Here is a 115,343-nt window from a genome sequence, read left to right on the forward strand (position 1 = left end):
GTCTCGTCGCCGGATTTCACCACCTGCCCGCTGCCGCTGATGGCGTTGTCGAACGTGCCGCCGGTGTTCAGCTCCAGTGTGGCGTTGTCGGTGACGTCGCCGGTACCCAGCGCCTCAACGTTGCTGGCGACCAGCGTGCCGCCGTTGATAAGGGTGCCGCCAGTGTAAGTATTGCTGCCGGAAAGCGTGAGCGTGTCGTCGCCGGATTTTTCCACACGGCCCGTACCGCCGATGTTATTGATGAAGTCACCGCCGGTGTTCAGTTCCAGCGTGGCGTTGTTGGTAACGTCGCCTGTACCCAGCGCCTCAACGTTGCTGGCGACCAGCGTACCGCCGCTGATGGTGGTGCCGCCGGTGTAAGAATTGCTGCCGGAGAGGGTGAGCGTGTCTGCGCCAGATTTTACTACGTTGCCGCTGCCGCCGATGGCGTTGTCGAACGTGCCGCCGGTGTTCAGCTCCAGCGTGGCGTCGTCGGTGACGTCGCCGCTGCCCAGCGCGTCAACGTTAGTGGCGACCAGCGTGCCGCCGCTGATGGTGGTGCCGCCGGTATAGGTGTTTTCCGCATTCAGGATCAGCGTGCCTGCGCCCTGTTTGATCAGCGATGTGCCGTCCCAGCCGGTGGCGCTGGCGGGATCGAGCGTGGCGTCAACGTTTTCCAGCACCGTATTGACCGCAAAACTGCCGTCGGCATTGGTCAGGTTAAACGTGCCGTGGGCGTCGGTGACGGCGTCGTCGCGGTCGGCATACCATGTCAGGGCGGTGGTCAGTTCGTACTGCTTGCCCGTGTCATCAATGCGGCCATCGACGGTGATAAAGTCGGCCAGATCGGCGTCCATTCCGGCGACGGTAAGCTTTTCGAAATCGCCTGCAATGGTTTTGTCTGACGCGATCAGGGTGAAGGTATCCAGATCGTCCGTGCTGGCGGGATCGCTGTCCAGCACATCGCCGACGCCGGTGATGTCCAGCGTACCGGCCAGCGAGACCTGAGAAGCGGCGTGGATAACAGGATCGACGGTGTTGCCGTTCAGGTTGATGGTCAGCGTGCTATCGCTTTTTTGCGTCAGCGTGGTCGCCTGTAGCGTGCTGCCTGCGCCGATTTCGGTGTTGCCGCCGCTTTCGGTGGTGAGATCCGTTACCGTAAACTGGCCGCTGGCGTCCAGCAACAGGCTGGCGCGGTTGTCGATAGCGCCCGTACCCAGCGCGTTGACGTGAGTGGCAATCAGCGTGCCGCCGCTGATGGTGGTAGCGCCGCTGTAGCTGTTGGCGCCTGAGAGCGTGAGCGTCTTGTCACCGGATTTCACCACCTGGCCGCTGCCGCTGATGGCGTTGTCAAAATCGCCGCCGGTGTTCAACTCCAGCGTGGCGTTGTTGGTGACGTCGCCAGTCCCCAGCGCCTCAACGTTGTTGGCGACCAGCGTGCCGCCGCTGATGGTGGTGCCGCCGGTGTAAGAATTGGTTCCGGAGAGCGTGAGCGTCTTGTCGCCGGATTTCACCACGCTGCCCGTACCGCCGATGTTGTTGGCGAAGTCACCGCCGGTGTTCAGTTCCAGCGTGGCGTTGTCGGTAACGTCGCCGCTGCCCAACGCCTCAACGTTGCTGGCGACCAGCGTGCCGCCGCTGATGGTGGTGCCGCCGGTATAAGAATTGGCGCCGGAGAGTGTGAGCGTTTTATCGCCGGATTTCACCACGCTGCCCGTACCGCCGATGGCGTTGTCAAAATCACCGCCGGTGTTCAGCTCCAGCGTGGCGTTGTCGGTGACATCGCCGGTACCCAGCGCCTCAACGTTAGTGGCGACCAGCGTGCCGCCACTGATGATGGTGCCGCCAGTGTAAGTATTGCTGCCGGAAAGCGTGAGCGTCTCGTCGCCGGATTTCACCACCTGGCCGCTGCCGCTGATGGCGTTGTCAAAATCACCGCCGGTGTTCAGTTCCAGCACGGCGTTGTCGGTAATGTCGCCGGTACCCAGCGCCTCAACGTTGCTGGCGACCAGCGTGCCGTCGCTGATGAGCGTGCCGCCGGTATAGGTGTTTTCCGCATTCAGGATCAGCGTGCCTGCGCCGGTTTTGGTAAGCGACTGGCCGTTCCAGCCGCTGTTGGCGTCAACATTTTCCAGCACCGTGTTGACCGTAAAGCTGTCGTCGGCATCCGCCAGGTTGAAGGTGCCGTGGGCGTCGATGGCGGCGTTGTAGCGATCGGCATACCACGTCAACGTCTCGACCAGATCATAGTGTGTGTCATTGACGTTTTTCTGCCCCACGACGGTAATGAACGCGTCCGGGTTCATGGCGTTGCCATTGATTGTGATGCCGTCAAAATCGCCGCTAATGGCGTTGTCCGATTCGATAAGCGCCAGGGAGATCAGATCGTCGGTGCTGCGTATCGGCTCCTGGCTGGCGGGCGAGGCGACATTCAGCGTGCCGTCCAGATTAACGTTTTTTGCGCGGATGGCGGGGCCGCTGGTCGCCGTCAAATCGGCCGTTAGCGTGCTGCCGTCCTGCTGGGTCAGGGTATTGGCCTGTAGCGTGCTGCCCGCGCCGATTTCAACGGTGGCGCCGCTGTGGGTGGTGAGATCCGCCACGATAAAGGGATCGCTGGCGCTTGCCGCGTCCAGTTTGAGGTAAGCGCGGTTGTCGATATTGCCGCTACCCAGCGCGCCGCCAGCGGTGGCGGTCAGCGTTCCCTCTGCAATGGTGGTGCCGCCGCTGTAGCTGTTGTTGTTACTGAGCGTCAGCTCGCCGCCGCCCTGTTTTACCACGTTGCCGCTGCCGCTGATGACGCTGCCGTAGGCGGCGGCATCGCTGCGGTTAAACGTCAGCGTGCCGTTGTCAACGATGTCCCCGTTAAACGCGCCCAGCGTGCCGCCGTTGCCAATCTGCAGCGTCGTGCCGCTATCGACGGTCGCGCCTTTGGCGGTCATCGCGCCGTTCAGTATCAGCGTGCCGGATTTTACCCAAAGCGCGCTGTTGGTCGTTCCCGAGAGGTTCATCGTCGCGCCCGACAGCGTCCAGTCGCCGCTGCTGGTCACGCTGTTCAGGCCGCTGATGCTGCTGCCCAGCGTACCCTCTCCGTCCAGAATCAGATTATTGTTGGCGCTGGCGCTGTTGTTGTCGTCGGTAATGCTGCCGGATATCTCCGTACCGGTATTGAGGGTGAGGGTGTTGTTCTTGCTGCCGCTATTGATGAGAATGGCGTTGGTTCCGCCGGTTATTTTCCCCTGATTGGTCAGGGTGTTGCCGGAGCCGCTAATGGTTACGCCATTGGTGTCGCCGGAGATTGCGCCCGCATTGGCGAGCTTATTATTGTTGCCGTGGAACTGAACGGCGGTATTTGCCGAGATGGAGCCGCCGGCCAGGTTATTGAGCGTGTGGCCCGTGGTGACGTAGACGCCGAATACCGAGGAGTCCATCGTGCCGCTGTTGTTAATCGTGACGGCACCGCCGTGGGCATAGACGCTCGCGTCCCCGACGCCTTTACCCGTTGTGGTAATGGTGCCGGTGTTGGTGATAGTGCCGCTGGCGCCGCTATTGTACTGGATGCCGTAAGAGTTACTGGAGCCGGTCGCCGTGATGCTGCCGCCATTGGTGACGTTGTTGGCGCCGCTGTTAATCAGGATGCCGTTGTCTTTGGCGACGATAGCGCTTCCGCTTTCAGTCGTGACCTGGTTATTGCCGCTCGCGATACTGATGCCGGTACTGGTGGCGGTAATCTTACTTCCACTTTTGGCCGTGATCTGGTTGCCGCTGCCTTTACTGACGCGGATACCATTTTTGCCTGAAATTTCACCGCCTGAGGTGGTGACGATATTATTATTGCCGCTGATAAGGAGGCCGTCGCTTACGCCGGTCATCTTCCCCTGGTTGGTGATGGTATTGCCGTTGCCATTAATCGCCACCGCCGTGTTGGCCGAGATTGCGCCCCCGGCCTGGTTATTGAGCGTATGGCCTTTGGAACGTGTCGAGTCGAGATAGACGCCATAGACGCTGGAACTCATGGTTCCGCTGTTATTGACGACGGTGCCGTCGCCGTTGCCGTGGACATAGACGCTGGCGTCTCCCGAGCCGCCGCCCGTGGTGGTAATGGAGCCGGTATTGGTGATAACGCCGCCGGAGGTATTTTCGCCATAATGGATACCGTAAGTATTGGCGGTGCCATACGCGGAAATCGTGCCGTCATTGGTGACGAGGTTGTCGGCACCCGCTTTAAGTTCCATGGCGGCGGACTGGATGCCGACGAGGCTGCTGTTTCCCGCCGTGATCACCCCGCCAGCGCGGTTGAACACTTCAAAATGCGCGCCGTGGTACAGCGCAACGGCAATAAAATCAGACTGCAAAAGGCCGCTATTATCAACAGAAACAGAATCGCCCGCCGCGATATCATCAAAGGTATGGGCATAAATCGCCGCATCCTCGATCTTGTTTGAACCATCGCTGGCCGTGGTGATAATGGTGCCGGTATTGACAATCGTACCGTAAGCGCCGCCCCGAAGCTCGACGCCATAAGAGCGCCAGGAGCCGTCGGAGTTAATCGTCCCGCCGTTGGTGATGTGGACCTCGCCGCTCTGGACGATCACCCCGGAAACGCCTTTCAACACACCGTTTTCGCTGCTGACATAACTGCCGCCGTTGAGCATATAAATGGCGGCATCTATTTCGGGGGCGCCGTAGTCGAGATTATGAACGTAGATTGCGCTGTTCTCGATCCGGCCATCGTTGATCACGCTGCCGCCGTTTTGAAGCAATATCGTTCCATCCGCGCTGGAGCCGGTGATTGTCCCCTGGTTATGTACGCTGGTGGCGCCCGTTAACGAATCCAGGTTCATCGCCTGGCTGTCGGTCAGGCTGCTCCCCACGACAGCGCCGCTTTCAATCAGCAGATCCCAGTCGTTGCTGTTATCGCCGACGATGGCGGCGCTGGTCGCTGTGTCGGTGGCGACGGTATTGCCCGTTTCCACGACGAACGGCGTAGCGCCTGACAGGGTGTAGGTGGTGGTCTGGGAGGGAATGGAAACTCGCGTTTCCTCTGCGACGGCGGGGGCAGCATCCATCGCCAGCAGAGTTACCGCGCACGAGGCGCTGACGCTGACGATAGCGCGGCTACCACTGCGCGCCAGTTCGGAGGTGACAATATACATGCCGCGGGCGGCGTTCCATATAATATTGTAGGTTTTGTTCACTTACTATGTCCTTATTTTCTTTTTGTCCTTTTTGTTTACCTCCGTGGAGCAGCACAAAACCCGGCTATATCGGAGTAACGTTTACGACATAATAAATCGGAATTTGTCATTTTATTAAATTTTATAAATGAACATTAGCATGACATGGTGTGTAAATAAATTTATTTAACGATTATATGCACTTAGAGGTTGCGGTAATAATTAGTAATTCTACCGTTTGGATTCATGTAAATTAAATAAATCAAAATAACATTACTGCGAATTATATTAACAAAGCTGACTGGTTTTGAATTTTATCGCTTCGATCTATTATTCAGGGGGAATATAGAGGAGGTGTGAATATAATAGCGCCTGGCGGCGCTGTCGGATGGCTGACAAAGGAGAATACAACGTTGATGCCGGATGGCGGCTACGCCTTATCCGGCATCTGGTTCTGTGTTCGTTGGAAAAGTGTTGGGTTTCGGCTACGCCTCACCCAACGAGTCTATGGTCTCTATGCGTCACAGGTTTTCATAAGTTGGATGCAATCCAACATTTAGAGGCTCCGGTGTTGGTCATCAGCCTCAACCGCCGATAAATCGGCGGTTATTGACATCATCAACGCGGCATTACATCAGCGGCATCGCCAGTTGCACAAGGCTAATCAGCGGCTGCGGCCAGACGCCCAGTACCAACACCAGCAACGCGGAGATCAGCACCACGATACCGCCTGCGCTGTACTGCCAGTTTGTCGGCGCGTCGCGTCCCGGTTGCTGCGGCGCGTGCAGGTAGAGACTCACCGCAACGCGCAGGTAGTAGTACAAACCAATCGCGGAACCCACTACCACGGCGGCGACCAGCCACCACAAGCTGGCCTGAACGCCGACCGCCAACACGTAGAATTTGCCGATAAAGCCCAGCGTCATCGGGATACCTGCCAGCGACAGCATCATCACCGTCATCACCGCGGCAAGAACCGGACGGTGCCAGAACAGACCACGGTAAGAGTACAGGGAATCGGCATCCGGGCCGCGGAACGGGCTGGACATCAGGCTGACCACGCCAAACGCGCCGAGGCTGCTGAACAGATAACCGGCCAGGTAAACGCCAACCGCTTCCATCGACATCTCGCCGCTCTGCAGGGCAATCAGCGCCACCAGCAGATAGCCGAGGTGAGAGATAGAAGAGTAACCGAGCAGACGTTTGATGTTGGTCTGGCTCAGCGCCATCAGGTTACCAAAGATGATAGAGGCAAAGGCGATAATGCCCAGCACCACGCGTACCGCTTCGCTGTCGCCTACCGGCGCATAGAGGAACAGACGCATCACCACGCCGAAGATAGCGATTTTGCTCGCCGTCGCCAGGAAGGTGGAAACCGGCGCAGGCGCGCCCTGGTAAACGTCTGGCGTCCACAGGTGGAACGGCACCAGAGAAAGTTTAAAGCCCAGACCGACAATCATCAGGCCAAAGCCCGCCAGCAGCAACGGCTCGTGCAGCATACCATCGCCGAGGCTCTTACCGAGCGCTTCGAAAGACAGGTTGCCGGACTGCGCATAGACCAGCGCCATCCCGAACAGCAGGAAAGACGAGGCGGCAGCGGAGAGGATGGTGTATTTGATACTGGCTTCCAGCGAGCGTTTCTGGCGGAAAGCATAACCAATCAGGCCGAACAGCGGCAGTGAGATCAGTTCAATACCGAGGAACAGCGCCGCCAGATGGTTGGCGTTCGCCAGCAGAATTCCGCCCAGGCTGGCGATTAACACCAGCAGGTAGAACTCTTCCTGGTTATCGTTATAGCCTTCCAGCCACGGGTAGGCAAAGGTACAGGTGGCGAGGCTCGCCAGCAGCACCAGCCCGGTGTAGAGCATCGCAAAGCCGTCAACGCGCATCAGCGGCGTGACGTCCATTGCCCCGGCCTGGCCGACAAACCAAAGCGAAACCAGAGCAGCGTTAAGCCCAATGACCGACAGCGTGGCATTGAGGAAGTGATTGCGTCGCCACGCAATGGAGAGCATCACAACCACCACCGTCAAGCCGACGATCAGCAGCGGTAGCAGCGCAATCAGGTGTTGTGGAGTTATTGTCATGGCGATTTACGGCCTTGTAGTAGTAACGGAATTAACAAACCACTGCTGGATGTTGCTCATCGCAGAATGCGAGGTATCCAGAATCGGCTGCGGATAGAAGCCAAGCAGTACCAGAAGCACCACCAGCAACAGAATGATAAACAGCTCGCGCAGCGACATCCCTGGCAGTTCCTGGCTGGCAATCTGGCTCTTCGCTTTACCGAAGTAAGCGCGATGCAGCATCGCCAGCGAGTATACAGAGGCGAATACCAGCCCAAAGGTGGAGATCACGGTAATCATCGGCACCACCTGGTAGCTGCCGAACAGAATCATAAATTCGCCGACAAAGTTACCGGTGCCCGGCATCCCGAGCGTCGCCACCGCAAAGAACATGGACAGCGCAGGCAACCATTTCATTTTGCCCCACAGGCCGCCCATCATACGCATGTCACGCGTATGCAGACGTTCGTATAACTGGCCACACAGAATGAACAGACCGGCTGCGGAGAGACCGTGCGCGATCATCTGGATCACCGCGCCCTGGTACGCCAGTTGGCTGCCGGTGTAGATAGCGATCAGCACGAAGCCCATGTGGGAAACGGAGGTATAAGCAATCAGACGCTTGATGTCGTATTGGGTAAAGGCCATCCACGCGCCGTAGAAAATGCCGATAACGCCAAGCCACATAGCGATAGGCGCAAACTCCGCCGACGCGTTCGGGAACAATGGCAGGGAGAAACGCAGCAGACCGTAAGCGGCGGTTTTCAGCAAGATACCGGCCAGGTCGACGGAACCGGCGGTCGGCGCCTGGGAGTGCGCATCCGGCAGCCAGCCATGCAGCGGCACCACCGGCATTTTCACCGCGAAGGCGATGAAGAAGCCCAGCATCAGCAGATATTCCACACCGTGGGACATCGGCGTGTTCAGCAGCTCTTCATAGTTGAAGGTCCAGACGCCGGTCGCTTTATAGTGCACAAAGACCAGCGCCAGGATGGCAATCAGCATCACCAGACCACTCGCCTGGGTGTAGATGAAGAACTTGGTCGCCGCCGTGATACGCGTTTTCCCGTCAGAAGCTTTGTGGCCCCACAGCGCGATCAGGAAGTACATCGGCACCAGCATCATTTCCCAGAAGAAGAAGAACAGGAACATGTCGATGGCCAGGAACACGCCGATAACGCCGCCCAAGATCCACATCAGGTTCAGGTGGAAGAAGCCCTGATATTTTTCGATTTCTCGCCAGGAGCAAAGCACCGCCAGAACGCCGAGCAGGCCGGTCAGCACCACCATTAGCAGCGACAGTCCGTCGAGCGCCAGATGGATAGAGATGCCAAAACGCGGGATCCACGGCAGGACAAATTCAGATTGCCACTGCGGAATACCGGCGGATTGCGTCAGTGAGTAGCCGCCCTGCAACCACAATTGCAGACCGAGCGCCAGCGTCAGCCCCATGGTAATCAGCGCTATCCAGCGCGGCACCTTCACGCCAAAGCGTTCGGTCTGCCAGCACAGAAAGCCGCCGATAAAGGGAATCAATATTAGCCAGGGTAGTAACATGGCGATTTTTATTCCTTTTTAAGGCCTCTGACAGAGGCCTGATTTTCAACGAATTTGGATAAAATTCACTTTACGATCAACGCAGTACCATCAACAGCGCCAGCACCACAACCGCGCCGATGCTCATGGATGCCACATACCAGCGCAAATAACCGTTCTCGCTTAGTACCAGGCCTTTGCCTGCAAAACGGGAAAGGATAGCCGGAATGTTCATCAACGCATTAAGCGGGTCGCGCTTCAGCAGCCAGGCGATACCGAGGAATGGCTTGACGAATACTTTGTCGTACAGCCAGTCAAAGCCCCAGGCGTTATACCACCAGGTCCCCAGCAGACGGCCCGGCGCGCTGTTGGCGATCGACGTCACCAGCGTGCGTTTACCCAGCCACAGCCATGCGGCAATCAGGATGCCGGCAATCGCCACTACGCCAGAGGTAATTTCCAGCGTCATGACGCGACCATGCGCCAGTTCAGTTGTCTGCGGCAGCACCCCCTGCAATGGCGGTACAATCAGCGCGCCAACAAAGGTAGACAGGATCATCAGGACAATCAGCGGCAGATGATGGGTAATCCCCTTCCCTGCATGAGCATGAATTTGTTCTTTCCCGTGGAATACGATGAAAATCATCCGGAAGGTGTACAGCGAGGTCATGAACGCGCCGACCAGACCCGCCACCATCAGATTGATATGGCCGTTCGCCATCGCGCCAGCCAGGATCTCATCCTTACTGAAGAAGCCGGCAGTGACCAGCGGCAGCGCCGACAGCGCCGCGCCCCCCACCAGGAAGCAGGCATACACCAGCGGAATGGACTTACGCAGACCGCCCATCTTAAAGATGTTCTGTTCGTGATGACAGGCCAGAATTACCGAGCCGGAGGCCAGGAACAGCAGCGCTTTAAAGAAGGCGTGCGTCATCAGGTGGAAAATCGCCGCATCCCACGCCTGCACGCCAAGCGCCAGGAACATGTAGCCAATCTGGCTCATGGTGGAATAGGCCAGCACGCGTTTGATGTCGGTCTGCACCAGCGCGGCGAAACCCGCCATGACCAGCGTAATCGCCCCGATAATGCCCACCAGATGCAGAATTTCCGGGGTCATCAGGAACAGACCATGGGTACGAGCGATCAGGTAGACACCGGCGGTAACCATCGTCGCGGCGTGGATCAGCGCGGAGACCGGCGTCGGGCCGGCCATCGCGTCGGCAAGCCAGGTCTGCAACGGTAGCTGCGCAGATTTACCGACCGCGCCGCCCAGCAGCATCAGCGTCGCCCACATCAGCATGTTGTTGCCGTCAGCAAAGTGCGCTGGCGCCAGCTCGACCATTTCGCGGAAGTTCAGCGTGCCCAGTTCGTTGTAGAGGATGAACAGCGCGAAGGCGAGGAACACGTCACCGACACGAGTCACCACGAAGGCTTTCATTGCCGCCGCGCCATTCTTCGGATCGCTGTAATAGAAGCCGATCAACAGATAAGAGCACAGGCCCACGCCTTCCCAGCCGAGGTACATCAACAGCAGGTTATCGGACAGCACCAGAACAACCATGCTGGCGATAAACAGGTTGGTATAAGCGAAGAAGCGGGAGTAACCCTCTTCTCCACGCATGTACCAGGACGCGAACATGTGGATCAGGAAACCGACGCCGGTGACCACAGAGAGCATGGTCAGCGACAGGCCGTCCAGCACCAGGTTAAAACCGATGTTGAAGTTACCGACCGACATCCACGTCCACAGCGGCTGGCTGAACGCCTGTTTGCCGTTGGCGAAGAAATCCATCCCGACAAACGCTGTCACCAACGCCGCCAGACCAACGGAGCCCACGCCAATGGTCGCGGAGAGATTTTCCGACCAGCGTCCGCGAGAGAACGCCAGCAGTACAAAGCCAATCAATGGCAGAATAATGGTTAAGGCAAGCATGTTCATCCACGCATCTCACTTACTGAATCGATGTTCAGGTTCTGGCGACGGCGATGGAGTTGCAGCAACAGCGCAAGTCCAATACTCGCTTCCGCAGCCGCAAGGCTGATGGCGAGAATGTACATCACCTGACCATCGGTCTGGCCCCAGTAGCTCCCGGCGACCACAAAGGCCAGCGCGGAGGCGTTAATCATGATTTCCAGCCCGATCAGCATAAACAGCAGATTGCGGCGGATAACCAGACCGGTTAAACCCAGGACGAATAAAATCGCAGCGAGGATCAGTCCGTGTGTTAAGGGGATCATGCGCGCTCCTCCGTTTTTCTTTTCGCGCGGTCATCGGCGCGGTTGCTTAGCACTTCACCCGCACGCTCTTCACGACCGACGTGGAACGCCACCACCAGGCCTGCCAGCAGCAGCATCGACGCCAGTTCGACCGCCAGAACATAAGGCCCGAACAGCGTAATGCCCACCGCTTTCGCGCTAATCGGCGTGCCGTCGATGCCCTGGTCGTTAACGCCCAGAATGGCGTACACAATAACCGCCAGCATAATGGCCGACAAAACCGCCGGACCAATCCACACCTGCGGTTTCAGCCACTGGCGTTCCTGTTCGATTTCGCTGCCGCCGAGGTTGAGCATCATCACCACGAACACAAACAGCACCATGATGGCGCCTGCGTAGACGATAATTTCCAGCGCACCGGCAAAATAAGCGCCCAGCGAAAAGAACACCCCGGAAATCGCCAATAGCGATATCACCAGATACAACAGCGCGTGTACCGGATTGGTATGGGTGATCACTCGCAGGGTCGCGAGGATGGCTATCAGGCCACAGATATAAAAAGCGAATTCCATTGCCCTCTCCTTACGGTAACAGGCTCTTGACGTCGATAGGCTTGGCTTCGTTCTCTGCTTCGCCTTTATCTTTGCCGTCGATTGCCATACCCGCCATCCGGTAGAAGTTATATTCCGGGTATTTGCCCGGACCGGAAATCAGCAGATCCTCTTTTTCGTACACCAGATCCTGACGTTTGTATTCGCCCAGTTCGAAGTCCGGGGTCAACTGAATCGCCGTGGTCGGGCACGCTTCTTCGCACAGGCCGCAGAAGATGCAGCGTGAGAAGTTAATGCGGAAAAATTCCGGATACCAGCGGCCATCTTTGGTCTCCGCTTTTTGCAGAGAGATACAGCCTACCGGACAGGCTACCGCACACAGGTTACAGGCAACGCAGCGCTCTTCACCGTCCGGGTCGCGCGTGAGCACGATACGACCACGGTAACGGGGCGGTAAATAGACCGGCTCTTCCGGATACATCCGCGTTTCGCGTTTGGCGAACGCATGCAGGCCGATCATCCAGATACTGCGTACCTGAGTGCCGAAACCTACTAATAATTCTTTTAAGGTCATGGTCTTTGTGTCCCTTATTGCGCCTGCCACAGAATGACAGCCGCCGTTACCAGCAAGTTGATGAGCGTCAGCGGCAGGCAAACTTTCCAGCCGAAGGACATTACCTGGTCATAACGCGGACGCGGTAACGACGCACGAATCAAAATGAACATCATCATGAAGAACGCGGTTTTCAGCGCGAACCAGACGAATGGCGGTAAGAACGGGCCATGCCAGCCACCGAAGAACAACGTTACCATCAGCGCGGAAACGGTGACGATGCCGATGTACTCCCCCACGAAGAACAGACCGAATTTCATCCCGGAATATTCGATGTGGTAACCGTCCGCCAGTTCCTGCTCGGCTTCCGGCTGGTCAAACGGGTGACGGTGACAGACCGCTACGCCCGCGATGGCGAAAGTAACAAACCCAAAGAATTGCGGAATCACGTTCCACAGATGCGCCTGGTTATTGACGATATCGGTCATATTAAATGAACCGGCCTGCGCCACCACGCCCATCAGGGAAAGACCAAGAAACACTTCGTAGCTCACCGTCTGGGCAGACGCGCGCATCGCGCCCAGCAGCGAGTATTTGTTGTTGCTCGACCAACCGGCGAACAGCACCGCGTAAACCGCCAGACCGGCCATCATCAGGAAGAACAAAATCCCGATGTTTAAATCGGCCACCACCCAGTTAGGGCTAACCGGCACAATGGCGAAGGAGAGCAACAGCGAAGTAAACGCGATCATCGGCGCCAGGGTAAAGATGACGCGATCCGAGAATTTCGGGATCCAGTCTTCTTTAAAGAACATCTTGATCATATCCGCGACCAGCTGGAGCGAGCCGCCCCAGCCAACGCGGTTTGGTCCATAACGGTTCTGGAACAGACCCAGCAGACGACGTTCGCCAAAGCTCATGAAGGCCCCGCAGGTGACGACCACCAGCAGAATCACCACCGCTTTGAGAATGCTCAGCAGGATCTCAATCAGATCCGGTGTAATCCAACTCATTGTTGCGCCTCCCGCAGATCTTCAAGACGCGCGCCAGCCAGAACCGGCGCGATGCCAGGCATACCCATCGGCAGCCCTACCTGCCCTGCCGCTAACCCTTCAGAGATTTCAACCGGCAGCGTCACCGTATTGCCATCGTAGCTAAAGGAGACGCGCGTCCCGGCATTGACGCCCAACTTCGCGGCATCCGCCGGGTTAAGTTTGATATACGGCTGCGGCATACGGCTCTGGAAGACCGGAGAACGCTGAGACAATTCGTCGCTGCCAAACAGGTGGTAATACGGCGCAATACGCCACTGACCGTCCTGCGCCTGGAAGCTTGCCGGCACGGTAGTGAAATAATCCAGACCGCCCTCAGTCGCTTCAATCAAACGCACGCCCGGATCGCCGTGACGCAGTTTGCCGCCCACTTCATCCTGGAATTTGTTCCACGCCTGCGGGGAGTTCCAGCCCGGCGCCCAGGCGAACGGAATTTCAGATCGCGGGGCAGTCGGTTGGTTATTCCCTTCCATCGAGAAGGCGAACATGGTGTCTTTATCCTGCGGCTGACGTGGTTCATGCACGCTGATATTGGCGCGCATCGCCGTACGACCACTGTAACGATGCGGTTCGCGCGCCAGCTTCTGCCCACGAATGCGGAAGGTCGCATCCGGCGCGGCGTCTTTAATGCCGGCAAATTGCGGCATGGCGGCAATGACCGCGTCGATCACGTGGTCAAGCTGAGTCCAGTCCACTTCGCGGTTTTCGACGGTGCTGTGCAGTGAATGCAGCCAGCGCCAGCTTTCCAGCATAATCGTCTTGTTATCGTAGTAGGCCGGATCATAAACCTGGAAGAAGCGCTGCGCGCGGCCTTCGTTGTTGATGACCGTACCATCGCTTTCGGCGAAGCTTGCCGCGGAAAGCACCAGATGCGCGTTTTCCATAATCGCCGTGCGCTGATGGTCAACCACCATCACCAGCGGCGCTTTGGCGAGCGCAGCGTTCACGCGCGTAGCGCTTGCATGACGGTGGAGATCGTTTTCCAGCACCACCACCGCGTCCGCGTTGCCGGTTTCCAGCTCGCCCAACGCATCGTCAAGCGAACCGCCGCCCATCATACCCAGCCCCATGCTGTTCACGGAGCGGGCAATCATAGTAATACCGACGTCGGCGCCACGGCCTTTCAGCGCTTTCGCCACGTTGGCGGCCGCCTGAATCACCTCACTGCTACCGGCGTTAGTGCCGGAGATAATCAGCGGTTTTTTCGCGCCGGCCAACGCCTGCACAATGACATCAATTTTGTTTTGTAAGTCGCTGTCGATACCGTCAACCGCAGGCGCCGTATTGTCCAGCGCATGGGCAATCGCAAAGCCCAGGCGCGCCTGATCTTCCACCGGCGCGCGATAGGTCCAGGCGGCGATATCATCCAGACGGGTGTCGTCCACGTTGGTCACGAACAGCGGATGTTTGGCACGCTGGCCGATGTTAAGGATGGCCGCAATCTGCCAGTCGGCCACTTTCTGCGCCGCCGCCATTTCACGCGCTTTACCTTTCACCGCCTGGCGTACCGCCAGCGCAACGCGCGCGCCGGTCTGAGTGACATCCTCACCCAAGACCAGTACCGCGTCATAAGATTCGATTTCCCGCAGCGCCGGGGTGTAAATTCCGCCTTCACGCAACACTTTCAGCGCCAGTTGCAGACGCTCCTGCTCGCCGCGCGCGATACCGGTGTAGAAGTTTTCCGCACCAACCAGCTCACGCAGCGCAAAGTTGCTCTCAATGCTGGCGCGTGGCGAACCGATACCGATCACTTTCTTCGACTGGCGCAGAATATCCGCCGCGCCCTGCATCGCCTGCTCGGCGTTGAGAGTAATAAAGTCGTCGCCACGACGCTGAACCGGCTGACGCGGACGGTCTTTCAGGTTCACATAGCCATAGCCGAAACGACCGCGGTCGCAGAGGAAGTAGTGGTTAACGGTACCGTTGTAACGGTTTTCGATACGGCGTAATTCGCCATAGCGCTCGCCCGGGCTGATGTTACAGCCGATGGAACACTGCTGACAGATGCTCGGCGCAAACTGCATGTCCCATTTACGGTTGTAACGCTCGGAGTGCGTTTTATCGGTGAAGACGCCGGTCGGGCAAATCTCGACCAGGTTACCGGAGAATTCGCTTTCCAGCGTACCGTCTTCCGGACGCCCGAAGTAGACGTTGTCATGCGCGCCATAGACGCCCAGATCGGTGCCGTCGGCATAATCTTTGTAGTAACGCACACAACGGTAGCAGGCGATGCAACGGTTCATTTCGTGAGAGATGAACGGCCCCAGATCCTGGTTGCGGTGGGTACGTTTGGTGAAACGATAGCGACGGAAACTGTGACCCGTCATCACGGTCATATCCTGAAGATGGCAGTTACCGCCCTCTTCACAGACCGGACAGTCGTGCGGGTGGTTAGTCATCAGCCACTCCACCACGCTTTCACGGAACTGTTTCGCTTCTTCGTCGTCAATAGAGATAAAGGTACCGTCGGTGGCTGGCGTCATACAGGACATCACCAGGCGACCACGCGTATCTTCCGCGTTTTGGTATTGCTTCACCGCACACTGGCGGCAAGCACCGACGCTTCCCAGCGCCGGGTGCCAGCAAAAATACGGAATATCAAGGCCGAGGGACAGACATGCCTGTAGCAGGTTGTCCGCGCCGTTGACCTCGTATTCTTTGCCGTCTACATGAATCGTAGCCATTAGCATGCTTCCAAATTAAAAATCGTTAACTCACCAGCGCTCTTTGAGCAGGTTCGGCTGAATACCATTGATTAAATGGGTATTGCTGAACGGCTGCTTGATGCCAGCTTCGAATTCTTCGCGGAAATACTTAATTGCGCTTTGCAGTGGCTCAACCGCGCCCGGCGCATGCGCGCAGAAGGTTTTACCCGGTCCGAGGAAACGACACAGTTGCTCAAGTGTCTCGATATCCCCCGGCTGGCCTTCGCCACGCTCCAGCGCGCGCAGAATTTTCACGCTCCACGGCAGCCCGTCGCGGCATGGCGTACACCAGCCACAGGATTCGCGGGCAAAGAACTCTTCCAGGTTACGCACCAGCGATACCATGCCGATTTCGTGGTCTACCGCCATCGCCAGCGCGGTGCCCAGACGGCTGCCTGCTTTACCGATGCTTTCGAACTCCATCGGCAGGTCAAGATGCGCCTCGGTCAGGAAGTCGGTTCCCGCCCCGCCCGGCTGCCAGGCTTTGAATTTCAGGCCATCGCGCATACCGCCCGCGTAGTCTTCGAGGATCTCGCGCGCGGTGGTGCCGAACGGTAATTCCCACAGGCCCGGATTCTTCACGCGGCCCGAGAAGCCCATCAGCTTGGTACCCGCATCTTTGCTTTTCGAGATGTTCTGGTACCACTCCACGCCGTTGGCGAGGATTGCCGGGACGTTACACAACGTTTCGACGTTATTCACACAGGTCGGCTTGCCCCATACGCCGGAGGTCGCCGGGAAAGGCGGCTTGGAGCGCGGGTTCGCGCGGCGGCCTTCGAGGGAGTTAATCAGCGCCGTTTCTTCACCACAGATGTAACGCCCTGCCCCGGTGTGGACAAACAGTTCAAAGTCGAACCCGGTGCCCATGATATTTTTGCCAAGCAGCCCGGCCTCGGTTGCTTCGGCAATCGCACGGCGCAGATGTACAGCCGCTTCGATATATTCGCCGCGCAGGAAGATGTAACCACGATACGCTTTCAGCGCGAACGCGGAGATCAGCATGCCTTCCACCAGCAGGTGCGGCAGCTGTTCCATCAGCAGACGGTCTTTATAGGTGCCCGGTTCCATTTCATCGGCGTTACACAGCAGGTAACGGATGTTCATGGATTCATCTTTCGGCATCAGGCTCCACTTCAGACCGGTGGAAAAGCCCGCGCCGCCGCGCCCTTTCAGACCGGCGTCTTTTACCTGGCTGACGATTTCATCCGGAGACAGGCCGGTCAGCGCCTTACGCGCGCCTTCGTAGCCGTTTTTGCTACGATATTCATCCAGCCAGACCGGCTGTTTGTCATCGCGCAGACGCCAGGTCAGTGGATGGGTTTCGGGAGTACGGATAACGTTTTTCATTTATACCGCTCCAGTAGTTCAGGAATGGCTTCCGGGGTCAGATGGCTGTGAGTATCCTCATCAATCATCATGTTCGGCCCTTTATCGCAATTCCCCAGGCAGCAGGTCGGCAGCAGCGTAAAGCGACCATCAAAGGTCGTCTGCCCCGGTTTGATGTTGAGATTTTTTTCCAGCGCGGCCTGAATCCCCTGATAGCCGGTGATATGGCACACCACGCTGTCGCAGTAGCGAATCACGTGGCGACCGACCGGCTGACGGAAGATCTGGCTGTAGAATGTGGCGACGCCTTCGACGTCGCTCGCCGGAATACCCAGCACATCGGCAATAGCGTAGATCGCGCCGTCCGGCACCCAGCCACGCTGCTTTTGAACGATTTTCAGCGCTTCAATGGACGCCGCACGCGGGTCTTCGTAGTGGTGCTTCTCGTGCTCTATCGCTTCACGCTCTGCCGCACTCAGCTCAAAAGCCTCGGTTTGTGGTTGTTGATTCTCGTGCATAATTAGCGGTCCACATCTGACATAACAAAATCGATACTACCCAGATAGACAATCAGGTCGGAGACCAGGCTACCGCGGATCGCCGAGGGAATCTGCTGCAGGTGCGCAAAGCTCGGCGTGCGCACGCGGGTACGGTAGCTCATAGTGCTGCCGTCGCTGGTCAGGTAGTAACTGTTAATCCCCTTCGTCGCTTCCACCATCTGGAAGGACTCCTGCGCCGGCATCACCGGGCCCCAGGAGACCTGCAGGAAGTGGGTGATCAGGGTTTCGATATGTTGCAGCGTGCGCTCTTTCGGCGGCGGCGTGGTCAGCGGGTGATCCGCTTTGAACGGGCCTTCCGGCATGTTATCGAGGCACTGCTGAAGAATGCGCAGACTCTGGCGCAGCTCTTCCACTTTCAGCATCACGCGGGTATAGCAGTCGGAAACGCCGCCGCCCACCGGCACTTCAAAGTCAAAGTTTTCGTAGCCAGAGTATGGACGCCATTTACGTACGTCGAAGTCGATCCCGGTCGCGCGCAGCCCTGCGCCGGTGGTGCCCCACTCCAGCGCCTCTTTCGCGCCGTAAGCGGCAACGCCCTGCGAACGCCCTTTCAGAATGGTGTTACGCAGCGCGGCTTTCTCGTAAGAATCCAGACGCTTCGGCATCCACTCAAGGAACTCTCGCAGCAGGCGATCCCAACCGCGCGGCAAGTCGTGCGCGACGCCGCCGATACGGAACCAGGCCGGGTGCATACGGAAACCGGTAATGGCTTCCACCAGGTCATAAATTTTCTGCCGGTCGGTAAAGGCAAAGAAGACCGGCGTCATCGCGCCGACGTCCTGAATAAAGGTCGAGATGTACAGCAGATGACTGTTAATGCGGAACAGTTCGGAGAGCATCACGCGGATGACGTTCACCCGATCCGGGACGGTGATCCCTGCCAACTTTTCTACCGCCAGCACGTACGGCATTTCATTGACGCATCCACCGAGGTATTCGATACGGTCGGTATAGGGAATGTAGCTATGCCAGGACTGGCGCTCGCCCATTTTTTCGGCGCCGCGGTGGTGATAGCCGATATCCGGCACGCAGTCGACGATTTCTTCACCGTCAAGTTGCAGGATAATACGAAACGCACCGTGCGCAGACGGGTGGTTCGGGCCGAGGTTGAGGAACATAAAGTCCTCGTTGTCAGTCCCGCGCTTCATCCCCCAGTCTTCCGGCTTAAAGGTCAGCGCTTCCATCTCCAGATCCTGCTTGGCTTTGGTCAGCTCAAACGGGTCGAATTCGGTCGCGCGCGCCGGATAATCTTTACGCAGCGGATGGCCTTCCCAGGTTTGCGGCATCATGATGCGCGTCAGGTGCGGGTGGCCTTCGATATCAATACCAAACATCTCCCAGGTCTCACGCTCGTACCAGTTGGCGTTAGGGAAAAGTTTAGTGAAGGTCGGCACGCGCAGGTCGTTTTCAGACAACGCCACCTTGAGCATGATATCGCGATTACGCTCAATGGAAATCAGGTGGTAGAAAACGGAAAAATCCGCGGCGGGTAACCCGTCACGGTGCGTACGCAGGCGTTCATCCATGCCGTGTAAGTCAAACAGCATGACGTAAGGTTTCGGCAGTTTCTTTAAGAAATCGCCAACCTCCAGTAGTTGTTCACGCTTGACCCAAACAACGGGGATACCGGTGCGGGTCGCCTGAACGGTAAAGGCATCCGGCCCAAAACGGTTGCGCAGTTCGCCGATAACCGGATCATCAAGATGATCGCGGGTACTCCATGCAGCGTCTTGCGCGGTTAAGTCGGTCATATTGTTCACCATTGCAAATGGTCCGTGGTGGTCGGCAGTGCTTCGCGCTATTAAAATAGTGGTTAGCGAAGTGAAGTGCTGCTGCCGACAGGCGCAAATTAAATCTCGTCCGGGGTACGCAGGTTCGTGACGGCAATACGCTCGCCGCGTTTACGTTCGCGTTCTGGCTGCATATTGGCGCGATACACGCCCTGATCGCCCACCACCCATGAGAGCGGACGGCGCTCTTTGCCAATCGATTCTTGCAGCAGCATCAACGCCTGCATATACGCTTCCGGACGCGGCGGACAGCCAGGGATATACACATCCACCGGGATGAACTTATCAACGCCCTGCACTACCGAATAAATATCGTACATGCCGCCGGAGTTGGCGCAGGCGCCCATAGAAATGACCCATTTTGGCTCCAGCATTTGGTCATACAGACGCTGAATAACCGGGGCCATTTTGGTAAAGCAGGTACCGGCCACCACCATCAGGTCAGCCTGACGTGGCGACGCACGCAGCACTTCCGCGCCGAAACGGGCAACGTCATGCACTGCGGTAAAAGAGGTCACCATCTCTACATAGCAGCAAGAAAGGCCGAAGTTGTAGGGCCAAATTGAGTTTTTACGGCCCCAGTTAACCATGTCATGCAGTTTGCCCATGAACACGTTTTTGTTAACTTCCTGCTCCAGGGGGTCGGTTACGATCTCCTGTTTTTGCAGGGGGTAACGGTCATTCTCACCGTTAGGATCTATGCGGGTGAGCGTATAATCCATCTTAATGCCTCGCGGTTAGCGTTGACGATTAGCGATACTGTTCGTTTCCGGGTTCATACGCTCGCGGCGTGAACGCGCGGGCGTCCAGTCCAACGCGCCAATACGCGCCAGATAAACCAGACCAGCCAGTAACACAAAAATAAAAATTGCAGCTTCCACAAAGCCAACCCAGCCGCTTTCGCGGATAGAAGTTGACCATGCGAACAGATACAGCGCTTCAACGTCGAAGATAACGAAGAACATGGCTACCAGGTAAAACTTGGCAGACAGGCGTAAGCGGGCGGTGCCGACCGAGTCGATACCTGATTCAAACGGAACGTTCTTGTGCCTCGCGCGTGCGCGACCGCCCAAAAACCAACCGCCTACCAGCATCAGGCAGCACAGGCCAATGGCAACGATAAGAAAGATAGCGAATGCCCAGTGATGAGCGATGACTTCAGTGGATGTTGACATACTCATTGCTTACTCATCAAAAGTAGCGCCAGTTTCTCTGCTCTTTACGGCAGATGGGCGCCACATCGATTCATGGGGAGGAATAAAAAAAACCCTACAATTACTGTAGAAAATGATAAAAACAGCTAATTGATGTGGTTTTTTACTCCTTTCTATAACCTTTTGTCAACTTTAACAAAAGTTCCTTCACATTAATTTACATCAATTCATCACCATTAACATTAAGTGCCATCCTGGAGAAAATGACTCTTCGGCCAGGGGGGATTTTATGTTGTTGAATCGTGTCCGTTGTGAAGCAAAAGAAATAACACACATCTATTTTGACAGGAATTTGTGAAGATGCCTCCCCCTAAATGGGAGTATTTTCTTGATCTGTGACACGCTTTTGTTAATTCACCCCCTAAAACAGCAACAATTTCTCTAGTTTTTTAACATGCAAATTCATAAAATGGATGTTCTGGTTATTTTTTACCCACATTGAACTGCGAATCGCTACTGGCTGATTTACCGCAACTTTTACAATTTGTGCGGTTAAGCGCGTACAGATGGGCACAAAAAAAGAGCCACTGAGCGTTTTTTCATCGCCAGCGGCTCTTTTTTACATTTACGACTTAGCGCCTTTTGTCTGCGAGCTACTCAAAACCCCCTTCCACCATCAGCGGATCATCTCCGCCCTCTGCAGAAAACTGGTTGTAATGCCATGGGTTTTGATAGCTTTCCATCGCATGGAAAATCACCATCGCCAGCTCGTTCTGGCTATTGGGATCGCGGCACAACAGATATTCCGTATCCGGCAAAGGCGGTAATCCGTCTGCGGCGCCCAGCACGCGAAGGTCGGGACTCATCATTTCGACAGGTCGAGCCGTTACGCCAAGACCGGCTTTAACGGCCGCGCGTACCGCCGGTAAAGTAGACGCCACATAGGCCAGCCGCCAGGGAATACCCGCTGCATTTAGCGTCTCCAGCACCATATCGCGGAATGGACTGGGATCGTCCAGCAGGACTAGTGGTACGGGCTCTCCCCTTTGCAAAACATACTCAGCCGCACAATACCAATGGGTGGGCGAGGTCCGCAAATTCAGACAGTCCAGCGAATGAGGTTGGTTAGTCGTCACCACCAAATCTACTTCCTGCGATTTAACCATGTCCACCATATAGGCGTTGCGTTTTACCCGTACATCAAGCGCGAGTTTCGGATAAACCGAGCTGATTCGGCTAAGCAAAAAAGGCAGGATAGTATCAGCTGATTCATCAGAAGCGCCGATTGTTAACACTCCCTGAAGATTACTGAACATTAATGATGAACACGCCTCATCATTAAAACGCAGGATTTTTCTGGCGTACCCCAGAAGCTGGATACCGTGTTCGGTCAAAAGTTTGTTACGGCCATGGCGGGCGAACAATTCCTTTCCCACGAGTTGCTCAAGACGCTGCATTTGCTGACTGACCGCAGACTGAGTACGACATACCGCCGCCGCCGCCGCGGCGAAGGTGTTCAGATCGGCAACGGCCACGAACGTTCTCAGCAGATCGAGATCGAGGTTAATTATCGGACGATTTGCATTTATCATAATTTTTCACTTACTGGCGGGTCATATCGGGCTGACCTGGTTAATGCTGTGCATTCAGAAACAAGCAATTCCATTTGTAATGTGCATCCTTCGCAGTACCGCCTGGTTACCCAGGTAAATGTTAGAATGTAATTGAAAATACGACCAAAACACTTCTCTTACTTACTGATATAATACCAAATGCAACTGATCGGGATATATCAAAGAGAATGTGTCATACCTTTAGGCGTCTACAGATTTCTGCTAATGATGGACGTGTAAATCTTGTAACAGCGTCAAATAGTTTACCGAGACGCACAGATACAAAAACAATATATTGAACAATAGGTTATGTATAAAATCGCGTCATGATAATTAGCAGACAACGCAGACTACGCCCCCGTTTCGGATCATTATCTTAACCTAAAACCGCTATATTTATAAGTATTATTACGAATAATCTTAACCTTGGATATGTTATACTAATCGGACCAGAAAGATATTATTACGACTTTAGTAAATGCTTTTTAAATATTAAATAATAATTAATTAAGATTTCTACCATTCATTAATTATACTTAACAATAGTTTCACACCCCCCGCCGCCGGAAAGGTCTAACCTTCTCATTTTACCTTTAATACTCAGTATTTCCGAAATAGCCGACGCGACACTAATGATGAATGCTTATCTCTCATAAAACAGATAATTTCTGACAACAGAAAAAACCACATTACCAGCAATCACACAGAACAAAACGCTATACATGAAGCCAAAAATAGAAAATGCATCTAACAAAATGATTTTATGAAGTTTTAAACCGTACTAAAGCGCGTTAAAAATAAACAAAATCTTCTTCTGTTCACTCTTCAAAACTCACCGTCGTGGGAGTACATTGTTTCGTGCTGACTTCCACGGCAGGGAGTGGCAATAACAGCTAAAAGGTCAAGATTCATGTCCCCCATTGAAAAATCCAGCAAACTCGAAAATGTCTGTTATGACATTCGTGGCCCCGTTCTGAAAGAAGCGAAACGCCTTGAGGAAGAAGGTAATAAAGTTCTTAAACTGAATATCGGCAACCCCGCCCCCTTCGGATTCGAAGCGCCGGACGAAATTCTGGTCGATGTCATTCGTAATTTGCCGACGGCGCAAGGATATTGCGACTCGAAAGGGCTTTATTCTGCCCGTAAAGCGATTATGCAGCATTATCAGGCCCGTGGAATGCGCGATGTAACCGTGGAAGATATCTATATCGGTAACGGCGTTTCCGAGCTAATCGTTCAGGCGATGCAGGCGTTGCTTAACAGTGGCGATGAAATGCTGGTTCCCGCGCCCGATTATCCGTTATGGACAGCGGCGGTATCGCTCTCCAGCGGCAAGGCGGTACATTATCTTTGCGATGAATCTTCCGACTGGTTCCCGGACCTTGACGATATCCGCGCCAAAATTACCCCACGTACGCGTGGTATTGTCATTATTAATCCAAACAACCCTACTGGCGCCGTCTATTCTAAAGAATTGTTGATGGAAATTGTCAACATTGCGCGCGAGCATAATCTCATCATCTTCGCCGATGAAATTTATGACAAGATTCTCTATGACGATGCCGAGCATCACTCTATCGCTGCACTGGCGCCTGATCTGCTGACCATCACCTTTAATGGTTTGTCTAAAACCTATCGCGTCGCCGGCTTCCGCCAGGGCTGGATGGTGCTGAACGGGCCGAAAAAACATGCGAAGGGCTATATTGAAGGACTGGAGATGTTAGCCTCAATGCGCCTGTGCGCTAACGTCCCGGCGCAACATGCTATTCAGACCGCGCTCGGCGGCTATCAAAGCATTAGCGAATTTATTCTGCCGGGCGGTCGACTGTATGAACAGCGTAACCGCGCCTGGGAGTTGATTAACGATATTCCCGGCGTTTCCTGCGTAAAACCGCGCGGCGCGTTGTACATGTTCCCCAGGATCGACGCTAAACGTTTTAATATTCACGACGACCAGAAGATGGTGCTGGACTTCCTGCTACAGGAAAAGGTGCTGCTGGTGCAAGGTACCGCCTTTAACTGGCCGTGGCCGGATCACTTCCGCATTGTGACGCTACCGCGTGAAGATGACCTGGAGATGGCCATCAACCGTTTTGGGCGTTTCCTCTCAGGTTACCATCAATAATCTTAAATTCAGGCTACTTCGGTAGCCTGAATTGCATCTTCATCTCCCTCCCCGCACAATGAAGTCTGCCGCAGTGAAAACAAAAGGTAATCTATGAAGCAGAGCCATTTTTTCGCCCATCTCTCCCGCATGAAGTTGATTAACCGCTGGCCGCTGATGCGTAACGTGCGTACAGAAAACGTCTCCGAACATAGTCTGCAGGTGGCGATGGTCGCCCATGCGTTGGCGGCGATAAAAAACCGTAAATTTGGCGGTCAACTCAATGCTGAACGCATCGCGCTTCTGGCGATGTATCATGATGCCTCGGAAGTACTGACCGGCGATCTGCCGACGCCGGTAAAATATTTTAATTCCCAGATAGCCCAGGAATATAAAGCGATCGAAAAAATCGCCCAGCAAAAGCTGGTTGATATGGCGCCGGATGAATTACGCGATATTTTCGCACCGCTTATTGATGAGAATGCCTGGAGCGAAGAAGAACAGGCAATCGTAAAACAGGCCGATGCGCTTTGCGCCTACCTGAAATGCCTGGAGGAGCTCTCAGCGGGAAACAATGAGTTTGGACTGGCAAAAACGCGGCTGGAAAAAACGCTGGAATTACGTCGCAGCCAGGAGATGGACTATTTTATGGCGGTATTCGTACCAAGTTTCCATCTCTCTCTTGACGAGATAAGCCAGGATTCACCGCTTTAGTTGCCGGATGGCGGCTAACGCCTTATCCGGCCTACCGTTCTTCCCGTAGGCCTGATAAGCGCAACGCCATCAGGCCTTTTCCTGTCTGGGGTTAAAACGGAAACAACATTGGAATCATCACAATACAAACCGCCATCACAATAAGCGTGAACGGCACGCCAAGCTTCACAAAATCGCTAAAGCTATAGTTTCCCGGCCCCAGAACCAGAGTATTCACCGGCGATGAAACCGGCGTCATAAAGGCGGCGGATGCCGCCATCGCCACCGCCATCGCAAACGGATAGGGCGACACCCCCATCGATTTCGCCGCCGCCAGCGCAATCGGCGCCATCAGCACCGCCGTTGCCGTGTTAGAAATGAACAGTCCTATGACGGCACACAGCACGAACAGGCATCCCAGCATCATATACGGCCCATAGCCGCCGCCGATATCCATTAACCCTTGCACGACCAGAGAGACGCCGCCGGTTTTTTGCAACGCCAGCGCAAACGGCATCATACCCACAATCAAGATAATACTCGGCCAGTGGATCGCTTTATACGCGCTTTCAGCATCAATACAGCGAAATTTCCCCATCAGCAGGCAGGCGATAATCGCCGCGATCGGGTTGGGAATTTCATCGGTCAACATCAGCGCCACCATCAGTACCAGGCAGAAAATGGCGTGCGGCGCCTGGCTGTGCGCAGGAGAGGCTTCGCTGACCTCGACCGGCATATTCAGCACCACAAAGTCGCGGCCTTTTTGCCCCAGCAGGCTGATTAACTTCCAGTTCCCCACAACCAGAATGATATCGCCCATCAATAACGGCTCATCGGCCAGCGACCCTTCCAGCGCGACGCCGTCGCGTTTCAGGCCGACCACATTCAGCCCGTAACGTGTACGGAAAGCGATTTCACGCACCGACTTGCCAATCAGTTCAGACTCCGGAATAAGCGAAATTTCCGCCATCCCGACATCCAACGCCTGATCGGAAAAATATTCTCCACGCAATACCATCGGTTCCAGCAGTTGCTCGGCGCAGAACTCTCTGAGGTCAACCTCCGCCGCCGACATATCAATCAGCAGAACGTCGCGAGCGCGAAACTCCGATACGCCGTTCACATTGACGATAACCCGCCGAAAGCGCCGCCAGCGTTCAACGCCGATGACATTGGCGCCGTAACGTTCGCGCAGTTTAAGGTCGTCCAGCCGCTGTCCCACCATTGGCGAACCGGGGCGAATCGCCAGACGGCGAGCGCGCCCCGTCAGACGGTACTCGCGGATAAGATCGCGGAAAGTGCGCCGCTTACCGGCCTGTTGTCCGGGCGCATCGCCTTTTAGCATGAAGCGCATCACCAGCATATAAACAATGCCGAGCGCCAACACCACAATCCCCAGCGGCGTCACGCTAAAAAAGTTGAACCCGTGCAGGCCTTCACGCAGCAGTTCACTGTTAACCACCAGGTTCGGCGGCGTCGCCACCAGCGTCATCATTCCGCTGATAAGCCCGGCAAAACTCAGCGGCATCATCAGGCGCGAAGGCGAGGTCTGCATATGCATAGAAACGCTAAGAACAACGGGGATAAAGATCGCCACCACGCCGGTTGAACTCATGAAAGCGCCAAGTCCGGCGACGGTGATCATCAGTAAAACCAGCATTTTGATTTCACTGCTGCCCGCCATTTTAACCAGCCAGGTACCGACCACCGTCGCAACGCCGGTGCGTACGAGGCCATCGCCAATAATAAATAAGGCGGCGATAAGAATGACATTCGGATCGCTAAAGCCGGAGAAGGCTTCCGGAAGGGTCAAGGTACCGCTAAGGACAAAAGCAACAATGACGAATAAAGCCACCGCATCCATACGTACTTTGCCCGTCGCAAACAACACGACGGCAATCGCCAGTAAAGAGAGAACCCAAATCAATTCACCGTTCACAACATATCCTTGTCAGATGAGAAGATAACGCGATTCTGCCATAAATATGCCCCGCCAAAGCGGGGCGATATCATGATCAGGTCTTTCTTAACACCACTACATCGCCGTTTGGTTGTTTAGCGACCGATAATTGCGTCAGGCTATCCAACGCAAAATCAACATCCGCCAGACGCGGCGTGTCGGCCGGCGCATTGACCGCAATGACGTGGCAGCCCGCAGCCAGCCCGGACAGCACGCCAGCCGGGGCATCTTCTACTACGACGCACTCCTGAGGGGCCAGGCCAAGCAGTTGTGCGCCCAGCAAATACGCATCCGGCTCCGGTTTGCCGCGTTTGACTCGTTCGGCGGTGACAAACACCTCTGGCGCTGGAAGGCCCGCGACCTGATGGCGCGCACGCGCGACCGGCATTGAACCGGAGGTGACGATAGCCCACGGAATGCCCGCTTTATTCAGGTGATTGAGTAAATCGACTGCCCCCGGCAACGCGGTGATCCCTGCGGTTTCAGTGGCTTCTATTTGCTCCAGGCGCGTAAACTCAGCGGCAATTTCCGCCTCCGATTTACCCGCCATAAAATGCCGCAACGAGGTGATCGCCTGTTTGCCATGAATAAAGCCCAGCACCTCATCATGAGCAAGGTTAAAACGATCGGCCCAGCTACACCACGCGCGTTCAACGGCAGGTAATGAGTCAACCAACGTTCCATCCAGATCAAACAGAAAACCTTTACACTGCACGCGAGCCTCCTCAGGCATTAATGATTTGATTGATTTCATTCGCGCTCAGGTGGTACTGACGCGGGCAGGCATGCCAGACATTCAACATCCGCTGGTATTTTTCCCACATCGGCGTCTGGGCATTAAAGCCGTGCGTCCCGGCGTCAAAGTGAGTGTAGCGTCCTTCTATATTCACCATAAAACGGACATAGCCGAGGTAACGCGCTTCCGTCGCGGCGTCAAACCCCAGGAAGGTGACGCGACGTTCGTCGATGGCTTGCGTATCTTTGAGGTTGGTCCAGGAGACGTGCAGCGCATGGTACATCTCCATAATATCGATGATGGTACGACAGGTCTCTTCCGTCAGCTCGCCAAACTCGCGATCCAGCTCGCGCATCTGCAGGCCGTAGCCGCGTTCAATAATTGTTTGTAAGCGACGGTAACGCTCGGCGTTGGTGGGATCGAGCATCGTCATCATTTTGTACTGGTTAGACAAAATCAGACGTTGCGCGTTGGTCATTTCCATTTTGAACTCCTGTATCACGCTATGGCGATGAAAAAAGAAGGCATTGGTATGCCTTCTTTTATATGCGTAATCCGGGGTCAATTACAAATCATCCAGGAAAGTTTTATCCAGTTGTTTGAAGGCGCGCTTAAGCGTGTCAGCTAATGCCTGGTAATCCGGCTTTCCTTCTACCGGCGCCAGCGCTTGTCCAGCCTCCTGCAATTTACCGCGAACTTCGTAAAACCAGTTAAGGATTGAAGGCGGCAACGGCGTCACGGAACGTTTCCCTAACCACCATAATCCCTGCATAGGCAAGCTCAGGGCGAACAGGGCGGTCGCCACGGCCGGACCTAACTGACCGCCCAGCGCTATCTGCCAGCATAATGTAAAGACGGCGACAGGCGGCATAAATCGTATGGCATAGCGCGTCATACGAATGACGCGGTTTTCGACGAAAACGGGCGCCAGCCGCTTTTCCATCGGCCACGTCTTCGCGTAGTGCTGCCCCCGGCGAAATAAGCTAAAAAAATTTACGGAGCGATTATCCGGTGTCGACATGGCCTACCTCAACTTCACATATAAAATTTAAAAAATTTGTGCAAAACAACAACTGCGAGGGACAACGTTCAAAACATTTTGTCTTCGATACCCACTATCAGGTATCCTGTGTCGGCCTGTCAAAGGCCGGTAGTTTAAAATCATTGAGTCGTCAATATTACACATAGTATGCCATTGGCTGAAAAATACGCAAAATGGCATAGACTCAAAGGTATTTCTTCCATCATGCCCAAAAAAACTCCTGCGCATGATGTTAATCATAAATGTCAGGGCTATCATGCGCTACGCTCTATGGCTCACTGATGTTTTTTTAGCCACGTATCATAAATAGGTACTTCCATGTCGAGTAAGTTAGTACTGGTTCTGAACTGCGGTAGTTCTTCACTGAAATTTGCAATTATTGATGCAGTTAATGGTGATGAATACCTTTCTGGTTTAGCCGAATGTTTCCATCTGCCAGAAGCACGCATCAAATGGAAAATGGACGGCAGTAAACAAGAAGCGGCTTTAGGTGCAGGCGCCGCTCACAGTGAAGCGCTGAACTTTATCGTTAACACTATTCTGGCACAAAAACCAGAACTGTCTGCGCAGTTAACTGCAATTGGTCACCGTATCGTACACGGCGGCGAGAAGTATACCAGCTCCGTAGTCATTGATGAGTCCGTCATTCAGGGCATCAAAGATTCCGCCTCTTTCGCACCGCTGCATAACCCGGCTCACCTGATTGGTATCGCCGAAGCGCTGAAATCTTTCCCGCAGCTGAAAGATAAAAACGTTGCAGTATTCGACACCGCCTTCCATCAGACCATGCCGGAAGAATCTTACCTGTATGCCCTGCCGTACAGCCTGTATAAAGAACACGGCGTTCGTCGCTATGGCGCACACGGCACCAGCCACTTCTATGTAACTCAGGAAGCGGCAAAAATGCTGAACAAGCCGGTAGAAGAACTGAACATTATCACCTGCCACCTGGGCAACGGCGGTTCTGTTTCCGCTATCCGTAACGGTAAATGCGTGGATACCTCTATGGGTCTGACCCCGCTGGAAGGCCTGGTCATGGGTACCCGTTCCGGCGATATCGACCCTGCGATTATCTTCCACCTGCACGACACTCTGGGCATGAGCGTGGATCAGATCAACAAAATGCTGACCAAAGAGTCCGGTCTGCTGGGTCTGACTGAAGTGACCAGCGACTGCCGTTATGTTGAAGACAACTACGCCACCAAAGAAGACGCAAAACGTGCGATGGATGTTTACTGCCACCGCCTGGCGAAGTACATCGGTTCTTACACCGCTCTGATGGACGGTCGTCTGGATGCAGTCGTGTTCACCGGCGGTATCGGTGAAAACGCCGCGATGGTTCGCGAACTGTCTCTGGGTAAACTGGGCGTGCTGGGCTTTGAAGTCGACCACGAACGTAACCTGGCGGCCCGCTTCGGCAAATCTGGTTTCATCAACAAAGAAGGTACCCGTCCGGCGGTGGTGATCCCAACCAACGAAGAACTGGTTATCGCGCAGGACGCGAGCCGTCTGACTGCCTGATTTCACACCGCCAGCCTCGCTGGCGGTGCTGTTTTGTAACCCGTCCCCAAAAGACGGTAACGAAAGAGGATAAACCGTGTCCCGTATTATTATGCTGATCCCTACCGGAACCAGCGTCGGCCTGACCAGCGTCAGCCTCGGCGTCATCCGTGCTATGGAACGCAAAGGCGTTCGTCTGAGCGTCTTTAAGCCTATCGCCCAGCCTCGCGCTGGCGGCGATGCGCCTGACCAGACCACCACTATCGTTCGCGCGAACTCTACCCTGCCGGCGGCTGAACCGCTGAAGATGAGCCACGTTGAATCTCTGCTTTCCAGCAACCAGAAAGACGTGCTGATGGAAGAGATCATCGCGAACTACCATGCGAATACCAAAGACGCGGAAGTGGTGCTGGTTGAAGGTCTGGTTCCGACCCGTAAACATCAGTTCGCTCAGTCTCTGAACTATGAAATCGCGAAAACGCTGAATGCGGAAATCGTTTTTGTCATGTCTCAGGGGACCGACACGCCAGAACAGCTGAACGAACGTATCGAACTGACGCGCAGCAGCTTCGGCGGCGCGAAAAACACCAACATCACCGGCGTTATCATCAACAAACTGAATGCGCCGGTTGATGAACAAGGCCGTACTCGCCCGGATCTGTCGGAGATTTTTGACGACTCTTCCAAAGCGCAGGTGATCAAAATCGATCCTGCTAAACTGCAGGAATCCAGCCCGCTGCCGGTTCTGGGCGCGGTGCCGTGGAGCTTCGACCTGATTGCGACCCGCGCTATCGATATGGCGCGTCACCTGAACGCCACCATCATTAACGAAGGCGATATCAAAACCCGCCGAGTTAAATCCGTTACGTTCTGCGCGCGCAGTATTCCGCATATGCTGGAACATTTCCGCGCAGGATCGTTGTTAGTGACCTCCGCTGACCGTCCGGACGTACTGGTCGCAGCTTGCCTGGCCGCGATGAACGGCGTAGAAATCGGCGCCCTGTTGCTGACCGGCGGCTATGAAATGGACGCACGCATTTCTAAACTGTGCGAACGCGCATTCGCCACCGGTCTGCCGGTCTTTATGGTGAACACCAACACCTGGCAGACTTCGCTGAGCCTGCAAAGCTTCAATCTGGAAGTCCCGGTTGATGACCATGAGCGCATCGAGAAAGTTCAGGAATACGTCGCGAACTACGTTAACGCTGAGTGGATCGAGTCGCTGACCGCCACTTCCGAGCGTAGCCGTCGCCTCTCTCCGCCGGCGTTCCGCTACCAACTGACCGAGCTGGCGCGTAAAGCCGGTAAACGCGTAGTGCTGCCGGAAGGCGACGAACCGCGTACCGTCAAAGCGGCGGCAATCTGCGCTGAACGCGGCATCGCCACTTGCGTACTGCTGGGCAACCCGGATGAAATCAACCGCGTCGCGGCATCTCAGGGCGTTGAGCTGGGCGCAGGTATTGAAATCGTCGATCCGGAAGTGGTGCGTGAAAGCTATGTCGCTCGCCTGGTTGAGCTGCGTAAGAGCAAAGGCATGACCGAACCGGTTGCCCGCGAACAGCTGGAAGACAACGTGGTGCTCGGCACGCTGATGCTGGAGCAAGACGAAGTCGACGGCCTGGTTTCCGGCGCGGTTCATACCACCGCCAACACCATCCGTCCGCCGCTGCAGCTTATTAAAACGGCGCCGGGTAGCTCCCTGGTCTCTTCTGTGTTCTTTATGCTACTGCCGGAACAGGTTTACGTTTACGGCGACTGCGCAATCAACCCAGACCCGACCGCAGAGCAGCTGGCAGAAATCGCGATTCAGTCTGCGGATTCCGCCATTGCCTTCGGTATCGAACCGCGTGTGGCAATGCTCTCCTACTCCACCGGCACCTCTGGCGCGGGCAGCGACGTAGAGAAAGTACGTGAAGCGACGCGTCTGGCGCAGGAAAAACGTCCTGACCTGATGATCGACGGTCCGTTGCAGTACGACGCCGCGGTCATGGCTGACGTAGCGAAATCCAAAGCGCCGAACTCGCCGGTTGCGGGTCGCGCTACCGTGTTCATTTTCCCGGATCTGAACACCGGTAACACCACCTACAAAGCGGTACAGCGTTCTGCCGACCTGATCTCCATCGGGCCGATGCTGCAGGGTATGCGCAAGCCGGTGAACGACCTGTCCCGTGGCGCGCTGGTTGACGATATCGTCTATACCATCGCCCTGACGGCAATCCAGGCTTCTCAACAGCAGCAGTAACAGTAAAAGCCAATGCCGGATGGCGGCGTGAACGCCTTGTCCGGCCTACAGGTGAAATACCGTTGTAGGCCGGATAAGACGCGTTAGCATCGCCATCCGGCATTCTGCTATTTACCCTGCAAAGCGGAATTTTTTGCTTAACTGCGCTGCATCAATGAATAACTATTCCCTTCTTCTCATACTTAACCTCTTTGCTTTGCAACAGGGATAGTCTGTCATGTCTGTCGTTACAGAATCAAAAACAGCCAGAAAATGGGCAATGCCCGATACGCTGGTCATCATCTTTTTTGTCGCCATTTTAACCAGTATCGCCACCTGGGTCGTCCCCGTTGGGATGTTTGATAGCCAGGAAGTGCAGTATCAGGTCGATGGTCAGACAAAAACCCGCAAAGTCGTCGACCCGCACTCTTTTCGCATTGTGACCAATGAGGCCGGGGAAGCGCAGTATCATCGCGTACAATTTTTCACTACCGGCGATGAAAGACCAGGGCTGATGAATTTTCCGTTTGAAGGGTTAACATCCGGATCGAAATTCGGCACTGCCGTCGGCATCATTATGTTTATGTTGGTGATTGGCGGCGCATTCGGCATCGTGATGCGTACCGGCACCGTGGATAACGGCATTCTGGCGCTTATTCGCCACACGCGGGGCAACGAAGTCCTGTTTATTCCGGTGCTATTTGTCCTCTTTTCGTTAGGGGGCGCCGTATTTGGCATGGGCGAAGAGGCGGTCGCCTTTGCAATTATCATAGCCCCGCTGATGGTCAGGCTGGGCTATGACAGCATTACCACCGTCCTGGTGACCTATATCGCCACCCAAATTGGCTTTGCCAGTTCGTGGATGAACCCTTTCTGCGTAGTCGTCGCCCAGGGGATTGCCGGCGTGCCGGTACTTTCCGGCTCCGGGCTGCGTATTGTGGTCTGGGTTGTCGCCACGCTGATTGGGTTGGTTTTTACGCTGGTCTACGCCTCACGCGTGAAAAAGAATCCGCTGCTGTCCCGCGTCCACGAATCCGATCGCTATTTCCGCGAACAGCAGGATGAAATCGTCCAGCGCCCTTTCACCTTTGGTGACTGGCTGGTACTACTGGTCCTGACCGGCGTAATGATTTGGGTCGTCTGGGGCGTGATTGTCCACGCCTGGTTTATTCCGGAGATCGCCAGCCAGTTTTTCACCATGGGCGTGGTGATCGGCCTCATCGGCGTTATCTTCCGCCTCAACGGTATGACGGTCAACGTGATGGCGTCCTCATTCACCGAAGGGGCGAGGATGATGATCGCACCCGCCTTGCTGGTGGGTTTTGCCAAAGGCATTCTGCTGCTGGTCGGCAACGGCGAAGCCGGGGAACCCAGCGTGCTCAATACGTTGCTTAACAGTATCGCGCATGGCATCAGCGGGCTTAATAATGCTATCGCCGCCTGGTTTATGCTGCTCTTCCAGGCGGTATTTAATTTCTTTGTCACGTCCGGTTCGGGCCAGGCGGCGTTAACCATGCCATTACTGGCGCCGCTCGGCGATCTGGTCGGTGTTAACCGTCAGGTGACTGTTCTGGCCTTCCAGTTTGGCGATGGCTTCAGCCATATTATCTATCCGACATCGGCCTCGCTGATGGCCACGCTGGGCGTATGCCGGGTCGATTTTCGCAACTGGCTGAAAGTGGGGGCGTCGCTGCTGGGACTACTGTTTATTATGTCCAGCGTGGTCGTCATTGGCGCGCAGATGATGGGATATCATTGATCCAAAATGCCGGATGAGCATCAGCGCCATCCGGCAATATCTTCATGATTAAAGCAGTGATTTCGCGGCTTCTACAATCGCTTCGGCGGTGAGTCCGTACTCTTGTTGTAAGAAATCCTGCGTTCCTACCTGCCCATAACGCTCTTTGACGCCAACACGACGCATCGGCACCGGGCAGTTTTCCACCAGCACTTCCGCCACCGCTGACCCTAGTCCATTATGGATGCTGTGGTTTTCACACGTGACGATACGCCGCGTTTTTTCCGCATAGTTTTTCACCAACATGCGATCGATAGGCTTTAAGGTGAACATATCAATGACCGCGGCGCTCACACCTTCCTGCTCCAGTTGGCGCGCCGCCTCCAGCGCCTCCGCCACCATAATGCCGTTGGCGATAAGCGTAATATCATCGCCCTCGCGCAGTACGTTGCCCTTGCCAATGGTAAAGGTAGAGCCTGGCGCATAGATACTCCGCGCCTGCTTACGGATGGTACGCAGCCAGTAAAAACCGTCCAGGTCCATTAGCTGGCGTAAAATATCCGCGAACATCACCGCATCCGTCACCTCCAGTACTACGGAGTGCGCCAGCCCGCGAACAATCCCCATATCTTCAAAAGACATATGGGTGCCGCCGTTATGGCACGCCGTCACTCCGGCATCGGAGGCGATCACTTTGACGTTGTTACGCTGATAATCCAGCGCCATAAAGAGCTGATCAAAACAGCGACGGCTGGCAAAAGCGGTAAAAGTATGCACAAACGGTTTGCGACCGGTCAGCGCCAGTCCCGCCGCCGTGCCAATCACATTCGCCTCCATAATACCGCAGTTAATGACATGCTGCGGGTAGTCACGCGCCACGCTGTCCATCGCCATTGAGCTCATTAAATCAGCCTCAAGCGCAATAATTGGGCTTCCGGCCTCAATCTGCCCGGCGACAAAACCGGCGTAAACTTTGCGCATTTCGATATCGTCTTTAAGCCCTGCGGGCGCAAGCTTAATCATGCATGACCTCCAGTTGATGAATGGCCTCATTGAGCGTCTGCTTCATGCCATCCGTCAGGCGTAAGTGGTGAGAATTCGTTAACTGCTCCAGGCATGGCACCCCCTGCCCTTTAATGCTGTCAAGGATCACAACCCGTGGCTGGGCATCGGCGGGCGGCACAGGCTGAACCACCGCCAGTAGTCCGGCGATATCATCGCCTTTGACGGTGACGACATCGAAACCAAACGCGCGGAATTTCCCTTCCAGATCGAACGGATTGATAATCTCCTCCAGCTCACCGTCAAGCTGCTGTTTGTTCCAGTCAATGAAAACGGTCAGATTATTCAGGCGGTGGTGGGCAATAAACTGAAACGCCTCCCAGCACTGCCCTTCATTGAGCTCGCCATCGCCGACAATGCAAAATACCCGGTTGGGTCGCCGCGCCAGTTTATGCGACAGCGCCATTCCGCCCGCAATAGAGATGCCCTGTCCCAGTGAGCCGGTCGTGGCGTCCACGCCGCGCGTTTTTAGCCGATCCGGATGGCTGGGAAGACGGGTGCCGTTCTGGTTAAGCGTATTCAGCTCTTCGAGCGGGAAATAGCCTTTAATCGCCAGGGTACTGTACAACGCGGGGCCCGCATGGCCTTTCGACAGCACGAAGTAATCGCGCTCCGGCCAGTCCGGGTCGGCAGGGTCGATTTTCATCACCGCGCCGTACAGAACCGCCAGAGTTTCCACTACCGACATGCTGCCGCCATAGTGACCAAAGCCAAGATGGTTTAAGGATTTGAGCGTGGCGACGCGAATGTCGCGCGCCAGTTGGGTGATTTCGGTTACGTTCATTCTTTCGCTCCGCTATTTTCCTGCACTTCGGCATTCGCTTTTTTGTTTTTGGCCAACACGTTGTACGCCACCAGTAGCGCGAATAGCGCCACCACCAGCCCCGTGATAGCCATCGGCGACAGATAACGCGCCAGGTTGCCCAGCAAAATACCGATTACGCCAAAGTCAGCATCCGAGAACGTGGTATTGGCGAAGCCGATCGCGCCGAGAACCGGCAGTAACAGCACTGGCAGGAAAGTGATTAATAGACCATTAGCAAATGCGCCGATCATCGCCCCGCGGCGACCGCCGGTGGCATTGCCAAAGACGCCTGCGGTCGCGCCGGTAAAGAAGTGCGGTACAACGCCTGGCAGGATTAACACAAGCTTCATCTGTCCAAGCAGGAACAGACCCACCAGCCCGCCGAGAAAACTGAACAGGAAGCCAATCAGTACCGCGTTAGGGGCATAGGGATACACCACCGGGCAGTCCAGCGCCGGACGCGCGTTTGGCACCAGTTTTTCTGAAAAGCCGGTAAAGGCCGGAACAATTTCCGCCAGAATCAGACGGACGCCTTGCAGAATGATGAATACGCCGGCGGCGAAGGTGATTGCCATGATAATGGCGTACACCAGATAGTTTTGCCCGCCGCTAAACGTCGCTTCGACATACTCACGCCCTGCGCTGACTGCCATGATCAGATAGATAATCATCATGGTCAGCGAAATCGAGATAGAACTGTCGCGTAAAAAACTGAGGTTTTTCGGCAGGTTCATCTCTTCCGTGGAGCGGGAGCCTTTACCACACAGGCTGCCAATCCAGCCGGAAAGCACATATCCCAGGGTACCGAAGTGACCAAACGCAATGTCATCGGTACCGGTAATCCGCCTCATATAACGTTGGGCCAACGCCGGGAAGAAAGCCATCACCAGCCCCAGGATCAGCGATCCGGTGAAGACCAGCCCTACGCCCTCAAACCCCGCCACGGTCAGGATTACGCCAATCATACAGGCCATGTAAAAGGTGTGATGCCCGGTCAAAAAGATATATTTAAGACGCGTAAAGCGCGCCACGACAATATTGGCCACCATACCAAATGCCATAATTAACGCCGTGGACGCGCCATATTTTTCCAGCGCGATTGAGACTATCGCTTCATTATTAGGAATAATACCCTGAATATTAAAAGCGTGTTCAAACATACCCCCTAGCGGATTTAATGAACCCACCAGTACGGTTGCGCCGCCGCCAAGCACAATAAAACCTAAAATGGTTTTAATCGTGCCTTTCACCACATCGGAAAACGCTTTTTTCTGCGCCACCAGACCAATCAGCGCAATTAACCCTACAAGCACCGAGGGCACTTTTAAAATATCAACAACAAAATTCAGCGTTTCAAGGATAAACATATCCACCTCGCCAGCAATAATTATTGTTTAGCGAACCATGCGCGCAGCTGCGTTTCCAGTTCGTTGATGTCGATGATGTTATTGATCACCACCAGTTGGCTTTCCGGTACGCTGGCGCTGGCCGCGATATCTTTGGCCATTACAAAAAGATCGGCAGCCCCGGGCGTGGCCGATGAGAGATCGGAGTGTTCCACCTCGGCGTCAATATTGAGTTTCTTTAATACTTTTTTAATGTTCATTTCTACCATAAAACTACTACCCAGGCCGGAACCGCAAATTGCCATGATTTTCATTATTGTCACCTTTTAAAAGTAGAGTTGGTCTGCATCACGCACGGGCGTAATGTTATTTACCGCAAGAAAATGGAATAAAATCAAAAACGGTCAATAATCTTTTTAATGTCCTCCAGGTTTTTTGCCTGATGTAATTTTTCCATATCTACATCACTGGAAAATAATTCCGCCAGCGCCGATATCATTTCGATATGACTGTGCTTATCAGGCGCCGCCAGCATAATAATGATGTCAACCGGATCAAATTCGTCTGCGCCAAATGAAACGCCGCGCTGTAGTTTCAGTAACGATAAACCTAACCCTTTCGCCCCCTCTTCCGGCCTCGCATGCGGCATCGCTAACCCTGGCGCTAATACATAATATGGCCCAAGCTTTTGGTGCTGCTGAACAATCGCCGTAAGGTATTCCGGTGCGATAACACCTGCGTCCAGCAGGGGTTTGCCGCAAATTTCCAGCGCCTGCGGCCACGTTTCCACGCTCTCCTGTAGCGTGATGGTTGCGTCAGATAACCAGGTTCCCAGCATGTTATTCGCCCCCACGGTGTATGAAATTATGAACAAACTTTATTCAAGCCATTCGATATTAGCTGCGATCGTTATCACAAAGATAGCGCTACCAGCGACTATTACTCAGAATTGTGATAGCGCTATCAAATTAAAATCATGGTGTGAAATCACAGCAAAAAAGCGGATTTAAGGCGTATACTGCCAGTCATGCGAAGCAAAGAACGACAATAAAAAAGCATCTCAACATGTTGTAATGACGCAGGAATTTGTATGTCGATACCCCGTAAACGGCGCAGTACCGGTAAAGTGACTATCGCCGATGTAGCCCAACTTGCCGGTGTAGGCACGATGACCGTATCACGAGCCTTACGCACGCCGGAACAGGTCTCTGATAAACTCCGGGAAAAAATCGAAGCGGCAGTGCATGAGCTGGGCTATATGCCTAATCTCGCCGCCAGCGCGCTGGCGTCTGCCTCCTCGCACACCATCGCAATGGTCGTACCGAACCTTGCGGAAGCGGGGTGTTCTGAAATGTTCGCCGGGCTGCAACAAATTTTACAGCCCGCTGGCTACCAGATTATGCTGGCGGAATCGCAGCATCGCGTGGAACAAGAGGAGAAGCTGCTCGAAACGCTGCTGGCCTCCAACATTGCCGCGGCGATTCTGCTTAGCGTCGAACATAGCACTACCGTGCGCCAGTGGCTGAAAAATGCCTCTATCCCGGTGATGGAGATGGGCGCGATTCGCAGCGATCCTATTGATATGAATATCGGTATTGATAACGTTGCGGCAATGTATGAGCTGACGGAAATGCTGATTCAGCGCGGTTATCAGAATATCGGGCTGCTATGCGCCAATCAGGAACAGTGGATTTTTCAGCAACATCTGCACGGCTGGTACAAAGCGATGCTTCGCCACCATATGTCGCCAAACCGGGTGATTAATGCCGCTTTGCCGCCCAATTTTTCTACCGGCGCGTCGCAACTGCCGGAGTTTTTACTGGCGTGGCCGGAGCTGGACGCGCTGGTATGCGTATCGGATGAGCTGGCCTGCGGCGCGTTATACGAGTGCCAACGACGGCGGATCAAAGTTCCGGACGATTTAGCGGTGGTCGGGTTTGGCGATAGCGATGTCAGCCGGGTCTGCCAGCCGCCGTTAACCACCATGGCCGTACCACACCGTAAGATTGGCAGTGAAGCCGGACGGGCGCTGTTGGAAAGGTTAAATCAGGGAAACTGGAGCGATCGAAAATCCATCGCCTCCAGTTTATGTATGCGGGAAAGCTGCTAAAACGCTTATTCCGTCTCTTCCGGTTTCTCCTGAAGCGCAGCTTCGTTTTTGGCGTTGCGGGTCATCCACAGCGCCAGCGCTTTGAGCGAGTCCGGCGTAAACTCATCACAGCGCGCGGTGATCTCCTCCGGAGTCAGCCAACACACTTCGCTGACTTCATCTTCCTGAAGCGCGAAAGGCCCGTGGGAAACGCAGCTAAACAGCGCGCCCCAAACCCGGCAATGTTGGTCTTCAAAGTAAAACAGACCGTGTTCGGCAAACGGCACGCCTGCAATACCCAACTCTTCTTCCGCTTCGCGGCGGGCAGATTCCAGTAGCTGCTCATCAGCCTGGACCACGCCGCCTGCGGTAGCATCTAACATACCGGGCAAAAAATCTTTTGTTTCGGTACGACGCTGCACCAGAATTTTACCCATACCATCATGAACGACGATATACGTCGCACGATGCCGTAAGCGTTGCGCACGCATCTGTTCCCGGCTGGACTGTGCAATGACTTCATTGTCTTCATTCACAATATCCACCCATTCCGTACTTGCCAAACGACGCTGTTCCACCATCAGGAAACCTTCTTATTTCTGGCGCTCTTACGGCGCATTTACGTTTGTGAGGTAAATTACGAGTTAATTGCAACCTGCGCAATGATACTTTGATCATTGAGTGCGATTACGCTCAACACATTATCATCCAGAATACCGTAGCTTGCCGCATACCCGCCTTTCGGAATGCTCACTGACCCAGGATTAAAGTGATACAGCCCTTCCTGCTGTTGCGCCACTGGCAGATGCGTATGACCATAAACCAACACATCGCCAGTATGCAGAGCGGGCGGATTCGTCGGCCCGAAGAGGTGCCCATGCGTTAAAAATAGCCGCCTCTCTTGCGTCAATATTTGCTGCCACGGCGCAGTTATCGGGAAATGCAGCAGCATCTGATCCACTTCGCTATCGCAGTTGCCGCGCACGGCAATGATTTGCGTCGCCACCGCGTTCAGGCGTTCGGCGACCTGGGCGGGCGCATAGCCTTCAGGCAGCGCATTTCGCGGGCCGTGGTTAAGGACATCGCCTAATATCACCAGCCAACGCGCGCCGCTTTGCGCGAACCGCTCAAGCACGCGTTCCGTGGCGGGTAAAGAACCATGAATGTCCGATGCGAACATCAGTTTCATCGCTCACTCCTCGTTGTGAAAAACGGCGTTATGATACTGGAATATGAATAGATTTTCAGCCTGAACGCTTCGAGGAAAGCGCAATAAAACGCTGTACGGAAGCACGCTGCCACTGGAATGTCGCATACGCCGCCAGCGACGTCGGCACGTCATCGCCATGCAGCGCCAGACGATTGATCATCAATGCCAGATCGGTATCGGCAATGCACCATTCACCAAATAAATTTTGCGTCCCCTGCCCCAATAGCGCTTCAGCCGTCGCAAACAGTTTTGCCGCGCTGGCTTTTCCAGCCTCGCTTAGCGGCGCTTTTTTCGCCCCGGCAAACACCACGTCGGTAGGCCGTTCTTCGCGAAGCGGCAGTAAATCGCTGCGTAGCCACGCCTGAATCTGTCGCGCGCGGGCGCGTTTTTGTAAATCGTGCGGGTAGATACGCTCCCACTGCGGCGGCGCGAAACGCTCCTCCAGGTATTCCGCAATAGCGGACGACTCGCTCAGCTCAAAATTGTCGGTCTCAAGCACCGGTACGCGCTGCGTCAGCGTATATCCCCGCCAGCCAGGTTGCAGATGTTCTCCCTGGTCCAGATCGCGGGTTTTCAGAGTAAAGGAAAGCCCTTTTTCTTGTAATGCCACCCAGGCGGACAAGACGTAGGGAGAAAAAAAGTTCGCATCCGACCACAGCACAATAACAGGCTTACTCATAATGTCCTCTTGAGGGCGTATTAAGTTTCTTCCCAAAATATAGCGTCTTTCGCCTGCTGTCACCTGATGAAAACTCACACACATCAGGAGGCTTTCTATACTTAATTCAGCCCAGACTCTTTACGCACATGCAGGAGCCAAAATGATTGACCTTTACTACGCCCCCACGCCCAACGGGCATAAAATAACGCTGTTTCTGGAAGAGGCGGAGCTGGCGTATCGTTTGCTAAAAGTAGATATCAGCAAGGGCAATCAGTTTCGCCCTGATTTTTTGGCTATCTCTCCCAATAATAAAATTCCTGCCATCGTCGATCACGCCCCGGCAGACGGCGGTCAACCGCTTAGTCTTTTTGAATCCGGCGAAATTCTTCTCTACCTGGCGGAAAAAAGCGGCAAACTGCTTAGCGGGGAGCTGCGTGAACGCCATACCACGCTGCAATGGCTGTTCTGGCAGGTCGGCGGGTTAGGGCCGATGCTGGGCCAGAATCATCACTTTAACCATTTTGCGCCGCAGGCCATCCCCTATGCGATTGAACGCTATCAGGTTGAAACGCAACGCTTATACAACGTCCTGAATAAACGCCTGGAAACCTCCCCGTGGCTGGGCGGCGACCACTACAGTATTGCGGATATCGCCAGTTGGCCGTGGGTTAACGCACATCAGCGTCAGCGAATCGATCTTGATACCTACCCGGCGGTGTATAACTGGTTTGAACGCATTCGCACACGTCCTGCGACAGCGCGCGCACTGTTACAAGCGCAACTGCACTGTAACAGTACGAAAGCGTAACGCGGTGGCATACATCATGTATGATGTAGAGGTGTATACACGGAAAAAACCTGCGTCCGGCACCCTTATTCGTATTAAAAACCTGACATTAGGGAAGAGGAAATCCTCCCTACTCTGGAGGTCATATGCAGATTCTGATTACCGGCGGTACGGGCCTGATAGGTCGTCATCTCATTCCCCGGCTGTTAACACTGGGGCACCAGGTGACGGTCGTTACGCGCAATCCCGATAACGCGCGTCAGATTCTCGATTCCAGAGTGACATTATGGAAAGGGCTGGCGGAACGTGAGCACCTCAATGAGATTGATGCCATCATCAATCTGGCGGGCGAACCGATTGCCGACAAGCGCTGGACGTCGCAACAAAAAGAACGGTTGTGCCAAAGCCGCTGGGCTATCACGCAAAAGTTGGTGGATTTAATTCATGCCAGCGCTACGCCGCCCTCGGTGTTGATATCCGGCTCCGCCACGGGCTATTACGGCGATCTGGGCGACGTTGTCGTCACTGAAGATGAGCCGCCGCACAACGAATTTACGCATAAACTTTGCGCCCGCTGGGAACAGATTGCCTGTCGTGCGCAGAGCGACCAGACCCGCGTCTGCCTGCTGCGTACCGGCGTTGTCCTGGCGCCGCAAGGCGGGATTCTGGGGAAAATGGTTCCGCCGTTTCGCCTTGGACTCGGCGGTCCGGTGGGTAATGGTCGGCAATATCTGGCCTGGATTCACATCGACGATATGGTCAACGGCATTCTGTGGCTGCTGGATAACGATCTTCGCGGTCCCTTCAATATGGTCTCGCCGTATCCCGTCCATAATGAGCATTTTGCTCATGCGCTGGGTCGCGCGCTGCGCCGTCCGGCGATTATTCGCATTCCGGCGACGGCAATTCGCTTATTGATGGGAGAGTCGTCAGTGCTGGTGTTGGGCGGACAGCGGGCGCTGCCAAAACGGCTTGAAGCCGCCGGATTCGCATTTCGCTGGTATGATTTAGAAGAGGCGCTGGCGGATGTGATTCGCTAGTTCCCAAAGCGCCGTATCCTGCCCGGTGAGCGATGCGCCGCCGGGCTTCTTTTATTTCAGCGAGCCTTTCAGGAATTGCTGTAAACGCGGGCTTTGCGGATTGCCGAACACCTGCTCCGGATCGCCCTCTTCTTCAATTTTCCCCTGATGCAGAAAAATAACGTGCGAAGAGACATGGCGAGCGAAGCCCATTTCATGCGTGACCACCACCATCGTTTTGCCTTCTTCCGCCAGTTGTTGCATGATGCGCAACACTTCGCCGACCAGTTCAGGATCGAGCGCCGAAGTAGGTTCATCGAACAGTAAAACGTCAGGTTCCATCGCCAGCGCGCGCGCAATAGAAACGCGCTGCTGTTGGCCGCCGGAGAGATGGACGGGATATTTGCCCTGAGCGCGCTCATCAATCCCCACCTTCGCCAGATATTTCAACGCCCGCTCGCGCGCGTCGTGCTTGCTTAATCCCAGTACCTGAATCGGCGCTTCCATCACATTTTCCAGCACCGTCATGTGGCTCCAGAGGTTAAAGTGCTGAAACACCATCGTCAGGCGGGTACGCAACAAGCGTAGCTGATTTTTATCCGCCACTTTGAGCTGCCCGTCTTTGTCGCGCACCAGATTAATGTTCTGACCGTTCACGATAATCGCGCCTTCGCTCGGTTTTTCGAGGAAGTTAATACAGCGCAAAAAAGTGCTTTTACCGGAGCCGGACGAGCCGATGATGCTAATCACATCTCCGGCGCGGGCCTGCAGCGATACCCCTTTCAGCACTTCATGACCGCCGTAGCGTTTGTGCAAATCGATAACGTGTAATTTATTTTCTGACATCATGTTACTCGAATTATTTAGAGGACACGTGCTGCAACCAGCGTCTTTCCGCCCGACGGAACAGGCTTATCAGGACATACGAAATGAGTAAATACAACACGGCGGCAATGCCAAACGCGGTAAACGGCTGGTAAGTCGCTGAGTTAATATCGCGGGCGATTTTCAACAAATCCGGCACCGTCGCGGTAAACGCCAGCGCCGTAGAGTGCAGCATTAAAATCACTTCGTTGCTGTAGGCAGGCAAGGCGATGCGTAATGCCGACGGCAAAATAATGCAGCGATACATTTTAAATGACGAGAAGCCATAGGCCCGTGCCGCTTCAATTTCACCGTGCGGCACCGAGCGAATCGCCCCGGCGAAAATTTCCGTGGTGTACGCGCAGGTATTCAGCGTCAGCGCCAGTACGGTACAGTTCAGTCCGCTGCGGAAAAACGCGTTAAGAAGATCGGTGCCTTTGACTATCTCCAGCGTATACATCCCCGAATAGAACACCAGTAGCTGTACGTACAGCGGCGTGCCGCGAAAAATATACGTAAACAGCCAGATGGGAAAACGGATGAATTTATTACTGGAAACGCGACCTACCGCCAGAATCACCGCCAGAAGACCGCCCATCACCACCGATGAAATTAACAGCCACAGCGTAATCGCCACGCCGGTAAAACGATAGCCATCCGTCCAAAGCAGGGATTTCCAGTACTCCTGAATGATCTCAATCACAAATCGGCCCTCTTCACGCCCACGGAATAGCGACGCTCAAGTAAGAGCAGCACACCATTGGAAACGGTGGTAAATACCAGGTAGATAAGTCCACAGACCACGGCAAAATAGAAAGGCTCCCAGGTGCTTTTACCGGCAAGCTGCGTGGCTTTGACGACATCTTCCAGGCCCAGCAGCGACACCAGCGCCGTCGCTTTGAGTATCACCTGCCAGTTATTGCCGATCCCCGGCAGGGCGTAACGCATCATCGCCGGGAACATAATCCGCCGGAAGGTTTGCCCGTGGGTAAAACCAAAGGCCGTCGCCGCCTCGATATGGCCTTTCGGCACCGCCATAAACGCGCCGCGAAAGGTTTCGGTAAAATAGGCGCCGTAAATGAAACCAAGGGTGATAATACCGGCCACCATTGGATCAATATCTATCTGGTCGATACCCAGCGAATCGGTCACCACGTTAAGCGCGATTTGCAATCCGTAAAATATCAGCAGCATTAAGACCAGATCCGGCACCCCGCGAATCAGGGTGGTGTATCCTTCAAAAATAAGCCCCGTAACCCGGTTTTGCGAAAGCTTCGCCCCCGCGCCGACAAGACCAATAAGCACGGCCAGCACCACGGAACTGAGCGCCAGTTCCAGCGTGACGATCGCGCCCTGTAAAATTACGCCTGAAAACCCGTACAACATGCAGCCTGTCCTGTTGTGTGTGGTGAAGTAAGAAGCCTCTTTTGCATTTTTGCCTCACATCACGCCGGATGGCGGCTGTGCCTTGCCCGGCCTACGATGCTCCGTAGGCCTGACAAGCGCAGCGCCATCAGGCAATGCAGACAGTCAACATTCTTTGGGCTTTATCTGCACCGACGGTGATTAACCGCCATAAACATCAAAATCAAAGTACTTTTTCGCCAGCTTTTCGTAAGTACCGTCAGCACGCATTTCAGCAAAGGCTTTGTTCAGCGCTTCGCGCAGCTCGTTATCCTCTTTGCGCAGCCCCATACCGGTTCCTACGCCGAATAACTTCTCATCTTTCACCGCCGGGCCGCCGAATTTATAGTCTTTTCCGACGGGCTGTTTAAGGAAACCTTCGCTGGCCGCGACCTCGTCCTGGAACGCTGCATCAATACGACCAGCCGTCAGATCGGAATAAATGTTGTCCTGCCCCTGGTAAGAGACGATCTCAATCCCTTTCGGCGCCCAGTGCTCATTGCCGAAGGTCTCCTGCGTCGTCCCCTGTAGCACGCCAACGCGCTTGCCTTTCAGCGACGCGACGGTCGGCTGAATATCAGAGTTCTTCGCCACCACCAGACGGGAATCAGCGGCGTAAAGCTTGTCGGTAAACGCGATTTCCTGCTGGCGCTTTTCAGTGATGGACAGCGAGGACATGATGGCATCAATTTTCTTCGCTTTTAAAGACGGAATCAGCGCATCCAGCGGGTTTTCCACGAACGTACACTGTGTGTTGATACGTTTGCACAGCTCTTTGGCCAGATCGATATCAAAGCCGACCAATTCACCTTGTGCATTTTTGGATTCAAACGGCGCGTATGTAGGATCGGTACCGATACGAATCTTTTGTGGAATAGCGGCAAATGCTGCGGTAGCGCTGGAAAATGCCAGCACCAGAGAAAGGGATAACGCCAGTTTTTTCATAACTATCCTCAACAGACTGTCTTTCCAGGAGATCTTTACAGATCCGATGCGACTATCGTGCCATTAATCAGGCCGACAAGGCAAAGCATTCTACCTTGTCAGCCGGTTTATTTTGCATAAAAATCGATTAAGTATGCATTTATGCGCCTGTTCCGCAACGGCTTATGCACCAAAAAGGTGCAAAACATCTATTTTGCACCGTGATAGTTCCCCAGCGCGGCGCGTTATCCCCTTCCCTCAATCGCCGTAGACATTAAAATCGAAGTACTTTTTGGCCATTTTGTCGTAAGTTCCGTCCTGGCGCAGTTCGGTCAGCGCTTTATCAAACGCGGCTTTTAGCTCGGTATCGTCTTTACGCAGCCCAACCCCCGTCCCGTCGCCAAAATATTTTTTATCCTTCACGGAAGGACCGGCAAACGCATACTCTTTGCCCGCTGGCTGCTTCAGGAAACCTTCGCTGGCGGCGACTTCATCCTGTAATGCGGCATCCAGACGACCGGCAGTTAAATCGGAATAGATAAGATCCTGGTTGGCATAAGCCACCACATCCACACCTTTTGTGCGCCAGTTATCATTGGCGTAAGCCTCTTGCGTGGACCCTTGCAGCACGCCGACATGCTTGCCTTTCAGCGATTCCAGCGTCGGCTGAATGGGAGACCCTTTTGCCGCAATCAGGCGTGAATCCGCAGCGTAAAGTTTGTCGGAAAACGCAATTTCTTGCTGGCGTTTATCGGTGATAGAGAGCGATGAAATAATGGCATCAATTTTTTTCGCTTTTAGTGAGGGAATAAGCGCATCAAAGTCGCTGGCGACCCAGGTACATTTCACCTGCATACGCTTACACATTTCATTACCGAGATCGATATCAAAGCCAATAAAGTCGCCTTTGGCATCTTTCGATGAGAAAGGCGCGTAGGTGGTATCTGTTCCAATACGAACCGTTTGCGGAAGCGCGGCGTAACTGGCCGCCGTCGCGCCCAGACCTATCAGCAAAGACAAAGCGAGAACGGTCTTCTTCATACATACCCCTCAAGTAGCGTTATTTTCTTATGTTTTACGTGGTGTTGTGTGTTTGCAGACTTTTTCATGCAGGTCTTATGCCATTTTCACGTCAGCAAAACGATTCGACGTTAAATTTGTTAATAAAACGTTGCAATATTGTCCTGATGTTGAAGATAGCAGGTATGACGGTTGAACCGCAGCGTTTCGACGGCTTTTAACGAATTAAATGTTGAGGATATGATCGCGGTTACAAAATTGCCCTGAAACAGGGCAACAGGGACAATAATGCACGCTAAACAGACAACGCTATGCGCCCTGCCAGCGAACAAAAAGATCGTGCGGAAGGGGGATATCAAACTGATCCAAAACTCGGTTAACCGTTTGATTTATAACATCATCTAACGTCTGAGGAAGATGATAAAAAGCCGGAACCGGCGGCATAATCACCGCGCCTATCTCAGCGGCCTGGGTCATTAAACGCAAATGCCCGATATGCAGCGGCGTTTCGCGCACACACAGCACCAGAGGTCGCCGCTCTTTTAATATCACATCCGCCGCGCGGGTAAGCAGTCCGTCAGTATAACTGTGGACAATCCCCGACAGCGTTTTAATCGAACAAGGCAAGATAACCATTCCCGCCGTCGGGTAAGAGCCCGAGGAAATGCTGGCGGCAATGTCGCGCGCATCGTGCGTCACATCGGCCAGCGCCTGCACCTCGCGCAGCGAAAAATGGGTCTCCAGCGCCAGCGTTTGCCGGGCCGCCTGGCTCATCACCAGATGCGTTTCCACGCTATCGACATCGCGCAAAATTTGTAATAAGCGCACGCCATAAATCGCTCCGCTGGCGCCGCTAATTCCTACAATGAGTCGTTTCATGTTCTCTTACCGTTTACGAGCGCCGTTCATCCCACTGTGTTACGTAATCGGCTCAAAGTGGGTCTGAAGAGATACCATGACAAAAGAATCCCTATCATAAAAGCCAGCTCAACCAACATTATCACTACCCCTTGCTCACTAAACCAGGTGCCGACCATAATGGCAAAATTGGTGATAATGACAAATCGGGCCGTCCAGGGGAAAAGCGGCGATCGATAGCGTAGCAAATCGCTGGCGTACGTTCCATTACGCACCGATTGTCGGAAACGATACTGGCACCATCCGATGGTTATCCATGCCAGGCAACCCACCTGCCCGGTACTGGCGATCAGATATAAATAAAATTGCTGTGCGGGAATATAGCGGGTCAGCAACGACACCAACGCCAGCAAGGCCGTGATTAAAATAGCATACACCGGCACGCCGCCGCCGTTCGTTTTCCCAAAGCAGGCTGGCGCAAAGCGATCGCCCGCCATAGACCACAGCATACGCGAACTGGCGTAAATGGCCGAGTTAGCGGCAGAAACCGCGGCGGAAAAGATCACCAGCGTCATCAGCGTATCCGCCCCGGGAATGCCCGCGTGGGAGAATACCCATACAAAGGGACTTTGTCCATTTGGCGTCAGTTCATGCGGATAGACCAGCGCCAGCACCGCAATCGCCAGGCCGTAAAACAAAATGATTCTGAGACCGATCCCCAGGATCACCTTCGGTAAAATAATGTGCGGCGATTCGGTCTCCCCTGCCGCATTTCCGACCAGTTCCACCCCCTGGAAGGAGTAAATCACGATCGTCATACAGACCACAATTTGCTCCCAACCGTGGGGAAACCACATTCCGTCTGTTTTTAACGTCGGGTGCCAGTCACTATGGCCCATTAGCGAGTAGATCATGACCCCGCCCGCGCAGATAAACAGCACGATCGCGAAGACCTTAATGGCCGAAAGCCAGTATTCGCATTCGCCAAAACTTTTTGCGGAGGTGAGATTGATGGCCGTCAGGATGAGCAGAATCGCCAGACAGAACATATATACCGGAACCGCGGGGAAAAACTGGTGAGCAATAAACCCTGCGGCAGTGAGGTCGGCTGCCAGGGAAAAGACCCAGCTAAACCAGTAAAGCCAGCCAATGGTATAGCTCCAGCAAGGTGACGGCATAAACATCAGCGCGTAATGTTGAAATGAACCGGAGTGAGGAAAGGCGCATGATAATTCGCCAAGACACATCATCGTTGCCAGCATAATGGTTCCGGCAAACAGATAGGCCAGTAAGGTTCCCGCCGGCCCGACGCTGCTTAACGGTTCGGCAATGCCGATAAATAAGCCGGTGCCAATCGTGCCGCCCAGCGACATCATCAGCAGATGCCGCTTCTTCAGGTTACGCCGCAGACCACCTTCAGGCTCTGCTGGCGGAGATTGTTGCAGGGTATCCATCGTTACTCCCTGTCTTTCGTGAGGTCAAAGATGCCGCCGCGACATAGCCGCGGCGGTTATGCGTTAACGCGTAAACCTCCAGGCGACGCCTTTGGTCTGGCAGGCCATTAACAGGCCCGTATAATCCAGCTCAAAGCGAACCACATCGCCTACTTTTAGCGACTGACGACAATCTTCAATATCCACCAGCGTATGATCGCTGGTTTGCCCTAAGATAGTGATAGCGTCGTCGCATGGCACACAGTTATCCGACGGCACATCCTGGCGACCAAACGCCAGCAATGCGCGTCGGCGTATGCCACGATCGACAAAGGTTTTACTTTGCAAAAAGGCATCGACGCCCAGCTCCCCGACCGGGACGGTCGGTTTACTGTTCAGTTCGATGATTTCCGCTTCCAGGATATACATATCGGAACAGGCTTTATCGACCGGTTTTGCGGAGTGGTGAAATTCATTCAGGTATTTCATGTCCACATATTCAATGCCGAATTCATGCAGTCCGCCGATGCGCAGATGATTCAGCCCCTGCGGCCAGATACCTTTATCCAGCAGGTGATAGCTGGTGCAGTTTCCCGCAGAAAGCCGCCGGACAGGAATACCGCTGTCGGCTTCCAGCCGGGCGGCCAGCGCCAGAAAATCCTCGCCATTTTTTACCGTTGGCAACACGGTGCCGTAACAATTAAAGTTGGTGCCCAGTCCATATAATTCCAGACCGGGCAGACCAGTAATCAGAGTCACGGTCTCAAGAATGCGTTGATATTCACCAAACCAGATACCCTCGCGTAAATCGCCCATATCCACCATCAGTAATACCTGATGCGTTTTCCCCTGGCGTTGGGCTTCTTGCGATAATGCCCGCAATACCACCGGCTCGCTATTTAAACTAATATCCGCGTAGCGCACCACATCTTCGATTTCACTCAGACACGGGCTGCGTAACAGGCAGGTTGTACATCCTGTCTCGCGTATTTTTTTCAAATTATAGGTTCGTGATTCAGCAATAACGGTAATTCCGCCGTTGAATACCGCCTGCGCGGTTTCCACGCAGCCGTCAAAAACTTTATTGACAGCCATCACGTCAATACCGCTACTTGCCAGCAGAGCTTTTTCCGTGCGGGCGTTTTCTTCCAGCTTGCGTAGATTTATTTCCAGAACTGGCATATACATTTTATTTTCCTCCCGCCATGCTTAAACGGGCATTACGTTTCTGCGCCCGATGGTAAATGTACTCCGCGACGACAACCGCCAGCACGGCTCCGCCAATAATTTTCCCGGCGTACTGGAAATATCCGCCCATATCAATTTGAGAAGGCGGAATAAATAACAGCGCAACGGCAAAGGCGATAGAAAGAAAGCCCAGCGCGGGTAAAATAGCCGGTAAAACCTTGCCCGGAATTTTAAAACTTCTTGGCGTATCTGGCTGAGTCTTACGTAAACGCCAGAACGCCGGGAACATCACCAGATAAGGAATAAAATAGGTGATGGTCGTTAGCGCTGTTAACATCCAGTAAGCCGCCGCAACGCTTGGCGAAATAAAAGTCGAAAAACACAGGACCGTGACAATAATCGCCTGTACAGTCAAGGCAAAGGCGGGCGTTTTCCACACCGGATGTAATTTGCCGATTCGGTCCCCCAGCAGATTATCTTCACGCGAGGCTTCCTGGAGCATATAAATCGGCCCCACCAGCCAGGAGTTAATTTGCCCGAGAGCGCCAAAAAACATACAGATGGCCATAACAGGAATTAACCACGGCATATGCAGCGTGTCCGCAGCAGCATGCATAGCCTGCATGACGCCTGCCACGATGTCGGTTTTCCCGGCGGGTAAAAGCGTATTTAGCGCCCAGGTGCCGACCATATAGATCCCAACGATAACGGCGGCAGAGACGGCCATCGCTCGCGGAAAATCACGCTGTGGATTACGGGTACGCCCGGCAATCATCGGGGCGACCTCCAGTCCGGCAAACGCAAACATCATGCTGGATAAGAAAACGATCGTATCCCAGTGCCCGAGATCCGGAATCCAGTTTTTCGCTGTAGTGTAGTCCGTCTGCATCTGGTGTCCGGTACATAGCCATACCACCGCCAGTAAAATGAGGATGGCGGAGGGAATAAATACGCCGCACCAGGCGCTGATGCTATTAATAATTTTTGTCCATTCCATCCCGCGGATATTCATCAGCGTTAATAGCCAGAAAATTACCGCGGAACCAATACCGATAAATGCTTTATTTTCCGCCAGGCCGCCGCCGATCATATAGCCCAACGCGGTAAAGCCGAATTGCAGCATTAATGGGAAAAACAGTACGCAGGAAAAGAGAAAACAAACCACGACAATCCATGCAATACGTTTACCAAATGCCTCTTTAATCCAGACAAATATCCCGCCATCTTTCGGCCAGCCGGTTGACAGCTCGCCGCATACCATCGCTAAAGGAAAAAACAAGCAGAATGCGGCGATCACCCATAACAACATGGCCGATGCCCCGTAAGGCGCCACGTTAGGGATTTGCCGCAAACTCAGAATAGCGATGACATTCATAAAGACAATGTCTTTGATGCCAAGTAAGCCAGAATTCGTGTTACTCATGGCCATCTCCTGTTATGCATTCAGGCATCACTGCCCTCTTCTTATCATCTGACGACGGGCTTCAGCATAAAACTGAAGCCCAAAACAGTATTAATAAATGTCGTACTTGACCATATCTTCGTAACTGTCTTCCCGACGAATCAGACGCGTCTCACCATTTTTATCGATCATCACCACGCCCGTGCGCGGACGGTTGTTATAAACGGTTTGACTTTCAATGGTGTATGCCCCGGCGTCAAGAAACGCGACAATATCGCCAACATGAGTCTCCTTCGGCAGTAAAAACTCTTCACCTTTCACTCCCATGTGGAAATAATCTCCGCCATCACACAGCGGCCCGGCTAATTTTATCCAGGTGTCGTGCGCTGCCGTCATGCGAGAGGCGTTATAGACATAAAAGAACCAGTCAAAATGCTGGCTGTCAGAGAGTACGCTGTAACCAGCGTCGACAAATTTCCATTCAACGTGGCATTCCACATTGCCGTTAAGATCGTAATTTGTTTTACGTTTTTCGCAGGAGACTTCCGTCAGTAAAACCGCCGCCGACCCGGTCACTTTACGCCCCGGTTCAATACATATTTCCACATCGGTACGCCATTTATGCACTTCGCGAATGACCGCATCGGCAAAATCCTGGGCGGTAATACCGGCATACATATTATCTTTTAACGGGTCGCCATTCTCGTCGTCATATTTATAGGGAACCGGAATTCCGCCGCCCACGTTAATCAAATCAAATTTAATACCGAGCACCTCTTCCAGGCGACGGGATTCATCCACCAGCACTTTAGTCGCTTTTGCGAAAGGCTCTGACTCCGGCACCTGATCGCCCACATGCATATGCAAGCCGCGCAAATGCACATAAGGCATCGCCAGAATGCGGCGGCAGGTTTCTTCCGCCTGTTCCAGGTCGAGACCTGACTTCGCATGGAAAGCGGTAACCAGTTCCGCATGCGTCGCCGAGGGAACATTCGGCTCTACGCGGACGCAAACATTGGCGACTTTCTTCAGCTTGCGAGAGATGGCATCAATATGTTCCAGCTCATACAGGCTATCAACATTAATAAGATACAGATCGTTGGCGATGGCATATTCCAGATCGGCAGGCTTTTTCACCACGCCGTTGAAGACGATCTGATCGCCGCGAAAGCCTATCTCCAGACACTTGCGAACCTCATATTGTGAGTTTGCCTCCGCGCAAATTCCGGCGTCACGAATGGCTTTCAACACCCCCATGACCGAGCAGGTTTTTGATGCAAAGAAGGTTTTGGTATTTTTATGCGCCGCAAATGCCTGCTGGATTTCATGAATGTTACGAATAATCTCCGGCTCAGAAAACACATAGAACGGCGTGGGGTACTGGCGCGCCAGTGCGTCCAGATCGACCCCTTCAAAACACAAATGACCGTCTTTGTGCTGGAAACGGCGATCGCCGTTGATTACCTGCTCACGTAGCTGGTTGTAATTCTGCATAATCGAGTCAGTCATAACGCCCTCTGCTTAATGTTTATGGTAAAAATCCGCATTCTTTACAGGGATAAAGCAAAAGGCATGCCACTATTTTTTATAAAAATAATCAATTACTTATAAAAATAAGTTTTTCCTCATTTTCGTCATTGAGTTTGCTATTCATCACAACGACGAAAATTCGTCACTTTTATAATGGCAACATGAACAATAGATATTAGGAATGCGTGTATGGCATCCACCAATCAGGAACTGGCCTCGGCGCTCAGGATGTTTTCCCGCTTTTTCGATTTGATTCATCAGCCGTTGGCCGTCATTAATGAGCGTGGTGAATACGTTTACTACAATCAGGAAAGCGCGGATCTGGACGGCTACAGTATTGAACGGGCAATGGGAAAACATATGCTGGATGTCTATCCGGGCATGAAAGAGACGCAAAGTACGATGCTTTCATCGTTAAAAAAAGGCGTGGAATACATTGGCCATTATCAAATTTATTACAATGCGCGAGGCCAGGCCGTTGACTATCAGCACACCACCGCGCCGCTCTATGCAAGCGATGGCGGCATGGTCGGCGTTATCGAAATCGGCAGGAATATGTCTGGCGTCAGGCGGCTCCAGGAGCAGGTGGTAGAACTGAACCAACTGCTGTATGCCGATCACCATGAGAAGCACCATGCCATTATTACCGAAAACCCGGAAATGCTCAGTAATATCGCCAAAGCCAAACGGCTGGCCGCCAGTAATATTCCGGTGACGATTGTCGGGGAGACGGGAACGGGTAAGGAGTTATTTTCCCGCCTGATACATCAATGCAGCAAGCGGGCGAATAAACCCTTCATCGCCCTGAACTGCGGCGCCCTACCGCCTACGCTTATCGAAAGTACGCTTTTCGGCACCGTGCGCGGCGCCTATACCGGCGCGGAAAATAGCCAGGGCTATCTGGAACTGGCAAACGGGGGAACGCTCTTTCTTGATGAGCTGAACGCCATGCCGATAGAGATGCAAAGTAAGCTGCTGCGATTCTTGCAGGATAAAACCTTCTGGCGGCTCGGCGGACAACAGCAACTCCACTCTGATGTCAGGATCGTTGCCGCCATGAACGAAGCGCCCGTCAAATTAATTCAACAAGAACGCCTGCGGGCAGATCTTTTTTATCGGTTGAGCGTCGGAATGTTGACGTTACCGCCGCTGCGCGCCCGCCCGGAAGATATTCCCTTACTGGCGAATTATTTTATTGATAAATACCGTAATGACGTGCCGCAGGACATTCACGGATTAAGCGAGACGGCGCGTGCTGATCTGCTCAATCACGCCTGGCCGGGTAATGTCAGGATGCTGGAAAACGCAATCGTACGCAGCATGATCATGCAGGAAAAAGACGGGCTGCTCAAACACATCATTTTTGAACAGGACGAGTTAAATTTAGGCGTACCGGAAACCGCGCCGGAAAATCCCCTTCCCTCGTCACCCGATCCGCAGTATGAAGGGTCGCTGGAGGTACGGGTTGCCAACTACGAAAGGCATTTAATAGAAACCGCGCTGGATACGCATCAGGGGAATATTGCCGCCGCGGCCCGCAGCCTTAACGTATCCCGCACCACGTTACAGTACAAAGTACAAAAATACGCTATTCGCTTCGGCGTGGTGCGTAATTGACATCGGCCAGCGGCATTGCGCCGCTGGCAAAGCCATTAGCCTTCGTTATGCATTTCCAGGTTTTCCATTTCGTTCTGGAACAGCACCGCTTTGGCGTCGTCATTACGTAATGAATCCAGGAAGTCGAGGTATTGCTGGTCTACGTCTTTGGTGACATATACCCCGTTAAATACCGAACACTCAAACTGCTGGATATCCGGATTTTCCGCGCGCACGGCTTCGATCAGATCGTTCAGATCCTGGAAGATAAGCCCGTCTGCGCCGATGATCTGACGAATCTCATCCACCTCGCGACCATGCGCGATCAGCTCATTGGCGGTCGGCATATCAATGCCATAGACGTTGGGGAAACGAATTTCCGGCGCGGCGGACGCCAGATAAACCTTCTTCGCGCCGGCTTCCCGGGCCATCTCGATAATCTGCTCTGATGTGGTGCCACGCACGATGGAATCATCCACCAGCAGGACGTTCTTATCGCGGAATTCTGCGCGATTAGCATTGAGCTTACGGCGCACGGATTTACGGCGTAGCTGTTGGCCCGGCATGATAAAGGTACGTCCCACGTAACGATTTTTGACAAATCCCTGGCGGTACGGCTTGCCGAGAATACGGGCAATTTCCAGGGCGATATCGCAGGAGGTTTCCGGGATAGGGATCACGACGTCGATGTCCAGATCTTCCCATTCACGAGCGATTTTTTCGCCAAGTTTGGTGCCCATATTCACACGAGCGCTGTAGACGGAGATCTTGTCGATAAAGGAGTCCGGGCGAGCAAAATAAACGTACTCAAACAGACAGGGGTTACTGACCGGGTTATCCGCGCACTGGCGCGTGAACAGCTGCCCCTTTTCGGTAATATAGATAGCTTCGCCCGGCGCGACATCGCGCAGGAATTCAAAGCCCAGCGTATCCAGCGCCACGCTTTCAGAAGCGACCATATACTCCGTACGACCATCGCCAACGTCACGCTTGCCCAGCACTAACGGGCGAATGCCGTGCGGATCGCGAAAAGCCACCATGCCGTGGCCGATAATCATCGCCACGCAGGCATAGGCGCCGCGGATTTGACGGTTAGTCGCGGCAATCGCGGCAAAAATATTGTCGGCTTCCAGCGGATAGTGACGGAAGTTGTCGAGCTCGCTGGCGAAAATATTGAGCAGGATTTCGGAATCGGAGGTGGTGTTGATATGACGGCGCTTTTCTTCAAACAGCTTTTTACGTAGCTCGTGCGCATTAGTCAGGTTGCCATTATGGGCCAACGTGATGCCATACGGCGAGTTAACGTAAAAAGGTTGCGCTTCGGAAGCGCTGGAACTGCCTGCGGTAGGGTAGCGCACATGGCCGATCCCCATGTTGCCCTGCAAACGCTGCATGTGGCGAGCTTCAAAAATATCGTTCACCAGCCCGTTTGCCTTACGCAAGCGGAAGCAGTTATTCGCATCAATGGTGATGATACCGGCAGCATCCTGACCACGATGCTGGAGCACTGTTAACGCGTCATAAATCGACTGGTTGACCGGCATAACACCGGCGATACCGACAATACCGCACATACGTCATTTTCCTCGTTAAGCCACATCTCAGAACCTGTTACGTCCTGGGCAAGAAACTCGACGAGCTTTGCAGATAGTCAAAGAACCATCTGATGATGAAGCTGAACTGCGGGATGAGCTGCGATTTGCTCCAGTCTTCGCTTTTCGACAAGCCGGTAAAGGTATCAAGGAAGAACAGAATGGCGGCGACAATCAGCGCGCCTCGCAGTGCGCCGAAACAGATCCCCAACACCCGGTCAGTTCCCGACAGGCCGGTCTTTTCTACTAGCTGACCTATCACAAAATTCACGATAGCGCCGACGATAAGCGTCGCGATAAACAGTACCGCGATAGCAATCCCATTACGAACCAGTTCGTCTTCAAAGCCCGTAAACCAGACAGACAGGTAAGTGTAGTAGTGACTGGCGACAAAGAAAGCACAACCCCACGTCACCAGCGATAACGCTTCACGAACAAAGCCGCGGATCAGGCTAACCAGACAGGAAAAAGCAATCACCGCGATAATGGCGTAATCAATCCAGACCATAGATGTCCCACGATTTTACGCCCTGTCGTCCTGTTCGGGGCGCATTCTAACAGAAAAAGAAAACGTTTGCGTAGGGATTTCCTTCCCACGCGTAAATAAAAATGGCGCTGAAAAAATATTCAACGCCATCACACTTTTTATCTCTTCGGGCACGACCAGAAGAGCTGCCATCGGCCTGATAAGCGCAGGATACCAGGTTCATTCCTTCTGCCGGATAGCGGCGTAAACGCCTTATCCAGCCTACAGAACTTCGGCTATTACCAGGTGAACACCGTAGGCCTTAACGCTGCGCGCTCAGGCAAAACGCGCCTTAGTTCGGGCTATATCCCATCACCACGCCGCTTAACCCGGAAATCTGCTTGAGCTCGCCAAGCGATCCTTTCATCTTATCTTTCGACGCATCCGGCCCGACGAGAATACGGGTTATTTTACCCTGTACCGGCGTTGAGGGGGAAGTATAAACCCGGAACCCGGCGGAACGAAGCTTGCCGACTATCTCGTTGACTTTATCCGCATTTTTCAGCGCGCCCAACTGTACGACATAGGCTTTGCCGGTCGGCGCAGGTTTATCGTCGGCGACTGGTTGCGGCGCGGGCGTCGGCGTGGAAGCGGCGACAACCGGCTGTTGCGGTTTAGGCTGCGGCTTCGGCTTTTCAACCGGCTTCGGTTTAGGCGTCTCCGCCGGTATCGGATCAAGCTCAACATTGTTAGACGCCATGCGCGACGGGTCCAGCGATGGCGCTGCCGCATCTCCCGCCCGCACCTCTTCAGCCGCCCCTTCCGGCGGCTGTGTCGGCAGCGCCTGCGTTGCGGCAGGCATCATATCCGGCTCATCGCGGTCGCCAGGCTTCGGTACCAGTGGAATCGCAGCAAATTCATCCTGATAATGCTTTTTCTGTCCGTCCAGCAGACCGGGAAGCACAATAACCCCCAGCGCGACTAACACAATCGTGCCGACTAAACGATTCTGAAACTTACTCGCCACCGATTCTCCCCGCGTCTATCACTTCCATAACATGTGCGACGGTGTGGAACGATCCGCACACCAGCACGGTATCTTCTGGCTGCGCCGCGTCGATAGCGGCCTGCCATGCCTGCGCGACGCTATCATAGACATTCCCTTTCCCCAGATGTTCCAGAAGTTGTTCCGCCGTCGCGCCGCGCGGCCCCTCTAACGGAGCACAATACCAGTCGTCAACCACGCTTTTCAACCAGGCTAACGTGCCGGCGATATCTTTATCATGCAGCATACCAATCACCGCAAGCACGCGCCCGCGTTTCGGCAACATTTTCAGACGACCCGTCAGGTATTCCGCCGCGTGGGGATTATGGGCGACATCAAAGATAACGCGCGGCGACTCACTCACGATTTGAAAACGTCCCGGCAAGGTAGCCTGCGCAATACCGTCGCGAATCGCCTGCTCGTCAATGTTCAACCTGCTGGCGCGCAGCGCGGCCAGAGCGGTGGCGGCATTCGGCTGAGGAACCTGCGGCAACGGCAGTCCGGCAAGCGTGCCGTCGCCATCGGTAAACGCCCAGTGGGTCGCTGTCACCTCATAACGCCAGTCAACGCCGCGACGCCGCAACAGCGCGCCGGTCTCCTGCGCGACATCCGCGATGGTTGCCGGCATTTCCGGTTCGCCGACGATAGCGGGTTTTTCCGCGCGAAAAATCCCGGCTTTCTCGCGGCCGATACTTTCGCGATCCGGCCCCAGCCAGTCAGTATGATCAAGCGCGATGCTGGTAATTACCGCTACATCGGCATCCACAATGTTCGTGGCGTCCAGGCGCCCGCCCAACCCGACCTCCAGAATCACCACGTCAAGGTTAGCCTGTTTAAACAGCCACAATGCCGACAACGTACCATATTCAAAATAGGTCAATGAAATATCGCCGCGCGCCGTTTCTATTTCCGCAAAGGACGCGGTATGCGCGGATTCCGCTAATTCTTTCCCCTGCACGCGCACGCGCTCGGTGTAACGTACCAGATGAGGCGAACTATAGACGCCCACACGGTATCCCGCCGCGATTAACACCGACTCCAGCGTGCGACAGGTCGTACCTTTGCCGTTGGTTCCCGCAACGGTAAAAACGAACGGCGCAGGCTTGAGGATGTCCAGACGCGCTGCCACCTGGCTTACGCGCTCAAGGCCTAAATCGATACTCTTGCTGTGCAGGTTTTCCAGATAAGAAAGCCACGAGGCCAGGGGCGACGCAGCTTGAGGTATAGATTTGTTTTTCATTGATTCCGCTGCTTCTTTACGGTGAAAAGCAAAAGGGCAGAGCCTGCGGCCCTGCCCTTTTCAGTTATCAGGCCTCAGACTCCTGATCCGGCGCCGGAGGCACCACCACGCCTTCACGCGGGGCGTCCGGGTTCGGCGCGGGCAGATTCATCAGCTTCGCCAGAATGCTCGCCAGCTTCAGGCGCATTTCCGGGCGGCGAACTATCATATCAATAGCGCCTTTTTCGATCAGGAACTCACTGCGCTGGAATCCCGGCGGGAGCTTCTCACGAACGGTTTGTTCGATAACGCGCGGGCCAGCGAAGCCAATGAGGGCTTTTGGCTCGGCGATGTTGAGATCGCCCAACATCGCAAAACTGGCGGAAACGCCGCCCATTGTCGGATCGGTCAATACCGAGATGTAGGGCAGACCACGTTCCTGCATTTTAGCCAGCGCCGCCGAGGTTTTCGCCATCTGCATCAGCGACATCAACGCTTCTTGCATACGCGCGCCGCCGGAAGCAGAGAAACACACTAACGGACAGTTATCTTCCAGCGCCTGTTCAACGGCGCGAACGAAGCGTGCGCCAACGACAGACCCCATTGAGCCGCCCATGAACGCGAATTCAAACGCGGCGGCGACAACCGGCATACCGTGAAGCGTCCCTTTCATGACCACCAGCGCGTCTTTCTCGCCGGTTTCTTTCTGCGCGGACGCCAGTCTGTCTTTATATTTTTTGGAGTCGCGGAACTTGAGCACGTCTTTCGGCTCCAGCTCGCTACCCAACTCCACAAGGGAACCTTCATCTAACAGGCTATGCAGGCGATTGCGCGCCGACATGCGCATATGATGGTCACACTTAGGACAGACCTCAAGATTACGTTCCAGCTCAGCGCGGTATAAAACCTGACCGCAGCTATCACACTTGGTCCACACCCCTTCAGGAATGCTTGCCTTGCGGGTGGGAGTAATGTTGCTTTTAATTCGTTCAATCCAGCTCATTGGTGACCTTTCTGCCTGAACCTTAGTCAGCTTTATTATAAGGGGCGCATAATGCCATTTTTGCCCCCAACAGACCATGAATGTTGCACATTAAAACATAACAGCCCGAAACTTTGGATAAAAAAGTGGTCGAACCGCTGAGTTACTTTCTATTTTGCGGCACGCGACGCAGCGCGCTTATGCCGGACAATCTCAATGACGCCAGGTAATATCGAAACCACGATAATCCCCACAATCAGCAGCTTAAGGTTATCCTGAATCAACGGTATCGTACCGAAGAAATAACCGGCGTAGGTAAAGAGCAGCACCCACAGCAGCGCGCCGATGACGTTATAGGCGGCAAAATGCCGATAGGACATGTGCCCCATCCCTGCCACAAACGGCGCAAAGGTTCTGACGATCGGCACGAAGCGAGCGAGAATGATAGTTTTACCGCCGTGTTTTTCATAAAACTGGTGGGTTTTATCCAGATAACTGCGGCGGAAAATTTTCGAATTCGGATTACTGAACAGTTTTTCGCCGAACAGTCGACCAATCGTGTAATTTACCGCATCGCCGACAATTGCGGCGATCAGCATTAACGCCACCATGACATGCACATTGAGATCGTTGGTTTCCAGCGAAGCCAGCGCCCCGGCGACAAACAGCAGCGAGTCGCCCGGCAGGAACGGCGTGACGACCAGGCCGGTTTCACAAAACAGAATCAAAAACAAAATAGCGTACACCCAGACGCCGTACTCCGCGACCAGCTCCGCCAGATGCACATCGATGTGCAGAATAAAATCAATAATAAAGTAGATCAGGTCCATATTTGTCTTTGCCTTTCTACCCGACACGTTTCGGGTGTGCGATTCGGATTAGTCCGCCAGAAATAGCGGGCCCATTGGCGGTTTTGGAAGGTCAAACCGGTCAGGGTAATCCACCGCAACCAAATATAGCCCTTCCGCCTTCGCCGTTGCCGCCGCCAGCGTTCTGTCCCTGGCCGCTAACAGCTCTGCGATCCAGCTCTCCGGCTGGTTGTGAGCGCCTACTTCCAGCAGGCTGCCGACAATATTCCTGACCATATGATGAACAAAGGCATTCGCTTTGATATCGACCACCACATAAGGGCCGTGGCGGGTAACGTTGATGTGCATCACATTACGCCACGGCGTGCGCGACTGGCACTGCACCGCGCGAAACGAGGTAAAATCATTTTCGCCAAGCAGACACTGCGCCGCGCGATGCATCCGCTCTGCATCCAGCGGCTCATAGTAATGCGTCACGCCTTTTGCTAACACCGCAGGACGCAGTCGATGATTGTAGATGATATAGCGATAACGGCGAGCCGTAGCGCTAAATCGCGCGTGAAAATCATCCGGTACAGTTTTCACCCAGCGCACGGCAATGTCACCAGGCAAATTCGCATTTACCCCCAGCGTCCATGCCGCATCTTTGCGCAATGCGGTCGTTTCGAAATGGACAACCTGCCCGGTGCCGTGAACGCCGGCATCGGTACGCCCGGCGCAGAACACGTTAATAGGTTCATTTGCCACCTGCGAGAGCGCTTTTTCCAGCTTTTCCTGCACGCTGCGCACTTCATTCTGACGCTGCCAGCCATAATACTTGCTGCCGTCGTACTCAATACCCAGCGCAATTTTATAGACCGGCGATGATTGCTGTCCGGACATCAGTACAGATACTCCTGCACCAGCTTCTCCGCAATTTTAACGGCCATCAGCGCGCCGCCGAAACGCACGTTGTCCGCCACTGACCAGAACTGAATTTGTTCCGGCATACCGTAATCATTATGCACACAGCCAATAGAGAGCTGTGGATTGCCGGAAGCGTCGCCCACCTGCGTCGGGTAATCCGTCTCTTCTGACAGTACGATATCTTCACCGCGGGAAAACGCCTCGCGCGCCTCTTCCGCCGCCAGCGGGCGGAGCGCTTCAAAGCTCACCATCTGCGCATGGCCATAGAACACCGGCGACTGCACGACACTGGCGGAGATCATCACGCCATCGTCCTGCAAAATTTTACGCACTTCATCGACGATACGACGTTCCTGGCGCACGCTGCCTTCACGATCCGGCAGCAGCGGCAGCATATTGAACGCTAACTGGCGGCCAAAGAAATCATCTTCATCAATCGGTATGCCGTTAAGCAGCTTCGCACTCTGTCCGGCCAGCGCATCGACCGCTTTTTTCCCCTGTGCGGACGCTGATAACATACTGGTGACGGCGATGCGCGACAGTCCCCCCTGATCGATTAACGGCTTGAGCGCCGCCAGCAGTTGACTGGTCAGACTATCGGCGACCGCAATCACGTTACGGTTACGGTAATCCGCCAGTACATACGGGTTAACTTCCGGCACGACCAGCGGCACATCAGGCTCCAGCGCGAACAGACCGCTGGAATCTATCACCAGGCAACCTGCATTAGTCGCGTCGTCTATCCAGGCAGCCGATGCCTCTGCGCCGGCAACGAAAAACGCCAACTGCGCCTGCGTCCAGTCAAAGTCCGCCGCATCCTGGACAATGACCGACTTGCCACCAAAACGGAGGTGCTCGCCCGCGCTTTCATGACGCGCCAACGCATAAATTTCACCGACCGGGAACTGGCGTTCAGCCAGTGTTTCAAGCAGGGCTTCGCCTACGGCGCCCGTTGCGCCCAGAATGGCAATGTTCCAGCCTTCAGACATGGTGATTTACTCCAGAAATACATAAGCGTCCCTGTCGCATTATTCGACAGGGAGCATTAAGAAGACATTAATGTGCCGGGTGATGAACAGCGTTAAAACCTAGCTTACACAGCAAGGCGGCTGCCGTTTCGTCGTCACACATCACGTATAAAGACGACCATTCACGGCGCTCAAGATAATTTTTACGCAATTTATCAAATTCACCCGGAATTCCAGCGACTTTACGCAGCGGCGCATCGTCGCGGCGCACATCATACACCAAATGCGCCAGTCTTTTCAGCGTCGGTTGATCCAGCGGGCCATGAAGCGTAATACGACCAAACTCAGGCGCAGGCAGTAATGTCTCCAGCGCGACATGCTGCTCGCGGCCAATAAACGCGCTATACGCCTCAAAGACCTGAGTGGTGCCGCGCGCTTTGCCTTCCAGCGTATAACCGGCAATATGCGACGTGCCGATATCCACGGCTTCCAGTAGCGCGACGTTAAGATCCGGTTCGCCCTCCCACACATCAAGCACCACGCTCAGCGGCTGCCCGGCATTAAGTCGCGCCAGCAACGCGGCGTTATCCACCACCGGACCGCGGCAGGCGTTAATGAGAATGGCGCCGGGTTTCAGTCGACGGATCAGCGTCTCATCGGCCAGATGCAGCGTTTTGTACGGTCCGTCTTTATAGAGCGGCGTATGGAAAGTCAGGACATCCGCTTCCTGCACCAGCTCATCCAGCGTACGAAAATCACCCTCGTCCCCGCGTGCGGCGCGTGGCGGATCGCACAGCAACGTGCAGATACCCAACGCTTCAAGCCTGGTCTGTAGCCGGCTTCCGACGTTACCCACGCCGACAATCCCTATAGTGCGATCGCGTAACGAAAAGCCGTCACGTTCGGCCAACATCAACAGCGCGGAAAACACATACTCCACCACGGCGATAGCATTACAGCCGGGCGCGGCTGAAAAACCGATGCCCGCCTGCTTCAGCCATGCCTCATCCACATGATCGGTGCCTGCCGTAGCAGTACCAACGAAGTTAATCGGCGTGCCGCTCAGCAGCGATTCATTCACTTTCGTGACCGAACGCACCATTAACGCATCGGCATGGTTCAATTCTTCAACGGGGATCGGGCGACCCGGCACTGCCTTTACCTCACCCAGGCGGCTAAATAATTCGCGGGCGTAAGGCATATTTTCATCAACGAGAATTTTCACGACTGTCGTACCTGTTTGAGAACGAGAGTTAACCGGACAAGTGTGCCATAATCTGGCCGCCAGGCATATATTGCTCAGATTTATGGTTAAAGGATAATTAATTATGCATCCCATCTCCGGCGCCCCTGCACAGCCTCCAGGCGAAGGGCGCAATCCTCTTTCCGCTGCGAGCGAGCAGCCGCTTTCCATGCAACAGCGTACGGTACTGGAAAGGCTGATCACGCGCCTGATTTCACTGACCCAGCAGCAAAGCGCGGAAGTATGGGCCGGAATGAAACACGATCTGGGGATAAAAAATGACGCGCCGCTACTGTCGCGCCACTTCCCCGCCGCTGAACAGAATCTTACCCAGCGTCTGGGCGTAGCGCAGCAAAATCACGCCAATCGTCAGGTGCTTTCACAGCTAACAGAGCTGCTTGGCGTCGGGAATAATCGTCAGGCCGTCAGCGATTTTATCCGTCAGCAATACGGTCAAACCGCGCTTAGCCAGCTTACGCCCGATCAACTTAAAAACGTGCTGACGCTTCTGCAACAGGGGCAGCTTTCCATTCCGCAGCCGCAGCAACGTCCGGCAACGGATCGGCCATTATTGCCTGCTGAACATAATACGTTGAATCAGTTGGTGACGAAGCTGGCGGCCGCGACCGGCGAGTCAAACAAACTGATCTGGCAATCAATGCTGGAACTCTCCGGCGTGAAAAGCGGCGAGCTCATTCCGGCAAAGCAGTTTACCCATCTGGCGACATGGCTACAGGCGCGGCAGACGCTGTCACTACAACACGCGCCTACGCTACATACGCTGCAGGCTGCGTTAAAACAACCGCTTGAGCCGGACGAGCTCACAGCGATCAAAGAGTATGCCCAACACACTTATCAAATTCAGCCGCAAACGGTGCTGACCACCGCCCAGGTGCAGGATTTACTTAACCATATTTTCCTGCGTCGCGTAGAGCGGGAGGCGGATGAGCTTGAACCGCTCTCTATTCAACCCATCTACCGTCCGTTCGCGCCGATGATTGAAACCGTGAAAAATCTGTCTGCGCGACCAGGCCTGTTGTTTATCGCGCTAATAATTGTACTGGCGCTTTTCTGGCTGGTTTCTTAACCACGCCGGAACGATAATATCGTCACCAGGATGCCAACCACTGCGGAGATCGCTCCCGCGAGGAATACGGAAGGATAGCCGCATGACGTGGCCAGCATGCCCGCCAGCGGGCCGGTAACGCCGTAGGAGATATCCTGAAACGCGGCGTAGCCGCCGAGCGCCGTACCGCGTACCTGTGCAGGTACGCGTTTCACAACCTCCACGCCCAGCGCCGGGAAAATCAGTGAACACCCTGCCCCGGTGAGCGCCGCGCCTACCAGCGCTATCCAGGCCGTCGGCGCCAGCCACAAGAGCAGCAACCCTGCCGTCTCAACCAGCAATGAGACAACGGCGACCTTCACGCCGCCAAAGCGGTCCGGCATCCAACCGAACAATATGCGCATCAGTACAAACGCACCGCCAAACGCGGTCAGGGTGAATCCCGCCATCGTCCAGCCATTGCTGACAAAATAAAGTGAAATAAACGTACCGATGACGGCAAAGCCCACGCCCTGCAATGCCAGGCCCAGGCCCGGTTTCCAGATAAGCCCGACCACGCTCCACAGTGAAGGTCGCTCCCCCGTATACGCAGGCACTTTACGCACGGTGCCGTTGAATGCCCAGGCCAGCAGCGGTAAAACCATCGTCGTCCCCGCCAGCGCCGCGAAGCCAAAGTGGCTATGGATCAGCAAGCCCAACGGCGCACCGGCCGCCAGCGCGCCGTAAATCGCCATTCCGTTCCACGACATCACCTTACCGGAACGCGTTGGGCCAACCAGCCCCAGTCCCCAGGTCAGGGTTCCGGTCAGCAGCTGACTTTCGCCAAATCCGAGGATCAAACGCCCGACAATAAGCAGCGCGAATTTTACCGGCGCGGAAACCGGCAACAGCGCGGCCAGGAGCCAGGCGGCGCCCGCCAGCCCGCAGGCAAACATCCCCTGTAACGCCGATCGTTTAGCGCCATATTGATCCGCCAGCCGTCCGGCATAGCCGCGCGTCAGTACCGTCGCAAAAAACTGAATGCCCACGGCGATCCCAACCATCGTATTGCTATAGCCCAGTTCGTGATGGACAAAAAGCGGGATGACGGGTAACGGCAGGCCGACCGTCATATAGGTCAGGAAAACCGCAAAGGCGATGCGGAACAGCGAAAAATTCGCAGACGGGGTCGTTGTTTTTTGGCTAACTGCTGTCATGCATTACTCCAGAATGCAGAGTAAGGCGGGGAAAGGCCACGCCCCCCTCTACCTGAACGTCAGGATTAAGGTGCGTTGGATAACGTTAAACGCTTACGCATTATCGGAAGGATAATGTAGAAAGTGAAGTCTGCCTGTGAGACGCGAAACTTGTCAACCTTGAAATTGCAGCCAGGGTATCAACGTGGCGGCGTGTCATCAAACAGAAAGGGAAAGACCGCTTTCATCCCTCTCACCTTAAACCGTCCGGTCACCTGCTTGCGCTGTTCTGGCGTGAGTAACCTGAACATCATCTCCCAGATATCTTCAGGCTCCGCTTCCTGTAAGGAAATGGGTTCTGGCGTCGGTTCCTCTCCGCTGTCGTCCAGATAACGATGAACATAAAGAGGGAAAACAGATATATGAAACTCCTCGGCCTTTGATTTAACACGCTTACGCCTGACCCCCGCTTTCCCTTCACTGTACTTATATAAACGTTCGCGAACCGCAGGCTCGCTTCCCGGAAACCCCGGTAAGCCAAGACATTCCTTAACCGTGAACCATTCCTTTGCCATCGGTTTCTTTCCTTTCCCCTGATGAAATAAAAATATTTCTTCTTTTTCGCGAAATTTTGCTTTCTTTCTGGCACTATTCTCAGAGTGAAAAAGAAAGTAACTTTCTTTTTCTCGCGCTAATTTTTACCTTAAAAATATCGGTGCCGATAACACATCTTCTTAGGATTACAGAATGGAACCAAAAAGCCAGGACTGGCATCGTGCAGATATTAAAAGTGCACTTGAAAAAAGAGGTATTACGCTCAGAGATCTTTCTCGTCAGGCCGGTGTGCGGAATTTACCCGAAAGGCAATTCAGGCGGGCGGTATCACGCTGGGGCATACATATCATGCGAAAGATTATGGCCCAATGTTAAGAAGCGCCGGATTCACCGCTATTGGTACCTATGAAATGCCGCGCGAGGGTGACGTCATTATTATTCAACCTTACGCTGGCGGAAACCCGAGCGGTCACATGGCGATATACGATGGTGCAGAGTGGTATTCAGATTTTAAACAACGCGATATGTGGGCTGGCCCGGGCTACCGGGCAGCCAGGCCCTCATATACCATCTACAGGAAGAATTAATGAAAACGTTCTCCCTTGTCGCGCTTATCCTGTTGCTTTGTAGTTGCTCTGCGCCTCATCACGACAGTACGCAGGCCGTGAAGCAGTTCTATACCTCATGGATGACGACGTTCACGAACGATGTGAATACCCCTGACGACACCACCGCCTTAATGCAACGTTACGTTGCTAAAGAGGTTATTCATCGCCTGGCGCTAATACAGTCCCTTTATGAACAGGAGATTGTGGGGGCAGATTATTTTATGTATGCGCAGGACTATGCGCCAGAGTGGATTCCACAGTTACGGGTTGGGAAGGCACACCCTTTCCTCGGCGGAGAAAAAGTGGATGTTCTGTTGGCTACAGAGTCAACGCCCATCCACCTGGAGGTTTATACCCGTTGGGAAGAGGGACGCTGGAAAATTTACCGCGTTCGGGATGCTGATAAGGATTATGAACAGCCGATTTATGACGCAGGCGCCATCACCCAGGCTGAGGCCTGGTCAGCAAAAGTCGCGCCGGAATATAAGAAGCATTAAAAAAGGGAATCGCCATCGGTCTCTTGTTCGTACCGGAGAGGTTAAAGCGCCTATTTCATCAGGCTCTTATTCCGTCGCTGAAAACAGTAAGCCGAAAACAACCCAGGCATTATTTAAAATATGAAGTGTTATCGGTATCATTAGCCCACGGCTTCTCATTCGAACAACGCATAATATCGATGAAAAAACAAACAGATAAACAAAAGTCACCGCAAAGAGATATTGTGTATGCATAAATGCAAAAGCGAGTGAAGTAATAATAATACCGGAAGCTCTTGAGTACCGCCCCCAACCGATACTGCTGTTTAATAAAAACCCTCTGAATATAATTTCCTCCGCCACAGGAGCCAGAAAGCACATCGCCAGCGTGTTAAGAAATTTATGAAGAAAAAATTGCCTTGATAACTCGGCCATCCAGGGTTCCGGGCCACTAAAAGCATTGTAGAGAACGGTAAGGCACACCAGGGCCAGCGCCGGAACAAAACACTCCACGAATGATAAGCGACCCAATGATAAAAACGGGTAATACTTTGAATAAATACTCCAGGCGGCAATCGCATAGACAAAAACAATACTATATATAAAAGGCGCAGCCAGACCTCCCAAATAAAGCCAGGCATAGGAAGGCGAAAATGAGGCAAAAACAAAAATGCCGAACAAACCAAATAAAACAGCCACACAACTCAAACTATGCCTAATTTTATCTAATGTATTAGTTGGCATTTATATAATATCCATATAATTTGTTATTCCCTGAATGAAAAAACAGGTCGTATTAGCGACCTGTTTCATTGTTGATACTACAACGTAATAGTCAGGCTTACAACTTACGCATCACCAGCGTGGCGTTGGTGCCGCCAAAACCGAAGCTGTTAGACATTACGGTAGTCAGTTCACGCTCGGTCGTTTCGGTCACGATGTCCAGGCCCGCAGCCTGCTCATCCAGCTCTTCGATGTTGATACTCGGCGCGATAAAACCGTGCTCCAGCATCAGCAGAGAATAGATAGCTTCCTGCACGCCTGCGGCACCCAGCGAGTGGCCGGTCATCGCTTTGGTTGCAGAAATTGCCGGGCTGTTATCGCCAAACACTTCACGGATTGCACCCAGTTCTTTCACGTCGCCTACCGGAGTAGAGGTACCGTGAGAGTTCAGGTAGTCGATCGGCGTGTCTACGCCGTGCATCGCCATCTGCATGCAACGTACTGCGCCTTCGCCAGACGGAGCAACCATGTCTGCGCCATCGGATGTTGCGCCGTAACCGACGATTTCCGCATAGATATGCGCGCCGCGCGCCAGAGCGTGTTCCAGCTCTTCGACAACAACCATACCGCCACCGCCCGCGATGACAAACCCATCACGGTGCGCATCATAGGTACGGGACGCTTTTTCAGGCGTATCGTTATATTTGGTGGACAGTGCGCCCATCGCATCGAACTCACAGGCCATTTCCCAGCACAGCTCTTCGCCGCCGCCAGCAAAAACGATGTCCTGTTTGCCCAGTTGGATCTGTTCAACCGCATTGCCGATACAGTGTGCGGAGGTCGCGCAAGCGGAGCTAATGGAGTAGTTCACGCCATAAATTTTAAACGGCGTAGCGAGGCAGGCGGAAACGCCGGATGCCATTGCTTTCGTCACCACATACGGGCCCACGGCTTTCAGACCACGCGGGCTACGCATGGCGTCTGCGCCAAAGACCTGGAATTTCGGGGAGCCGCCGCCGGAACCTGCAATCAGGCCGACACGCGGGTTATTCTGATAGACTTCCGGCGCCAGACCGGCGTCGGCCACTGCCTGCTCCATAGACAGATAAGCATAGATGGAGGCGTCGCTCATAAAGCGCACGACTTTGCGGTCAATGAGGCCAGTGGTATCCAGTTTTACGTTGCCCCATACCTGGCTACGCATGCCGGCGTCCTTCAGCTCCTGAGAGAAAGTGATCCCTGAACGTCCTTCACGCAGAGATGCCAGGACTTCCTGCTGGTTATTACCGATGCTGGAAACGATGCCCAGGCCAGTAATCACTGCACGTTTCATTCAATACCTCTGTAATTCGCACTATTTTTAAGTTTCGATTGGCACAATAGCGTACACTTGTACGCCGAACAAGTCCGATCAGCCATTTAGTACGGAAATTTGCGCCGTCAGGCACACATCGTTAAGATCGCGATACCGCCCGTCAGACGAGTAACTTACGTGAAACAATACGCCATACAACCCGCCACACTCGAATTTAACGCTGAGGGTACACCTGTTTCCCGAGATTTTGATGATGTCTATTTTTCTAATGACAATGGACTCGAAGAGACACGCTACGTTTTTCTTGGCGGCAATCGTCTTGCGGAGCGATTTCCCGTACATTCACATCCATTATTTATAGTCGCGGAAAGCGGTTTTGGCACCGGACTCAACTTCCTGACGCTGTGGCAGGCGTTTGACAGCTTTCGTTCTGCGCACCCACAGGCGACGCTGCAAAGGTTACATTTCATCAGTTTTGAGAAATTCCCGTTAACGCGCGACGATCTGGCGCTGGCGCACCAACACTGGCCGGAGCTCGCGCCCTGGGCAGAGCAGCTGCAGGCGCAATGGCCGCTGCCGCTCCCGGGGTGCCACCGCCTATTGCTGGATCGGGGTCGGGTGACGCTGGATTTGTGGTTTGGCGATATTAATGAGCTGACCGACCAACTGGACGCCACGCTGAATCAAACAGTCGACGCCTGGTTCCTCGACGGTTTTGCCCCGGCGAAAAATCCAGATATGTGGACGCCAAACCTGTTTAACGCGATGGCGCGGCTGGCGCGGCCCGGCGCAACGCTGGCGACGTTTACCTCGGCGGGTTTCGTCCGTCGGGGATTACAGGAAGCCGGTTTTACCATGCAAAAACGCAAAGGCTTCGGACGTAAACGCGAGATGCTTTGCGGAGTGATGGAACAACACCTCATGCCGACCCTTTCCGCGCCCTGGTTTTACCGCAGCGGAAGCGAAAAACGTGAAATGGCGATCATTGGCGGCGGCATCGCCAGCGCGTTGTTATCACTGGCGTTACTGCGTCGCGGCTGGCAGGTGACGCTCTATTGCGCAGATGATCAGCCCGCCCAGGGCGCTTCCGGTAATCGACAGGGCGCGCTTTATCCGCTCCTTAGCAAACATGACGCCGCCATTAATCGCTTTTTCCCGACCGCATTCACCTTTGCCCGTCGCCTGTATGATGCCCTGCCCGTCTCTTTTGATCATGACTGGTGCGGCGTGACGCAGCTCGGATGGGATGAGAAAAGCCAGCAGAAAATTGCCCAGATGCTGTCCCTGGCGCTGCCCGCCGGACTGGCCTCGGCGCTCAATGCTGAAGAGGCGGAACAGGCGGTTGGCGTGACGACACGCTGCGGAGGAATTACCTATCCGGAAGGCGGCTGGCTGTGCCCGGAACAATTAACTCGCGCAGTCATCGCACTGGCGACCGAACAGGGTTTACAAACGCGCTTTCGCCATACGCTCACGTCGCTCGTTGCGCGGGAGTCGCGCTGGCAACTGCGCTTTACGTCAGGTGAAACCGTCAGCCATGAGACCGTCGTCCTGGCGAACGGCCATCAGATTAACCGTTTTGATCAGACCCAGCCGCTGCCGGTGTATGCCGTCGGGGGGCAGGTCAGTCATATTCCCACCACCCCCGCTCTCTCGGCGTTGCGTCAGGTGTTATGCTACGACGGCTATCTGACGCCGCAAAATCCGCATAATCAGCAACACTGTATTGGCGCCAGCTATCACCGGGGTGACGAAAGCACCGTCTGGCGCGAAGAAGATCAGCGTCAGAACCGACAGCGTCTGCTTGACTGTTTTCCGGATGCGAAATGGGCCACAGAGGTTGACGTTAGCGGCAACAGCGCCCGTTGCGGCGTGCGTTGCGCCACCCGCGACCATCTGCCGATGGTGGGCAATGTCCCGGATTACCATGCCACGCTGACGCATTACGCCGATTTAGCCGATAATAAAACGTCGGCGGCGCCTGCGCCTGTGTATCCGGGTTTATTTATGCTCGGCGCGCTGGGATCGCGTGGTTTGTGCTCAGCGCCATTATGCGCAGAAATTCTGGCGGCGCAGATGAGTAACGAGCCGATTCCACTGGATGCCGGTACGCTGGCGGCGTTAAATCCGAATCGGTTATGGGTGAGAAAGTTATTGAAGGGAAAAGCGGTGAAGTAATGGGTCAATAACGGAAGGCGGCAAGCGTCGCCTTCCGGCCCACGGCGTTATTGTTTTGCCTTGTCGAACAAATTGTCCCACATCGCTTTGACTAACGCCTGATCGCGCGGCGACAGTTCGCCGGCGCCGATCGCTTTTTCCAGACTTTGGCTAACGTTGGCATAGACCGCCTCAACGGAGTGGTCATCACCGCTCTCCAGCTCGGCAATGGCTAACGTCAGGTGGCCACGCAGGTATCCACTGGCAAAAAGCTCATCGTCGCTGGCGTGCTCTACCATATCGTCAATTAATGCCAGAATGCGTGATTCAAACTCCGCGATCATCTTCTTTCCTCATTGTAAACGTGGCGCTGGCTTTAATTAAGCGCTTCCGGCCACGGGAACTGTTCCGCCTTAAGTTCGGGCGTGTGATAGTAATTCTGTAGCGCTTTGATGAAGCGGGCCGGACGTTCAGGAATGCCCTGCTCCAGATACGCCATTACCTGCGCATGAACCCGGCGCTGAAACGCCACGCGATCCGGCTCAATATCGCCTTCCAGATTGTCGCAACTGACGTTAAAGGGATACCCCGCCGCCACGCAAAACAACCAGTCGAAAGCCTGTGGCTTCACCTCAACGTCTTCGAATTGACTTTGGGTCTGCGCGTCGCGTCCATCCGGGCAGTACCAGTAACCAAAGTCAACCAGCTCGCGGCGCGCCTTACCGGCGATACACCAGTGAGAAATCTCATGCAGCGCGCTGGCGTAAAACCCATGCGCAAAGACGATGCGGTGGTACGGTACCTGCGCGTCAGCAGGAAGATAGATCGGTTCGTCGTCGCCTTTAATCAGACGGGTATTAAATTCTTCGGCAAAGCAGCCGTTAAAAATCTCAATTAACTGTTCGTAATGGTGCGTATTGTTCATTAATTCATCCCCAACCAGTGGAGGATCTCCTGTCCGTGGCTATCATAAAGTAACCTGGCGCTCATCACCGCCGAGACAATAACGATCATCGGTCTGATAAGCTTTTGGCCTTTGCTCAACACCAGACGCGACCCCATTCGCGCTCCTAAAAACTGACCAACCAGCATCACGAAGCCCGTCGCCCAGATCACTTTGCCGCCGATGATAAATAACAGCAGGCCGCCAACGTTGGAGGTAGCGTTAAGCACTTTGGCATGTGCCGTGGATTTCGCCAGGTTATAGCCACATAAAGTGACAAACGCCAGAGCGTAAAACGACCCGGCGGCAGGCCCGAAAAAGCCGTCGTAAAACCCGACGCATCCCCCGGCTATCAGCGCGAACGGTAATCCATACAGGCGGCGCTGGCGATCTTCCTCGCCCAGCTTCGGCATCAATAAAAAATAGAGGCCGATGAAAATCACCAGGATGGGCAAGATCTGGCGCAAAATATCCGCCTGCACGTGCTGCACCAGCAGCGCGCCGCTCATCGAGCCAATGAACGTCATCAGAATATTGAGCTTTTGCTCGGCCAGGTTTACCACTTTACGGCGAATAAAATAGAGCGAAGACGAGAGGGAGCCGCCGCACGCCTGTAATTTATTGGTCGCCAGCGCGTTTGCCGGCGACATCCCGGCGGCCATCAGCGCAGGGATAGTGAGCAGCCCTCCGCCCCCGGCGATAGAATCGATAAATCCTGCCAGTACGGCGACAAAAAACAGCACCACCAGCAGCAGCGGGGAGACCATAAACAGATCATAAAAATTGTCCATCAGAGTACATGCTCATCCAGTAGCGCCTGGCAGGAAGGCGGCAGCGGCGGCGGTGTCTTCTTCTCAGGCTTTGTGGTGCCAGGTTTTGGCGGTTCGAACCAGCTTTGCAGTTCAGCGCCGCATCCATCGCCCGGCGGGGGTAAAGGTTGATCTTCGCACTCCAGGCTGTCGGCAGGGCAGCGTAAACGCACGTGCATATGCGCGCGATGCTGGAACCAGGGGCGTACTTTACGTAGCCAGTCACGATCGCTTCCGGCATCGAGGCAAAGCTGTTGTTTAATAGCCGGATTGACGAAAATACGGGTGACGTCATTGTCTTGTGCCGCCAGTTTGATCAGACTGGCGATATCCGACGACCAGCGAGACGGCACGACATGTTTACCGTCGCGGGACACCAGATCTAACGCCTGCGGGCGCAATAGCTGCGCCTGGCTCCAGCGCGTTTTCGGCAACTGCAAGAAAATATCCACATCAAGCCCGGTCTGATGACTGGCGTGTCCGCCATTAAAGCGGCCTCCGGCAGGCATCCCCATGTCGCCTATCAGGACGGTTCCGAGCCCCCGTTGCTGCGCCTGATGACTCAACCGCTGGATAAACATGACCAAGTCCGGGTGGCCGAAATAACGGCGCTGATCGGTGCGCATCACCTGATAATTATCGGACTGTACCGGCAACTTGTCGGCGCCAATGATGCAGCCGTTGGCAAAGCTACCGATAGACTGTGCGGCGCCGGGGACAGGATGAGTTATTTTCTGCCACGGCGTCGCCGCCAGGCTGGCGCTACTGACAAACCATGCCAGCAGCGCAATCGCGGTTTTTTTCATTTCTTACCAGCGTGGAATCTCTGTCTTTACATCCGCATTCTGTGCCCGATGGCGCAGCAGGTGATCCATCAGCACGATCGCCAGCATGGCTTCTGCGATCGGCACTGCGCGAATCCCCACACACGGATCGTGGCGCCCTTTGGTGATCATTTCGACTTCTTCACCCATCCGGTTGATCGTACGTCCCGGCACGGTAATGCTGGAGGTAGGTTTCAGCGCCATATGCGCCACAATGTGTTGCCCGCTACTGATGCCACCGAGGATGCCGCCAGCGTGGTTGCTCTGAAAACCCTGCGCCGTGATTTCATCGCGATTCTGGCTGCCGCGCAGCGCCACCACGTTAAATCCTTCGCCGATCTCCACGCCTTTCACCGCATTGATGCTCATCAGCGCATGGGCGATGTCCGCATCCAGTCGGTCAAAAACCGGTTCGCCAAGCCCTGCCGGCACGCCGCTCGCCATCACCGTTACTTTCGCGCCGATGGAGTCGCCCTCTTTTTTCAGCGCGCGCATCAGTTCGTCCAGCGCGTCAAGTTTGTCCGCATCGGGACAAAAGAACGGATTAAGCTCAACCTGACGCCAGTCTTTAATCTCCAGCGGAATGTCGCCCATCTGGGTCAGGCAGCCGCGGATTTCGATGCCGAACTTTTCCGCCAGGTATTTCTTGGCGATCGCCCCTGCCGCTACGCGCATCGCGGTTTCACGCGCGGAAGAACGTCCACCGCCACGGTAATCGCGCAGGCCGTATTTCTGCTCATAGGTGTAATCCGCGTGTCCCGGACGAAAAACATCTTTAATCGCGCTGTAGTCCTGCGAGCGCTGATCGGTGTTTTCAATCAGCAGGCCAATGCTGGTGCCGGTCGTCACGCCATCAAACACGCCGGAGAGAATTTTTACCTGATCCGGTTCGCGGCGCTGGGTAGTATAGCGCGAGGTGCCGGGGCGGCGTCTGTCGAGATCGTGTTGCAGATCGGCCTCCGTCAACGGGATGCCGGGCGGCACGCCATCGACGATACACCCAAGCGCCAGCCCGTGTGATTCGCCGAAAGTGGTTACGCGAAAGAGTTGTCCAATTGTGTTTCCTGCCATCACGGCTCCGTTATCGTTGTTGTCGTTTGCGTGTTTTAATCTTTATAAATATTGAAATGTTCACGGGCCGCGAGCAACTGCGCTTTGGTCAACATAAAAACGCCATCGCCACCGTTGTCAAACTCCAGCCAGGTGAACGGCACATCCGGATACTGCTCCATCAGATGTACCATGCTGTTTCCGACTTCACAAATCAGAACGCCATCATCGGACAGATAATCCGGCGCATTTCCCAGGATACGACGGGTCAATTTGAGGCCGTCAGTGCCGGACGCCAGCCCCAGCTCAGGTTCGTGGCGATATTCGTTCGGCAGATCGGACATATCCTCCGCATCGACATAGGGCGGGTTAGTGACTATCAGATCGTACTGAACTTTCGGCAGATCGCGGAACAGATCGGAACGGATTGGCGTCACGTGATGGATAAGACCGTGTTCTTCAATGTTATGCTCGGCGACAGCCAGCGCATCCGGCGAAATATCGACCGCATCAACCTCTGCGTCCGGGAAAGCATAAGCACAGGCGATGGCGATGCAGCCGCTACCGGTACACATATCCAGAATATATTTCGGCTGTTGGCTAATAAGGCCGGCGAAGCGGTTATTAATCAGCTCGCCAATCGGCGAACGCGGCACCAGCACGCGCTCATCGACATAAAATTCGTGGCCGCAGAACCAGGCTTTATTGGTCAGGTAGGCGACCGGGATACGCTCGTTAATGCGACGAATCACTCGCTCGACAATGCGGTGTTTTTCGCTGGACGTCAGCCGCGCGGTCCGCATATCTTCCGGAATATCCAGCGGCAGATAAAGAGACGGCAACACCAGTTGTACCGCTTCATCCCACGGGTTATCGGTACCGTGTCCATACCAGATATTCGCCGCGCTAAAGCGGCTTACCGCCCAGCGCAACATGTCCTGAATGGTATGCAGTTCACTTACTGCTTCATCGACGAAAATTTTATCCACGTATTCCTCCAGGGCATGCTCGCATTAAATTCGGCGGCTAGTTTGCCACGAAGGCAGGGATAAATCAGCATTGACGCGGCGGGAGAATACGAAAAATCCGTTTTGACCGTTCGGATATCCTCCTGGTCGGGTAAACTAAGGCAAAAGATCAGACGAGACCCACGAATGAAAAAGAAAACATCGCTCAGCGAGGAGGACCAGGCGCTGTTCCGTCAGCTGATGGTCGGCACCCGAAAGATTAAACAGGATACTATCGTCCATCGGCCACTGCGCAAGAAAATCACGGAAGTCCCTACCCGAAGGTTAATTCAGGAACAGGCGGACGCCAGCCACTATTTTTCTGATGAGTTCCAGCCGCTGCTCAATACGGAAGGGCCGGTAAAGTATGTCCGTGAAGATGTCAGCCATTTCGAGCTAAAAAAAATGCGTCGCGGCGACTATTCGCCGGAACTGTTTCTGGATTTACACGGCTTAACGCAGCTTCAGGCCAAGCAGGAACTGGGGGCGCTGATTGCCGCCTGCCGTCGGGAACATATTTTTTGCGCCTGCGTCATGCATGGACACGGTAAACATATTCTGAAACAGCAAACGCCGTTATGGCTGGCGCAGCATCCGCATGTGATGGCCTTTCATCAGGCGCCGAAAGAGTACGGCGGCGACGCCGCGCTGCTGGTGTTGATTGAAGTGGAAGAGTGGCAACCGCCCGAATTACCCTGATGCGGAATTGCCGGATGGCGGCGCAAGCGCCTTATCCAGCCTACGAACAGCCAGCGCTGTCGTAGGCCTGATAAGCGAAGCGCCATCAGGCAGCAAAGATTAAATCGCTTTCGCCATTTTCAGATTGCAGGGACTCATTTGCCAGTTGAATGTCCCCTTGCCGCTTTCATCAAGCGTAACGTTGGCAATTGCGGACGTCGTGAACATCGGCGGCGTTTCGCCCGGACAAAGCTCAGATACCAGGTATCCGACCAGAGGTAAGTGAGAGATCACCAGCACCGATCCGATCTCTTCATTGGCCAGCGCCTGGAGGTAGGCGCTGACCAGACCGACATCGCCACAGGGCGTTAGCTCCGGCAGGACATCCACCTGAGCCGGCAGATTCATACAATCGCCGACCACATCTAACGTCTGTTCGGCCCGAAGAAACGGACTCACCAGAACACGTTCGATATCCACTTTTTGACCTTTCAGCCAGTTCGCCATCAGGCGAGACTCGTCACACCCACAAGGGGTCAAGGGACGAACCGAATCACTGGCGGCATCGAGGGCTGCGTCGCCGTGACGCATGATAAAAACTTGCATATTGCACCGCTTTTGTTAACCAGTTTCACCAACACGCTTACCACATGCCCCTATTGGCTGCGGCAAAAATGCGGTGGCCGGCATTGTGCCTTATCCATTCACTGAATGAAACGCTGTTTTTTACCTCAATGGCGTAAGTATAGTCAATCCTTGATTATTATTTCGCCACTAAGGAGGCATTCAGTGCGGATTCATATTCTCTTTGACCTCAATTTCCCTGGCCAGTTTCCCCATTCGTCCAGAAATGCTCCCTGCGCTCCGCCATGCGCACTAATTGTTCACAAGGCGCGTAACGAGGACCGTAAAGTGCGGCCAGGCGCTGTAATGTCGCCACCATTTCACCCGGCCCGAGAGCATCCATATAGCGGAACGGGCCACCGAGAAACGGCGGAAAACCGATACCAAACACGGCGCCAATATCGCCATCGCGCGCGCTGCGAATCACTTTTTCGTCGAAACAGCGCGCCGCTTCGTTAAGCATTAACATGACACAGCGCTCTGCCACCTGCTGCGCAGACAGTCGACTCTGCCCTTGCACGCCAATAAGCTTATAAATAGCAGGGTCAACCTGTTTTTTGCTTTTACGCCCTTTTTCGCCATAAAGATAGAAACCGCGACCATTTTTTCTACCTTTGCGATCGTCATTCAAAATTGAAGCGACAACATTTGCAGGCGCGCTAAAACGTTCTCCATACGCCGCCTCAAGCACAGGAATAATTTTAGTGCCCGTGTCGATTCCTACCTCATCCAAAAGTTGGATTGGCCCCACCGGAAAACCAAATTTTACCAGGGCGGCGTCAATATGTTCGACGCGTTCGCCTTCAGTCAGCATCCGAATCGCCTCATTGATATACGGCGCAAGAATTCGGTTAACATAAAACCCGGCTTTATCACTGACGACTATCGGGGTTTTACCCTGTTTTTTCGCCAGCTTAACGGTCGTGGCGATGGTCTGCGCGGAAGTAGACGCGTGAGGAATGACCTCAACCAGCGGCATTTTTTCGACCGGGCTAAAAAAGTGCAATCCAATCACCTGTTCCGGTCTGGCCGCATTCGCCGCAATATCGCCAATCGGCAGGGAAGAAGTATTGGAGGCAAAAATGGTGTGAGCAGCGCAATTTTGCTCCACTTCCGCCACCATCTGTTGTTTTAACGGCAGATCTTCAAACACCGCTTCAATGACCAGATCACGATGACTGAAACCACGGTAATCGGTAGAACCTGATATCAACGCCAACTGTTTATCGCGTTCGCTGGCTTTGATATGGCGGCGGCGTACTTTTGTTTCAAGCAGATCCCAGCTGTATTTCAGAGCATGATTGATCCCCTGAGTATTTATATCCTTAATTCGTACTGGCAAGCCGCCTTTACAGGCCGTAACCCAGGCGATACCGCCGCCCATTAACCCGCCGCCTAAGATGCCCACGCTGTTCAGCGGGCCGGGCGGCGCATCGCTACCGGGATCTTTTTTCACCTCGGTACTGGCAAAAAAAACAGCGCGCAGCGCCTGCGATTGCGGCGTCATCGCCAGCTCGCCGAAAGCGCGCGCTTCCGCGTCATAGCCGCTACTGCTGCCCTGCGCCAGTCCAGTTTCAATCACATCAATGATCCGCTCCGTCGCCGGATAATTACCCTGCGTTTTTTGCGCTGTCTTTTTACGCACCAGGCGAAATAACAGCGCGCGCCCCAGCGGCCCCGCCAGGATACGTTCCCGGACCGGTAATGTCCGCTGCGCCAGGCGTTCTTTTTTAGCCAGCTCGACAGCCGCTTCCAGTAAAATAGTTTGCGGCACCACATCATCAACCAGCCCGGCTTTAAGCGCCTGTCTGGCGCGAAGCTGTTTACCTGTCAGGATCATATCCAGCGCGGTACTGACCCCCACCAGCCGTGGAAGTCGCTGCGTTCCGCCCGATCCCGGTAAAAGCCCTAACTGTACCTCCGGCAGTCCGAGAACGGTTTTAACGTCGTCGGTACAGATACGTCGATGGCAGGCCAGCGCCATTTCAAGGCCGCCCCCCAGACAGGCGCCATGAATGGCGGCGATAACCGGAACAGGCAACGCCTGGATCTCCGCCATCAGTTGTTGCCCCTGACGCGCCAGCGTTTCCGCTTCCTGCGCGTTTTGGCAGTGGCCTATCATGTTGATATCAGCGCCAGCAATAAAGTTATCTGCTTTGGCTGAGATAAAAACAACGCCCTGCAACGCTTTATTTTCCCGGATCTGCTTCAGGATGGCGCGTACCTGCGCGGCAAACTCCGCTTTCAGGGTGTTCACCTTTTCTCCAGGGACATCAATAGCGACAACCGCGACATTATCCAGACGCACGTTAAGCATAAAAGCTGATGTGGTAGTCATTATTCCGCCTCCAGAACCATCGCCGCGCCAAGACCGCCAGCCGCGCAGGCTGTGACCAGGCCAAAACCTCCGCCCCGACGCCGTAACTCATGCAACGTTTGGGTTATCATCCGTGCGCCCGTTGCGGCAAAAGGATGCCCGTAGGCGATTGAGCCGCCGAGCACGTTGAATTTAGCGTCATCCACCTCCCCTGTCGCCTGCGCACGACCAAGCACTTCACGGGCAAATCGTTCGCTGCCCAGCAGTTGTAAGTTCGCCAGAGTCTGAGCGGCAAACGCTTCATGCATGTCAAAAAGCGTCAGATCGGCCATCGTCAACCCGGCCCGCTCCAGCGCCAGCGGCGTTGACCAGGCCGGCCCCAATAGCATGTCCTGCCAGACATCAATAGCGGTAAAGGCGTAGCTGCGCAGATAACCAAGCGGGCGCAGCCCCAGCTCTTTAGCGCGGGATTCGGTCATCATAATAACGGCGGCAGCGCCGTCGGTCAGCGGTGTACTATTGGCGGCGGTCACAGAGCCATGTTTTCTGTCAAAAGCGGGACGCAGTTTGGCGTAGTCCGCCAGCGTGGAGGCGCCGCGAATGTTGTTGTCTTCTGCAAAGGGGTTTTTATACGGCGGCACATAGGTCGTCATCACTTCTTCCGCCAGTTTACCCTCCGCCCATGCCTGCGCGGCGCGCTGATGTGAACGATGCGCCAGCGCGTCCTGCTGTTCACGCGTAATACCATACGTTTTCGCCATCTGTTCGGCGGTATCGCCCATGCGCAGACCGGTGGAATACTCAGCAACGGCGGGAGGAACGGGCAGCAGGTCGCGTAAGCGCAGACGAGAAAAAAGCATCAGCCGTTGGCGGGTCGTCCGGGCTTTATTGACATCAACCAGTACCCGCGCCAGGGCTTTACTCACGCCTATTGGCAGTACCGACGACGAATCTGCGCCGCCAGCGATACCGGCGCGTATCGTGCCGGCCATCAGGCTTTCCGCCACATTCGCTACCGCCTGAAAACTGGTGGCGCAGGCGCGGCTTACGCTATAGGCATCGGTATGAACATTCATTCCCGTACCCAGCACAATTTCGCGCGCAATATTGGGGGCTTCCGGCATTTGTACTACCTGACCAAAAACCAGTTGCTCAATGGCATCGGCTGGAATTTCACTGCGCGCTAGCAGCTCGCCTACCACCATCTTGCCGAGATCAACAGCGGGAATACCATGAAATGCAGTGGCCTGACGAGCGAAGGGGGTTCGTAACCCACTGACAATAGCAATGCGATCGCCCTGACGGGTGACCAACGGTAAAGCCTGACGCATAGTACTCCCCTGTAAAAAAATAAATTAGTGGTCTGACCTGATCACAGTCTTAACCAATTTTTTACATTTAGCCAAGCAGAGAGAAAAGAAAGTGGGAGCTAAGGCACAGTGAAGGGAAGCGACAAAAAAAGAAAACGCCTCCGCCAGATGATGACGGAGGCGTCGTGAATGAACGGATTAACGCAGGCCGAGCTGGAAGATCAGCGTTTCTGCTTCGCAGGCGAAAACAAAATCAATATCCAGACGAACGCCTTCGGATTCCTCGGTAAAGGTTGGCGTAATTTGGCAAGGTTCAGACTCCACGCTACGCGCTTTTTCGGTTAACGCCGCCAGCGTCTCTTCAGCCTCTGCGCGGGTAGCGAATACGCGGCTGTATGACGCGGTGCAATCGGAGTTGTCCATGATGGTTCCAACGTCCATACAGCAGCAAACCGGGGTTTCATCAGCACTGCATTTACTCATTGTAGATTTCCTCTGTATTTGCACCCAGGGTGCCAGATAAACGATGGGGATATTTTACGCTCCCGGCATTCGCCTCTCCAGTCGTTAATGGTGGGAAACGCGTTAAGTGACCGAAATCACACTTAAAAATGATCTAAAACAAAAATCGCGCGATCGGGTGACCGTTAAGCCCGCCGATTTTGCCAGCCAGATCTCGTTTCTAAGATCACAATTGAAAAAACTTATAAACATACTTGCAACATTCTAGCTGGTCAGACCTATACTCTCGCCACTGGTCTGATTTCTAAGTCGTACCGCAGACCCTACACTTCGCGCTCCTGTTACAGCATGTAACATAGTTTGTATAAAAATAATCAATGAGGTTATGGTCATGAGCCAGAAAACCCTGTTTACAAAGTCTGCTCTCGCAGTCGCAGTGGCAATCATCTCCACCCAGGCCTGGTCTGCAGGCTTTCAGTTAAACGAATTTTCTTCCTCTGGCCTTGGCCGGGCCTATTCGGGTGAAGGCGCAATCGCAGATGATGCGGGTAACGTTAGCCGCAACCCGGCGTTAATTACCATGTTTGACCGCCCGACGTTTTCAGCGGGCGCGGTTTATATTGATCCTGATGTTAATATTAGCGGGACATCGCCATCTCGTCGGACGTTAGATGCGGATAACATCGCGCCGACGGCCTGGGTGCCGAACGTCCATTTTGTCGCGCCGATTAACGATCAGTTTGGCTGGGGGGCTTCTATTACCTCTAACTATGGTCTGGCGACAGAGTTTAACGACACATACGCCGGCGGCTCGGTAGGCGGTACGACCGATCTTGAAACCATGAACCTGAATTTAAGCGGCGCTTATCGCTTAAATGAGGCCTGGAGCTTCGGCCTCGGCTTTGATGCGGTATACGCGCGTGCGAAAATCGAACGTTTTGCGGGCGATTTAGGCCAGTTGGTCGCGGCACAGAATCCGGCGCTGGCGCCGGTCGCGGGTCAGATTCCCAGCGACACCAAGATTGCCCACCTGAACGGTAATCAGTGGGGCTTTGGCTGGAATGCCGGTATCCTTTATGAACTGGATAAAAATAACCGCTACGCGCTGACCTACCGCTCGGAAGTCAAAATTGACTTTAAAGGCAACTACAGTAGCGATCTTCCCATCGCTATAAACCGATTTAACCTGCCTATCCCAACGGCAACCGGCGGCGCGACGCAGTCAGGCTACCTGACGCTGAATCTGCCGGAAATGTGGGAAGTGTCCGGTTATAACCGTGTGGCGCCACAGTGGGCCATCCACTATAGCCTCGCCTATACCAGCTGGAGTCAGTTCCAGGAATTGAAGGCAAAATCGACCGCCGGCGATACGCTCTTTGAGAAGCATGAAGGCTTTAAAGACGCTTATCGCATTGCGTTGGGCACCACCTATTACTACGATGACAACTGGACGTTCCGTACCGGTATCGCCTTCGATGACAGCCCGGTACCAGCGCAAAACCGTTCTATCTCTATTCCGGACCAGGACCGTTTCTGGCTGAGCGCCGGTACGACTTACGCCTTTAACAAAGATGCGTCTGTCGACGTTGGCGTCTCTTATATGCATGGTCAGAGCGTGAAAATTAATGAAGGCCCTTATCAGTTTGAATCTGAAGGGAAAGCCTGGCTGTTCGGTACTAACTTTAACTACGCGTTCTAATCTCTTTCTGAAACGGATCAAAAAGGTGAGCATTGCGCTCACCTTTTTATTTACTGCCGTTTATTCCGAGTCGATCTCTTTGAGTTCGTCCTGAATCGCCTGCGCGTTCGGGTTTTCCTGCGGCTTGAGTTTTCCGCCATTGGCGATAAAGTCATGACGCTGGAAGTACGCCTCGCGCACCATAATATAAGGATCGGAAGACTGACGTAGCAAACCATCGGAGTCCAGCAACTGCGCGCGGGTTTCTATCCCTTCGATAGTCCATTTTCCTATGGACATTGGCCAGGTCAACCACGAGAGCACCGGATACAAGGTATCCGCCATATCCCCGCCATCTTCACGCAGCGTGAAGCTGCCGTAGAACGGAAGTTGCATATAAGGCCCATACCCCACGCCATAATGGCCCAGCGTACTGCCAAAGCGATGCGGTTCAACGCGCTGCAGCTTAGGATTCGCCATTCCCGCGACGTCAATAAAGCCGCCCATCCCTAATAAGGTATTCAGGAAGAAACGGGTGAAATGCACCATACCCTGATAAGGATCGCCCTGCAGGAAATAGTTCACCATGATCGCCGGTTCTTCGAGGTTGCCGGTGAAATTACTTAAACCGTTACGCGCAGGCTGTGGAACATAATCACGCCAGGCGACCGCGACCGGCCGAACAACATACGGGTCCAGCACATTAAAGTTGAAGTTGTACATGGTGCGGTTAAACCCTTCAAATGGGTCTGAACGCCCCTGCTGTTCTGTACCGGAACTCGCACACCCGACCAGCAGTGTGGTTCCCAGCGCCAGCGCCGACAGGCGAAGCTTCATAGATGTCTCCCTGTGAATTATGGCTATCGCTGATTGCCATCCATGACGGAACGCTACCGTATCCGCCTGTTTAGGTGTGAGCGATTTTAACAGCACGTCAAACGATGTCTATATGCGCGATCTCATTGCTCTGAGCATAGCCTGGTAACGCAACAACGTGACGGCCCTATTCTAACGAAACAGATAAAAACGAGCGTGATCATTTTTATTTTTTCGGAGAATGCCCCGGCCTGGGTAAATGAAAAACCGCTACGCTTTATTAATATGTATTAATCAGCAGAGATCATCATGGATAGCCTTAACGACGATAAAATTAACCGGCACAGCAGTGACCTGGAAGTTGAAAGCGAAGAAAAACAAAGCGGTAAAGAGATTGAAGTGGATGAAGATCGTCTTCCTTCCCGCGCCATGGCGATTCATGAACATATTCGCCAGGATGGTGAAAAAGAGATGGAACGCGATGCGATGGCTTTGCTCTGGTCAGCCATTGCCGCAGGACTTTCTATGGGGGCATCACTCCTGGCGAAAGGGATTTTTCACGTGCAGCTTGAAGGCGTTCCCGGCGGCTTTTTACTGGAAAATCTCGGCTATACCTTTGGTTTTATCATTGTCATCATGGCCCGCCAGCAATTATTTACTGAAAATACCGTTACCGCCGTATTGCCGGTAATGCAAAATCCCACTCTGAGTAACGTTGGCCTGCTGATGCGCTTATGGGGCGTAGTCTTATTGGGCAACCTTATTGGCACCGGGGTTGCGGCGTGGGCATTTGAATATATGCCTATATTTGATGAAGAGACCCGCGACGCCTTTGTCAAAATTGGTATGGAGGTCATGAAAAATAGCCCAACGGAGATGTTTGCCAACGCGATTATCTCTGGCTGGATCATCGCCACAATGGTATGGATGTTTCCTGCTGCAGGCGGGGCAAAAATTGTGGTCATTATTTTGATGACCTGGCTTATCGCGCTGGGCGATACCACCCATATTGTCGTCGGTTCCGTTGAAATTTTGTATTTGGTTTTCAACGGCACGCTGCCCTGGAGCGACTTTCTCTGGCCCTTCGCCCTTCCCACACTTGCCGGAAATATCTGCGGCGGCACCTTTATTTTCGCATTGATGAGCCACGCGCAGATCCGCAACGATATGAGCAATAAACGTAAGGAAGAAGCGAGGCTACGCGGCGAGCGCCTGGAACGGGAGCGAAAAAAAGCGGAAAAACAGCGCTGAGTGGCGACGGTTTAACCAGTCAGGCGGCGCTACACTTACTCCGGCGAATAAAAAACGCTATACTGGCGCCGCGTTGTCCCCTTAGTTAAATGGATATAACGAGCCCCTCCTAAGGGCTAGTTGCAGGTTCGATTCCTGCAGGGGACACCATTGATACCCAGGACATTCTCTTCTTGCTGCATAACCTTTCGAGCGGTTCCCCTTTCATGTTGCTTTTATTGCCCCTATGCAACATCACCGGATATGCCACACGTTCAGCAAAAAGTCGTCATCGGCCGGTTATGACCGATGACATCCTGATGTGGTCTAGAAGCGGTACTGCAACCCCGCGGTAACCGTATAGTTATTATTAGCTATACCTGCGGCATCGCCACCAAAATACGCCGTATCACCGCTGGTTTTATCTATGATTTGCGTACCGCCCTTACCTTCTTCATATTTACTGTAAGCAAACTCAGCAAAGATTTTTGCATTACTGGTAATATAATATCCGGCGTCAATAGAAGCGCCATAATATCGTGAATTTTCCGTTTTTTCACGGAAGGTAAGTTTGCGCATGTAGTGTTCGTCATTATCATGCGCATTTACCCAGTCGCTGTATTTAAACAGTACATTACACTCAAAGTCATTAATACGATAATCACCCGCCAGCCCGATATAGGGCATTTCGAAACGCTGGCTATAACCTATGCCGCGCACGCCATGAGGAAAATTACCAATATATCGACCATTATCATAAATATAAGACCCGCCTCTTGCCGTCCAGCTAAAACGGGTTTCCTGATAGCCCGCTGTTACGCCCGCCTTGTAGTTATCGCCCTGCAATAACCAACCTTTCACGTTCAAATCGTATTCATTAGCATAGTTGGCGCTGGTGTCCGGATGAATTGAACGATCGGTCCAGCCAGGCTGCTCACTGCTCATCCAGTCATGGTCAACCATATGACCCGATCCCGACGCCAAAGACGTCCAGCCGCGGGCGTCCAGCGTCATGAACGAATAGGGTTCCCATGATAAATCCCCCTGCAACGTGGCGACATTTTTTATTTTCCAGTCCAGTTGACTCAGCTTCCGCCCGGTGTCGGTATCATAAACCAGCTCCCTGGATTTACCATTTAACACACCCACGGAAAGGGATGTCGTGACGCTATCAGGAGAGACGTCCGGAATAAATAAGGTAGACTCCGCATAAACCGACTCAGAAAATACGGCGATCATCATTACTGCAATAGCATGTTTTTTCATTTCTCTTGTCCTCATATTCAGATGTAATCTGGAGAGGTGATGAAGTTTTCATCTTGTCAAATCGACGGACAAGAGTACATTTATTACGCCAGAGAACTTGACGCATTTTTACCTTATATTGAAGTTAAGAAATAGAATTTGATGCTCAGGTGAATAATAAGCAATCTATAATCATGATGGAATGATTTACCATTACGGTGATGCGACGTTATCTGGCTAACGACATCGCTGCTGATGTTGTCAGCCAGATTGAAAGTAACTGTAATATCAGAATTTATAATGCTCTTTACTTAAACCATATTTTTTCATGCGCAGATAAAGTTTTTTACGGGGAATTTGCAGGTACTCCGCCACTTCATTAATTCGTCCCTGATGAATATTTAATGCTTCGGTAATAATTTGTCGCTCATACTCTTCAACGCGCCGGTCAAGCGGGGTCGGCTCCTGCAGAAGCAACTGCGGGTTGACCGTTTCCGCCAGCGGCAGCACGCCAACAGCAAAAAGCTCTGCCGCATTAGCCAATTCGCGCACATTGCTTGGCCAGGCGCGTCGCATTATTCCTTTCAGTAATTCCCCCGCTATTTCCGGCACTGGATGATTGAGCCGCAGGCAGGCTTTTCGAAGATAATGGCGAAATAACGGTTCGATATCATCCGGTCGCTGAGAAAGAGACTGGCAGGCGATTTGGGTCATGGCGAAACAGTAGTAAAGCTCGGCCGCAATCTGGTTAGCTGCCGCCTGCTCCACCAGCGAAGCGCTGCCAACGCCCACCAAACGAAAAGGCCGATGCTCCAGGCTTTGTAAACGCGCCAGATGGTGCTGCTGTTCGCGTGTCAGATATTCGGGATGACTCAACACCAGCGTACCTCCTTGCGCCTGGTCGATGAATGTCTCCAACTGCCCGGCATTCTCCGGCGTCAGTTCATAGCGTACAAACGGCCCTTTCGCGTTACGCCCCAGTTGATGGAGATAACGGGCGCCAGTCATACGTCCAGTGCCATGCTCACCGTAAAACCATACGGCAATGTCCGTTTCCGCCAGTTGTTGTAACCGTTGTCGAAACTGATTCATCCACTCGCTGCGCCCAATCAGTTCAACCTGTAACGTCTGCTGGCAATATTGCCGCCGTGCAATGACCGACCGGCGCTGGCGTAGCGCGTCTTCAATTAATATCAACAGCTTGCCCGGATCGACGGGTTTTTGCAGAAAATCCCAGGCGCCCTTTTTCACCGCATCAACCGCCATCGGTACATCGCCATGTCCGGTAATCAATAAGATTGGCAGTTGATCGTCATCCTGATGAAACAGCGTCATAAGATCGATACCGGAACACCCCGGCATACACACATCGCTCAAAACGATCCCCTCCCAATCCGCTTTTACCCACTCTTTGGCCTCGAAAGGATGGGTAAAGCCACGCACGCGGTAGCCTGCCTGCTCAAGCATTTGGGTATAGGCGTCAAGTACATCAACGTCATCATCAATCAGCAAAATAGAACATTCATCATTCAACATCATCGACATCCGTTACCGAGAATTGCAGCACCACGCAAGCGTTACGCGTCAGCGTCGACGCCAGACGCAGGTCGCCCTTCATTTGCGCCATCAGCGACACGCTAATCGACAGCCCAATACCCAACCCGACAGCTTTACTGGTGGTAAACGGCTTGAGTAAAGAGGGCAACAGCGCCACAGGCCAGCCAGGGCCGTTATCTGCAATATAAACCTCCAGCGCCTCTCCCTGAGTCTGCCACGTCACCGCGATCGCCGCATCATGCGAACAGGCGTCAAGCGCATTCGCCAGCACATTCACCAGAACCTGCTGAATACGCACTTCATCGCCGCTGACCCATACGGTGTCGGTTGGCAGTGAAAGCGCTCCCTGCCGGGATTGGTGGCGCATGGCTAATAACTCCCATGCCGCCACGAAGGTTTGGCGCAGATCAACGGGATACAATGGCGTTTCCAGCTCCGCCCGGCGGGTAAACTGCCGCAGCGAACGGATAATGGCGTCAATCCGGTTAATGAGCCCTTCCGCTTTGGTGAGCGTATTTCTCGCTTGTCCGCTCTGACCTTGTTCAATCGCGCGTCCCGCCGTAAATAAATACATTGAAAGCGCATTCAGCGGCTGGTTAATTTCATGCGCCAGCGTGGTCATGGTCTGGCCGACTACCGCCAGTTTCGCCGTCTGAATCAACTCATCCTGCATGGCGCGCAGGTCGGCTTCTATCTCTTTGCGCTCGGCGACCTCTTGTTCAAGCTGCCTGCGTTGCATATTGAGCTGGCCCAGCGTATGGCGCAGCAAACGGGCTATCCGTCCTAGCTCATCGCGCCCGTAAACCGGGATAGTCGAGTCGGTTCTCCCCAGCCCTATCTGTACCACAGCCTGATTAAGCGCGGTAAAACGCTTTACCAGCCGGGAACGGATAAAATAGTGGTTGAGTCCCCACGCCAGCAGCAACGCCAGGAGCGTCGCCACTAAAATAAGCCCGCCGCTAACGCGAACAATCTGTTCCAGGCGTTGATTGAACGTCTGCATTTGCTGGTGACTACTACCTAACTGCGCCTCAAGCAGCGTGCGAAAGCGCCCTAGCGTAGCCTCTCTGGCGCGGCTGGCGTCCAGTAAGGCTTTTTGCGCCGCAACATAATCGCGCATGGTATCGGGCATCTTATTTTTTACCATCCCGATTTCCAATAGTTCGTCGATGGTTTGCCGCAGCGTGATTGTACTGGGCCAGTCATCGAGCGCACGAATATTCTCATCCGCCGTTTTTTTTAGGTTTTCCAGATAGCGAATATGGGTCTCCACCAGCATCCCGTCATTATTGCCAGACTTGAGCTCATTCAATCTGTCGCGCAGGTCGTCAACAATCTGATTTTCAATTCGCGCCAGGGTATATACCTGCTGCTGCTCGTTCTGCACCTCGCGCGAACGTTGCAAGTACTGCGCCGCGTCGCCCTGATTCGCCTCAATTTGATCGAGTAGCGTCCCCTGCTGCCAGGTAAAATCCTGTACCAGCGAATTTAGCTCCGTGGTGAAATCATCATGGAGCCAGTCAATGCGAGCGGAAAGCTCGCTGACTTTCTCCCGCACCAAAAACATGTTGTAGAGGGCGTTGTCCAGCTCCGCCAGCAAGGTCCGGCTATCCTGTAAAATGACGGCCAGTTGCCGGCGCTCAGCAAGCTGAAGCCCCTGACTGAGACGCTCAATCTTATCCAGATGCTGAATAATCTGCGTACGTAACTGCAAACGTACCGTCGTGTTCGGCGCCAGCAAAAATTCATTGAGTTGATCCACGGCCAGATTCAGGTTCCCCTCAATTAAAAAAGCGGAGTGGATGCGAGGAAAATATTCATCAAGCGAATAGCGAACCTGTGAACTTTGCTCATGCCAGGAATAAAGGCTGACCATACTGACAATCAGCGTCAGTAATGCGCCCGTTAAAAATGCGCCCCGTAAACTGTTGCTGATACTGAGCTGACGAAGCCGTTGCAATAATCTCCCCTTCATTTCAGCTCTTCCAGTTTGTGAATCGCCAGCCGCTGATTGTTCAGAAACCAGATCTGCCACTCCATCATTTTTTGTTCGGCAAAGCTTTTATTATCAAACTGCGCCAGCCAGGTTTCATCTTCGCTGCTTGCCGCATCCACCGGGACGCTGGTCAATAAGGCTCTGATTTCAGGTAAGGGGCGTTTAAGCCGCGTTTCTGCGCTGTGCAACGCTCGCCATGCATCTTTAAGCTGCGCAAGACGAAAACTGATCGCGGTATCAAACATGCGTTGTACCAGTTGCTGACGCTTCAGGATCAGACGATAGTTCAACGGCGGCTGGGCCATCAAACGCTGTTGTTGCGCGGCGCGAGGATTATCGGCGCTAAGCGGTGCGACGGGATACTTACCGGTATTCGCGTCAGCCAGTATCCTTTGCCCTTTCGGACTTAATAAGTAATGAATAAAAGCACGCGCTTCGTCTGCATGACGGCTGTTTTTCAACACCGCGACGTAAGTGGGCGACACCGCAGAATACGGAAAATAGGTAAAAGCAAGATTAGGATCGTTGAGTAGCAAATTAGCATAATTATCAATGACCGGCCCGGCAACGCCAAGCCCGCTTTTGATTTTATCCGCTACGCCGAAACTGCGAGAGGAAATCGTGACCAGATTACCCGAGATTGCCAGCAGCGTCGCCCACCCTGCCGTCCAGCCTTTTTGCTGCAACAGCGACTCCACCATCAAATGATTGGTGTCTGAGCGTGACGGACTGCTCATTAATAGAGCGCCCTGGTAACTGGGCAGGCCCATATCCTGCCAGTCGGCAGGCGGCGGAAGATGGCGCGCAGCGAGCGCTGAACGATTGATCAATAGCCCAAATCCGGATACCGCTACCGCCACTGAAGTTGAGCGGATAGAACGCGGCACCAGCTTCTGGCTGGCGGCAGGCGCGCTATCCAATAGCGCCAGCTTTTGGTGCTCCTGAAGGTGTTGCAACAGCATGGGGGATGACGTCAGGATCAGATCGACATTTTCCGCATTCGCCGTATCAAGTAATTGCTCTAAAGAACCGCTGGTACGGTTGAGCGTACGAATCATGACGGAACCCGGCTCCGTCTGCCAGCGCTGGATAATCCAGGCGGTCGCGCTGGGTGAAAAGGTCGTTGCCATCACCAGCTCGCGGCTGTACGCCTGGCAAGAACCGAACATTGCCGCCAGCCATAGCGTAAAAGCGCCCACTCTGGCGAAACGACTACAGCATGAGAAAAGTCGATTTGTGATCCCGTTCATAAATATCGATATCACATAAAGAAAATATTGAGACAAAACTTACCCTTTTATTTCTGTTGGCATCCAGAACAACGTTATTTGAATAATAACGGGTCCGTCGCCCGAAAACATCAATAAAGCGTATCAGATCACTGGCAGCAAATTTGTTAATATCCGCACATGCTAACGATAAAACGGCCATGCCAATAATTAAAGTTTCACCACACCCTTCAGGATGGGTCAAAAATAACCTTTAAATTCACCCAATTGAGTCAATCTTGACACATTTCTTCGACTTGATTTTTATTGTCACTCCTTTCACTCTACCGACAAAACCTCCTGATGTTCATCTCACTATAAAATACAGGTGACTCCATGTTAACAATATTAAAAACAGGGAAATCGGCGCATAAAGTCCCACCGGAAAAAGTCCAGGCTACGTATGGTCGATATCGTATACAGGCATTGTTAAGCGTATTTCTGGGATATCTCGCTTACTATATAGTCAGAAACAACTTCACATTATCGACGCCTTATTTAAAAGAGCAATTGGATCTCAGCGCTACGCAAATCGGCCTGCTGAGTAGCTGTATGCTTATTGCTTACGGAATCAGTAAAGGCGTAATGAGCAGTCTGGCGGATAAAGCCAGCCCAAAAGTCTTCATGGCGTGCGGTCTGGTACTCTGCGCGATTGTTAACGTTGGGCTGGGATTCAGTAGCGCATTCTGGATATTTGCCGCTCTGGTGGTCTTCAATGGCCTTTTTCAGGGCATGGGCGTCGGCCCCTCGTTTATTACCATTGCAAACTGGTTCCCTCGCCGGGAACGCGGACGCGTAGGCGCCTTCTGGAATATCTCGCATAACGTTGGCGGCGGGATCGTCGCGCCTATCGTCGGTGCGGCTTTTGCGATATTGGGCAGCGAACACTGGCAAAGCGCCAGTTATATCGTTCCGGCCTGCGTCGCCGTCATTTTTGCCTTAATTGTTCTGGTCTTGGGAAAAGGTTCGCCGCGCGAAGAAGGTCTTCCCTCCCTGGAACAGATGATGCCGGAAGAAAAAGTCGTACTGAAAACGAAGAATACGGCAAAAGCGCCGGAAAATATGAGCGCATGGCAAATCTTCTGTACTTATGTGCTGCGCAATAAAAATGCCTGGTATATTTCGCTGGTGGATGTCTTCGTCTATATGGTGCGGTTTGGCATGATTAGCTGGTTGCCTATCTATCTGTTGACAGTAAAACACTTTTCAAAAGAACAGATGAGCGTCGCGTTTCTCTTTTTCGAGTGGGCGGCGATTCCTTCCACGCTACTGGCAGGCTGGCTGTCAGATAAACTGTTTAAGGGCCGCAGAATGCCGTTAGCCATGATTTGCATGGCGCTGATTTTTGTCTGTCTGATCGGATACTGGAAAAGTGAATCTTTGCTGATGGTAACGATTTTCGCCGCCATTGTAGGTTGTCTGATTTACGTCCCGCAGTTCCTCGCGTCCGTACAGACAATGGAGATAGTCCCCAGCTTTGCCGTAGGTTCCGCCGTCGGATTACGTGGGTTCATGAGCTATATTTTCGGCGCCTCGTTGGGCACCAGCCTGTTTGGCGTCATGGTGGATAAACTGGGCTGGTACGGCGGATTTTATCTTCTGATGGGCGGCATCGTGTGCTGCATTCTATTCTGTTATCTCTCCCATCGCGGCGCGCTGGAACTGGAACGCCAGCGCCAGAATGCGTTACATAATCAGGACTCACTGCAGCTTGCGGACGCGCAATAAACGATTAGCCTTCCCGGGGAACAGAAGCGCCGACATTGTCGGCGCTATCTATTCGCTGACATCGTGTATACCCAAAATAATTCGAGTTGCTTAAAAGCGGCAAGGGAGTGAGTCCCCAGGAGCATAGATAACGATGTGACTGGGGTGAACGACAAATCTGCCGGGAACAGATTTGAACGTCGCGTGCGACGGCCGTCAGGGCGAGGCCCATCGATGGGCCGAGTAATCCGTAGCCAACACATCAGCAACTTGAAGTATGAAGGGTATGTACTGACTAACGCTTACCGTATCCCACCATAAAGCGAATAATTAACCCACATGCCGGTGCGAGAAAAAGCAATAATCCGCTAACGATGTCATCGCCATCCTGCAACCATACATTGAGTAAATAAATCAGCGCGGCAAGGATAACCATTCCCGTAAAAGAAGAAACCGCAGAAAAAGCCCCCATCACCTGACCGATATAGCCACTCACGGCAAGTATACTTATTGCAAGAAATGTCCATAAATAGATCATCTATAATACCTCCTGTCTATGGCAAGGCTTCCATATAGCCTTACGGTCCCTCTCACTTCTCCTTTAAGATAAACCTTATCAGCCCGTCATTTCCATAACATTTATCTCACATTTTATTTTTTTAATCATTTTTCAAGACTTTCGTCTGAAATAAAATTATCACTGTAAAAACAATGCATTAAAAATAATGATTAGCTTATTTTTGCTACGGGAGAAATATTTACGCTTCTTGATAAAGAATTTCTGGGCGCGAGTAAATAACTGGTGGTACATTAGCCTGCCTGGCGTTCATGCCCTCGTGGTTTAGTACTGACTTAGTTTTACACTCCTTACGGGAACCATTGTCGTACATGATGGCCTAACTATACGTAAATCATTCAAGTTACCCTGATGAGCTTACTCAAGTAAGTGCTTCGGATAAGCGAACGCAACTTGAAGGATGATGCGTATTTCAGAGTGTACCGCTGCGGATAATGACTCTTCTGCGATACATTATTTTCGTATCTACAGAAGGTATTTTATGTTTCCTCAAAGCAAATTTTCACGCGCGTTTTTGCACCCGCGCTACTGGCTGACGTGGTTTGGCGTTGGCGTCCTCTGGTTACTGGTGCAGCTTCCCTACCCGGTTTTGCGTTTTCTGGGCACCCGCACCGGTAAGCTGGCGCGCCCCTTCCTGAAGCGACGTGAGTCGATCGCCCAGAAAAATATTGAACTCTGTTTTCCGACCCTCTCCCGGGAAGAAAGGGAAAAACTGATCGCCGAGAATTTCCACTCTCTTGGCATGGCGCTGCTTGAAACGGGCATGGCCTGGTTCTGGCCTGATAGCCGGGTTCGCAAATGGTTTGATGTGGACGGGCTGGACAACCTTACCCGTGCGCAGGCGCAAAATCGCGGCGTAATGGTCGTTGGCGTGCATTTTATGTCGCTGGAATTGGGAGGCCGGGTAATGGGTCTCTGCCAGCCAATGATGGCGACCTATCGTCCGCATAACAATCCGCTCATGGAGTGGGTGCAGACGCGCGGTCGTATGCGCTCAAATAAAGCGATGATCGGCAGAAACAATCTGCGCGGCATTGTGGGCGCGCTAAAAAAAGGGAAGCCGTTTGGTTTGCTCCCGACCAGGACTACGGCCCTAAAGGCAGCTCCTTTGCGCCATTTTTCGCGGTTGAAAACGTCGCCACCACCAACGGCACCTATGTACTGTCCAGGCTGTCTGGCGCCGCCATGTTGACCGTTACAATGGTAAGGAAATCCGATAACTCGGGTTATCGTCTGTATATTACCCCTGAAATGGAAGGTTACCCGGCAGATGAAAATCAAGCCGCTGCCTATATGAATAAAATTATTGAGAAAGAGATCATGCGCGCCCCGGAGCAATATCTCTGGATCCATCGCCGTTTCAAGACTCGCCCGTTGGGGGAAGCGTCACTCTACATCTGAAAAAGGCCGCAAGGCCTTTTATTTTGGCATTTCGCATTGCCATAATATTCATATCGTAAATTACTCATTCCTGCTTTTAGCGATAAGTCTCCTGTTTACAGGCGATTTTTTACTGTGTCGGCGGCGTCGCTCAATAGCGATTCATCACTGTCAGAAATTAAACTGTCGCCGATTCCCGACACTTGTAAGTTACTAAAAGTAAATAAGAAAATGCCTCTTGTTTCACCTCATTTTTAGGCGTACATTAGCGCCGTCTGGAGCGATGACGCGCAGAATTCTGAGGTGATGCAGGCGGTCTAAACACGAATAATTCTCAATTTCGTATTGTCCGGCATCAACTCTCTATAATCAGGTAAGTGTAAGTTCATTTAGGCGTACGACAGGTACGCGGAGAGATGAAACGTGAAATATTTCTTTATGGGCATTTCATTTATGGTCATCGTTTGGGCCGGTACTTTCGCCCTGATGATTTAAAAGTACAATGCAAAGAAAAACAGGAGCCATGGGGCTCCTGTTTGCTTTTCTACTCCGTGCTCGCCTCAACGGGTTTTGGATGTGACGGCAGCACGCCATCGGCGCGGAACATCGCTTTAATCCCTCTGACGGCCTGGCGAATGCGGTCGCGATTCTCTATTAATGCAAAGCGTACATGGGTGTCGCCATAATCACCAAAGCCTATCCCTGGAGAAACACAAACCTTCGCCTCATTCAGCAGCTTCTTGGCAAACTCAAGCGACCCCATCGCCGCATATTGCTCCGGGATTTTCGCCCAGACGTACATTGAGGCTTTCGGCATTTCAACCATCCAGCCCGCCTCATGCAGCCCCTTCACCAGCACATCGCGACGACGTTTATACTGCTCGGCGATATCGCGCACGCACTGCTGATCGCCTTCCAGAGCGGCGATAGCCGCCACCTGAAGCGGGGTAAAGGTGCCATAATCGTGATAACTTTTAATGCGCGCCAGCGCGCTGACCAGGGTTTTATTGCCCACCATAAACCCAATACGCCAGCCCGCCATATTATAGCTTTTCGACAGCGTGAAAAATTCGACCGCCACGTCGCGCGCGCCGGGCACCTGCATAATGGATGGCGCTTTCCAGCCGTCGTACACGATATCGGCATACGCCAGATCGTGCACCACCAGCACATCATAACGTTTAGCCAGAGCGACCACTTTTTCAAAAAATTCCAGTTCGACGCACTGGGCCGTAGGGTTAGATGGAAAACCCAAAATCATCATTTTCGGTTTCGGATAACTTTCGCGAATAGCGCGCTCCAGCTCGTTGAAGAAATCCACCCCCTCTACCAATGGAACCGAACGCACCTGCGCCCCGGCGATAACGGCGCCATAGATATGAATTGGGTAACTGGGGTTCGGCACCAGAACCGTATCACCATGATCCAGCGTCGCCAGCATTAAATGCGCCAGTCCCTCTTTGGAACCGATGGTCACAATCGCTTCGGTTTCCGGATCGATATCGACATCATAACGTTCCTGATACCAGTGAGAAATCGCGCGGCGTAAACGCGGTATGCCGCGGGACGTGGAATAACCGTGCGTATCCGGACGCTGCGCGACGGTGCAAAGTTTTTCGACAATGTGGGGAGGGGTTGCGCCATCAGGATTACCCATACTGAAATCAATAATATCTTCGCCGCGCCGACGCGCAGCCATTTTGAGTTCAGCGGTGATGTTAAAAACATAGGGCGGAAGGCGATCGATACGCGTAAAGCGACGTTCAGGGCGGAAGTCAGCCATAATATCCTCAGATTAACGTTAGCGCCCGGACCGTCCGAGCGACGCTGCCACGATGGTGGCTCCTTTAGAAAATAGCCTGAAAATTTTCTTCCTGTCGAGAGGCTAATGAAAATATTTTTAGCGACGAAAAAAGAGGAACAAGCGTAAAAATTTACCTTTTAAGCATGTCAGTTATAGCATCAAACAAATCATATTATTAACAAATTGATATCATTGAATTTACGTAACGTGGCGCAGCCGACGATAATTTCCTGTCAATAAACCTTATCTCAAATAATCCCCTTTTGATTTTGTGGTTTTTCCTCTTTAACCAAAATCCTTACTAATGATAATGGTATTCGATCATGTCATATTGCGGTATTTTTCAGGGACATTTCCCCGAAAATGAGGATCCTTTCCGGCAAGCTGCCGCGATGAAAGCGTAAATAAGGCAGCGAACCGGATACGTATAGTAAAATAAATCCCTGTTTTCGCCTGACTAACCGCCATGACATGATGACTCAACGCGCTGGTGTTTGACCTTTCACTCAGCAAGAGTAAAGTGAAATAATTCAGACAGTTGAAGCATTCATGCACAGGAAAGGCAATGAAAAAAACCGCGTGAGGCACGCGGTTTGAGACTGGCAAGAGAATGATTAATTGCCTGATGACGCTGCGCTTATCAGGCCTACAGATGACACACTTTTGTAGGCCGGATAAGGCGTTTATGCCGCCATCTGACTTATAGAATATGGCCTAATGTCTGGCGCAGATGCGCGCCGGAACCTAACAAGCCAGGGTTATCATGGACAATCAGATAGACCGGAATACCGTGTACATAATCTTTAAAGCGGCCTTTATCTTCAAAGCCCCCACGGAAGCCGGACGCTTTAAAAAATTCCAGGAAGCGCGGGACAATACCGCCAGCGATATAAACGCCGCCAAATGTCCCCATGGTTAACGCCAGATCGCCGCCAAATCGCCCCATGATGACGCAAAAGAGCGACAACGCGCGGCGACAATCGATACAGCTATCCGCCAGGGCGCGTTCGGTAATATCTTTCGGGCGCAGATTTTCCGGCAGACGGTTGTCGGACTTAACAATCGCCCGGTAAAGATTCACCAGCCCCGGGCCAGACAGCACGCGCTCGGCGGAAACGTGGCCAATTTCGGCGCGCAATATTTCCAGAATCATAGCTTCTTCTTCGCTATTAGGCGCAAAATCGACATGCCCGCCTTCGCCCGGAAGGCTAATCCAACGCTTATCCACATGCACCAGATGCGCCACGCCCAAGCCGGTTCCCGCGCCATACACCGCAATAGGTTTGCCGTCTACCGGTTCGCCGCCGCCGAACTGAATTAAATGCTCTTTTTTCAGCATCGGGATCGCCATCGACACGGCGGTGAAATCGTTGATAATTTCCAGATGGCTAAAGCCGAGATTTTTTTTCATTTCCGCAATAGAAAAAGCCCAGGTATGGTTAGTCATCGCTACCCAGTCACCGGTAATCGGGCAGGCTATGGCGATACAACCATCTTCCACGCTGACGCTATGCTCATCGAGATAAACGCGCACCACGGCCTCAAGACTCGGATAATCCAGGCCGGAATACGTTTTGGCCTGCGAGATTTCTCCACTGGCGATATCACACAGGGCAAGACGCGCATTCGTGCCGCCTACATCTCCTACTAAAGCATACTTTGTCATTCTTCTACTGCTCCGCTAAAGTCAAAATAAGTCTTTGTCACACTGTAAATTCATGGGGGCATAACAACAACGGCCATCAGGCTGACTGCCTATAAATATAGATCTTCATCACAGAATTACTTTCTTGTTTCAGCACCAATTGCAGCAATGCCGTCGGGCAGGCTGTGCAAAATAGGTATACGACCCCGTGTAAGGAAGAGATTATGTTCCACCCGCGTGCCCGAACGATGCTGCTGCTGTCGCTCCCCGCGCTGATTATTGGCGTAGCGTCAAGCCTGGTTTTAATCGCTGCGATGAAAGTCGCGTCGGTTTTTCAGCAATTTCTTTGGCAACGACTGCCCACCAGCATCGGCATCGCTTATGATTCGCCGTTCTGGATAGTGGGTATGCTCACGCTAACCGGGATCGTGGTGGGTTTGATTATCCGTTACAGTCCCGGACACGCTGGCCCCGATCCGGCCATCGAACCGTTAATCAGTATGCCGGTCTCGCCATCTGCGCTGCCCGGGCTGCTTCTCGCCTTAATCATCGGCCTTGCTGGTGGGGTAAGTTTGGGGCCAGAGCATCCGATAATGACAATAAATATCGCGCTGGCGGCGGCTTTCGGCTCCCGCCTGTTTCCGCGTATCACGGCGTTAGACTGGACGATTCTGGCCTCAGCGGGCACCATCGGCGCGCTGTTCGGCACGCCCGTCGCCGCAGCGCTGATTTTTTCGCAAACACTTAGCGGCTCTAACGATATTCCCATGTGGGATCGCCTGTTTGCGCCGTTAATGGCGGCAGCGGCGGGGTCACTCACCACCAGCCTGTTCTTTCATCCGCATTTTTCGTTACCCATCGCCCATTACACGCAGATGCGGCTGGTGGACATTGCCAGCGGAGCGATCGTCGCGGCGATCGCCATTGCCGCCGGGATGGTCGCCGTCTGGTGCCTTCCGCGTCTGCACGAGTTGCTGCACCGACTAAAAAATCCGGTCCTGATTCTCGGCATTGGCGGTTTTATACTGGGTATTCTGGGCGTCATTGGCGGGCCGCTTACCCTGTTTAAAGGCCTGGACGAAATGCAACAAATGGCGTTTAGCCAGACGTTGGGCGCGGGAGATTATTTTACCTTAGCCGTCGTCAAACTCGCCGCGCTGGTCATCGCGGCGGCGAGCGGCTTTCGCGGCGGGCGCATTTTTCCGGCTGTGTTTATCGGCGCGGCGCTGGGGCTCATGCTCCATGCCCATGTTGAGGCCGTACCCGCGGCGATTACCGTCTCCTGCGCGATTCTTGGCTTAGTGCTGGTAGTGACGCGTGACGGCTGGCTCAGTCTGTTTATGGCGGCAGTCGTCGTACCGGATACCAATCTGCTGCCGCTGCTCTGCATTGTGATGCTCCCCGCCTGGCTATTGCTGGCGGGAAAACCGTTGCTGGCCGCCAACCGTCACGAACCCTAATCCGGCGCAGCGGGGGCCATTATCCCCCGTTGCGGGCTTCCAGCGCCCGGGTCACGGTACGCAGTAATTCCGGCAGATCGGCTTTTGGCAACATCACTTCAATAAATGACAGACGTTGTGGGCGCACCAGACGTTCGAGGACCTCCGCCAGTTGGATAGCCTGCGTCACCCGCCAGCACTCCGCCTGTTGCGCCGCGTTTAGCGCCGGTGGTATCTGCGTCCAGTTCCAGCTCGCGATGTCGTTATACCGCTGGGCCGCGCCGTGAATGGCGCGCTCTACGGTATAGCCGTCATTGTTGAGCAGCAGGATGACCGGCGCCTGCCCGTCGCGTAACATCGAGCCCATCTCCTGAATCGTGAGCTGCGCCGCGCCATCGCCGATAATCAGAATCACCCGCCGATCGGGACAGGCGGTTTGCGCGCCAAACGCGGCGGGCAAGGAATAGCCGATAGACCCCCACAGCGGCTGTACCACAACTTCCGCGCCGTCAGGAAGCGACAGCGCGGCAGCGCCAAAAGCTGCAGTCCCCTGGTCGACAAGGACAATATCGCCGGGTTTGAGATACTGCTGTAAGGTTTGCCAGAAGCTTTCCTGGGTCAGTTCTCCCTTATCAATCCGCACTGGCTGTCCGGCGGAACGCGTCGGCGGCGGCGCAAAAGCGCATTCCAGGCACAGTTCGCGCAGCGTAGACACCGCCTGCGCCATCGGGAGGTTGAACCAGGTTTCGCCGATGCGCGACGCGTAAGGCTGAATCTCCAGCGTGCGTTCCGCCGGCAATTGTTGGGTAAATCCGGCCGTAAGGGTATCGACAAAACGGGTGCCGACGCAGATAACCCTATCGGCGTCCTCTATGGCCTGACGCACTTCTTTGCTGCTGGCGCCAGCGCTATAGGTGCCAACGAAGTTCGGGTGCTGCTCATCAAAAAGCCCCTTCCCCATCAGTAGTGTCGCATGAGCGATGGGCGTTTCCACCATCCAGCGCTGCAACAGTGGTCGTAAACCAAAACGCCCGGCAAGAAAGTCGGCCAAGAGCGCAATGCGCCGACTGTTCATCAGGCACTGACGGGCGTGGTAACGAAAAGCCGTCTCCACGCCGCTTTGCGCTTCATGCACGGGCAACGTCAGCGCCTGCGTAGGCGGGATGGCCGTTTTTTTCGCCACGTCGGCGGGCAACATGATGTATCCTGGCCTGCGTGCGGCAAACATTTCACCCAATACGCGGTCAATCTCGAAGCAGGCGTTCTGTTCATCCAATATTGCGCTGGCAACAGATATCGCCTGACTCATGCGATAAAAATGACGAAAATCGCCGTCGCCGAGGGTATGGTGCATCAATTCGCCACGCTGCTGCGCAGCGCTACAGGGCGCGCCGACGATATGCAAGACCGGGACATATTCCGCGTAACTGCCCGCGATACCGTTAATAGCGCTAAGTTCTCCCACGCCAAAGGTGGTGAGTAGCGCTCCAGCGCCCGACATGCGCGCATAACCGTCCGCGGCATAAGCGGCGTTCAACTCATTGGCGCATCCCACCCAACGCAAGGTCGGGTGGTCAATCACATGGTCAAGAAACTGCAAGTTATAATCGCCCGGTACGCCAAAAAGATGGCCAATGCCGCATCCTGCCAGTCTGTCCAGCAAATAGTCGGCCACGGTATAGGGGTTTTGCATGACAGCTTTCCTTCTGACGTTGACATTATGTTGAGTATTAAGGAATGCCGATGGCTGTCCAGCACGACGGGGATGAAAGCCTGGAAAACAATGTTTACAGCGGCAAACAGTAAAAGCCGGATACCGCCTGGCGAGTGTAACCGTATACACTATTTATTCACGCCACAGGGGGAAAGGTCATGATTTATCAGCCCGATGAGAACCGTTATCACACAATGGAGTATCGTCGCTGCGGGCGCAGCGGCGTCAAACTTCCCGCCATTTCGCTGGGGTTATGGCACAACTTCGGCGATGCGACACGGGTAGAAAATAGCCGGGCGCTGCTGCAACGCGCGTTCGATCTGGGCATTACCCACTTTGATCTCGCCAATAATTATGGGCCGCCGCCGGGCTCCGCAGAATGCAATTTTGGCCGCATTCTGCAGGAAGATTTTTTACCGTGGCGCGATGAGTTAATCATCTCCACCAAAGCGGGCTACACCATGTGGGATGGCCCTTATGGCGACTGGGGTTCACGGAAATACCTTATCGCCAGCCTCGATCAAAGCCTGAAACGTATGGGGCTGGAGTATGTCGATATCTTTTATCACCATCGTCCCGATCCCGAAACGCCGCTTAAAGAGACGATGAAAGCGTTAGATCACCTTGTGCGCCAGGGCAAAGCGTTGTACGTGGGGATCTCTAACTATCCTGCCGATCTGGCCAGACAAGCTATCGATATTCTGGAGGATCTCGGCACGCCTTGCCTGATTCATCAGCCTAAATATTCGCTTTTTGAGCGTTGGGTAGAGGACGGGCTGCTGGCGCTGTTGCAGGAAAAAGGCGTCGGCAGTATTGCCTTCTCGCCGCTGGCGGGCGGGCAGCTCACTGACCGTTATTTGAATGGCATTCCGGAAGATTCCCGCGCGGCGAGCGGAAGCCGTTTCCTTAAACCAGAACAGATTACCGCCGACAAACTGGAAAAAGTTCGCCGGTTGAATGAACTGGCTGCGCGACGGGGTCAAAAATTGTCTCAGATGGCGCTCGCCTGGGTGCTACGTAACGATAACGTTACCTCGGTACTGATTGGCGCCAGCAAACCGTCGCAAATCGAAGACGCCGTAGGAATGCTGGCCAATCGCCGTTTTTCAGCGGCGGAATGTGCAGAAATTGACGCTATTCTGGAGGGCCGGTTTTAGCAAAAAATGCTCTCCTTCATGATTTAAGAGTTAAGGCGATGAAACAAATCTTTACTGCTTTGTAATATTGCATTAACAGGCCGGCGACGGCTCGATCGTGAAGGAGAGAAAGTATGTTCAGGTCACTGATTCTGGCGGCAGCCTTGCTGGCTTTTACACCGCTTGCCGCGAATGCGGGCGAAATCACCCTGTTGCCCTCAATAAAATTACAGATTGGCGATCGCGATGATTACGGTAACTACTGGGACGGTGGTCGCTGGCGCGACCGTGATTACTGGCACAATCATTATGAATGGCGTAAAAATCGCTGGTGGCGCCATGACAACGGCTATCATCGCGGCTGGGATAAGCGTAAAGCGTATGAACGCGGTTATCGGGAAGGCTGGCGCGATCGCGACGATCATCGCGGGCGAGGCCGGGGTCACAAACATCATCACTAAGCCTCCTGCTGAATAACAGCCCGATGACGCCCACGCATCGGGCCTGCTATCTTTCTGTCTTTATGACAATCCCATTACCGTTCCAACCAGTAACCAGATATTCAGGGCGACGACCAGCACGACAATTATCCAGCCAATCTGTTTTACCCGCCGGGTGTTCACCAGCTCGCCCATTAGCGTAGCGTTACTGGTGAAAATCAGGAGCGGCACCAGCGCCAGCGCAATACCAAAACTCAGCAGCACCTGGCTCATCACCAGAATTCGGGTAGGGTCCAGCCCCATCAAAATCACAATAAATGAGGGCAGCATGGTAATGGTGCGCCGTACCCACAGCGGAATGTGAAAACGGACAAACCCTTGCATCACCACCTGCCCCGCCAGAGTCCCTACCACGGTGGAGGAAAGCCCTGCCGCAACCAGACTAAGACCAAACACCGTTGCCGCCGCATGGCTTAGTAACGGTTCCAGCGTCAGGTATGCCTGATCGAGGTCGGCGATGCCGGTGTGGCCGCTAAAATGAAACGCCGCCGCGGCGGTCGCCATCATTGCCAGATTGACAAAACCGGCAATCGTCATGGCAATAGCGACATCCCATTTCGTTGCTGAGTACCGTTGTTGCCGCGTTCCGCCGTGCAGATGCTGCGTTAATGACGAGTGCAGATAAATCACGTGCGGCATAATCGTCGCGCCAAGCACGCCGGCGGCTAAGAATACGGCTTCCGGGTTCGGTAGCGCCGGGATAACCATTCCTTTGCCGAGCTGCGCCATATCAGGCTGAGAGAAAAACAGTTCCACAATGTAAGCGGCGGCGACAAAAAGCAGTAAACCGCCGATGACTTTTTCAAGCGGTTTTTGACCGCGGCGTTGTAACATTAAAATCAGAAACGTCGCGATACCGGTCAATACCGCGCCCTGTAATAAAGAGACGCCCAGGATCAGCTTAAAACCTATTGCCGCGCCGATAAATTCAGCTAAATCGGTGGCCATCGCGATGATTTCCGCCTGTACCCAGTAAAACCAGACTACCGGGCGCGGATAATGGTCGCGAATTTGCTCCGCCAGGTTCTTGCCCGTGGCGATTCCGAGTTTTGCCGAGAGGATTTGAATCAGCATCGCCATCAGGTTCGCCCAGACCACCACCCAGAGTAGCTGGTAGCCAAAGCTGGCGCCGGCCTGAATATTGGTCGCGAAGTTACCAGGATCGATATAACCAATCGCGGCAATGAACGCAGGTCCCATTAATGCGAGCCTTAGCTTGCGCGCCGCCCGTCCGCTGCTATTCTCTACGCGATTGTCAGTCATCTTTTGCCTCAAAAACATAGCCTTTGCTATGTTTCATGCTATGTTTATTGATAATGATTATCAAGTGCATTTCAATGGGTACGGGTGATTACTTTGATAGTGTGAAACGATAGACCGATACGATGACGACCTGTATCAGAACAGTTTGGCTTAACATTACAAGATTAGCACACTGATATAACTTTTCATTTTCATATTCAGTACAGTAAAAGTGTATTACAGATCACTAATTTTGAATCTCGTCACAGGTCCTTATTATAGTGTGTGTTGGATCTCGTTTTCTTTACGGCTGTTGCATAGAATGTGCACGAAAATTAAACCTGCCTCATATTTGGAGCAAATATGGACCGCGTCCTTCATTTTGTCCTGGCGCTTGCCGTTGTTGCGGTACTCGCACTGCTGGTTAGCAGCGACCGTAAAAAAATTCGCATTCGTTACGTCATTCAGTTACTTGTTATCGAAGTATTACTGGCCTGGTTCTTCCTGAACTCGGATGTTGGCCTTGGCTTCGTAAAAGGTTTCTCCGAGATGTTTGAAAAACTGCTCGGATTTGCCAACGAAGGGACAAACTTCGTCTTTGGCAGTATGAACGATCAAGGTTTGGCGTTCTTCTTTCTGAAAGTATTGTGCCCGATCGTCTTTATTTCCGCGTTGATCGGTATTCTTCAGCATATCCGCGTTCTGCCAGTGGTCATCCGCGCTATTGGTTTCCTGTTGTCCAAAGTAAACGGTATGGGCAAACTGGAGTCTTTTAACGCCGTCAGTTCGCTGATCCTCGGCCAGTCTGAGAACTTTATCGCTTATAAAGATATCCTCGGCAAAATGTCCCGTAACCGCATGTACACCATGGCGGCGACCGCAATGTCTACCGTTTCCATGTCTATCGTGGGCGCGTATATGACCATGCTGGACCCTAAATATGTGGTCGCAGCGCTGGTTCTGAACATGTTCAGCACCTTTATCGTTCTGTCGCTGATCAACCCCTATGTCGTTGATGCCAGCGAAGAAAATATTCAGATGTCGAACCTGCATGAAGGCCAAAGTTTCTTCGAAATGCTGGGCGAGTACATTCTGGCAGGTTTTAAAGTGGCGATTATCGTCGCGGCGATGCTGATCGGCTTCATCGCGCTGATCGCGGCGCTGAACGCGCTGTTCGCAACGGTTACCGGTTGGTTCGGCTACAGCATCTCCTTCCAGGGCATTCTGGGTTACATCTTCTACCCGGTCGCATGGGTAATGGGCGTACCGTCCAGTGAAGCGCTGCAGGTAGGAAGTATCATGGCGACCAAACTGGTTTCCAACGAATTCGTGGCGATGATGGATCTGCAGAAAATCGCCTCTACCCTCTCTCCACGCGCTGAAGGCATTATCTCCGTCTTCCTGGTGTCCTTCGCGAACTTCTCTTCCATCGGTATTATTGCGGGCGCGATTAAAGGCCTGAACGAAGAGCAAGGCAACGTGGTTTCCCGTTTTGGTCTGAAACTGGTTTACGGTTCTACGCTGGTGAGCGTACTGTCCGCCTCTATCGCGGCGCTGGTACTGTAAGTCTGCGTTTAATGTAGAAACCGGGGAGCTATCCCCGGTTTTTTTATGCCGCTTATTTGCCTAACGGGCGCGGGCGGCCAATCAGATATCCCTGCAAACTATGTACGCCAAGCTGCAATAGCAGATCGCGCTGCGCAGGCGTTTCAACAAACTCAGCCACGACGCTCAACGATTTCGCTTTCGCTAAATCAGTGATGGATTTCACGATCATCGCATCCAGGGAGTCCGTCAGAATATCTTTTACGAAACAACCGTCGATTTTAATGATGTCCGCCTTGAGGCGTTTTAGCCGTTCATAGTTTGCATAACCGGTGCCGAAATCATCAATGGCGATTTTTAGGCCAAACTTACGCAGCTGGTTGATATTGTGCATACTGATTTCGGAATGAGAGAAGGCCTGTTCTTCAGTAATTTCGATGATGACCGAAGCAGGCGGGACGCCATAGCGTTTAAAAAGCTGCATAATGCGCGACGCCGTCTCTTTTTGCAGCAGCGTCAGCGGCATCAAATTAACCGAGAAACGCGCCCCCTGCTCCGCCGAAGGATGCGCGGACAACCATTGCAGGAGCGCTTCCATCACCTGCATATCAAACCGTACGCTCAGGTTAAACTGGGCGATAAGCGGAATGAACTGATTCGGCATCATGATACCGTCGTCGCACCGAAGCCGCGTCAGAATCTCGTCATACCCTTTTCCCTGCGCGTCGCGAATGGGTTGCGCATACAAAACCAGCGCGCCGCGCTCCAGCGCCTGACGGATTTTCTGCAACCGCAGCACCCGTTCCGTCGTCTGCCCGGAAGCGGCTTCAATACTCTGGGTCAGTGCAAGCACCCGACGATGCGAACAGGATTGCTCCGCCAGCCAGCTTAATTGCCCCAACAGCGGTTGCAAGGTTTCCTGGCGACCATCGAATGTTCCCCACGATGCGCCGTATTCCATGTCCAGACCGGTATTGTTCCAGTAAATTTTGCGGTTATTAAGCACATTGAGCATATATTGCAGGCGGGCTTCCGTCTCCGGTCCCGTCAATACCAGCAATAATTCACTGCCCGGCAGATGGAAAATTTTCTCCTTTTCCAGCAGCAGCGGCTGCAACACGCGAAACACCTCGCGTTCGCAATGCACGCGCATCTGCATACCGTAATGACGGCTCAGAAATTCCAGGTTTTCCATGCGTAGATAACACACGCTTTGCCCGGCATCCTGTAAAAGAAACTGCTCCAGCGCACGCAGGTTAGGCAGTTGCGTCAACGGATCGGTTAATGCCTGCGAGTGCCACTGTCGATTCAACCATTCGCTACGCTGATTAATCCGCGCCATGTACAACAAACAAATACTAAAAGAAATGAGAACTGAAAGGATAAATGCCAGCGAATATTCTGAGCCCACGCCCTGCAGAAAATTGCGGTTATAGCTAAGCAGGAATAGCGCAGTGAGAGCCCAACTAAAATTCAACAGCGGATAGCTGATTTTCCCCACGCCGATGGTAAATCCAATGAACAGAACTGGCACCAGATAGCCAGCAATATACTTTGTCTCGAAAGGCGTACACAGCACCGCTAATAGCGTCGCCAGAGTGGCAAACCAGAGAAGCGTAAACAGGCGTTTTTCTTTGGCGAGATAAGGAGCGACATCCCTCCGCCAGAAAATACGAATATAGTGCGGGCTGACTATCATCCGCAGCGGATAATAGAAAAAGAGGGTAAAAATAAGCGCGGCAGAAATCAGACTCAATAAATCAACAATCGAGAAAATAGCGGTGCCGGTGCCAAAGAAGGTAGAGATGGTCACCGGGAAAGCCAGGTAGTGCCCCGCCAGATGCATACTGATTTTTATGCCAAACGGCGTCATTAACCCTAACCAGAAAACGCGTAGCCAGATGCCTTGGTTGGGTATTCCGTAGCGCCAGCGCGCGCCCAGCTGCCAGCGTACGATAGCGCAAACCAGCAACACGGGAAACGTCTGGCAAAATAGCAGCACCATCGCCTGTGGCAGAGGTAAATGAAAATTCCATTCATTAGTCAACATCATTCCGCCTACCGTCGGCGCGACGCCACGGCGGCCAAATAAGAACAGCACGGAAAACATGACGCAGAGCGGTAGCCAGGCCAGAAAGATATAGCTGGAATCAATTGTGGCGCGGGGAGAAATGAGACGAGATAGCAGAATAGCCGGAACGGTCAGGCAGAAGGCCAGTAAGAATATTTTTATATTTTTTAATACGTTACTCTTATCCGGCATTGCTTTAATGCTCACATCATTATATAAGGCGCATGAATAATAAGTATATTCGCATTATGAAGCAATCTAACAAAAGCTCATATTGACCGCAAAAGCAGCGGCAAACAAACGCACCTGAAGAGCAGATCAGAGGCCATAAATTTTGTGACAAAAAACAAAAACCCCCGCTTTTCAGCGAGGGTTCGAATGTTGGTGGAGCTAAGCGGGATCGAACCGCTGACCTCTTGCATGCCATGCAAGCGCTCTCCCAGCTGAGCTATAGCCCCATAGTGCTTTTACGTATACGCCAAATTTATCGGGAGTAAATTTGGTGGAGCTAAGCGGGATCGAACCGCTGACCTCTTGCATGCCATGCAAGCGCTCTCCCAGCTGAGCTATAGCCCCACTACGTAAAGCTTGTCGAGTTGACGGGCGGCATCATATGAATTCCCTCGGCATGTGTCAACGGCAAAATGAACTTGCCGAATTCAATCGCTGAAAAAGCATTCAAATAAAGGACATTGCGGCACAACTCGCATTCAGTAGTTAAACACGTCACGGTTTCGACTAAAATGGTGCTATAAAATGAACCACTAATTAACCCCACGACTATTCAGGGAATCGTTATGTTCAAGGAACGGATGACGCCAGAAGAACTCGCTAATCTCACCGGTTACAGCCGACAAACCATCAATAAATGGGTACGGAAAGAAGGCTGGGCAACATCGCCCAAACCTGGCGTCCAGGGCGGTAAAGCCCGTCTGGTTCATGTAAACGAACAGGTTCGTGAATATATCCGCAGCGCTGAACGTTCAGTTGACCATCACGCAGACACATTCACGCCTGCCAGCAACGCATCGCTTGAAGCGCTGCTCATGACGCTTGCCAAAGAGATGACCTCATCCGAGCAGAAACAGTTTACCTCTCTCCTCGTGCGTGAAGGGATTACCGGTTTGTTACAACGCTTAGGGATACGCGATAGCAAATAATATGAAAAGATTACGCAGTAAAATGACCACTGAAGAGCTGGCTGAATGCCTCGGCGTGGCCAGACAAACCGTCAATCGCTGGATCAGAGAACAACACTGGAAAACCGAAAAATTTCCCGGCGTCAAAGGCGGACGCGCAAGACTCATCCATATTGATGCCAGCGTGCGGGAGTTTATTCTCAATATTCCGGCTTTTCGCAAACTGCCTGCGTTTTATCAGGCGGAAGAGGCTTTCGCAGAATATGCGAACGCGGCGCACAGTCACGCTTATCGACAAATTATTGATGCCGTTGAAAATATGTCTGCTCAGGAACAGGAAAAACTGGCGCTGTTTTTATCACGGGAAGGTATTCGCGGATTTCTGACGCGTTTAGGTATCAATGAGGCGGACTAACAAATAATAAACGGCAGGCGTCTGCCCTGCCGTTTATTCTGTTTCAGCTGGCGTTACTGCTGACTTTCACGCTCGGCGATAAAGCCCAGCGCTTTGTTGATACGCTCAATGCTGCGGGTTTTACCAATCGCATGTACGGTGACATCCAGCGCAGGCGACTGCCCGGCACCGGTCACAGCCACACGCAGCGGCATCCCTACTTTACCCATCCCCACTTCCAGCTCATCCGCCGTGGCCTGAATCGCGTGGTGGACGTTTTCTGCTGACCAGTCCGTAATCGCCGACAGCTTGTCGCGCACCACTTCCAGCGGCTGACGCGCCACCGGGCGGAGGTGTTTTTTCGCCGCATCGGCGTCAAACTCGCTGAAGTCTTCATAGAAGTAGCGGCAGCTCTGCGCCATCTCTTTCAGAGTTTTGCAGCGTTCGCCCAGCAACTTCACCAGTTCAGCAAGCTGCGGGCCGTTACGGGTGTCGATATTTTCCTGCTCGATATGCCACTGCAAATGCGTCGCCACATATTCCGGCGCCAGCGTATTGATATAGTGGTGGTTCAGCCACAGCAGTTTATCAGTGTTGAACGCGCTCGCAGACTTGCTCACCGCACCGAGGGAGAACAGCTTGATCATCTCTTCGCGGGTGAAGATCTCCTGATCGCCGCTGGACCAGCCCAGACGCACCAGATAGTTCAGCAACGCTTCCGGCAGATAACCGTCATCGCGATACTGCATCACGCTCACCGCACCGTGGCGTTTAGACAGCTTTTTACCGTCGTCGCCGTTAATCATCGACACATGCGCGTACATCGGCACCGGCGCGTTTAACGCTTTCAGAATGTTAATCTGGCGCGGAGTATTGTTGATATGGTCTTCGCCACGAATCACATGGGTAATTTCCATATCCCAGTCGTCCACCACCACACAGAAGTTGTAGGTTGGGGAACCGTCGGTACGACGAATGATCAGATCGTCCAGCTCCTGATTGCTGAATTCGATCGGGCCACGGATCTGATCATCAAAAATAACGGAACCGTCCTGCGGGTTGGCAAAGCGCACCACGCATGGCTCATCGTCGGCATGATGTTCGTGGCTGTGACGGCAACGCCCGTCATAACGCGGCTTCTCGCCTTTCGCCATCTGATCTTCACGCAGTTGCTCCAGACGCTCTTTAGAGCAGTAGCATTTATAGGCCGTTCCCGCCTCCAGCATCTCGTCAATCACCGCGTTATAGCGATCAAAACGTTTGGTCTGGAAATATGGGCCTTCGTCCCATTCCAGGTTCAGCCAGTTCATACCATCCATGATGGCTTCAATGGCTTCCGGCGTGGAACGCTCAAGATCGGTGTCTTCAATACGCAGCACGAATTCACCGCCGTGGTGACGTGCGAAAAGCCAGGAATAAAGAGCAGTACGCGCGCCGCCGACGTGCAGATAACCTGTCGGGCTAGGCGCGAAGCGAGTTTTGATTTTCATGAAATGGCCTTACGTTTATAAAGATGCCGACAACCGGCAAATCCTGGAAAGATGAATAGCCTTGTATTCTATCACTGTGGCTTGATTCCTCAATGTTGATCCGGTCAGAACACTGCGCTTTGCTATTTCCGTATAGAAATCATGCAGTGCGGGGTAATTCACGATCGTTTTGTTTAATTTTACGACGAACAAACAAAAACTTTAGAAAATGCGTTGACTCATTTTCAACTCTCCCTATAATGCGACTCCACACAGCGGGGGTGATTAGCTCAGCTGGGAGAGCACCTCCCTTACAAGGAGGGGGTCGGCGGTTCGATCCCGTCATCACCCACCAACTACTTTATGTAGTCTCCGCCGTGTAGATAAGAAATTGAGAAGTGGGTGATTAGCTCAGCTGGGAGAGCACCTCCCTTACAAGGAGGGGGTCGGCGGTTCGATCCCGTCATCACCCACCACTTCGGGTCGTTAGCTCAGTTGGTAGAGCAGTTGACTTTTAATCAATTGGTCGCAGGTTCGAATCCTGCACGACCCACCAATGTAAAAAAGCGCCCTAAAGGCGCTTTTTTTGCTATCTGCGATTTATAAGATTCGAACCTGCCGCAGGTTCGGGTCTTGCCTGATGCGCTGCGCTTATCAGGCCTACAGACGACACCGCACACGTAGGCCGGATAAGACGTTAGTCGCCATCCGGCACAGACATCATACCGTCAACGCCGCCACCAGTTTCTCCAGTGCTGGCGTTGCCTGCTGCTGGTCATACACAATATACAAATCCGCCGGAATACGTTCCTCTAACGGACGGAACACCACACCCGGCCAGCTCATTTGCGCATAGCCATCAGCCATCAACGTAATCCCGATCCCCATACTGATCATCGCCAACACCGTTTGCGGCTCAACCACTTCCCGAATAATCATTGGCGAAAAGCCTGCCTGTTGGCATACACGTTGTAAAAATCCCCAATCAGAATGTACGGAAGGCAACGTAACAAAATATTCATTGCGCAACGCCGCCAACGGCACAGAATCTCTGGATGCCAGATCGTGATCTTCCGGAACTGCAACCATGAATGCAGATTCATGCAAACGTATGCTGGTAAAACCGACTGCTGGTTCGATAGCCATACGCCAGATCCCTGCATCAAGTTCCCGACGCTCTAACAACGCCATTTGCATACCGGGAGACTTTTCGCGAAAAAGTACTTCAACATTGGGATTTGCTTTCAAAAAGTGACGCATCGCAGGACGCATTCTTCCCCACAGCGCCGTACCAACCACACCCAGTTCAATGCGCCCCGCTTCACCGCGACCAATCTGCTCCACTCGCGCCAGCGCCTGATTTGCACTGGCTAACAAGCGACGTGACTCCTCCATTAAAACTTTCCCGGCATGGGTTAATGCAACGCTGCGGGAATGACGAATAAACAGCAATGTACCCAGTTGCTGTTCAAGTTCTTTGATATGGATACTCAAGGGAGGTTGTGACATATTTAACCGGGCAGCAGCCCGGCCAAAATGCAATTCTTCTGCAACAGCGAGGAAATAACGTAATAGCTTTAGATCAATACGATGGGCTCGTTCCATCACTATCGCACTCCAGGAATAAGGGATAACGTCTGGAATTTACCATATTACCTAGTAAAAAATAGATTTAACGACAAGATACCCAATATACATAAATACAATAGATAATACCCCGGGTAAAACATTTGGTGCGGGAATAGGTATACGGCATAAAGTAAAAAATGCGCCAATACCAAATCCAATACCGGAGGAGAGAATAATTTCTTTCATGCTGTGTCCTTGTTCATAAAAATGGACTGGCGAACATCCTCTCGCCATTCAAATAAAATTAATGTGCTAATGATTTGGTCGACAGTTTTTCTGGATGGTGTTGATATTTAAAGAACAATGCAAAAATAACGGCCAATGCCAGAGCGTAGGCGGCAAAGACCAGCCAGATGGTTTGCCAATCTTTTACGCCATCAATAGAAAAATAATCCACGGCCATACCGCTTAAAAGAGACCCAATCCACGCCCCCACGCCGTTAACCATGGTCATAAATAGCCCCTGCGCGCTGGCGCGAATACTTGAGTCCACCTCCTGCTCTACAAATACTGACCCTGAGATGTTGAAGAAATCAAATGCGCAGCCATAAACAATCATCGACAGCAGCAGTAGCACAAAGCCAAACGGGGATGGATCGCCAAAGGCAAAGAAGCCGAAACGCAGCGTCCACGCCAGCATGCTCATCAGCATTACTGTTTTAATACCAAAGCGTTTAAGGAAAAACGGAATGGTGAGGATAAAGCCCACTTCCGCCATCTGCGAAACTGAAAGCAAGATAGAGGGATACTTCACCACAAAACTATCGGCAAACTCAGGATTACGGGCAAAATCATGCAAGAACGGATTACCGAAGACATTGGTAATTTGCAGCACCGCCCCCAACATCATCGCAAACAAAAAGAAGATTGCCATGCGTGGATTTTTAAACAGAACAAAAGCATCCAGTCCGAGCTTACTGGCAAGCGTGGTGTTCGCCTTCTTCTCGGCTACCGGAATTTTCGGTAACGTCAGCGCATACAGGGCCAGCAATAACGATGCGCCAGAAGCGATGTATAATTGCGCACTGCTCAGTTCCAGCCCCATCAGGCTCACCGTCCACATCGCAACAATAAAACCTATTGTGCCGAAAACGCGCACAGGCGGAAATGACGTTACCGGATCCTGACCTGCTTTCGCCAGACAGGAGTACGAAACGCTATTGGATAATGCAATCGTTGGCATATACGCCATCGCATTAACCAACATCACCCAGAACATCGTCTGGGGATCGGTAACGGTGGTGGCGTATAATAACGCCCCCGCGCAAACCAGATGGCAAAGCATATAGGCTCGCTCAGCGCGCAGCCATTTATCAGCAATGATCCCCATAATGCCCGGCATGATAATCGCTGCCAGTCCTTTTG

Annotated in this window: 99 protein-coding genes, 6 tRNA genes and 3 pseudogenes (1 of these 108 running past the window's edge); 30 read left to right on the plus strand and 78 right to left on the minus strand. The window is 53.4% G+C overall.

The genetic code is table 11. From position 1 onward, the window contains the following. The 16 genes from ACLJPQ_RS13730 to lrhA form a co-directional block, all read right to left on the minus strand. A partial coding sequence (locus ACLJPQ_RS13730) for an autotransporter-associated beta strand repeat-containing protein (protein ID WP_369569573.1) occupies nucleotides 1-5,174 on the minus strand: 5,174 nt, incomplete at its 3' end. 608 nt (nucleotides 5,175-5,782) lie between these two features. Next, a complete protein-coding gene (nuoN, locus tag ACLJPQ_RS13735; protein ID WP_000156667.1) occupies nucleotides 5,783-7,240 on the minus strand; it encodes an NADH-quinone oxidoreductase subunit NuoN in 1,458 nt (485 codons plus the stop codon). A gap of 6 nt (nucleotides 7,241-7,246) precedes the next feature. After that, nucleotides 7,247-8,776 carry an NADH-quinone oxidoreductase subunit M gene (nuoM, locus tag ACLJPQ_RS13740; protein WP_023138690.1) on the minus strand — a complete coding sequence of 510 codons (1,530 nt, stop codon included), beginning with the start codon at nucleotides 8,774-8,776 and terminating at the stop codon, nucleotides 7,247-7,249. 76 nt (nucleotides 8,777-8,852) lie between these two features. After that, on the minus strand, nucleotides 8,853-10,694 hold the full coding sequence (gene nuoL, locus ACLJPQ_RS13745) for an NADH-quinone oxidoreductase subunit L (RefSeq protein WP_001056582.1): 1,842 nt from the start codon (nucleotides 10,692-10,694) through the stop codon (nucleotides 8,853-8,855). Continuing rightward, nucleotides 10,691-10,993, minus strand: coding sequence for an NADH-quinone oxidoreductase subunit NuoK (nuoK, locus tag ACLJPQ_RS13750; RefSeq protein WP_000612687.1), 303 nt, complete (start codon nucleotides 10,991-10,993; stop codon nucleotides 10,691-10,693). The genes nuoL and nuoK overlap by 4 nt, the downstream gene beginning before the upstream one ends. Beyond that, the gene (gene nuoJ, locus ACLJPQ_RS13755) at nucleotides 10,990-11,544 is read right to left on the minus strand and encodes an NADH-quinone oxidoreductase subunit J (RefSeq protein ID WP_000393522.1); all 555 of its coding nucleotides are present in this window, start codon (nucleotides 11,542-11,544) and stop codon (nucleotides 10,990-10,992) included. Before nuoJ ends, nuoK begins: the two co-directional genes overlap by 4 nt. A gap of 10 nt (nucleotides 11,545-11,554) precedes the next feature. Beyond that, on the minus strand, nucleotides 11,555-12,097 hold the full coding sequence (gene nuoI, locus ACLJPQ_RS13760) for an NADH-quinone oxidoreductase subunit NuoI (protein WP_000172747.1): 543 nt from the start codon (nucleotides 12,095-12,097) through the stop codon (nucleotides 11,555-11,557). Nucleotides 12,098-12,111: 14 nt separating this feature from the next. Then, nucleotides 12,112-13,089 carry an NADH-quinone oxidoreductase subunit NuoH gene (gene nuoH / locus ACLJPQ_RS13765; RefSeq protein ID WP_000118515.1) on the minus strand — a complete coding sequence of 326 codons (978 nt, stop codon included), beginning with the start codon at nucleotides 13,087-13,089 and terminating at the stop codon, nucleotides 12,112-12,114. Continuing rightward, nucleotides 13,086-15,812 (minus strand): NADH-quinone oxidoreductase subunit NuoG, encoded by a 2,727-nt coding sequence (nuoG, locus tag ACLJPQ_RS13770; protein ID WP_001728014.1) that lies wholly within the window; start codon nucleotides 15,810-15,812, stop codon nucleotides 13,086-13,088. Before nuoG ends, nuoH begins: the two co-directional genes overlap by 4 nt. 30 nt (nucleotides 15,813-15,842) lie before the next feature. Beyond that, entirely contained in the window at nucleotides 15,843-17,180 is a 1,338-nt protein-coding gene (gene nuoF, locus ACLJPQ_RS13775; RefSeq protein ID WP_000800048.1) for an NADH-quinone oxidoreductase subunit NuoF, read from the minus strand. Beyond that, nucleotides 17,177-17,677 carry an NADH-quinone oxidoreductase subunit NuoE gene (gene nuoE, locus ACLJPQ_RS13780; RefSeq protein WP_000545038.1) on the minus strand — a complete coding sequence of 167 codons (501 nt, stop codon included), beginning with the start codon at nucleotides 17,675-17,677 and terminating at the stop codon, nucleotides 17,177-17,179. The genes nuoF and nuoE overlap by 4 nt, the downstream gene beginning before the upstream one ends. Nucleotides 17,678-17,679: 2 nt before the next feature. Beyond that, nucleotides 17,680-19,482 (minus strand): NADH-quinone oxidoreductase subunit C/D, encoded by a 1,803-nt coding sequence (nuoC, locus tag ACLJPQ_RS13785; RefSeq protein ID WP_000247855.1) that lies wholly within the window; start codon nucleotides 19,480-19,482, stop codon nucleotides 17,680-17,682. 86 nt (nucleotides 19,483-19,568) lie between these two features. Continuing rightward, the gene (nuoB, locus tag ACLJPQ_RS13790; protein ID WP_000386728.1) at nucleotides 19,569-20,231 is read right to left on the minus strand and encodes an NADH-quinone oxidoreductase subunit NuoB; all 663 of its coding nucleotides are present in this window, start codon (nucleotides 20,229-20,231) and stop codon (nucleotides 19,569-19,571) included. 15 nt (nucleotides 20,232-20,246) lie between these two features. After that, nucleotides 20,247-20,690 carry an NADH-quinone oxidoreductase subunit NuoA gene (gene nuoA / locus ACLJPQ_RS13795; RefSeq protein ID WP_000062993.1) on the minus strand — a complete coding sequence of 148 codons (444 nt, stop codon included), beginning with the start codon at nucleotides 20,688-20,690 and terminating at the stop codon, nucleotides 20,247-20,249. 394 nt (nucleotides 20,691-21,084) lie between these two features. Then, the gene (locus ACLJPQ_RS13800) at nucleotides 21,085-21,237 is read right to left on the minus strand and encodes a hypothetical protein (RefSeq protein ID WP_001121022.1); all 153 of its coding nucleotides are present in this window, start codon (nucleotides 21,235-21,237) and stop codon (nucleotides 21,085-21,087) included. Between the two features lie 79 nt (nucleotides 21,238-21,316). Further along, nucleotides 21,317-22,255 (minus strand): transcriptional regulator LrhA, encoded by a 939-nt coding sequence (gene lrhA, locus ACLJPQ_RS13805; RefSeq protein WP_000606288.1) that lies wholly within the window; start codon nucleotides 22,253-22,255, stop codon nucleotides 21,317-21,319. 931 nt (nucleotides 22,256-23,186) lie between these two features. On the opposite strand from lrhA, the gene alaA reads away from it, so the two are divergent. Together alaA and yfbR are read left to right on the plus strand one after the other, a co-directional pair. Continuing rightward, nucleotides 23,187-24,401 carry an alanine transaminase AlaA gene (alaA, locus tag ACLJPQ_RS13810; RefSeq protein ID WP_000074540.1) on the plus strand — a complete coding sequence of 405 codons (1,215 nt, stop codon included), beginning with the start codon at nucleotides 23,187-23,189 and terminating at the stop codon, nucleotides 24,399-24,401. A gap of 93 nt (nucleotides 24,402-24,494) precedes the next feature. Next, nucleotides 24,495-25,094 carry a 5'-deoxynucleotidase gene (gene yfbR / locus ACLJPQ_RS13815; RefSeq protein WP_000813882.1) on the plus strand — a complete coding sequence of 200 codons (600 nt, stop codon included), beginning with the start codon at nucleotides 24,495-24,497 and terminating at the stop codon, nucleotides 25,092-25,094. A 91-nt stretch (nucleotides 25,095-25,185) separates the two neighbouring features. On the opposite strand, the gene ACLJPQ_RS13820 is transcribed toward yfbR, so the two are convergent. The 4 genes from ACLJPQ_RS13820 to yfbV all read right to left on the minus strand — a co-directional run bounded on the left by ACLJPQ_RS13820 (nucleotide 25,186) and on the right by yfbV (nucleotide 28,790). Next, nucleotides 25,186-27,012: an SLC13 family permease gene (locus ACLJPQ_RS13820; RefSeq protein ID WP_001012856.1), complete on the minus strand. Its 1,827-nt coding sequence runs from the start codon at nucleotides 27,010-27,012 to the stop codon at nucleotides 25,186-25,188. Nucleotides 27,013-27,088: 76 nt separating this feature from the next. Further along, nucleotides 27,089-27,766 carry a sugar phosphatase gene (locus ACLJPQ_RS13825; RefSeq protein ID WP_001555201.1) on the minus strand — a complete coding sequence of 226 codons (678 nt, stop codon included), beginning with the start codon at nucleotides 27,764-27,766 and terminating at the stop codon, nucleotides 27,089-27,091. Continuing rightward, nucleotides 27,759-28,253 (minus strand): YfbU family protein, encoded by a 495-nt coding sequence (locus ACLJPQ_RS13830; RefSeq protein WP_000426135.1) that lies wholly within the window; start codon nucleotides 28,251-28,253, stop codon nucleotides 27,759-27,761. Before ACLJPQ_RS13830 ends, ACLJPQ_RS13825 begins: the two co-directional genes overlap by 8 nt. Before the next feature lie 81 nt (nucleotides 28,254-28,334). Further along, on the minus strand, nucleotides 28,335-28,790 hold the full coding sequence (gene yfbV / locus ACLJPQ_RS13835) for a terminus macrodomain insulation protein YfbV (protein ID WP_000106617.1): 456 nt from the start codon (nucleotides 28,788-28,790) through the stop codon (nucleotides 28,335-28,337). 339 nt (nucleotides 28,791-29,129) lie between these two features. Here yfbV and ackA point away from each other — a divergent pair, with 339 nt between their 5' ends. The 3 genes from ackA to yfcC all read left to right on the plus strand — a co-directional run bounded on the left by ackA (nucleotide 29,130) and on the right by yfcC (nucleotide 34,291). Next, nucleotides 29,130-30,332 (plus strand): acetate kinase, encoded by a 1,203-nt coding sequence (gene ackA, locus ACLJPQ_RS13840; RefSeq protein WP_000095689.1) that lies wholly within the window; start codon nucleotides 29,130-29,132, stop codon nucleotides 30,330-30,332. 76 nt (nucleotides 30,333-30,408) lie between these two features. Beyond that, complete coding sequence (gene pta / locus ACLJPQ_RS13845) at nucleotides 30,409-32,553, plus strand: phosphate acetyltransferase (RefSeq protein ID WP_000086692.1); 2,145 nt, start codon at nucleotides 30,409-30,411, stop codon at nucleotides 32,551-32,553. A 217-nt stretch (nucleotides 32,554-32,770) separates the two neighbouring features. Continuing rightward, nucleotides 32,771-34,291, plus strand: a complete 1,521-nt coding sequence (gene yfcC, locus ACLJPQ_RS13850; RefSeq protein WP_080184846.1) for a putative basic amino acid antiporter YfcC — start codon at nucleotides 32,771-32,773, stop codon at nucleotides 34,289-34,291. Between the two features lie 48 nt (nucleotides 34,292-34,339). Here yfcC and ACLJPQ_RS13855 read toward each other — a convergent pair whose 3' ends face one another. The 5 genes from ACLJPQ_RS13855 to ACLJPQ_RS13875 form a co-directional block, all read right to left on the minus strand. Continuing rightward, nucleotides 34,340-35,293: a transketolase family protein gene (locus ACLJPQ_RS13855; RefSeq protein ID WP_000593026.1), complete on the minus strand. Its 954-nt coding sequence runs from the start codon at nucleotides 35,291-35,293 to the stop codon at nucleotides 34,340-34,342. Further along, nucleotides 35,286-36,116, minus strand: coding sequence for a transketolase (locus ACLJPQ_RS13860; protein ID WP_001103256.1), 831 nt, complete (start codon nucleotides 36,114-36,116; stop codon nucleotides 35,286-35,288). Before ACLJPQ_RS13860 ends, ACLJPQ_RS13855 begins: the two co-directional genes overlap by 8 nt. After that, on the minus strand, nucleotides 36,113-37,504 hold the full coding sequence (locus tag ACLJPQ_RS13865; RefSeq protein WP_001518515.1) for a PTS ascorbate transporter subunit IIC: 1,392 nt from the start codon (nucleotides 37,502-37,504) through the stop codon (nucleotides 36,113-36,115). The genes ACLJPQ_RS13860 and ACLJPQ_RS13865 overlap by 4 nt, the downstream gene beginning before the upstream one ends. A 20-nt stretch (nucleotides 37,505-37,524) precedes the next feature. Beyond that, entirely contained in the window at nucleotides 37,525-37,797 is a 273-nt protein-coding gene (locus tag ACLJPQ_RS13870; RefSeq protein WP_000699818.1) for a PTS sugar transporter subunit IIB, read from the minus strand. A gap of 80 nt (nucleotides 37,798-37,877) precedes the next feature. Continuing rightward, nucleotides 37,878-38,321 (minus strand): PTS sugar transporter subunit IIA, encoded by a 444-nt coding sequence (locus ACLJPQ_RS13875; RefSeq protein ID WP_023137725.1) that lies wholly within the window; start codon nucleotides 38,319-38,321, stop codon nucleotides 37,878-37,880. Between the two features lie 252 nt (nucleotides 38,322-38,573). Here ACLJPQ_RS13875 and ACLJPQ_RS13880 point away from each other — a divergent pair, with 252 nt between their 5' ends. Then, nucleotides 38,574-39,593: a LacI family DNA-binding transcriptional regulator gene (locus ACLJPQ_RS13880; protein ID WP_000026949.1), complete on the plus strand. Its 1,020-nt coding sequence runs from the start codon at nucleotides 38,574-38,576 to the stop codon at nucleotides 39,591-39,593. 5 nt (nucleotides 39,594-39,598) lie between these two features. Here ACLJPQ_RS13880 and yfcD read toward each other — a convergent pair whose 3' ends face one another. The 3 genes from yfcD to yfcF are packed head-to-tail and all read right to left on the minus strand — an operon-like array spanning nucleotide 39,599 to nucleotide 41,461. Continuing rightward, on the minus strand, nucleotides 39,599-40,153 hold the full coding sequence (gene yfcD / locus ACLJPQ_RS13885) for an NUDIX hydrolase YfcD (protein WP_000230215.1): 555 nt from the start codon (nucleotides 40,151-40,153) through the stop codon (nucleotides 39,599-39,601). A 56-nt stretch (nucleotides 40,154-40,209) separates the two neighbouring features. Next, the gene (gene yfcE / locus ACLJPQ_RS13890) at nucleotides 40,210-40,761 is read right to left on the minus strand and encodes a phosphodiesterase (protein WP_000772461.1); all 552 of its coding nucleotides are present in this window, start codon (nucleotides 40,759-40,761) and stop codon (nucleotides 40,210-40,212) included. Between the two features lie 55 nt (nucleotides 40,762-40,816). Then, nucleotides 40,817-41,461, minus strand: coding sequence for a glutathione transferase (gene yfcF / locus ACLJPQ_RS13895; RefSeq protein ID WP_080184845.1), 645 nt, complete (start codon nucleotides 41,459-41,461; stop codon nucleotides 40,817-40,819). Between the two features lie 142 nt (nucleotides 41,462-41,603). Here yfcF and yfcG point away from each other — a divergent pair, with 142 nt between their 5' ends. Beyond that, nucleotides 41,604-42,251 carry a GSH-dependent disulfide bond oxidoreductase gene (gene yfcG / locus ACLJPQ_RS13900; protein WP_000566563.1) on the plus strand — a complete coding sequence of 216 codons (648 nt, stop codon included), beginning with the start codon at nucleotides 41,604-41,606 and terminating at the stop codon, nucleotides 42,249-42,251. 125 nt (nucleotides 42,252-42,376) lie between these two features. Then, on the plus strand, nucleotides 42,377-43,270 hold the full coding sequence (locus ACLJPQ_RS13905) for a TIGR01777 family oxidoreductase (RefSeq protein ID WP_001166274.1): 894 nt from the start codon (nucleotides 42,377-42,379) through the stop codon (nucleotides 43,268-43,270). A 51-nt stretch (nucleotides 43,271-43,321) separates the two neighbouring features. Here ACLJPQ_RS13905 and hisP read toward each other — a convergent pair whose 3' ends face one another. The 10 genes from hisP to ACLJPQ_RS13955 form a co-directional block, all read right to left on the minus strand. Then, nucleotides 43,322-44,095: a histidine ABC transporter ATP-binding protein HisP gene (hisP, locus tag ACLJPQ_RS13910; RefSeq protein ID WP_001293591.1), complete on the minus strand. Its 774-nt coding sequence runs from the start codon at nucleotides 44,093-44,095 to the stop codon at nucleotides 43,322-43,324. Between the two features lie 13 nt (nucleotides 44,096-44,108). Next, nucleotides 44,109-44,816, minus strand: a complete 708-nt coding sequence (gene hisM, locus ACLJPQ_RS13915) for a histidine ABC transporter permease HisM (RefSeq protein ID WP_000569771.1) — start codon at nucleotides 44,814-44,816, stop codon at nucleotides 44,109-44,111. Then, the gene (locus ACLJPQ_RS13920; protein ID WP_000965498.1) at nucleotides 44,813-45,499 is read right to left on the minus strand and encodes a histidine ABC transporter permease HisQ; all 687 of its coding nucleotides are present in this window, start codon (nucleotides 45,497-45,499) and stop codon (nucleotides 44,813-44,815) included. The genes hisM and ACLJPQ_RS13920 overlap by 4 nt, the downstream gene beginning before the upstream one ends. A gap of 180 nt (nucleotides 45,500-45,679) precedes the next feature. Then, entirely contained in the window at nucleotides 45,680-46,462 is a 783-nt protein-coding gene (gene hisJ, locus ACLJPQ_RS13925) for a histidine ABC transporter substrate-binding protein HisJ (protein ID WP_000731868.1), read from the minus strand. Nucleotides 46,463-46,699: 237 nt separating this feature from the next. After that, nucleotides 46,700-47,482, minus strand: a complete 783-nt coding sequence (gene argT, locus ACLJPQ_RS13930) for a lysine/arginine/ornithine ABC transporter substrate-binding protein ArgT (RefSeq protein ID WP_000754418.1) — start codon at nucleotides 47,480-47,482, stop codon at nucleotides 46,700-46,702. Between the two features lie 288 nt (nucleotides 47,483-47,770). Further along, nucleotides 47,771-48,340 carry a UbiX family flavin prenyltransferase gene (locus ACLJPQ_RS13935; protein WP_000825682.1) on the minus strand — a complete coding sequence of 190 codons (570 nt, stop codon included), beginning with the start codon at nucleotides 48,338-48,340 and terminating at the stop codon, nucleotides 47,771-47,773. A 26-nt stretch (nucleotides 48,341-48,366) separates the two neighbouring features. Next, nucleotides 48,367-49,773, minus strand: a complete 1,407-nt coding sequence (locus tag ACLJPQ_RS13940; RefSeq protein WP_000380356.1) for an amino acid permease — start codon at nucleotides 49,771-49,773, stop codon at nucleotides 48,367-48,369. Between the two features lie 63 nt (nucleotides 49,774-49,836). After that, nucleotides 49,837-50,940: an alanine/ornithine racemase family PLP-dependent enzyme gene (locus ACLJPQ_RS13945; RefSeq protein ID WP_000281907.1), complete on the minus strand. Its 1,104-nt coding sequence runs from the start codon at nucleotides 50,938-50,940 to the stop codon at nucleotides 49,837-49,839. Between the two features lies 1 nt (nucleotide 50,941). Further along, on the minus strand, nucleotides 50,942-52,363 hold the full coding sequence (locus ACLJPQ_RS13950) for an APC family permease (RefSeq protein ID WP_000072512.1): 1,422 nt from the start codon (nucleotides 52,361-52,363) through the stop codon (nucleotides 50,942-50,944). A gap of 90 nt (nucleotides 52,364-52,453) precedes the next feature. Beyond that, on the minus strand, nucleotides 52,454-53,851 hold the full coding sequence (locus ACLJPQ_RS13955; protein ID WP_000132309.1) for a diaminopimelate decarboxylase family protein: 1,398 nt from the start codon (nucleotides 53,849-53,851) through the stop codon (nucleotides 52,454-52,456). Nucleotides 53,852-54,061: 210 nt separating this feature from the next. Between ACLJPQ_RS13955 and ACLJPQ_RS13960 the strand changes: the two genes are divergently transcribed. Beyond that, nucleotides 54,062-55,489, plus strand: coding sequence for a sigma-54 interaction domain-containing protein (locus tag ACLJPQ_RS13960; RefSeq protein ID WP_000168925.1), 1,428 nt, complete (start codon nucleotides 54,062-54,064; stop codon nucleotides 55,487-55,489). A gap of 35 nt (nucleotides 55,490-55,524) precedes the next feature. Here the strand turns inward: ACLJPQ_RS13960 and purF are convergent, their stop codons facing one another. The 9 genes from purF to pdxB form a co-directional block, all read right to left on the minus strand. Further along, complete coding sequence (gene purF / locus ACLJPQ_RS13965) at nucleotides 55,525-57,042, minus strand: amidophosphoribosyltransferase (RefSeq protein WP_000334205.1); 1,518 nt, start codon at nucleotides 57,040-57,042, stop codon at nucleotides 55,525-55,527. A 37-nt stretch (nucleotides 57,043-57,079) separates the two neighbouring features. Further along, nucleotides 57,080-57,568 carry a colicin V production protein gene (gene cvpA, locus ACLJPQ_RS13970; RefSeq protein ID WP_000262102.1) on the minus strand — a complete coding sequence of 163 codons (489 nt, stop codon included), beginning with the start codon at nucleotides 57,566-57,568 and terminating at the stop codon, nucleotides 57,080-57,082. A gap of 310 nt (nucleotides 57,569-57,878) precedes the next feature. Next, nucleotides 57,879-58,553, minus strand: coding sequence for a cell division protein DedD (dedD, locus tag ACLJPQ_RS13975; RefSeq protein ID WP_000157031.1), 675 nt, complete (start codon nucleotides 58,551-58,553; stop codon nucleotides 57,879-57,881). Then, on the minus strand, nucleotides 58,543-59,811 hold the full coding sequence (gene folC, locus ACLJPQ_RS13980) for a bifunctional tetrahydrofolate synthase/dihydrofolate synthase (RefSeq protein ID WP_000792289.1): 1,269 nt from the start codon (nucleotides 59,809-59,811) through the stop codon (nucleotides 58,543-58,545). The genes dedD and folC overlap by 11 nt, the downstream gene beginning before the upstream one ends. A gap of 67 nt (nucleotides 59,812-59,878) precedes the next feature. Next, a complete protein-coding gene (gene accD / locus ACLJPQ_RS13985; RefSeq protein WP_000118383.1) occupies nucleotides 59,879-60,793 on the minus strand; it encodes an acetyl-CoA carboxylase, carboxyltransferase subunit beta in 915 nt (304 codons plus the stop codon). Nucleotides 60,794-60,942: 149 nt separating this feature from the next. Then, entirely contained in the window at nucleotides 60,943-61,602 is a 660-nt protein-coding gene (locus tag ACLJPQ_RS13990) for a DedA family protein (protein WP_000364318.1), read from the minus strand. Between the two features lie 48 nt (nucleotides 61,603-61,650). Further along, nucleotides 61,651-62,463 carry a tRNA pseudouridine(38-40) synthase TruA gene (truA, locus tag ACLJPQ_RS13995; protein WP_000016631.1) on the minus strand — a complete coding sequence of 271 codons (813 nt, stop codon included), beginning with the start codon at nucleotides 62,461-62,463 and terminating at the stop codon, nucleotides 61,651-61,653. Then, complete coding sequence (locus ACLJPQ_RS14000) at nucleotides 62,463-63,476, minus strand: aspartate-semialdehyde dehydrogenase (protein WP_001289141.1); 1,014 nt, start codon at nucleotides 63,474-63,476, stop codon at nucleotides 62,463-62,465. The genes truA and ACLJPQ_RS14000 overlap by 1 nt, the downstream gene beginning before the upstream one ends. A 67-nt stretch (nucleotides 63,477-63,543) precedes the next feature. Next, nucleotides 63,544-64,680 (minus strand): 4-phosphoerythronate dehydrogenase PdxB, encoded by a 1,137-nt coding sequence (gene pdxB / locus ACLJPQ_RS14005; protein WP_080184844.1) that lies wholly within the window; start codon nucleotides 64,678-64,680, stop codon nucleotides 63,544-63,546. A 103-nt stretch (nucleotides 64,681-64,783) separates the two neighbouring features. Here pdxB and flk point away from each other — a divergent pair, with 103 nt between their 5' ends. Further along, nucleotides 64,784-65,785 (plus strand): flagella biosynthesis regulator Flk, encoded by a 1,002-nt coding sequence (gene flk / locus ACLJPQ_RS14010; protein ID WP_000553395.1) that lies wholly within the window; start codon nucleotides 64,784-64,786, stop codon nucleotides 65,783-65,785. On the opposite strand, the gene ACLJPQ_RS14015 is transcribed toward flk, so the two are convergent. Together ACLJPQ_RS14015 and ACLJPQ_RS14020 are read right to left on the minus strand one after the other, a co-directional pair. Next, complete coding sequence (locus ACLJPQ_RS14015) at nucleotides 65,782-66,960, minus strand: MFS transporter (RefSeq protein WP_000127728.1); 1,179 nt, start codon at nucleotides 66,958-66,960, stop codon at nucleotides 65,782-65,784. The genes flk and ACLJPQ_RS14015 overlap by 4 nt on opposite strands. A gap of 179 nt (nucleotides 66,961-67,139) precedes the next feature. After that, the gene (locus ACLJPQ_RS14020) at nucleotides 67,140-67,514 is read right to left on the minus strand and encodes a hypothetical protein (protein ID WP_001051261.1); all 375 of its coding nucleotides are present in this window, start codon (nucleotides 67,512-67,514) and stop codon (nucleotides 67,140-67,142) included. A gap of 172 nt (nucleotides 67,515-67,686) precedes the next feature. Here ACLJPQ_RS14020 and ACLJPQ_RS14025 point away from each other — a divergent pair. The 3 genes and pseudogenes from ACLJPQ_RS14025 to ACLJPQ_RS14035 all read left to right on the plus strand — a co-directional run. Beyond that, nucleotides 67,687-67,818 (plus strand): annotated as a pseudogene (locus ACLJPQ_RS14025) (helix-turn-helix domain-containing protein); the annotation flags it as partial. Further along, a pseudogene (locus ACLJPQ_RS14030) lies at nucleotides 67,764-68,081 on the plus strand (hypothetical protein); the annotation flags it as partial. The pseudogenes ACLJPQ_RS14025 and ACLJPQ_RS14030, both read left to right, overlap by 55 nt. Then, nucleotides 68,081-68,599, plus strand: a complete 519-nt coding sequence (locus ACLJPQ_RS14035; RefSeq protein ID WP_023181631.1) for a YbjP/YqhG family protein — start codon at nucleotides 68,081-68,083, stop codon at nucleotides 68,597-68,599. The pseudogene ACLJPQ_RS14030 and the gene ACLJPQ_RS14035, both read left to right, overlap by 1 nt. A gap of 66 nt (nucleotides 68,600-68,665) precedes the next feature. Here the strand turns inward: ACLJPQ_RS14035 and ACLJPQ_RS14040 are convergent, their stop codons facing one another. Together ACLJPQ_RS14040 and fabB are read right to left on the minus strand one after the other, a co-directional pair. Then, nucleotides 68,666-69,322: a CPBP family intramembrane glutamic endopeptidase gene (locus ACLJPQ_RS14040; protein ID WP_001142900.1), complete on the minus strand. Its 657-nt coding sequence runs from the start codon at nucleotides 69,320-69,322 to the stop codon at nucleotides 68,666-68,668. 97 nt (nucleotides 69,323-69,419) lie between these two features. Next, nucleotides 69,420-70,634 carry a beta-ketoacyl-ACP synthase I gene (gene fabB / locus ACLJPQ_RS14045; protein ID WP_000817159.1) on the minus strand — a complete coding sequence of 405 codons (1,215 nt, stop codon included), beginning with the start codon at nucleotides 70,632-70,634 and terminating at the stop codon, nucleotides 69,420-69,422. 159 nt (nucleotides 70,635-70,793) lie between these two features. Here fabB and mnmC point away from each other — a divergent pair, with 159 nt between their 5' ends. Then, nucleotides 70,794-72,794, plus strand: coding sequence for a bifunctional tRNA (5-methylaminomethyl-2-thiouridine)(34)-methyltransferase MnmD/FAD-dependent 5-carboxymethylaminomethyl-2-thiouridine(34) oxidoreductase MnmC (mnmC, locus tag ACLJPQ_RS14050; protein ID WP_180316384.1), 2,001 nt, complete (start codon nucleotides 70,794-70,796; stop codon nucleotides 72,792-72,794). 47 nt (nucleotides 72,795-72,841) lie between these two features. On the opposite strand, the gene ACLJPQ_RS14055 is transcribed toward mnmC, so the two are convergent. The 6 genes from ACLJPQ_RS14055 to prmB are packed head-to-tail and all read right to left on the minus strand — an operon-like array spanning nucleotide 72,842 to nucleotide 77,388. Beyond that, nucleotides 72,842-73,117, minus strand: a complete 276-nt coding sequence (locus ACLJPQ_RS14055) for a YfcL family protein (RefSeq protein WP_000559749.1) — start codon at nucleotides 73,115-73,117, stop codon at nucleotides 72,842-72,844. Between the two features lie 32 nt (nucleotides 73,118-73,149). Beyond that, nucleotides 73,150-73,698 carry an elongation factor P hydroxylase gene (locus ACLJPQ_RS14060; RefSeq protein WP_001066345.1) on the minus strand — a complete coding sequence of 183 codons (549 nt, stop codon included), beginning with the start codon at nucleotides 73,696-73,698 and terminating at the stop codon, nucleotides 73,150-73,152. Further along, nucleotides 73,698-74,507, minus strand: a complete 810-nt coding sequence (locus tag ACLJPQ_RS14065; protein WP_000368599.1) for a sulfite exporter TauE/SafE family protein — start codon at nucleotides 74,505-74,507, stop codon at nucleotides 73,698-73,700. The genes ACLJPQ_RS14060 and ACLJPQ_RS14065 overlap by 1 nt, the downstream gene beginning before the upstream one ends. Further along, the gene (gene mepA / locus ACLJPQ_RS14070) at nucleotides 74,507-75,331 is read right to left on the minus strand and encodes a penicillin-insensitive murein endopeptidase (protein WP_000750423.1); all 825 of its coding nucleotides are present in this window, start codon (nucleotides 75,329-75,331) and stop codon (nucleotides 74,507-74,509) included. Before mepA ends, ACLJPQ_RS14065 begins: the two co-directional genes overlap by 1 nt. A 3-nt stretch (nucleotides 75,332-75,334) precedes the next feature. Further along, complete coding sequence (aroC, locus tag ACLJPQ_RS14075) at nucleotides 75,335-76,420, minus strand: chorismate synthase (RefSeq protein WP_000918457.1); 1,086 nt, start codon at nucleotides 76,418-76,420, stop codon at nucleotides 75,335-75,337. A gap of 35 nt (nucleotides 76,421-76,455) precedes the next feature. Beyond that, the gene (gene prmB / locus ACLJPQ_RS14080; protein ID WP_001619154.1) at nucleotides 76,456-77,388 is read right to left on the minus strand and encodes a 50S ribosomal protein L3 N(5)-glutamine methyltransferase; all 933 of its coding nucleotides are present in this window, start codon (nucleotides 77,386-77,388) and stop codon (nucleotides 76,456-76,458) included. A 165-nt stretch (nucleotides 77,389-77,553) separates the two neighbouring features. Here prmB and smrB point away from each other — a divergent pair, with 165 nt between their 5' ends. Next, nucleotides 77,554-78,105: an endonuclease SmrB gene (gene smrB / locus ACLJPQ_RS14085; RefSeq protein WP_000730794.1), complete on the plus strand. Its 552-nt coding sequence runs from the start codon at nucleotides 77,554-77,556 to the stop codon at nucleotides 78,103-78,105. A 99-nt stretch (nucleotides 78,106-78,204) separates the two neighbouring features. On the opposite strand, the gene sixA is transcribed toward smrB, so the two are convergent. The 4 genes from sixA to ACLJPQ_RS14105 all read right to left on the minus strand — a co-directional run bounded on the left by sixA (nucleotide 78,205) and on the right by ACLJPQ_RS14105 (nucleotide 82,818). Beyond that, on the minus strand, nucleotides 78,205-78,690 hold the full coding sequence (sixA, locus tag ACLJPQ_RS14090) for a phosphohistidine phosphatase SixA (protein ID WP_001195800.1): 486 nt from the start codon (nucleotides 78,688-78,690) through the stop codon (nucleotides 78,205-78,207). 208 nt (nucleotides 78,691-78,898) lie between these two features. Next, on the minus strand, nucleotides 78,899-81,046 hold the full coding sequence (gene fadJ / locus ACLJPQ_RS14095) for a fatty acid oxidation complex subunit alpha FadJ (protein WP_020899055.1): 2,148 nt from the start codon (nucleotides 81,044-81,046) through the stop codon (nucleotides 78,899-78,901). Beyond that, nucleotides 81,046-82,356, minus strand: coding sequence for an acetyl-CoA C-acyltransferase FadI (fadI, locus tag ACLJPQ_RS14100; protein ID WP_001248114.1), 1,311 nt, complete (start codon nucleotides 82,354-82,356; stop codon nucleotides 81,046-81,048). The genes fadJ and fadI overlap by 1 nt, the downstream gene beginning before the upstream one ends. A 177-nt stretch (nucleotides 82,357-82,533) precedes the next feature. Then, nucleotides 82,534-82,818 (minus strand): YfcZ/YiiS family protein, encoded by a 285-nt coding sequence (locus ACLJPQ_RS14105; RefSeq protein WP_000030904.1) that lies wholly within the window; start codon nucleotides 82,816-82,818, stop codon nucleotides 82,534-82,536. Between the two features lie 370 nt (nucleotides 82,819-83,188). Between ACLJPQ_RS14105 and fadL the strand changes: the two genes are divergently transcribed. Further along, nucleotides 83,189-84,496: a long-chain fatty acid transporter FadL gene (gene fadL, locus ACLJPQ_RS14110; protein ID WP_001518618.1), complete on the plus strand. Its 1,308-nt coding sequence runs from the start codon at nucleotides 83,189-83,191 to the stop codon at nucleotides 84,494-84,496. Between the two features lie 60 nt (nucleotides 84,497-84,556). Here fadL and mlaA read toward each other — a convergent pair whose 3' ends face one another. Further along, a complete protein-coding gene (gene mlaA, locus ACLJPQ_RS14115; protein WP_000776787.1) occupies nucleotides 84,557-85,312 on the minus strand; it encodes a phospholipid-binding lipoprotein MlaA in 756 nt (251 codons plus the stop codon). Between the two features lie 288 nt (nucleotides 85,313-85,600). Here mlaA and ACLJPQ_RS14120 point away from each other — a divergent pair, with 288 nt between their 5' ends. Next, nucleotides 85,601-86,542: a formate/nitrite transporter family protein gene (locus ACLJPQ_RS14120; protein WP_000377772.1), complete on the plus strand. Its 942-nt coding sequence runs from the start codon at nucleotides 85,601-85,603 to the stop codon at nucleotides 86,540-86,542. A 75-nt stretch (nucleotides 86,543-86,617) separates the two neighbouring features. Then, nucleotides 86,618-86,692: transfer RNA gene (locus ACLJPQ_RS14125), tRNA-Arg, on the plus strand. A 156-nt stretch (nucleotides 86,693-86,848) separates the two neighbouring features. Here ACLJPQ_RS14125 and pgtE read toward each other — a convergent pair. The 4 genes from pgtE to pgtC form a co-directional block, all read right to left on the minus strand. Continuing rightward, nucleotides 86,849-87,787, minus strand: a complete 939-nt coding sequence (gene pgtE, locus ACLJPQ_RS14130) for an omptin family outer membrane protease PgtE (RefSeq protein ID WP_000716011.1) — start codon at nucleotides 87,785-87,787, stop codon at nucleotides 86,849-86,851. Between the two features lie 267 nt (nucleotides 87,788-88,054). Further along, nucleotides 88,055-89,302, minus strand: a complete 1,248-nt coding sequence (gene pgtA, locus ACLJPQ_RS14135) for a two-component system response regulator PgtA (protein WP_000930843.1) — start codon at nucleotides 89,300-89,302, stop codon at nucleotides 88,055-88,057. Then, nucleotides 89,292-91,298, minus strand: coding sequence for a two-component system sensor histidine kinase PgtB (pgtB, locus tag ACLJPQ_RS14140; RefSeq protein WP_000678493.1), 2,007 nt, complete (start codon nucleotides 91,296-91,298; stop codon nucleotides 89,292-89,294). Before pgtB ends, pgtA begins: the two co-directional genes overlap by 11 nt. Then, entirely contained in the window at nucleotides 91,295-92,488 is a 1,194-nt protein-coding gene (gene pgtC / locus ACLJPQ_RS14145) for a phosphoglycerate transport regulator PgtC (RefSeq protein ID WP_000467983.1), read from the minus strand. Before pgtC ends, pgtB begins: the two co-directional genes overlap by 4 nt. A gap of 435 nt (nucleotides 92,489-92,923) precedes the next feature. Here pgtC and pgtP point away from each other — a divergent pair, with 435 nt between their 5' ends. Next, entirely contained in the window at nucleotides 92,924-94,315 is a 1,392-nt protein-coding gene (pgtP, locus tag ACLJPQ_RS14150) for a phosphoglycerate transporter PgtP (RefSeq protein ID WP_000955735.1), read from the plus strand. Nucleotides 94,316-94,589: 274 nt separating this feature from the next. Here the strand turns inward: pgtP and ACLJPQ_RS14155 are convergent, their stop codons facing one another. Further along, nucleotides 94,590-94,832 (minus strand): YfdY family protein, encoded by a 243-nt coding sequence (locus ACLJPQ_RS14155; protein ID WP_000639889.1) that lies wholly within the window; start codon nucleotides 94,830-94,832, stop codon nucleotides 94,590-94,592. 520 nt (nucleotides 94,833-95,352) lie between these two features. On the opposite strand from ACLJPQ_RS14155, the pseudogene lpxP reads away from it, so the two are divergent. Together lpxP and ypdK are read left to right on the plus strand one after the other, a co-directional pair. Then, a pseudogene (lpxP, locus tag ACLJPQ_RS14160) lies at nucleotides 95,353-96,272 on the plus strand (kdo(2)-lipid IV(A) palmitoleoyltransferase). Nucleotides 96,273-96,674: 402 nt separating this feature from the next. Next, nucleotides 96,675-96,746: a membrane protein YpdK gene (gene ypdK, locus ACLJPQ_RS14165; protein ID WP_010723117.1), complete on the plus strand. Its 72-nt coding sequence runs from the start codon at nucleotides 96,675-96,677 to the stop codon at nucleotides 96,744-96,746. 49 nt (nucleotides 96,747-96,795) lie between these two features. Here ypdK and alaC read toward each other — a convergent pair whose 3' ends face one another. Together alaC and glk are read right to left on the minus strand one after the other, a co-directional pair. Then, nucleotides 96,796-98,034, minus strand: coding sequence for an alanine transaminase (alaC, locus tag ACLJPQ_RS14170; protein ID WP_000763118.1), 1,239 nt, complete (start codon nucleotides 98,032-98,034; stop codon nucleotides 96,796-96,798). Nucleotides 98,035-98,755: 721 nt separating this feature from the next. Further along, entirely contained in the window at nucleotides 98,756-99,721 is a 966-nt protein-coding gene (gene glk, locus ACLJPQ_RS14175; protein WP_000170380.1) for a glucokinase, read from the minus strand. A gap of 203 nt (nucleotides 99,722-99,924) precedes the next feature. On the opposite strand from glk, the gene ACLJPQ_RS14180 reads away from it, so the two are divergent. Then, complete coding sequence (locus ACLJPQ_RS14180; RefSeq protein WP_000468920.1) at nucleotides 99,925-101,160, plus strand: ion channel protein; 1,236 nt, start codon at nucleotides 99,925-99,927, stop codon at nucleotides 101,158-101,160. Between the two features lie 19 nt (nucleotides 101,161-101,179). Here the strand turns inward: ACLJPQ_RS14180 and ACLJPQ_RS14185 are convergent, their stop codons facing one another. Continuing rightward, complete coding sequence (locus ACLJPQ_RS14185) at nucleotides 101,180-102,832, minus strand: alpha-keto acid decarboxylase family protein (RefSeq protein WP_001180867.1); 1,653 nt, start codon at nucleotides 102,830-102,832, stop codon at nucleotides 101,180-101,182. A gap of 179 nt (nucleotides 102,833-103,011) precedes the next feature. On the opposite strand from ACLJPQ_RS14185, the gene mgrA reads away from it, so the two are divergent. Beyond that, nucleotides 103,012-104,010, plus strand: coding sequence for an L-glyceraldehyde 3-phosphate reductase (gene mgrA / locus ACLJPQ_RS14190; protein WP_000640285.1), 999 nt, complete (start codon nucleotides 103,012-103,014; stop codon nucleotides 104,008-104,010). Nucleotides 104,011-104,123: 113 nt separating this feature from the next. Then, nucleotides 104,124-104,450 (plus strand): DUF2502 domain-containing protein YpeC, encoded by a 327-nt coding sequence (gene ypeC / locus ACLJPQ_RS14195; protein ID WP_000490091.1) that lies wholly within the window; start codon nucleotides 104,124-104,126, stop codon nucleotides 104,448-104,450. 60 nt (nucleotides 104,451-104,510) lie between these two features. On the opposite strand, the gene ACLJPQ_RS14200 is transcribed toward ypeC, so the two are convergent. Next, complete coding sequence (locus tag ACLJPQ_RS14200) at nucleotides 104,511-105,752, minus strand: Nramp family divalent metal transporter (RefSeq protein ID WP_000131734.1); 1,242 nt, start codon at nucleotides 105,750-105,752, stop codon at nucleotides 104,511-104,513. A gap of 342 nt (nucleotides 105,753-106,094) precedes the next feature. On the opposite strand from ACLJPQ_RS14200, the gene nupC reads away from it, so the two are divergent. Then, nucleotides 106,095-107,297, plus strand: coding sequence for a nucleoside permease NupC (gene nupC / locus ACLJPQ_RS14205; protein ID WP_000376347.1), 1,203 nt, complete (start codon nucleotides 106,095-106,097; stop codon nucleotides 107,295-107,297). Nucleotides 107,298-107,349: 52 nt separating this feature from the next. Here the strand turns inward: nupC and ACLJPQ_RS14210 are convergent, their stop codons facing one another. From ACLJPQ_RS14210 to ACLJPQ_RS14220, 3 genes are all read right to left on the minus strand, one after another. Then, nucleotides 107,350-109,539, minus strand: a complete 2,190-nt coding sequence (locus ACLJPQ_RS14210; RefSeq protein WP_080184843.1) for a sensor domain-containing phosphodiesterase — start codon at nucleotides 109,537-109,539, stop codon at nucleotides 107,350-107,352. 190 nt (nucleotides 109,540-109,729) lie between these two features. After that, nucleotides 109,730-109,805, minus strand: a tRNA-Ala gene (locus tag ACLJPQ_RS14215). A gap of 42 nt (nucleotides 109,806-109,847) precedes the next feature. Then, nucleotides 109,848-109,923: transfer RNA gene (locus ACLJPQ_RS14220), tRNA-Ala, on the minus strand. A 221-nt stretch (nucleotides 109,924-110,144) separates the two neighbouring features. Between ACLJPQ_RS14220 and ACLJPQ_RS14225 the strand changes: the two genes are divergently transcribed. Together ACLJPQ_RS14225 and ACLJPQ_RS14230 are read left to right on the plus strand one after the other, a co-directional pair. Continuing rightward, a complete protein-coding gene (locus ACLJPQ_RS14225; protein ID WP_000472034.1) occupies nucleotides 110,145-110,507 on the plus strand; it encodes a MerR family transcriptional regulator in 363 nt (120 codons plus the stop codon). Nucleotide 110,508: 1 nt separating this feature from the next. Continuing rightward, a complete protein-coding gene (locus tag ACLJPQ_RS14230) occupies nucleotides 110,509-110,901 on the plus strand; it encodes a MerR family transcriptional regulator (RefSeq protein ID WP_000826514.1) in 393 nt (130 codons plus the stop codon). A gap of 53 nt (nucleotides 110,902-110,954) precedes the next feature. On the opposite strand, the gene gltX is transcribed toward ACLJPQ_RS14230, so the two are convergent. After that, nucleotides 110,955-112,370: a glutamate--tRNA ligase gene (gene gltX / locus ACLJPQ_RS14235; RefSeq protein WP_000695623.1), complete on the minus strand. Its 1,416-nt coding sequence runs from the start codon at nucleotides 112,368-112,370 to the stop codon at nucleotides 110,955-110,957. Nucleotides 112,371-112,628: 258 nt separating this feature from the next. On the opposite strand from gltX, the gene ACLJPQ_RS14240 reads away from it, so the two are divergent. From ACLJPQ_RS14240 to ACLJPQ_RS14250, 3 genes are all read left to right on the plus strand, one after another. Beyond that, nucleotides 112,629-112,704 (plus strand) — tRNA-Val (locus ACLJPQ_RS14240). Nucleotides 112,705-112,749: 45 nt separating this feature from the next. Further along, nucleotides 112,750-112,825 (plus strand) — tRNA-Val (locus ACLJPQ_RS14245). Between the two features lie 4 nt (nucleotides 112,826-112,829). Then, nucleotides 112,830-112,905, plus strand: a tRNA-Lys gene (locus ACLJPQ_RS14250). A gap of 164 nt (nucleotides 112,906-113,069) precedes the next feature. Here the strand turns inward: ACLJPQ_RS14250 and ACLJPQ_RS14255 are convergent. The 3 genes in view from ACLJPQ_RS14255 to ACLJPQ_RS14265 are tightly spaced (at most 58 nt apart) and all read right to left on the minus strand, a layout consistent with a single transcriptional unit that may run on beyond the window. Next, nucleotides 113,070-113,954: a LysR family transcriptional regulator gene (locus ACLJPQ_RS14255; RefSeq protein ID WP_000438890.1), complete on the minus strand. Its 885-nt coding sequence runs from the start codon at nucleotides 113,952-113,954 to the stop codon at nucleotides 113,070-113,072. Nucleotides 113,955-114,005: 51 nt separating this feature from the next. Further along, on the minus strand, nucleotides 114,006-114,164 hold the full coding sequence (locus ACLJPQ_RS14260) for a XapX domain-containing protein (protein WP_000658727.1): 159 nt from the start codon (nucleotides 114,162-114,164) through the stop codon (nucleotides 114,006-114,008). 58 nt (nucleotides 114,165-114,222) lie between these two features. Further along, nucleotides 114,223-115,343, minus strand: partial view of a nucleoside permease gene (locus tag ACLJPQ_RS14265; protein ID WP_000513241.1) — the 3' portion only. Its footprint extends 136 nt past the window's final position; 1,121 of the gene's 1,257 nt are visible here — the last part of the coding sequence; its start codon lies off the right edge, out of view; its stop codon occupies nucleotides 114,223-114,225.

This window comes from Salmonella sp. SAL04213 (assembly GCF_046550535.1).
Taxonomy (GTDB): domain Bacteria; phylum Pseudomonadota; class Gammaproteobacteria; order Enterobacterales; family Enterobacteriaceae; genus Salmonella; species Salmonella enterica.

What these genes read in the sequence shown, in the direction of transcription:
- ackA (WP_000095689.1), top strand. Translation starts at nt 29,130, where the DNA reads ATGTCGAGTAAGTTAGTACTGGTTCTGAACTGCGGTAGTTCTTCACTG.
- ACLJPQ_RS14055 (WP_000559749.1), bottom strand. Translation starts at nt 73,117, where the DNA reads ATGATCGCGGAGTTTGAATCACGCATTCTGGCATTAATTGACGATATG.
- ACLJPQ_RS14020 (WP_001051261.1), bottom strand. Translation starts at nt 67,514, where the DNA reads ATGGCAAAGGAATGGTTCACGGTTAAGGAATGTCTTGGCTTACCGGGG.
- alaC (WP_000763118.1), bottom strand. Translation starts at nt 98,034, where the DNA reads ATGGCTGACTTCCGCCCTGAACGTCGCTTTACGCGTATCGATCGCCTT.
- mepA (WP_000750423.1), bottom strand. Translation starts at nt 75,331, where the DNA reads ATGAAAAAAACCGCGATTGCGCTGCTGGCATGGTTTGTCAGTAGCGCC.
- nuoC (WP_000247855.1), bottom strand. Translation starts at nt 19,482, where the DNA reads ATGGTGAACAATATGACCGACTTAACCGCGCAAGACGCTGCATGGAGT.
- purF (WP_000334205.1), bottom strand. Translation starts at nt 57,042, where the DNA reads ATGTGCGGTATTGTCGGTATCGCCGGTGTTATGCCGGTCAACCAGTCG.
- ACLJPQ_RS13955 (WP_000132309.1), bottom strand. Translation starts at nt 53,851, where the DNA reads ATGACTGACTCGATTATGCAGAATTACAACCAGCTACGTGAGCAGGTA.
- pgtB (WP_000678493.1), bottom strand. Translation starts at nt 91,298, where the DNA reads ATGAAGGGGAGATTATTGCAACGGCTTCGTCAGCTCAGTATCAGCAAC.
- nuoN (WP_000156667.1), bottom strand. Translation starts at nt 7,240, where the DNA reads ATGACAATAACTCCACAACACCTGATTGCGCTGCTACCGCTGCTGATC.
- nuoM (WP_023138690.1), bottom strand. Translation starts at nt 8,776, where the DNA reads ATGTTACTACCCTGGCTAATATTGATTCCCTTTATCGGCGGCTTTCTG.
- nuoG (WP_001728014.1), bottom strand. Translation starts at nt 15,812, where the DNA reads ATGGCTACGATTCATGTAGACGGCAAAGAATACGAGGTCAACGGCGCG.
- yfbV (WP_000106617.1), bottom strand. Translation starts at nt 28,790, where the DNA reads ATGTCGACACCGGATAATCGCTCCGTAAATTTTTTTAGCTTATTTCGC.
- alaA (WP_000074540.1), top strand. Translation starts at nt 23,187, where the DNA reads ATGTCCCCCATTGAAAAATCCAGCAAACTCGAAAATGTCTGTTATGAC.
- ACLJPQ_RS14225 (WP_000472034.1), top strand. Translation starts at nt 110,145, where the DNA reads ATGTTCAAGGAACGGATGACGCCAGAAGAACTCGCTAATCTCACCGGT.
- ACLJPQ_RS13875 (WP_023137725.1), bottom strand. Translation starts at nt 38,321, where the DNA reads ATGCTGGGAACCTGGTTATCTGACGCAACCATCACGCTACAGGAGAGC.
- folC (WP_000792289.1), bottom strand. Translation starts at nt 59,811, where the DNA reads ATGAAAAACAAATCTATACCTCAAGCTGCGTCGCCCCTGGCCTCGTGG.
- ACLJPQ_RS13825 (WP_001555201.1), bottom strand. Translation starts at nt 27,766, where the DNA reads ATGCCTGAGGAGGCTCGCGTGCAGTGTAAAGGTTTTCTGTTTGATCTG.
- ACLJPQ_RS14260 (WP_000658727.1), bottom strand. Translation starts at nt 114,164, where the DNA reads ATGAAAGAAATTATTCTCTCCTCCGGTATTGGATTTGGTATTGGCGCA.
- accD (WP_000118383.1), bottom strand. Translation starts at nt 60,793, where the DNA reads ATGAGCTGGATTGAACGAATTAAAAGCAACATTACTCCCACCCGCAAG.
- fadJ (WP_020899055.1), bottom strand. Translation starts at nt 81,046, where the DNA reads ATGACTACCACATCAGCTTTTATGCTTAACGTGCGTCTGGATAATGTC.
- nuoI (WP_000172747.1), bottom strand. Translation starts at nt 12,097, where the DNA reads ATGACCTTAAAAGAATTATTAGTAGGTTTCGGCACTCAGGTACGCAGT.
- ACLJPQ_RS14180 (WP_000468920.1), top strand. Translation starts at nt 99,925, where the DNA reads ATGTTCCACCCGCGTGCCCGAACGATGCTGCTGCTGTCGCTCCCCGCG.
- ACLJPQ_RS13950 (WP_000072512.1), bottom strand. Translation starts at nt 52,363, where the DNA reads ATGAGTAACACGAATTCTGGCTTACTTGGCATCAAAGACATTGTCTTT.
- ACLJPQ_RS14015 (WP_000127728.1), bottom strand. Translation starts at nt 66,960, where the DNA reads ATGACAGCAGTTAGCCAAAAAACAACGACCCCGTCTGCGAATTTTTCG.
- ACLJPQ_RS13880 (WP_000026949.1), top strand. Translation starts at nt 38,574, where the DNA reads ATGTCGATACCCCGTAAACGGCGCAGTACCGGTAAAGTGACTATCGCC.
- hisJ (WP_000731868.1), bottom strand. Translation starts at nt 46,462, where the DNA reads ATGAAAAAACTGGCGTTATCCCTTTCTCTGGTGCTGGCATTTTCCAGC.
- ACLJPQ_RS14210 (WP_080184843.1), bottom strand. Translation starts at nt 109,539, where the DNA reads ATGCCGGATAAGAGTAACGTATTAAAAAATATAAAAATATTCTTACTG.
- nuoH (WP_000118515.1), bottom strand. Translation starts at nt 13,089, where the DNA reads ATGAGTTGGATTACACCGGATCTGATTGAGATCCTGCTGAGCATTCTC.
- ACLJPQ_RS13935 (WP_000825682.1), bottom strand. Translation starts at nt 48,340, where the DNA reads ATGAAACGACTCATTGTAGGAATTAGCGGCGCCAGCGGAGCGATTTAT.
- ACLJPQ_RS14105 (WP_000030904.1), bottom strand. Translation starts at nt 82,818, where the DNA reads ATGAGTAAATGCAGTGCTGATGAAACCCCGGTTTGCTGCTGTATGGAC.
- fadI (WP_001248114.1), bottom strand. Translation starts at nt 82,356, where the DNA reads ATGCGTCAGGCTTTACCGTTGGTCACCCGTCAGGGCGATCGCATTGCT.
- nuoK (WP_000612687.1), bottom strand. Translation starts at nt 10,993, where the DNA reads ATGATCCCCTTAACACACGGACTGATCCTCGCTGCGATTTTATTCGTC.
- smrB (WP_000730794.1), top strand. Translation starts at nt 77,554, where the DNA reads ATGAAAAAGAAAACATCGCTCAGCGAGGAGGACCAGGCGCTGTTCCGT.
- ACLJPQ_RS13860 (WP_001103256.1), bottom strand. Translation starts at nt 36,116, where the DNA reads ATGAACGTAACCGAAATCACCCAACTGGCGCGCGACATTCGCGTCGCC.
- ACLJPQ_RS14040 (WP_001142900.1), bottom strand. Translation starts at nt 69,322, where the DNA reads ATGCCAACTAATACATTAGATAAAATTAGGCATAGTTTGAGTTGTGTG.
- yfcF (WP_080184845.1), bottom strand. Translation starts at nt 41,461, where the DNA reads ATGAGTAAGCCTGTTATTGTGCTGTGGTCGGATGCGAACTTTTTTTCT.
- lrhA (WP_000606288.1), bottom strand. Translation starts at nt 22,255, where the DNA reads ATGATAAATGCAAATCGTCCGATAATTAACCTCGATCTCGATCTGCTG.
- fadL (WP_001518618.1), top strand. Translation starts at nt 83,189, where the DNA reads ATGAGCCAGAAAACCCTGTTTACAAAGTCTGCTCTCGCAGTCGCAGTG.
- yfcG (WP_000566563.1), top strand. Translation starts at nt 41,604, where the DNA reads ATGATTGACCTTTACTACGCCCCCACGCCCAACGGGCATAAAATAACG.
- glk (WP_000170380.1), bottom strand. Translation starts at nt 99,721, where the DNA reads ATGACAAAGTATGCTTTAGTAGGAGATGTAGGCGGCACGAATGCGCGT.
- argT (WP_000754418.1), bottom strand. Translation starts at nt 47,482, where the DNA reads ATGAAGAAGACCGTTCTCGCTTTGTCTTTGCTGATAGGTCTGGGCGCG.
- ACLJPQ_RS13855 (WP_000593026.1), bottom strand. Translation starts at nt 35,293, where the DNA reads ATGATTAAGCTTGCGCCCGCAGGGCTTAAAGACGATATCGAAATGCGC.
- yfbR (WP_000813882.1), top strand. Translation starts at nt 24,495, where the DNA reads ATGAAGCAGAGCCATTTTTTCGCCCATCTCTCCCGCATGAAGTTGATT.
- pgtP (WP_000955735.1), top strand. Translation starts at nt 92,924, where the DNA reads ATGTTAACAATATTAAAAACAGGGAAATCGGCGCATAAAGTCCCACCG.
- aroC (WP_000918457.1), bottom strand. Translation starts at nt 76,420, where the DNA reads ATGGCAGGAAACACAATTGGACAACTCTTTCGCGTAACCACTTTCGGC.
- ACLJPQ_RS14035 (WP_023181631.1), top strand. Translation starts at nt 68,081, where the DNA reads ATGAAAACGTTCTCCCTTGTCGCGCTTATCCTGTTGCTTTGTAGTTGC.
- ACLJPQ_RS13945 (WP_000281907.1), bottom strand. Translation starts at nt 50,940, where the DNA reads ATGTATATGCCAGTTCTGGAAATAAATCTACGCAAGCTGGAAGAAAAC.
- ACLJPQ_RS13865 (WP_001518515.1), bottom strand. Translation starts at nt 37,504, where the DNA reads ATGTTTATCCTTGAAACGCTGAATTTTGTTGTTGATATTTTAAAAGTG.
- ACLJPQ_RS14060 (WP_001066345.1), bottom strand. Translation starts at nt 73,698, where the DNA reads ATGAACAATACGCACCATTACGAACAGTTAATTGAGATTTTTAACGGC.
- nuoB (WP_000386728.1), bottom strand. Translation starts at nt 20,231, where the DNA reads ATGGATTATACGCTCACCCGCATAGATCCTAACGGTGAGAATGACCGT.
- ACLJPQ_RS14230 (WP_000826514.1), top strand. Translation starts at nt 110,509, where the DNA reads ATGAAAAGATTACGCAGTAAAATGACCACTGAAGAGCTGGCTGAATGC.
- ACLJPQ_RS13905 (WP_001166274.1), top strand. Translation starts at nt 42,377, where the DNA reads ATGCAGATTCTGATTACCGGCGGTACGGGCCTGATAGGTCGTCATCTC.
- mlaA (WP_000776787.1), bottom strand. Translation starts at nt 85,312, where the DNA reads ATGAAGCTTCGCCTGTCGGCGCTGGCGCTGGGAACCACACTGCTGGTC.
- ACLJPQ_RS14185 (WP_001180867.1), bottom strand. Translation starts at nt 102,832, where the DNA reads ATGCAAAACCCCTATACCGTGGCCGACTATTTGCTGGACAGACTGGCA.
- ACLJPQ_RS13870 (WP_000699818.1), bottom strand. Translation starts at nt 37,797, where the DNA reads ATGAAAATCATGGCAATTTGCGGTTCCGGCCTGGGTAGTAGTTTTATG.
- yfcD (WP_000230215.1), bottom strand. Translation starts at nt 40,153, where the DNA reads ATGGTGGAACAGCGTCGTTTGGCAAGTACGGAATGGGTGGATATTGTG.
- ACLJPQ_RS14155 (WP_000639889.1), bottom strand. Translation starts at nt 94,832, where the DNA reads ATGATCTATTTATGGACATTTCTTGCAATAAGTATACTTGCCGTGAGT.
- yfcC (WP_080184846.1), top strand. Translation starts at nt 32,771, where the DNA reads ATGTCTGTCGTTACAGAATCAAAAACAGCCAGAAAATGGGCAATGCCC.
- fabB (WP_000817159.1), bottom strand. Translation starts at nt 70,634, where the DNA reads ATGAAACGTGCAGTGATTACTGGCCTGGGCATCGTTTCCAGCATCGGT.
- ACLJPQ_RS14000 (WP_001289141.1), bottom strand. Translation starts at nt 63,476, where the DNA reads ATGTCTGAAGGCTGGAACATTGCCATTCTGGGCGCAACGGGCGCCGTA.
- cvpA (WP_000262102.1), bottom strand. Translation starts at nt 57,568, where the DNA reads ATGGTCTGGATTGATTACGCCATTATCGCGGTGATTGCTTTTTCCTGT.
- yfcE (WP_000772461.1), bottom strand. Translation starts at nt 40,761, where the DNA reads ATGAAACTGATGTTCGCATCGGACATTCATGGTTCTTTACCCGCCACG.
- nuoL (WP_001056582.1), bottom strand. Translation starts at nt 10,694, where the DNA reads ATGAACATGCTTGCCTTAACCATTATTCTGCCATTGATTGGCTTTGTA.
- nuoJ (WP_000393522.1), bottom strand. Translation starts at nt 11,544, where the DNA reads ATGGAATTCGCTTTTTATATCTGTGGCCTGATAGCCATCCTCGCGACC.
- ACLJPQ_RS13940 (WP_000380356.1), bottom strand. Translation starts at nt 49,773, where the DNA reads ATGGATACCCTGCAACAATCTCCGCCAGCAGAGCCTGAAGGTGGTCTG.
- ACLJPQ_RS14200 (WP_000131734.1), bottom strand. Translation starts at nt 105,752, where the DNA reads ATGACTGACAATCGCGTAGAGAATAGCAGCGGACGGGCGGCGCGCAAG.
- hisP (WP_001293591.1), bottom strand. Translation starts at nt 44,095, where the DNA reads ATGTCAGAAAATAAATTACACGTTATCGATTTGCACAAACGCTACGGC.
- nuoE (WP_000545038.1), bottom strand. Translation starts at nt 17,677, where the DNA reads ATGCACGAGAATCAACAACCACAAACCGAGGCTTTTGAGCTGAGTGCG.
- ACLJPQ_RS13920 (WP_000965498.1), bottom strand. Translation starts at nt 45,499, where the DNA reads ATGTTGTACGGGTTTTCAGGCGTAATTTTACAGGGCGCGATCGTCACG.
- ACLJPQ_RS14065 (WP_000368599.1), bottom strand. Translation starts at nt 74,507, where the DNA reads ATGGACAATTTTTATGATCTGTTTATGGTCTCCCCGCTGCTGCTGGTG.
- sixA (WP_001195800.1), bottom strand. Translation starts at nt 78,690, where the DNA reads ATGCAAGTTTTTATCATGCGTCACGGCGACGCAGCCCTCGATGCCGCC.
- ACLJPQ_RS13990 (WP_000364318.1), bottom strand. Translation starts at nt 61,602, where the DNA reads ATGGACCTGATCTACTTTATTATTGATTTTATTCTGCACATCGATGTG.
- nuoF (WP_000800048.1), bottom strand. Translation starts at nt 17,180, where the DNA reads ATGAAAAACGTTATCCGTACTCCCGAAACCCATCCACTGACCTGGCGT.
- truA (WP_000016631.1), bottom strand. Translation starts at nt 62,463, where the DNA reads ATGTCCGGACAGCAATCATCGCCGGTCTATAAAATTGCGCTGGGTATT.
- nupC (WP_000376347.1), top strand. Translation starts at nt 106,095, where the DNA reads ATGGACCGCGTCCTTCATTTTGTCCTGGCGCTTGCCGTTGTTGCGGTA.
- flk (WP_000553395.1), top strand. Translation starts at nt 64,784, where the DNA reads ATGCATCCCATCTCCGGCGCCCCTGCACAGCCTCCAGGCGAAGGGCGC.
- ypeC (WP_000490091.1), top strand. Translation starts at nt 104,124, where the DNA reads ATGTTCAGGTCACTGATTCTGGCGGCAGCCTTGCTGGCTTTTACACCG.
- nuoA (WP_000062993.1), bottom strand. Translation starts at nt 20,690, where the DNA reads ATGAGTATGTCAACATCCACTGAAGTCATCGCTCATCACTGGGCATTC.
- ACLJPQ_RS13960 (WP_000168925.1), top strand. Translation starts at nt 54,062, where the DNA reads ATGGCATCCACCAATCAGGAACTGGCCTCGGCGCTCAGGATGTTTTCC.
- ACLJPQ_RS14120 (WP_000377772.1), top strand. Translation starts at nt 85,601, where the DNA reads ATGGATAGCCTTAACGACGATAAAATTAACCGGCACAGCAGTGACCTG.
- mgrA (WP_000640285.1), top strand. Translation starts at nt 103,012, where the DNA reads ATGATTTATCAGCCCGATGAGAACCGTTATCACACAATGGAGTATCGT.
- pgtA (WP_000930843.1), bottom strand. Translation starts at nt 89,302, where the DNA reads ATGTTGAATGATGAATGTTCTATTTTGCTGATTGATGATGACGTTGAT.
- pgtE (WP_000716011.1), bottom strand. Translation starts at nt 87,787, where the DNA reads ATGAAAAAACATGCTATTGCAGTAATGATGATCGCCGTATTTTCTGAG.
- ACLJPQ_RS14255 (WP_000438890.1), bottom strand. Translation starts at nt 113,954, where the DNA reads ATGGAACGAGCCCATCGTATTGATCTAAAGCTATTACGTTATTTCCTC.
- ACLJPQ_RS13830 (WP_000426135.1), bottom strand. Translation starts at nt 28,253, where the DNA reads ATGGAAATGACCAACGCGCAACGTCTGATTTTGTCTAACCAGTACAAA.
- pgtC (WP_000467983.1), bottom strand. Translation starts at nt 92,488, where the DNA reads ATGTTCGGTTCTTGCCAGGCGTACAGCCGCGAGCTGGTGATGGCAACG.
- gltX (WP_000695623.1), bottom strand. Translation starts at nt 112,370, where the DNA reads ATGAAAATCAAAACTCGCTTCGCGCCTAGCCCGACAGGTTATCTGCAC.